95 protein-coding genes, 2 tRNA genes and 2 pseudogenes are annotated in these 102,668 nt (G+C 60.2%); 44 read left to right on the top strand and 55 right to left on the bottom strand.

The window, feature by feature from the left end; genetic code table 11:
• The first annotated feature begins 313 nt into the window (after positions 1 to 313).
• Both ccoN and LVD08_RS20570 read left to right on the top strand, forming a co-directional pair.
• Complete coding sequence (gene ccoN / locus LVD08_RS20575; RefSeq protein ID WP_247269092.1) at positions 314 to 1,741, top strand: cytochrome-c oxidase, cbb3-type subunit I; 1,428 nt, start codon at positions 314 to 316, stop codon at positions 1,739 to 1,741.
• Positions 1,742 to 1,759: 18 nt separating this feature from the next.
• Entirely contained in the window at positions 1,760 to 1,978 is a 219-nt protein-coding gene (locus LVD08_RS20570) for a hypothetical protein (protein WP_027613752.1), read from the top strand.
• Between the two features lie 130 nt (positions 1,979 to 2,108).
• On the opposite strand, the gene LVD08_RS20565 is transcribed toward LVD08_RS20570, so the two are convergent.
• On the bottom strand, positions 2,109 to 2,600 hold the full coding sequence (locus tag LVD08_RS20565; protein WP_247269091.1) for a hypothetical protein: 492 nt from the start codon (positions 2,598 to 2,600) through the stop codon (positions 2,109 to 2,111).
• A gap of 205 nt (positions 2,601 to 2,805) precedes the next feature.
• Between LVD08_RS20565 and LVD08_RS20560 the strand changes: the two genes are divergently transcribed.
• A complete protein-coding gene (locus LVD08_RS20560) occupies positions 2,806 to 3,498 on the top strand; it encodes an aspartate/glutamate racemase family protein (RefSeq protein ID WP_247269090.1) in 693 nt (230 codons plus the stop codon).
• A gap of 20 nt (positions 3,499 to 3,518) precedes the next feature.
• Here the strand turns inward: LVD08_RS20560 and LVD08_RS20555 are convergent, their stop codons facing one another.
• The 14 genes from LVD08_RS20555 to LVD08_RS20490 all read right to left on the bottom strand — a co-directional run bounded on the left by LVD08_RS20555 (position 3,519) and on the right by LVD08_RS20490 (position 17,716).
• Positions 3,519 to 4,028, bottom strand: a complete 510-nt coding sequence (locus LVD08_RS20555) for a GNAT family N-acetyltransferase (protein WP_223008525.1) — start codon at positions 4,026 to 4,028, stop codon at positions 3,519 to 3,521.
• Between the two features lie 191 nt (positions 4,029 to 4,219).
• A complete protein-coding gene (locus tag LVD08_RS20550) occupies positions 4,220 to 5,200 on the bottom strand; it encodes a LysR family transcriptional regulator (RefSeq protein ID WP_247269089.1) in 981 nt (326 codons plus the stop codon).
• A 158-nt stretch (positions 5,201 to 5,358) separates the two neighbouring features.
• Positions 5,359 to 6,306 carry a peptidylprolyl isomerase gene (locus LVD08_RS20545; RefSeq protein WP_247269088.1) on the bottom strand — a complete coding sequence of 316 codons (948 nt, stop codon included), beginning with the start codon at positions 6,304 to 6,306 and terminating at the stop codon, positions 5,359 to 5,361.
• Positions 6,303 to 6,773 (bottom strand): YbjN domain-containing protein, encoded by a 471-nt coding sequence (locus LVD08_RS20540; protein WP_115989909.1) that lies wholly within the window; start codon positions 6,771 to 6,773, stop codon positions 6,303 to 6,305. Before LVD08_RS20540 ends, LVD08_RS20545 begins: the two co-directional genes overlap by 4 nt.
• A gap of 17 nt (positions 6,774 to 6,790) precedes the next feature.
• Positions 6,791 to 7,420: a DNA repair protein gene (locus tag LVD08_RS20535; protein WP_247269087.1), complete on the bottom strand. Its 630-nt coding sequence runs from the start codon at positions 7,418 to 7,420 to the stop codon at positions 6,791 to 6,793.
• An 18-nt stretch (positions 7,421 to 7,438) separates the two neighbouring features.
• On the bottom strand, positions 7,439 to 9,136 hold the full coding sequence (locus tag LVD08_RS20530) for a putative porin (RefSeq protein ID WP_247269086.1): 1,698 nt from the start codon (positions 9,134 to 9,136) through the stop codon (positions 7,439 to 7,441).
• Between the two features lie 39 nt (positions 9,137 to 9,175).
• Positions 9,176 to 9,880, bottom strand: a complete 705-nt coding sequence (locus LVD08_RS20525) for an energy transducer TonB family protein (RefSeq protein ID WP_247269085.1) — start codon at positions 9,878 to 9,880, stop codon at positions 9,176 to 9,178.
• Between the two features lie 3 nt (positions 9,881 to 9,883).
• Positions 9,884 to 10,309, bottom strand: a complete 426-nt coding sequence (locus LVD08_RS20520) for an ExbD/TolR family protein (protein ID WP_127646955.1) — start codon at positions 10,307 to 10,309, stop codon at positions 9,884 to 9,886.
• Positions 10,310 to 10,320: 11 nt separating this feature from the next.
• On the bottom strand, positions 10,321 to 12,120 hold the full coding sequence (locus LVD08_RS20515; protein ID WP_247269084.1) for a DUF2341 domain-containing protein: 1,800 nt from the start codon (positions 12,118 to 12,120) through the stop codon (positions 10,321 to 10,323).
• Positions 12,121 to 12,132: 12 nt separating this feature from the next.
• A complete protein-coding gene (locus LVD08_RS20510; RefSeq protein ID WP_247269083.1) occupies positions 12,133 to 13,731 on the bottom strand; it encodes a ShlB/FhaC/HecB family hemolysin secretion/activation protein in 1,599 nt (532 codons plus the stop codon).
• A 57-nt stretch (positions 13,732 to 13,788) separates the two neighbouring features.
• Positions 13,789 to 14,400 carry a transposase gene (locus LVD08_RS20505; protein ID WP_247269082.1) on the bottom strand — a complete coding sequence of 204 codons (612 nt, stop codon included), beginning with the start codon at positions 14,398 to 14,400 and terminating at the stop codon, positions 13,789 to 13,791.
• Between the two features lie 274 nt (positions 14,401 to 14,674).
• Positions 14,675 to 15,883, bottom strand: a complete 1,209-nt coding sequence (locus LVD08_RS20500; RefSeq protein ID WP_247269120.1) for a DSD1 family PLP-dependent enzyme — start codon at positions 15,881 to 15,883, stop codon at positions 14,675 to 14,677.
• Positions 15,884 to 15,957: 74 nt separating this feature from the next.
• Entirely contained in the window at positions 15,958 to 17,286 is a 1,329-nt protein-coding gene (locus LVD08_RS20495) for a D-arabinono-1,4-lactone oxidase (RefSeq protein WP_247269119.1), read from the bottom strand.
• 76 nt (positions 17,287 to 17,362) lie between these two features.
• A complete protein-coding gene (locus LVD08_RS20490) occupies positions 17,363 to 17,716 on the bottom strand; it encodes a c-type cytochrome (RefSeq protein ID WP_247269081.1) in 354 nt (117 codons plus the stop codon).
• Positions 17,717 to 18,098: 382 nt separating this feature from the next.
• On the opposite strand from LVD08_RS20490, the gene LVD08_RS20485 reads away from it, so the two are divergent.
• The 3 genes from LVD08_RS20485 (at position 18,099) to LVD08_RS20475 (ending at position 22,780) form a co-directional block, all read left to right on the top strand.
• Positions 18,099 to 19,724 (top strand): NADP-dependent glyceraldehyde-3-phosphate dehydrogenase, encoded by a 1,626-nt coding sequence (locus tag LVD08_RS20485; protein ID WP_027613768.1) that lies wholly within the window; start codon positions 18,099 to 18,101, stop codon positions 19,722 to 19,724.
• A gap of 46 nt (positions 19,725 to 19,770) precedes the next feature.
• Entirely contained in the window at positions 19,771 to 20,811 is a 1,041-nt protein-coding gene (locus LVD08_RS20480; protein ID WP_027613769.1) for an FUSC family protein, read from the top strand.
• 79 nt (positions 20,812 to 20,890) lie between these two features.
• The gene (locus LVD08_RS20475; RefSeq protein ID WP_247269080.1) at positions 20,891 to 22,780 is read left to right on the top strand and encodes an acyltransferase family protein; all 1,890 of its coding nucleotides are present in this window, start codon (positions 20,891 to 20,893) and stop codon (positions 22,778 to 22,780) included.
• On the opposite strand, the gene LVD08_RS20470 is transcribed toward LVD08_RS20475, so the two are convergent.
• Positions 22,767 to 23,663: a DMT family transporter gene (locus tag LVD08_RS20470; RefSeq protein ID WP_247269079.1), complete on the bottom strand. Its 897-nt coding sequence runs from the start codon at positions 23,661 to 23,663 to the stop codon at positions 22,767 to 22,769. The genes LVD08_RS20475 and LVD08_RS20470 overlap by 14 nt on opposite strands.
• 150 nt (positions 23,664 to 23,813) lie before the next feature.
• Here LVD08_RS20470 and LVD08_RS20465 point away from each other — a divergent pair, with 150 nt between their 5' ends.
• Together LVD08_RS20465 and LVD08_RS20460 are read left to right on the top strand one after the other, a co-directional pair.
• On the top strand, positions 23,814 to 24,251 hold the full coding sequence (locus tag LVD08_RS20465) for an Lrp/AsnC family transcriptional regulator (protein WP_027613772.1): 438 nt from the start codon (positions 23,814 to 23,816) through the stop codon (positions 24,249 to 24,251).
• Positions 24,252 to 24,311: 60 nt separating this feature from the next.
• Positions 24,312 to 24,638, top strand: coding sequence for a YceK/YidQ family lipoprotein (locus LVD08_RS20460; protein ID WP_247269078.1), 327 nt, complete (start codon positions 24,312 to 24,314; stop codon positions 24,636 to 24,638).
• A 64-nt stretch (positions 24,639 to 24,702) separates the two neighbouring features.
• Here LVD08_RS20460 and LVD08_RS20455 read toward each other — a convergent pair whose 3' ends face one another.
• Positions 24,703 to 25,374, bottom strand: coding sequence for a Bax inhibitor-1/YccA family protein (locus tag LVD08_RS20455; RefSeq protein WP_027613775.1), 672 nt, complete (start codon positions 25,372 to 25,374; stop codon positions 24,703 to 24,705).
• A 123-nt stretch (positions 25,375 to 25,497) separates the two neighbouring features.
• Here LVD08_RS20455 and LVD08_RS20450 point away from each other — a divergent pair.
• Positions 25,498 to 25,585 (top strand) — tRNA-Ser (locus tag LVD08_RS20450).
• A gap of 124 nt (positions 25,586 to 25,709) precedes the next feature.
• A complete protein-coding gene (locus tag LVD08_RS20445) occupies positions 25,710 to 26,096 on the top strand; it encodes a hypothetical protein (protein ID WP_247269077.1) in 387 nt (128 codons plus the stop codon).
• Positions 26,097 to 26,290: 194 nt separating this feature from the next.
• On the opposite strand, the gene LVD08_RS20440 is transcribed toward LVD08_RS20445, so the two are convergent.
• A complete protein-coding gene (locus tag LVD08_RS20440; RefSeq protein WP_247269076.1) occupies positions 26,291 to 27,178 on the bottom strand; it encodes a LysR family transcriptional regulator in 888 nt (295 codons plus the stop codon).
• Between the two features lie 134 nt (positions 27,179 to 27,312).
• On the opposite strand from LVD08_RS20440, the gene LVD08_RS20435 reads away from it, so the two are divergent.
• Entirely contained in the window at positions 27,313 to 28,059 is a 747-nt protein-coding gene (locus tag LVD08_RS20435; RefSeq protein WP_247269075.1) for an SDR family oxidoreductase, read from the top strand.
• 202 nt (positions 28,060 to 28,261) lie between these two features.
• Here the strand turns inward: LVD08_RS20435 and LVD08_RS20430 are convergent.
• The 6 genes and pseudogenes from LVD08_RS20430 to LVD08_RS20405 form a co-directional block, all read right to left on the bottom strand.
• Positions 28,262 to 28,414 (bottom strand): annotated as a pseudogene (locus tag LVD08_RS20430) (DUF892 family protein); the annotation flags it as partial.
• Positions 28,415 to 28,426: 12 nt separating this feature from the next.
• Positions 28,427 to 29,257, bottom strand: a complete 831-nt coding sequence (locus LVD08_RS20425) for a ZIP family metal transporter (RefSeq protein ID WP_115987590.1) — start codon at positions 29,255 to 29,257, stop codon at positions 28,427 to 28,429.
• A 98-nt stretch (positions 29,258 to 29,355) separates the two neighbouring features.
• On the bottom strand, positions 29,356 to 29,508 hold the full coding sequence (locus LVD08_RS20420; RefSeq protein WP_178083349.1) for a hypothetical protein: 153 nt from the start codon (positions 29,506 to 29,508) through the stop codon (positions 29,356 to 29,358).
• A 56-nt stretch (positions 29,509 to 29,564) separates the two neighbouring features.
• Positions 29,565 to 30,791 carry a zinc-dependent alcohol dehydrogenase gene (locus LVD08_RS20415; protein WP_247269074.1) on the bottom strand — a complete coding sequence of 409 codons (1,227 nt, stop codon included), beginning with the start codon at positions 30,789 to 30,791 and terminating at the stop codon, positions 29,565 to 29,567.
• 135 nt (positions 30,792 to 30,926) lie between these two features.
• Entirely contained in the window at positions 30,927 to 31,166 is a 240-nt protein-coding gene (locus tag LVD08_RS20410; RefSeq protein WP_027613842.1) for a hypothetical protein, read from the bottom strand.
• Between the two features lie 83 nt (positions 31,167 to 31,249).
• Positions 31,250 to 31,480, bottom strand: a complete 231-nt coding sequence (locus LVD08_RS20405; RefSeq protein ID WP_027613841.1) for a hypothetical protein — start codon at positions 31,478 to 31,480, stop codon at positions 31,250 to 31,252.
• A gap of 217 nt (positions 31,481 to 31,697) precedes the next feature.
• Here LVD08_RS20405 and LVD08_RS20400 point away from each other — a divergent pair, with 217 nt between their 5' ends.
• Entirely contained in the window at positions 31,698 to 32,237 is a 540-nt protein-coding gene (locus LVD08_RS20400) for a GAF domain-containing protein (protein WP_247269073.1), read from the top strand.
• Between the two features lie 67 nt (positions 32,238 to 32,304).
• Here the strand turns inward: LVD08_RS20400 and LVD08_RS20395 are convergent, their stop codons facing one another.
• The 4 genes from LVD08_RS20395 to LVD08_RS20380 all read right to left on the bottom strand — a co-directional run bounded on the left by LVD08_RS20395 (position 32,305) and on the right by LVD08_RS20380 (position 36,856).
• Positions 32,305 to 34,431 carry a TonB-dependent siderophore receptor gene (locus tag LVD08_RS20395; RefSeq protein ID WP_247269072.1) on the bottom strand — a complete coding sequence of 709 codons (2,127 nt, stop codon included), beginning with the start codon at positions 34,429 to 34,431 and terminating at the stop codon, positions 32,305 to 32,307.
• Between the two features lie 163 nt (positions 34,432 to 34,594).
• Positions 34,595 to 34,816, bottom strand: a complete 222-nt coding sequence (locus tag LVD08_RS20390) for a hypothetical protein (protein ID WP_247269071.1) — start codon at positions 34,814 to 34,816, stop codon at positions 34,595 to 34,597.
• A 178-nt stretch (positions 34,817 to 34,994) separates the two neighbouring features.
• Complete coding sequence (locus tag LVD08_RS20385) at positions 34,995 to 35,729, bottom strand: SDR family oxidoreductase (RefSeq protein WP_247269070.1); 735 nt, start codon at positions 35,727 to 35,729, stop codon at positions 34,995 to 34,997.
• A gap of 182 nt (positions 35,730 to 35,911) precedes the next feature.
• Positions 35,912 to 36,856 (bottom strand): helix-turn-helix domain-containing protein, encoded by a 945-nt coding sequence (locus tag LVD08_RS20380; RefSeq protein ID WP_247269069.1) that lies wholly within the window; start codon positions 36,854 to 36,856, stop codon positions 35,912 to 35,914.
• Between the two features lie 165 nt (positions 36,857 to 37,021).
• Between LVD08_RS20380 and LVD08_RS20375 the strand changes: the two genes are divergently transcribed.
• The 3 genes from LVD08_RS20375 (at position 37,022) to LVD08_RS20365 (ending at position 39,210) form a co-directional block, all read left to right on the top strand.
• A complete protein-coding gene (locus tag LVD08_RS20375; RefSeq protein WP_096796852.1) occupies positions 37,022 to 37,786 on the top strand; it encodes an SDR family NAD(P)-dependent oxidoreductase in 765 nt (254 codons plus the stop codon).
• 168 nt (positions 37,787 to 37,954) lie between these two features.
• Positions 37,955 to 38,212, top strand: a complete 258-nt coding sequence (locus tag LVD08_RS20370) for an Atu4866 domain-containing protein (RefSeq protein WP_027613834.1) — start codon at positions 37,955 to 37,957, stop codon at positions 38,210 to 38,212.
• 80 nt (positions 38,213 to 38,292) lie between these two features.
• Positions 38,293 to 39,210 carry an AraC family transcriptional regulator gene (locus LVD08_RS20365; protein WP_247269068.1) on the top strand — a complete coding sequence of 306 codons (918 nt, stop codon included), beginning with the start codon at positions 38,293 to 38,295 and terminating at the stop codon, positions 39,208 to 39,210.
• A gap of 41 nt (positions 39,211 to 39,251) precedes the next feature.
• On the opposite strand, the gene LVD08_RS20360 is transcribed toward LVD08_RS20365, so the two are convergent.
• Positions 39,252 to 40,748, bottom strand: a complete 1,497-nt coding sequence (locus tag LVD08_RS20360) for a sensor domain-containing diguanylate cyclase (RefSeq protein ID WP_247269067.1) — start codon at positions 40,746 to 40,748, stop codon at positions 39,252 to 39,254.
• Between the two features lie 438 nt (positions 40,749 to 41,186).
• Between LVD08_RS20360 and LVD08_RS20355 the strand changes: the two genes are divergently transcribed.
• The gene (locus LVD08_RS20355; protein WP_027613831.1) at positions 41,187 to 41,882 is read left to right on the top strand and encodes an SDR family NAD(P)-dependent oxidoreductase; all 696 of its coding nucleotides are present in this window, start codon (positions 41,187 to 41,189) and stop codon (positions 41,880 to 41,882) included.
• A gap of 120 nt (positions 41,883 to 42,002) precedes the next feature.
• Complete coding sequence (locus LVD08_RS20350) at positions 42,003 to 42,992, top strand: AraC family transcriptional regulator (protein ID WP_247269066.1); 990 nt, start codon at positions 42,003 to 42,005, stop codon at positions 42,990 to 42,992.
• 6 nt (positions 42,993 to 42,998) lie between these two features.
• On the opposite strand, the gene LVD08_RS20345 is transcribed toward LVD08_RS20350, so the two are convergent.
• On the bottom strand, positions 42,999 to 43,412 hold the full coding sequence (locus LVD08_RS20345) for a cupin domain-containing protein (protein ID WP_150367870.1): 414 nt from the start codon (positions 43,410 to 43,412) through the stop codon (positions 42,999 to 43,001).
• A 301-nt stretch (positions 43,413 to 43,713) separates the two neighbouring features.
• On the opposite strand from LVD08_RS20345, the gene LVD08_RS20340 reads away from it, so the two are divergent.
• A complete protein-coding gene (locus LVD08_RS20340; protein WP_247269065.1) occupies positions 43,714 to 44,748 on the top strand; it encodes an alpha/beta fold hydrolase in 1,035 nt (344 codons plus the stop codon).
• Between the two features lie 25 nt (positions 44,749 to 44,773).
• Here the strand turns inward: LVD08_RS20340 and LVD08_RS20335 are convergent, their stop codons facing one another.
• Both LVD08_RS20335 and LVD08_RS20330 read right to left on the bottom strand, forming a co-directional pair.
• Positions 44,774 to 45,796: a GlxA family transcriptional regulator gene (locus LVD08_RS20335; protein ID WP_247269064.1), complete on the bottom strand. Its 1,023-nt coding sequence runs from the start codon at positions 45,794 to 45,796 to the stop codon at positions 44,774 to 44,776.
• A 66-nt stretch (positions 45,797 to 45,862) separates the two neighbouring features.
• Complete coding sequence (locus LVD08_RS20330; protein WP_247269063.1) at positions 45,863 to 46,789, bottom strand: LysR substrate-binding domain-containing protein; 927 nt, start codon at positions 46,787 to 46,789, stop codon at positions 45,863 to 45,865.
• 122 nt (positions 46,790 to 46,911) lie between these two features.
• Here LVD08_RS20330 and LVD08_RS20325 point away from each other — a divergent pair, with 122 nt between their 5' ends.
• From LVD08_RS20325 to phnE, 5 genes are all read left to right on the top strand, one after another.
• On the top strand, positions 46,912 to 47,310 hold the full coding sequence (locus LVD08_RS20325) for a RidA family protein (protein ID WP_247269062.1): 399 nt from the start codon (positions 46,912 to 46,914) through the stop codon (positions 47,308 to 47,310).
• A 157-nt stretch (positions 47,311 to 47,467) separates the two neighbouring features.
• Positions 47,468 to 48,331 (top strand): putative selenate ABC transporter substrate-binding protein, encoded by an 864-nt coding sequence (locus LVD08_RS20320; protein ID WP_003224397.1) that lies wholly within the window; start codon positions 47,468 to 47,470, stop codon positions 48,329 to 48,331.
• A complete protein-coding gene (locus LVD08_RS20315) occupies positions 48,328 to 49,125 on the top strand; it encodes a phosphonate ABC transporter ATP-binding protein (protein ID WP_247269061.1) in 798 nt (265 codons plus the stop codon). Before LVD08_RS20320 ends, LVD08_RS20315 begins: the two co-directional genes overlap by 4 nt.
• A complete protein-coding gene (locus LVD08_RS20310) occupies positions 49,119 to 49,946 on the top strand; it encodes a PhnE/PtxC family ABC transporter permease (protein WP_247269060.1) in 828 nt (275 codons plus the stop codon). Before LVD08_RS20315 ends, LVD08_RS20310 begins: the two co-directional genes overlap by 7 nt.
• Positions 49,943 to 50,710 carry a phosphonate ABC transporter, permease protein PhnE gene (phnE, locus tag LVD08_RS20305; RefSeq protein WP_247269059.1) on the top strand — a complete coding sequence of 256 codons (768 nt, stop codon included), beginning with the start codon at positions 49,943 to 49,945 and terminating at the stop codon, positions 50,708 to 50,710. The genes LVD08_RS20310 and phnE overlap by 4 nt, the downstream gene beginning before the upstream one ends.
• A 10-nt stretch (positions 50,711 to 50,720) precedes the next feature.
• On the opposite strand, the gene LVD08_RS20300 is transcribed toward phnE, so the two are convergent.
• Positions 50,721 to 51,494, bottom strand: coding sequence for an AraC family transcriptional regulator (locus LVD08_RS20300; RefSeq protein WP_247269058.1), 774 nt, complete (start codon positions 51,492 to 51,494; stop codon positions 50,721 to 50,723).
• Between the two features lie 200 nt (positions 51,495 to 51,694).
• Between LVD08_RS20300 and LVD08_RS20295 the strand changes: the two genes are divergently transcribed.
• The 6 genes from LVD08_RS20295 (at position 51,695) to LVD08_RS20270 (ending at position 59,204) form a co-directional block, all read left to right on the top strand.
• Positions 51,695 to 53,323 carry an APC family permease gene (locus tag LVD08_RS20295; protein ID WP_247269057.1) on the top strand — a complete coding sequence of 543 codons (1,629 nt, stop codon included), beginning with the start codon at positions 51,695 to 51,697 and terminating at the stop codon, positions 53,321 to 53,323.
• Positions 53,324 to 53,344: 21 nt separating this feature from the next.
• Positions 53,345 to 54,271, top strand: coding sequence for a 4-hydroxyproline epimerase (locus LVD08_RS20290; RefSeq protein WP_247269056.1), 927 nt, complete (start codon positions 53,345 to 53,347; stop codon positions 54,269 to 54,271).
• 50 nt (positions 54,272 to 54,321) lie between these two features.
• Positions 54,322 to 55,269 (top strand): dihydrodipicolinate synthase family protein, encoded by a 948-nt coding sequence (locus LVD08_RS20285; RefSeq protein WP_247269055.1) that lies wholly within the window; start codon positions 54,322 to 54,324, stop codon positions 55,267 to 55,269.
• A 58-nt stretch (positions 55,270 to 55,327) separates the two neighbouring features.
• Positions 55,328 to 56,905 carry an aldehyde dehydrogenase (NADP(+)) gene (locus LVD08_RS20280; RefSeq protein ID WP_247269054.1) on the top strand — a complete coding sequence of 526 codons (1,578 nt, stop codon included), beginning with the start codon at positions 55,328 to 55,330 and terminating at the stop codon, positions 56,903 to 56,905.
• A gap of 2 nt (positions 56,906 to 56,907) precedes the next feature.
• Positions 56,908 to 58,173: an NAD(P)/FAD-dependent oxidoreductase gene (locus LVD08_RS20275; protein WP_247269053.1), complete on the top strand. Its 1,266-nt coding sequence runs from the start codon at positions 56,908 to 56,910 to the stop codon at positions 58,171 to 58,173.
• A 68-nt stretch (positions 58,174 to 58,241) separates the two neighbouring features.
• Entirely contained in the window at positions 58,242 to 59,204 is a 963-nt protein-coding gene (locus tag LVD08_RS20270; protein ID WP_247269052.1) for a Dyp-type peroxidase, read from the top strand.
• A gap of 27 nt (positions 59,205 to 59,231) precedes the next feature.
• Here LVD08_RS20270 and LVD08_RS20265 read toward each other — a convergent pair whose 3' ends face one another.
• The 13 genes and pseudogenes from LVD08_RS20265 to LVD08_RS20205 all read right to left on the bottom strand — a co-directional run.
• Entirely contained in the window at positions 59,232 to 61,220 is a 1,989-nt protein-coding gene (locus tag LVD08_RS20265; protein WP_003224378.1) for a peptidase U32 family protein, read from the bottom strand.
• A gap of 217 nt (positions 61,221 to 61,437) precedes the next feature.
• Entirely contained in the window at positions 61,438 to 61,818 is a 381-nt protein-coding gene (locus LVD08_RS20260) for a RidA family protein (RefSeq protein WP_025113298.1), read from the bottom strand.
• 172 nt (positions 61,819 to 61,990) lie between these two features.
• Positions 61,991 to 62,065 (bottom strand) — tRNA-Gln (locus LVD08_RS20255).
• A 137-nt stretch (positions 62,066 to 62,202) separates the two neighbouring features.
• Positions 62,203 to 62,586, bottom strand: coding sequence for a DUF1801 domain-containing protein (locus LVD08_RS20250; RefSeq protein WP_247269051.1), 384 nt, complete (start codon positions 62,584 to 62,586; stop codon positions 62,203 to 62,205).
• Between the two features lie 24 nt (positions 62,587 to 62,610).
• Positions 62,611 to 63,006 carry a hypothetical protein gene (locus LVD08_RS20245; protein ID WP_027613812.1) on the bottom strand — a complete coding sequence of 132 codons (396 nt, stop codon included), beginning with the start codon at positions 63,004 to 63,006 and terminating at the stop codon, positions 62,611 to 62,613.
• 49 nt (positions 63,007 to 63,055) lie between these two features.
• Positions 63,056 to 63,298: a hypothetical protein gene (locus LVD08_RS20240; protein WP_007969247.1), complete on the bottom strand. Its 243-nt coding sequence runs from the start codon at positions 63,296 to 63,298 to the stop codon at positions 63,056 to 63,058.
• Positions 63,295 to 67,998: an RHS repeat-associated core domain-containing protein gene (locus LVD08_RS20235; protein ID WP_247269050.1), complete on the bottom strand. Its 4,704-nt coding sequence runs from the start codon at positions 67,996 to 67,998 to the stop codon at positions 63,295 to 63,297. The genes LVD08_RS20240 and LVD08_RS20235 overlap by 4 nt, the downstream gene beginning before the upstream one ends.
• A gap of 124 nt (positions 67,999 to 68,122) precedes the next feature.
• Positions 68,123 to 68,386, bottom strand: coding sequence for a PAAR domain-containing protein (locus LVD08_RS20230; protein ID WP_007969244.1), 264 nt, complete (start codon positions 68,384 to 68,386; stop codon positions 68,123 to 68,125).
• A gap of 59 nt (positions 68,387 to 68,445) precedes the next feature.
• Positions 68,446 to 68,928 carry a DUF4265 domain-containing protein gene (locus tag LVD08_RS20225; protein WP_247269049.1) on the bottom strand — a complete coding sequence of 161 codons (483 nt, stop codon included), beginning with the start codon at positions 68,926 to 68,928 and terminating at the stop codon, positions 68,446 to 68,448.
• Complete coding sequence (locus LVD08_RS20220; RefSeq protein ID WP_247269048.1) at positions 68,918 to 73,603, bottom strand: RHS repeat-associated core domain-containing protein; 4,686 nt, start codon at positions 73,601 to 73,603, stop codon at positions 68,918 to 68,920. Before LVD08_RS20220 ends, LVD08_RS20225 begins: the two co-directional genes overlap by 11 nt.
• On the bottom strand, positions 73,600 to 76,506 hold the full coding sequence (locus tag LVD08_RS20215; RefSeq protein ID WP_247269047.1) for a type VI secretion system Vgr family protein: 2,907 nt from the start codon (positions 76,504 to 76,506) through the stop codon (positions 73,600 to 73,602). Before LVD08_RS20215 ends, LVD08_RS20220 begins: the two co-directional genes overlap by 4 nt.
• A 127-nt stretch (positions 76,507 to 76,633) precedes the next feature.
• Positions 76,634 to 77,149, bottom strand: a complete 516-nt coding sequence (locus LVD08_RS20210) for an Hcp family type VI secretion system effector (RefSeq protein WP_027613808.1) — start codon at positions 77,147 to 77,149, stop codon at positions 76,634 to 76,636.
• A 355-nt stretch (positions 77,150 to 77,504) separates the two neighbouring features.
• A pseudogene (locus LVD08_RS20205) lies at positions 77,505 to 77,591 on the bottom strand (G/U mismatch-specific DNA glycosylase); the annotation flags it as partial.
• An 87-nt stretch (positions 77,592 to 77,678) separates the two neighbouring features.
• Here LVD08_RS20205 and LVD08_RS20200 point away from each other — a divergent pair.
• Entirely contained in the window at positions 77,679 to 78,623 is a 945-nt protein-coding gene (locus LVD08_RS20200) for a LysR family transcriptional regulator (protein WP_115990012.1), read from the top strand.
• Between the two features lie 45 nt (positions 78,624 to 78,668).
• Here the strand turns inward: LVD08_RS20200 and LVD08_RS20195 are convergent, their stop codons facing one another.
• From LVD08_RS20195 to LVD08_RS20185, 3 genes are all read right to left on the bottom strand, one after another.
• Positions 78,669 to 78,920, bottom strand: a complete 252-nt coding sequence (locus LVD08_RS20195) for a DUF2790 domain-containing protein (protein ID WP_247269046.1) — start codon at positions 78,918 to 78,920, stop codon at positions 78,669 to 78,671.
• A 647-nt stretch (positions 78,921 to 79,567) separates the two neighbouring features.
• Positions 79,568 to 80,836, bottom strand: a complete 1,269-nt coding sequence (locus LVD08_RS20190) for a DUF1479 domain-containing protein (protein ID WP_247269045.1) — start codon at positions 80,834 to 80,836, stop codon at positions 79,568 to 79,570.
• A 117-nt stretch (positions 80,837 to 80,953) separates the two neighbouring features.
• Complete coding sequence (locus LVD08_RS20185) at positions 80,954 to 81,826, bottom strand: helix-turn-helix domain-containing protein (RefSeq protein ID WP_247269044.1); 873 nt, start codon at positions 81,824 to 81,826, stop codon at positions 80,954 to 80,956.
• A gap of 460 nt (positions 81,827 to 82,286) precedes the next feature.
• Here LVD08_RS20185 and LVD08_RS20180 point away from each other — a divergent pair, with 460 nt between their 5' ends.
• The 6 genes from LVD08_RS20180 (at position 82,287) to LVD08_RS20155 (ending at position 86,338) form a co-directional block, all read left to right on the top strand.
• Positions 82,287 to 82,649: a DUF6124 family protein gene (locus LVD08_RS20180; RefSeq protein WP_247269043.1), complete on the top strand. Its 363-nt coding sequence runs from the start codon at positions 82,287 to 82,289 to the stop codon at positions 82,647 to 82,649.
• 120 nt (positions 82,650 to 82,769) lie between these two features.
• Positions 82,770 to 83,069 carry a hypothetical protein gene (locus LVD08_RS20175; RefSeq protein ID WP_247269042.1) on the top strand — a complete coding sequence of 100 codons (300 nt, stop codon included), beginning with the start codon at positions 82,770 to 82,772 and terminating at the stop codon, positions 83,067 to 83,069.
• A gap of 353 nt (positions 83,070 to 83,422) precedes the next feature.
• Positions 83,423 to 83,920 (top strand): PAAR domain-containing protein, encoded by a 498-nt coding sequence (locus LVD08_RS20170; protein ID WP_247269041.1) that lies wholly within the window; start codon positions 83,423 to 83,425, stop codon positions 83,918 to 83,920.
• Between the two features lie 3 nt (positions 83,921 to 83,923).
• The gene (locus LVD08_RS20165) at positions 83,924 to 84,655 is read left to right on the top strand and encodes an alpha/beta hydrolase (RefSeq protein ID WP_247269040.1); all 732 of its coding nucleotides are present in this window, start codon (positions 83,924 to 83,926) and stop codon (positions 84,653 to 84,655) included.
• Positions 84,655 to 85,176, top strand: coding sequence for a hypothetical protein (locus LVD08_RS20160; protein ID WP_247269039.1), 522 nt, complete (start codon positions 84,655 to 84,657; stop codon positions 85,174 to 85,176). Before LVD08_RS20165 ends, LVD08_RS20160 begins: the two co-directional genes overlap by 1 nt.
• A 187-nt stretch (positions 85,177 to 85,363) precedes the next feature.
• Positions 85,364 to 86,338 (top strand): AraC family transcriptional regulator, encoded by a 975-nt coding sequence (locus LVD08_RS20155; protein ID WP_247269038.1) that lies wholly within the window; start codon positions 85,364 to 85,366, stop codon positions 86,336 to 86,338.
• A gap of 716 nt (positions 86,339 to 87,054) precedes the next feature.
• On the opposite strand, the gene LVD08_RS20150 is transcribed toward LVD08_RS20155, so the two are convergent.
• Positions 87,055 to 88,974, bottom strand: a complete 1,920-nt coding sequence (locus LVD08_RS20150) for a tyrosine-protein phosphatase (protein ID WP_247269037.1) — start codon at positions 88,972 to 88,974, stop codon at positions 87,055 to 87,057.
• 320 nt (positions 88,975 to 89,294) lie between these two features.
• On the opposite strand from LVD08_RS20150, the gene LVD08_RS20145 reads away from it, so the two are divergent.
• Positions 89,295 to 89,771, top strand: a complete 477-nt coding sequence (locus LVD08_RS20145; protein WP_027613790.1) for a hypothetical protein — start codon at positions 89,295 to 89,297, stop codon at positions 89,769 to 89,771.
• A gap of 57 nt (positions 89,772 to 89,828) precedes the next feature.
• On the top strand, positions 89,829 to 90,350 hold the full coding sequence (locus LVD08_RS20140) for an AAA family ATPase (protein WP_247269036.1): 522 nt from the start codon (positions 89,829 to 89,831) through the stop codon (positions 90,348 to 90,350).
• Between the two features lie 121 nt (positions 90,351 to 90,471).
• Here the strand turns inward: LVD08_RS20140 and LVD08_RS20135 are convergent, their stop codons facing one another.
• Entirely contained in the window at positions 90,472 to 91,395 is a 924-nt protein-coding gene (locus LVD08_RS20135) for an NADP-dependent oxidoreductase (protein ID WP_247269035.1), read from the bottom strand.
• A 36-nt stretch (positions 91,396 to 91,431) separates the two neighbouring features.
• A complete protein-coding gene (locus LVD08_RS20130; RefSeq protein WP_247269034.1) occupies positions 91,432 to 91,869 on the bottom strand; it encodes a DoxX family protein in 438 nt (145 codons plus the stop codon).
• A gap of 178 nt (positions 91,870 to 92,047) precedes the next feature.
• On the opposite strand from LVD08_RS20130, the gene LVD08_RS20125 reads away from it, so the two are divergent.
• Positions 92,048 to 92,956, top strand: a complete 909-nt coding sequence (locus LVD08_RS20125) for a LysR family transcriptional regulator (RefSeq protein ID WP_103367604.1) — start codon at positions 92,048 to 92,050, stop codon at positions 92,954 to 92,956.
• A 74-nt stretch (positions 92,957 to 93,030) separates the two neighbouring features.
• Here the strand turns inward: LVD08_RS20125 and LVD08_RS20120 are convergent, their stop codons facing one another.
• Complete coding sequence (locus LVD08_RS20120) at positions 93,031 to 93,528, bottom strand: AAA family ATPase (RefSeq protein WP_247269033.1); 498 nt, start codon at positions 93,526 to 93,528, stop codon at positions 93,031 to 93,033.
• 88 nt (positions 93,529 to 93,616) lie between these two features.
• Here LVD08_RS20120 and LVD08_RS20115 point away from each other — a divergent pair, with 88 nt between their 5' ends.
• Positions 93,617 to 93,898, top strand: a complete 282-nt coding sequence (locus LVD08_RS20115; RefSeq protein WP_247269032.1) for a hypothetical protein — start codon at positions 93,617 to 93,619, stop codon at positions 93,896 to 93,898.
• 507 nt (positions 93,899 to 94,405) lie between these two features.
• Here LVD08_RS20115 and LVD08_RS20110 read toward each other — a convergent pair.
• Positions 94,406 to 96,610, bottom strand: a complete 2,205-nt coding sequence (locus LVD08_RS20110; RefSeq protein ID WP_247269031.1) for an OsmC domain/YcaO domain-containing protein — start codon at positions 96,608 to 96,610, stop codon at positions 94,406 to 94,408.
• Positions 96,611 to 96,840: 230 nt separating this feature from the next.
• Here LVD08_RS20110 and proP point away from each other — a divergent pair, with 230 nt between their 5' ends.
• Positions 96,841 to 98,343, top strand: a complete 1,503-nt coding sequence (gene proP, locus LVD08_RS20105; protein WP_027613786.1) for a glycine betaine/L-proline transporter ProP — start codon at positions 96,841 to 96,843, stop codon at positions 98,341 to 98,343.
• A gap of 49 nt (positions 98,344 to 98,392) precedes the next feature.
• On the opposite strand, the gene LVD08_RS20100 is transcribed toward proP, so the two are convergent.
• Positions 98,393 to 99,259 (bottom strand): LysR substrate-binding domain-containing protein, encoded by an 867-nt coding sequence (locus LVD08_RS20100; protein ID WP_115990024.1) that lies wholly within the window; start codon positions 99,257 to 99,259, stop codon positions 98,393 to 98,395.
• A gap of 99 nt (positions 99,260 to 99,358) precedes the next feature.
• Here LVD08_RS20100 and LVD08_RS20095 point away from each other — a divergent pair, with 99 nt between their 5' ends.
• The 3 genes from LVD08_RS20095 to LVD08_RS20085 are packed head-to-tail and all read left to right on the top strand — an operon-like array spanning position 99,359 to position 102,562.
• The gene (locus tag LVD08_RS20095; RefSeq protein ID WP_247269030.1) at positions 99,359 to 100,291 is read left to right on the top strand and encodes a DMT family transporter; all 933 of its coding nucleotides are present in this window, start codon (positions 99,359 to 99,361) and stop codon (positions 100,289 to 100,291) included.
• Between the two features lie 47 nt (positions 100,292 to 100,338).
• Positions 100,339 to 101,595 carry an MFS transporter gene (locus LVD08_RS20090; RefSeq protein ID WP_247269029.1) on the top strand — a complete coding sequence of 419 codons (1,257 nt, stop codon included), beginning with the start codon at positions 100,339 to 100,341 and terminating at the stop codon, positions 101,593 to 101,595.
• A gap of 37 nt (positions 101,596 to 101,632) precedes the next feature.
• Positions 101,633 to 102,562, top strand: coding sequence for an alpha/beta hydrolase fold domain-containing protein (locus tag LVD08_RS20085; protein WP_247269118.1), 930 nt, complete (start codon positions 101,633 to 101,635; stop codon positions 102,560 to 102,562).
• The last annotated feature ends 106 nt before the right edge of the window (positions 102,563 to 102,668 follow it).

Here is a 102,668-nt window from a genome sequence, read left to right as displayed (position 1 = left end):
TGGTGGGGGTGACCCCCCCCGCGCTGGGGGTGGCCCGGCCACCTCCTTTTTTGACGCCCACCCCCAAACCGGGACCAGTCTCACTCCTACAGATTTTCCCCGACTATGGACGAGCAGCGCAGCACGCAACAGATTCACCTGAAGTCATAAAAACCATATCAGGGCGCGGCAGAACGCCGCAGGCAGCACTTCAATCTGATCCGTACAAATGAAAGATTCCTGAGCCTGTTTTGTTTCCAGTGGTATTCCTACAGTGCAGCTCGTGCCAGACCGGGTGGCCTGGCAAGACTTTGCAACCGTGGATGAACTGACCATGAGCACAGCAACAATCGGACAGGCGTATAACTACAAGGTCGTCCGCCAATTCGTTATCGCGACGGTTTTCTGGGGTGTCGTCGGCATGGCGATGGGGGTATGGATCGCCTCGCAACTGGTATGGCCGGACATGAACCTCGACCTGCCCTGGACCACCTTCGGCCGCTTGCGGCCATTGCACACCAGTCTGGTGATTTTCGGTTTCGCCGGCAGCGCGCAATTCGCCGCCAGTTACTACGCGGTGCAGCGCACCTGCCAGGTGCGCCTGTATTCGGAGAAGCTCGCGGCCTTCACCTTCTGGGGCTGGCAATCGGTGATCGTGATCATGCTGATCACCCTCCCGATGGGCTACACCACCACCAAGGAATACGCCGAGATCGAATTCTCCGGCGCGGTGTGGATGGCGGTGGTCTGGGTCGCGTATGCCATCGTGTTTTTCACCACCGTGGTGCAGCGCAAGACCAAACACATCTACGTCGGCAACTGGTTCTTCGGCGCGTTCATTCTGGTGATCGCCATGCTGCACGTGGTCAATCACCTGTCGATCCCGGTGGACTGGTTCAAATCCTATCCGGTGTATTCCGGGGCCACCGATGCCATGGTGCAGTGGTGGTACGGCCATAACGCGGTGGGTTTCTTCCTGACCACGGGCTTTCTCGGAATGATGTATTACTTCGTGCCGAAACAGGTGAATCGCCCGGTCTATTCGTATCGGTTGTCGATCGTGCATTTCTGGGCGCTGATCACCCTGTACATCTGGGCCGGCCCGCACCACTTGCACTACACCGCGCTGCCGGACTGGGCGCAGTCGCTGGGCATGGCGATGTCGCTGATCCTGCTGGCGCCGAGCTGGGGCGGGATGATCAACGGCATGATGACCTTGTCGGGCGCCTGGCATAAGTTGCGCACCGACCCGATTTTGCGCTTCCTGGTGCTGTCGCTGGCGTTCTACGGCATGTCGACCTTCGAAGGCCCGATGATGGCGATCAAAACGGTCAACGCCCTCTCCCACTACACCGACTGGACCATCGGCCACGTTCACGCCGGGGCCTTGGGCTGGGTGGCGATGATCACCTTCGGCGCGACCTACCATATGGTGCCGAAAGTCTTCGGCCGCGAGCAGATGTACAGCACGCCGCTGATCAACCTGCACTTCTGGCTGGCGACCATCGGCACGGTGTTGTACATCGCTTCGATGTGGGTCAACGGCATCACTCAGGGCCTGATGTGGCGAGCGATCAACGAGGACGGCACGCTGACCTACTCCTTCGTCGAAGCGCTGCAGGCCAGTCATCCGGGGTTCATCGTGCGCTTTGCCGGCGGGGTGTTCTTCCTCAGCGGCATGCTGCTGATGGCCTACAACGTCTGGCGCACGGTGCGGGTCGCCGACGTGGCGCTGGCACGCAGCCAGGCGCAGATCGCCTGAGGCAGGGAGCCGCAGAGGATGGATATTTTCTTGAATGTGCTGGGGGTGGTGTTTCTGTGGCTGGCGGTGGAGTACTGCCTGCGCCATCAGACTTCAGAGAGCCTCGACGATGCGAGCATGGTGCCGTTTGCTGATGATCCGGAGGTGGCACGGCGGGTTGAGTTGGCCACCGGTAAAACCGTGAAAGCCGTGGCGCCGGAAGAGGCGAAACCGGGCTGGATCAACCTCGAGATGTAACCCCACCACCGCCCCTTTGTAGGAGTGAGCCTGCTCGCGATTGCGGTCATTCAGCCAACTGTATGGTGACTGATATACCGCTATCGCGAGCAGGCTCACTCCTACAGGGGACTTGTGCAAATCCGGAGATCTAGGCGCGATCGCGCGGGATCAGGCTCTGCAACTGCTGTGCGAGAAAATCCGCATCAAACACAAAGATGTCGGGATCCTTCAGGCCATTGGTCTTGCGCCATTGCCACTCGCCGTTCGGCAGCCCGACCAGCGAAATACTGCCGTAGCGCGCCGCCGTCAGCCCCATCACCGCCAGGGAAATCTGCCCGGCGCTGCCCATCACGTCCGGCACGAATTCCACCGGTTTGCCGGCAATCACGATGCTCAGTTTTTCAGTCTTGAAGGTCGAGGTTTCCACCGGCGTGCTCGGCCCGAATGCGACGTAAGCCTCGCGGCTCACCTCCAGCAGGTTCGGTGCCTGCACCGGTTCCAGCCATTGCTGGATATGGCCGAACAGCTCGGTGATGCGGCTGGCCCACGCCTGTGACTGGGTTTCGAACAATTGCTTCTTGTGCGCTTCACTCTCGGCATAGTGACGAAGCATTTCGCCCAGTTGTTGTACGTCGTTCATCGGTACGTTCCTCGGGGTGAGCCTGCGATAGTCGATAGTGACAGATCGAGGCGCCGGCGTACGTTAAACCTCGATCGCCGGCACCGGGACACTTGGCAACAGGATCAACGGTACAGTTGCTTTGTACTGGCATCCGTCATTGAACCGATGGACACTCGGCCGGAGCCCGACTTTTCCAATACGGGCCATTGTTCGAGGAATTTCAATGCGCACCATCGGCCTTATCGGCGGCATGAGCTGGGAATCCAGCGCTGAATACTATCGACTCATCAATCAGCAGGTCCGCGACCGCCTCGGCTCGCTGCGCTCGGCGCAAATCCTGATGTACAGCGTCGACTTCGGCCCGGTCGAACAGGCGCAGCACGCCGGGCGCTGGGACGATGCGGCGGCGATTCTGGTGGATGCCGCGCGCAGGCTCGAGGCCGGCGGCGCCGAATGCGTGGTGCTGTGTACCAACACCATGCACAAGGTCGCGCAGCAGATTCAGGCAGCGATCAGCATTCCGTTTCTGCACATCGCCGAACCGGCGGCGCAGGCGGCATTGGCCATCGATGCGCGCACGGTCGGTCTGCTCGGCACGGCGTTCACCATGGAGCAGGACTTTCTCAAGCAGCGCCTGATTGCGCAGGGTCTGACGGTACTGGTGCCGGACGACGCCGAGCGCAAGGACGTGCACCGGATCATCTACGACGAACTGTGCGTCGGAGTGATCAGTGACGAATCACGCAAAATCTATCAACGGGTGATCGAAGCGCTGACCGCGCGCGGCGCCCAGGCGATCATCCTCGGCTGCACGGAAATCGGTCTGCTGGTCAAACCCGAACACAGCGCCCTGCCGCTGCTCGACACCACCGAACTGCATGCGCAGGCGGCGGTGGCGTTCGCTCTGGGCAACTGACTCCCACAGGATTTTTTGGCTTATCGACGACGCAGACGGGCCATGCTCAGGGTGTCGACCCATTGCCCGTCGCGCACGGCGTAGTCACGAAACAGGCCTTCGTTCTCGAAGCCGAACTTGCGGTAGAGATTGATAGCCGCCTGGTTGTCGGCGTACACCGAGAGTTCGACCCGGTGCAGGTTCATCCAGTTGTCGGCGACGTCCAGCGCCGCCGCCAGCAGTTTCGACCCGACACCCTTGCCCTGCCACGCCACGGCGACCGCCATGCCGACACTGCCGGCGTGAGCGCGGCGAATCCGCGAATAGTTTTCCAGCCCGAGATGACCGACCACCGCGCCCTGGTGCAGCGCCACCAGTTTGACCATCCGCTCGTTCTCCGCCAGCAGCCGCTGACGCCAGATTTCAGTGGACTGAAATGGCATCTGCAGCACCTGCCGGGTCACGGCCGGATCGTTGTACAGCGCGGTAACGGCCTCGATATGCGATTCGTTGAAGCGTTCGAGGGTGATGGCGGGGTTGTGGTCGGGCATGGCAGATCCTTCCTGGATCGATGGGTGGCCGCTTACTCTAAACCGTTGAGCCTCTGGCTGGCGAATAGCAAAATGTGGGAGCGGGCTTGCTCGCGAAAGCGGTGTGTCAGGCAACACAGATGTTGAATTTCAGACCGCTTTCGCGAGCAAGCCCGCTCCCACAGGGGATTTGGGGTGCCGGGAAGATCGGGTCAGGTCTGAAACCATTCCTGGCGTTCGTTGAAGGTGTGCTGGATCAGTTCGACCAGGGTTTGCACTTCGGCAACGTCCCGGGATTCAGCGTTGACCGCCAGCCATGCCTGCAACTGCATCGGCTCGTCAAACAACCCCGGCAACGCCACCAGCCCCCGGTCGAAACGACTCATGTACGCCGGCAATAAACCAATGCAAGCGCTGCAACGGATCATTTCCAGCATCAGTTCATAAGACTGCATCTGCACCACGCCCGCCAGACGTTGTTCGACCAGTTCATTCCACGGCCGGAAGCTGTCGATCTGCCGGTCGTGCTGCCATTGCACCAGCATGAAATCGCTGAGGTCGTCGGCACTCGCCGGGCGCGCGGTGACCCGGGAATAGCGTTTGGCGATGTGCGGCAGGTAATCCAGACGCGCCAGGGCCTGCGGCTGACTGGTGGCGAAGGTCGGGCCGGGGCTGGGGGTTTCGCCGTGGGCCAGCCACAGCACCACGTCGGCGCTTACTGCGCGCAAGGATAACTCGCTGTCCAGCGCAATGATCTCCAGGCGCACGCTGGCATTGCGCCGCAGCAACGCGATCAGGTCGCGACCGAGGATGTCATGCAGGATCGATTCGGCAACCGCCAGGCGGATCAGCGGCTGCTCGACCATCGGCAGTTTGCGTTCGTGGGCCAGCGCCACCAGTTGCGCCTGCAGTTGCTGGCCCTCGCGGGTCAGGCTCAGGGCGCTGCCCTGAAAGCTGAACAGCGAGTGCTGCAGCTCCTGCTCAAGCTGCGCCAACTGCTTGCGCAGCAAAGTCGAACGCACGTTGAGGCTGCGCGCGGCCTGCATGAAGCAGCCGCAGCGGGCACTGACCAGAAAATATTGCGCGACCTCGGCATCAATGGTCGCGGCTTGCGCCAGCCATGGTTCGCGCTCGCCCTGTGCCCAGCGATAGTCGGGGCTACCCTGTCGTCCTGCGGGTTCGGTGAATGACATCGATGACTCCCTGTCGATCTTTGTATTTAGACATTGCGCAGACCCCCTGTAGGAGTGAGCCTGCCCGCGATAGCGCCGCCACAGCACACATCTCTTTGCCTGCCCCATCGCTATCGCGAGCAGGCTCACTCCTACAGGGTTTGTGGTGTGCCAGTGCTCTAATGGTTGGTTTCGAGGACTTTGTTCAGCTCGGCCCCATCGATACTCAGCGTTGCGGTATTGAGCATCCCGTCCAGATACGCCTGAGCAATCTGCTCCTGACGTTGCGCACGCAAGGCTTGGGTCAGTTGATCGCGCAATTCATCCAGTGTCGCAGTACGTGCCGGTTGCTGTTCGGTGAGTTTGATCACATGGAAGCCGGCCGCGCTCTGCACTGGATCGGACACCGCACCGACCTTCAATTTCGCCACCGCACCCCGCACCTCCGGCACCAGTTGCTGCAACGGTTGCAGCCCGGTGTCGCCGCCACGTTCGGCAGTCTGCCGGTCCTGCGAATACTGAGTCGCCAGCGCGGCAAAATCCGCCGGCGTGCCCTGGGCTTTCTTGCTTAGCTCGGTCGCCTGTTTGCGCACGCTTTCCAGGCTTTGTGCATCCGGCACCGCGAGGAAAATCTGACTTACCCGGTACAACGCCGGAGTCTGCCAGTTGCCCTTGCCAGCGTCATACGCCTGCTGCAACTCGGCCGCACTCGGGTAGTCCGCCGGCACCGTGCTGACCGAGCGCAAGTAATCGCGAAACACGATCTGCTCGGTGGCCGCGCGGGTTTGCCGCACCACGTCCGGACGCTGCGCCCAGCCCTGAGCATCGGCCTGTTCCAGCACGGCTTTCTCCGCCAACCGCGTACGAATCCAGCGCTCCAGCGCTTCACGGTTGCCGCGCAATTGCTCGCGAGTCGCCGGGGGGACGGTACCCAGCAGCGCCTGCAATTCCTGCGGCGTCACCTGCTGTTGGCCCAACCGCGCCACTGCCGGCCCGGCAGCAACCGCCGCCAACGGCGACGATTGCTGGGCGGCGACCGGGTCAGCACCCGGTCGCAGCACCAGCGCCACGGCTACCACCAACAGCGCCACTGCCCCGGCGCCGATCACCATGGCTGGCTTTTTCACAGCGCGACTTCCTCTTGCTCAGCGGTAGCGACTTTGGCCGTCGAGGCTTGCGCAGACTGACTGAAATCACGCAGGTAGACGATGAACTCCTGCAACAGGCGATCCCACAATTCCAGGTTGCCGCGCAGGTGATCGCTGCTCACACCGGCCGCCAGCACCACGTCCATTTCCATCACCAGAAACTCGCCCTGCAACGACAACCGCGCAAAACGCCGGGTGGCGTTCCACTGTTCGGCCACGCCCTGCGGCAACTCACCTTGCACCCGCAGCGCGCAGCTGAAAGTGAAATCGACGTAGCTGCCCTGCTCCACCGCCGGGTTGCCGAAACGCACGGCATAACCGATGCCCTGACTGGCGCTGAGCAATTGCACGATGCCGTTCTGTTCGGTCTGGTTGACGCGATAACCGGCCGCTTGCAGGACGTCGGTCAGGGATTGTGGGGACACATGGCTGATCAATTGAGTCATGACTTCTTCCTTGTTTATCAGTGCGAGAGCGCAGCTTGCGGCGCATCGAATTGAGTCTTGTACAGTTCATCGCCAAAGCCCTGAGCCAGCTCATCGAACTTGACCCGGGCGCTGCCCGCAAAGGGCTGGCGGATCTTCATCACCTCGGCCACATCAATGTTTTCGTAAGCGCTGAGGATCTGCTTGGCGACGCCATACATCTGCTGATTCTTGACTGAACATTGCTGCACTTGTGTGTCACGTTCAGCCAATTGCGTTTGAAGCTTAGACCGTTCTGCCTCTTTGGCACGGGCCATGACCAGCAACTCGTCGTAGGCCTTCTTGAACTTGCCGACCTGTTCGCTGCTGGCGGCGACTTGCGCTTGCGCCTGGCTGTGCAGGCTCTGCTGCTGGCCGGCCAACTGCTCGGCGACGCCTTTGGCCTTGGCCAGTTCGGCGGTCAATTGCTTGATCTGCGCCTGCGCGGCCTTGGCCTCGTTCTGCGCCGCCAGTTGCGCGGCGCTGGCCTGAGCCTGCTGGCTCTGCAGGGCCTGCAACTGCTGAGTGGTGCTGCGCAACTGGGTACGCAGACGCTCTTCCATGCCTTCGGCGTGCGCGCCATGTGCAATGAAAAAACTCAGCCCCAACAGTAAAACTCGTGCGTGCATGACCGTACTCCCGGCGCCTTAGAAGCGCGTGTTGATCTCAAGCTGCAAGACATCGATGTCGAACGGCGCGCCGTACACCGCCTCGGTGCTCAGCCAGCGGCCGGTGGCGTAGACGTTCTTCGCCAGACCGTAATTGCCGCCGAGGAAATAGCCCTTGGCGTTGGTGCCGCCGAGGTGGAACGAGGAATCGTTGAAGCCGTCGGGCAAGGCGTCCGGCTGGATGTACTTGTAGCCGGCGAACATATTCCAGTCGCCCTGCTTCTTCAGGTCCAGCGCATTGCCGAGGGTGAACTGCACCATCCACGCATTGGCGCCGCTTTCGATCTCGCCGTTGCTGTTGAGGTTGTTGACGATCTGCCCCTCGGAGCGCTTGCGCATGTCGCCTTCGTCGTAACCGAGGTTGTGGATGTAGTTGCCCTGGCTGCGCAGCTTGAAGTCTTGCGGCAGATCTGCATCCCACACCAGGTTCAGGTCGAGCAGGTTGAACTCCGACGCCAGGCCGACAAATTGCGGCTGCGGTGTGGTGGTCGGGTTGGCCGGGTTCGGCGTGATGTCGCGCAGCAGGAATACGCTGTTGCCCTTCTGCATGAACGCCGCACGGCTGCCATCGGTGTCGCAGCCCGGGGCGCCGGCCCAAGGTTCGCAAGGGCTGGAGCGTTGGCCTTGAATGTCGTCGAAGCGGTAGTAGGCCAGCGCACCTTTGAGGCGGTTGTTGCTGTTGATCGCCCACTTGGCGCCGAGCTGCGCGCCGTAGAGCCACTTGTTGTCGCTTTCTTCCTTGTCGAAACCGTTGCTGGTGGTGGTGTCGTTGGTGTAGTCCACCGGGAACGCGCCGACGGTGCCGAACACACCCCAGTCGCGGTTGAGCTTGTGGTCGAAAATCGCCGCCACGCCGTCGAAATTCAGGTCGTTGGAATAGAGCATGTCGGTGGACATGAACGGGTTGGCGAAACGCCCGCCGGTCAGGGTCAGCTCATCGGTCGGCTTCCAGTTCAGGTAGCCCTGATCGAGCCAGATATCTTTCTTGGCGAAGCCGCCGCCGAGGTTCTGCGTGGTCGACACCGGGTTATTGTCCGAGCCGGTGCCGATGCGGACGCCGGCGGTCCATTCCGGCGAGATCACCGCTTTCATGCCCAGCCGTGCGCGCAGGCGGAACTGGTTGGTGCGGTCTTCACGGGTGTTGAGCAACGGCGGCAGACTGGTGCTGCTGTTGGGGTTCACGTCGTACGGACCGTTGTTGTTGAGTTTGGCGAAGTCGACGATTTCGTTGCTGTTGCTGCCCGAGTAGTAGCGCGATTCATCGCGCAGGCGGATGTCGCCATCGAAGCTGATGCGCGAAGCCCAGTCCGGGAAAGTGTTGGGCGCCGCCCAGTTTTCCTGCTTGGCGGTGGCCATGACTTCGGCCTTGACCTGATCGCGGATCTGGTCGCGCACCGCGGCGGGCACGTACTGCACGCGCACATCGCCCGGTGCTGCGACCGGACCTGCCGCCACCGCAGTCGAAGCCGCTGCCTGCTTGGCCTGGGCCGCTTCGTTCTGGGCCTGGGCGATCAGCGCGTCAGCCTTGTCCTGTTTCAGAATGCCCTGCTCGACCAGCAAGCGGATCAGATTGATCGTGGCGTTCTCCGAGGGCGCAGGCGCTGCCGCGGCCTGACCGACCAGGGTCGCGATGACCATGCCGACCGCCAGGGACAATCGATTCACGTTGGAAATCATCTGCACACAACTCCTTTTCATACAGCTTTATGAATTCGGTTAACCCGGACGCCGCCCTTGCAGGGACAGGCGCACAGGCAAGGTGATGGAGGCCGGTGGCCGTTCGCTCAGGTGCGGTGCGTTACGCAGCGCCGCCAGCACCTGGGTATCGATCTCGGGATTGCCGCTGGACTTGACCAGCTCGACCCGGGTGATTTCGCCGACGCTGCTCAGCCACACATCGGCCTGCAGCGAAAATGCGAGGTTGCGCAGGTCGGGGTTCTCGCGCAGCAAACGCTGAAAAGTGAACGCGAGGAACTGGCTGTAGGTGCCGGTGCCCAGGCGTCCGCCACCCGCGCCGGCCATGCCGCCGCCCTTGCCGGCGCCGATGTTGAAAGCGTCGTTGCCACTCTGCGCATCGCCGTCCATTTGCATCGGGTTGGCCAGGTCGTCCGCCGGCGATGGCGGCGCCTCTTCCTCGGGCTTGACCTCCTGCGGCTCGGGCGTGGGTTCGGGCTCGACGACTTTTTCTTCCACCGGGGTTTCCGGCTCCGGTGGTTTTTCCGGAGGTGGCGGCGGCGGTGGCGGCAACGGAATGATCGTCGGCACCTTCGGAGCTTCACGGCGCACGCCGCTCATGTCATTGGCCCACTGCCACAGGAACCACGCGGCGAGCGCGCCGAGCAGCAGCCCGGCGCCCCACTTTACAAAGCGCATCGGCGACCTTTTCACCGGCAGCGGCTCGATCGGAAGTTGTGCGGTCATCACTCAGCCCTGCGTCGGTTTGCCGGTCACCAGACCGACCTGAGACAGTTCGAGCCGGCGCAACAGATCCAGCACTTCAATGACCTTCTGGTACTGCACCGTGGCGTCGCCGCGCACGATCACCGGGAAGTCCGGGTTCTGCGCTTTCTCGATACGCAGGCGCTCTTCCAGCTCGGCCAGGGTCACCGGGTAGGCGTCGAGGAACACCTGACCGCCGTCGTTGACCGAAATCGCCTTGGTCTTGGCTTCCGACAGCGACACCGAGGCGCTGGCCTTGGGCAGGTTGATCTGGATCCCGGAGACCTGCGCAGTGGCGGTGAGGATGAACATCACCAGCACCACCATCAGCACGTCGACCAGCGGGGTGATGTTGATGCTGTCCACCGCTGCATCTTCGTCATCGTCGTGGGAGGCATTTACGGACGCCATGGCAGTGTTCCTCAGGCCGGTACGGAGTGGTTGGCGTGATGGCCGCGCTGATGCGCCGCTTCGCTGGACTGGCCTTCGCCGTGCATCTCCGCCAGACGCGTGATGAACTCGTCGACGAACACGCGCATGTCGGCGCTGACTTCCTTGTTGCGGGTGATCAGGCGGTTGTAGCCAAACAGCGCCGGGATCGCGACGAACAGGCCCATCGCCGTGGCGAGCAATGCCGCAGCCATGCCGGGCGCGATGGCGTTGATGTTGACGTCGCCGGCCATGGCCGTGCCGAGGAACACCACCATGATCCCCAGCACGGTGCCGAGCAGGCCGATGTACGGGCCGCCGGCGATGGCGTTGGACAGGGTCGAAAGTTTCGAGCTGAGGGCCTGGTTCTCGCGGGTGCGCACGCCGTCCATCGAGCAGCGAATCGCTTCAATCGTCGCTGCCGACACCGAAGAGGTATCGGCGCCCTGCTCGCGGCGGGTACGGATTTCCTTGACCGCCACCGAGTACAGGCGCCACAGCGGCGAGTGCTGCAGACGCTGGGCCAGTTGCGCGTCGTCGGCGAACATTTCCAGACGGGTACCGACCTTGGCGAACTGCTCGCGGAAGTCCTCGTTGGCCTTGCTCACGCGGCTGAGGGTGCGGTTCTTGCGCAGCATGATGATCCACGACTGGAACATCATCAGCACCAGCACGGCGATGATCACCCAGGCATCCACCGGTACCGCGTTGAGCAGGAAACCGAGGCTGCCGAAGCCGAAACCGGACTGTTCCTCGTCGACGCCGTAGGCCACCAGTTTCGACTCGGCGCCTTGCGCGGTGGCATCAGCCAGCAGCAATGGTGCAGGGCGCGCGACTTTCGACAGGCGCAGTTCGTCGATGGCGCCCACGAATGGCTGGTACGGGCCTGCGGCCAGATCGCCGCCAATCGCCATCACTGAATTGAACGCCGGCATCGCCTGAGCCAGCGTCGCGCCCTCACGACCGTTGATGTACAGGCTGACTTTCGAACCTTCGGCGGTCAGCGCAACATGCTGCCATTGCCCCGGATTCAGCGGCTGAGAGGCCACGGCGCGCTGGCCGTCGATCTCCACAAACGGCACACCTTGATTGACCCCGATCAGCAGACTGCTGGCGCCTTCGCGGCGAGCGAGGATCAGTTGTTCGCCATTGGCCTGATCCAGACGCAGCCAGGCGCTGAAGGTGAACGGACTGCCGGCGCTGTGCTGCAACGACGGACTGGCCGGCAGTAGCAACGGCTGACCGCTGAACTGCAAGGCGCGCCCGACCACGCCGTCAATCGCCGCGCCAGTGGCGCTTTGTGCGGTGTTGCCGTAAGCGGTGGTGTCCTTGGCCGGCGTGCCGGTGGCGCCGTCGAAGTGGTACAGCGCGGTGTAATTCGGATCGAAGGTCAACTGGCCGTTGCCGGTGGCCGGGGCCTTCTGGTTGCCGTAGTACATCCAGATGTCCTGACGCTGGCCGCCCTCGACATTCGGCACATCGACCCAGATCAGCGCCATGCCCATCAACGCGTCGAAGCTTTCGATCTGGTGGTTGAGCACGGTCTTGTCATCGGCGGCGACGAAGCGCAAATCCGCGCCGTCTTCCTTGACGCCGTCGAAGGTGAAATTGCCGGTGTGCAGGCGCACCAGCAGCGCGGTGCGGCCCAGGGCCTGATTGATCCCGGCGCCCTGCGGCGTGGTGTCGACGGCGATCTGTTTGCGGTAATGCCAGTCGTCCTGCCACCAGGCCTGCGCCGTGGCCGGGAGCACGAAGCCCAGGCAGATCAACAACGAAAGAATGAGGCGCTGCATGAACGTGCTCCTTTAGAAAGTGGCTTGAAGGTTGAAGTGCAGGCGCGACTCCTGCTTCGAGGTGTTCGGCCCTTCGAGTAACGGGTAGCCCCAGTCGAGGCTGCCGGACAGCCATTTGCTGAGGCTGGCGCGGGTGCCGAGGCCGACGCTGGCCAGGGCGTAACTGGCGTCCTGGTCCGGCAGTTCGTCGCGCAGGTACAGTTGCGCGCCTTCGGCAAAGGCATAGAAGCGCCATTCCTGCATCCAGCTACCGGCGTATTTCGCCAGCGACGGGGTGCGCAGCTCCTGACTGAGCAGCACGCCGTCATCGCCGGTGCGCTCGGCCGCCAGATAGCCGCGCACCGAGGTCGCGCCGCCAGCGGAAAACTGTTCGTTGGACACCAGTGGCCCCGACGCCAATTGGAACGCGCCTTTGCTCGCGCTCTGCCAGTCGTTGTCGAAGGTCCAGGTGAAGTTGCTGTCGCCCTTGAGCACGGCGAAACTCGGGTTGGCCCGGTAGCGTTTGTAGTCGAAGTCTTCGTCGGAGCTGCCGTAACCGAAAATGCTGCGGGTGGCTGCGACCAGGCTCAGGCCGAGTCCAAGATGACTTTTTTCGGTGTAGCGGAAGCCGTTGTAGGCGAAGGTGAACGGCGCGTATTTCAGCGGCACCTTGTCGCTCTCGCCGGACAGGGTCAGGCGCTCGTCGAAGTCCTTGAAGTCGATACCGGCCGACAGCGAGTTCGACCAACTGCCGCTGGACGGCAGCGTGTAGATCGCCGACACCCCGTAGGAATGGCCCTTGCCCAGCACGTTGCTGCCGCCGATGGTTGCGACGTTGCTGTCGGATTGATAACCGGAGAACTGCACGCTCCAGCGCTCGCTCAGCGGCGCTGTGTAGGAAGCCGACCAGACCTTGGCGTTGTCGGTGTCTTGCGGTGCGGTGAAGTACGTCAGGTTGATGCTGTGGCCGAGTTGCCAGAGGTTGTTGTAGCCGAGGCTGGTCACGGCGCGCAGCTTCTCGGTGTCGGCGCTGTAGTCGTTGTTGAGGCCGACGCTGGCGCTCCACGGGTTCTGATCTTCGACCTGCAAATCGACGTCCATGGTGCCGGGGCGTTGACCTTCGCGCACCAGCGGCATGACCTGGCGGCCCGGGGTTTTATTGAGCTGCGCCAGTTCGCCCTGAACCTTGGCGAAGTCCGGCACCTCACCCTCTTTCAGCGCCGGGACGTTGTCGCGGATGTCCAGCGGCGAATAGTGTTTGGCGCCGACCACACGCACCCGGCCGACCTTGGTTTCGCTGACTTGCAGGTAGACGATGCCGTCCGCTACCGCTTGCTCCGGCAGTTCGACGAACACCGATTGGTAGCCGCGCTGCTGATAAGCCTTCTGCAAGGCATCGCGGGCGCCTTCGATGTCAGTCATGGCTTTTTGCGGGCCGAGAAACGGGTACACCGCCTCTTCAATTGCCCGGGCGTCGAGCACGGTGTTGCCGCGCACGAAGTATTCGTTGACGTCCACCAGACGTTGCGGCGCGGCGCCTTGGGCGGCCTCTTCGGCGAATGCCGGTTGCGCGCCGGCCGTCACCAGCAGCCAGCCCCACAGCGCCAGCCGTGACGTGAAAATCTGATCCACACTACCCCCTGAATTCGCGATGACCTGTTGGCGCTGTTGCGCGCCTTGTGTGTTGCGTCAGTTGCTGACCGTCGAGGCACCGCTGTGCTTGCCGAGCCAGGTGTGCAGCAGCGCGAAGTTCAACGAGAACTCGGGCATTTGCAGCAAGGCACCGCAGAACACTTCGCCGATGATTTTTTGAATGAGCTGCACCGCACGCGGGTTGTTGAGCAGCGTGGCGATGTCGCGACTGAGGACGTTGAAGCTCCAGACTTTCTGGTTCAGGCCAAGACCGACGAACCAGCGGAACAGCAGGTTGTAATTGAGTTGCTCATACAGTTGCTGCTCGCTGGGCACCGAATACAGCAGTTGCAGGAGCAGGATGTGCATGACGGTTTGCGCGGGGATGAGCATGCCGGGCTCGGCATTGAGCTCGTGCAGCAGGCCTTGGTGGGCGTTGAGCAAGTCATCGATCTGCGGGCGCAGCAACACCAGCGAATGGCCGGGCGGAATGTAGCTGGAGACCTCTTTCAAGGCGCCCTGCCAGTCATCCTGCGAGACGATCCAGACCCACGGCGCGCCGTAGCGATATACCGAAACCGGCTTCTTGCGCGCGGCCTCGACGATCTTCGACAGGCGCTGATCGAGTTCCTGCATGCCCACTTTCGAGTAGCGTTCCATAGTCCCCATTGCCTCACTCCCGGCGTCCCGCCTCGGCTTGTGAAAAGCGCCCCGTTGGGCCCCTCAAGCGCGTTACATAGGCATGACCGGACTGGCTATGTGCTACCGAACTTTTGTCATAAAAGCTTCATTACAGAAATTGATCGAGATTTGACAGACAACACAAAACCCTGTGGGAGCGAGCCTGCTCGCGAATGCGGTGTGCCAGTCAAATAGATGCTGACTGACAGGACGCCTTCGCGAGCAAGCCCGCTCCCACAGGGGGATCTGAGGTGTTTTTGGGTCAGGTGTAGACCGGCCAGGTATCGACGATCTTGCCGTCACGCACCGCCAGCAGATCACCGAATTGCAGGAGGACAGCTTCGGTCTGGGTCGGGCGCAGAAACACTTGATCCTCGATGGTCAGGCCGACGGCGTGGGAGCCGTTGACCATCTCTTGATTCGAACTGCGCCCATACACCCCATTGCTCTGCAACCCCGGCGGCGATTCGAACTCGGCCATCCAGTAACCGCCGTAGATGAAAAAGGTCTGGCGCTGATTGGTGTCCCACCACGAGAACAAAGTCGACTTGTCATCCAGCGCCGGAATATTCACCGCACCGGTACTCTTCAGCACCGGCGTGGCGATGTAGGTCGCCGGCACGTGGTCAACCAGCGACGGCAGGTCGTAATGCGTCGGTTTGAGCATCGCCGTGCCCACCGAAACCTCGGTGCTCAGCTTTTCGTTTTCGTGGATGCGGTAACTCGGGCTGCCGGCGGTGTTCAGGCACAGGTTCTCGTTCCACAACGCCGGAAACTGCTGGCGAGTGAAATCCACGCAACGCTGATAAATCACCATCACCTTGGCGAACAGTTCTTCCGGTGAGCCGAGTATCCCCGGCACGCCCATGCCCACAAACGGGTCGTAGCCCATGAACCCGGCGAACGCCAAGTGCTGCGGGTTGGCGCTGATCAGCGTGAGCATCTGCCCCAGCACATTTACATCCCTGACCCCGCCCCGATGCAAGCCGACATCCAGTTCGATGTTGATGCGCATCCGCGTGCCCAAACTCTTTGCCAGCGCGAGGTATTGCTGCAAGCGCTCAGGCCCGTCGAGCAGCCATTGCAACTGCCTGGAAGGGTCGAACGGGCCTTTGTGAGTTTGATAGAACAGCTCGGCTGAACGCACCGGCAACGGCTTGCCGAGCAGGATGTCGGACTGCGGAAACGTGAGCGCATCGTGATTGAGAAACGGCTGGTGAAACGACATGAGTTTTTGCGTCCCGGCCCGTTGTGCGATGTAGCTCAACAACCCCGGTGACGGCAGGGATTTTTCCACCAGACGCAATTGCTTGCCGCCGCGTTTGACCGACTGCATCACCACGTCGATGTTGTGATCGAGGCGATCCAGATCGATCAACAACACCGGGCGCATCGGGCCGTTGTCCTTCAGCTCTTTATTCAGCGCGCGGAAATACTCACTGTACGGGCCGCCACGATCACCCGGTCGCAGCCAGGCGCCCACGCCCACTAACAAAGCGCCGACACCCAACGTGCCGAGGAGAAAATTGCGTCGATTGACCGCCATCAGCTCACCCCCAGAATCGACGACAGATGCGCATTGAGAAAGCGTCCGCTCGGGTCCAGCGCCTGACGCACGTCGACAAACTCGCGCCAGCGCGGGTACAGCGGTTGCAGATTCTTCGCGTTGAGCGTGTGCAATTTGCCCCAGTGCGGGCGGCCGTTGTACTTCCAGAAGATCGGCTCGACCGCGGCGAAGAAGTTGTGATGATCCATCTGGTAATGCTGGTGCACCGAGATCGAACAGCTGTCGCGGCCCTCGAACATGCTCAGCGGAATGTCGTCGGCCTTGACGTAGCGGTACTCGATGGGAAACCAGGTGCGCAGGTCCTTGTCCTGAATCAGCTTGAGGATTTCACGCAGGCAGGCCGGGCCGTGTTCGGCGGGCACCGAGTATTCCATCTCGTTGAAGCGCACGGTGCGCACGTTGGCGTAGATGTCGAACGAGTCGCCGACCCGGTCATCGAAACTCGCCATATGCCGCAGGCTGTTGAGCAGCGTGCGGCGCAGCTCGGGGAAGTCGCTGCCGTATTTGTCGATCTTCTCGATCAGGGTCACGAACTCATTGCCGCCCTCCTCTTCGGGCGGGATCGGCGGTGTGGCCGGGTCGCTGGTTTCGTTGAGGGCGATGGACAGCGCGTAGTCGGAATGGGTGACCACGAGCATTTCCCAGTGCTGGTTTTCCCGGGTGTTTTTGTCGAGGTCTTCCAGCAGCTCTTCGGTCTTGGCGATCCACTGGCGTTCGCGCAGGCGGTAGGCCGGGCGATTTTGCAGACGGATTTTCGTCGCCACGCCCAGTGCCCCAAGGGATACCCGGGCGGCATTGAACACTTCCGGGTGGCGCTGACTGTCGCAGTCCAGCACCTCGCCGTTGGCCGTCACCAGTTGCAGGCCGCAGACATGCGCCGAGTACGACTGAAAGGTTTTGCCGGTGCCGTGGGTCGAGGTGGAAATTGCCCCGGCGAGAGTCTGGTAATCGATATCGGCCATGTTCTGCAGCGCTTGGCCGACGTCCTTCAGCGGCACGCCCATGCGCGACATTGGCGTACCGGCGGCGAATTCGGCCTGCAGGGTGTTCGGATCGTGGTCGAGCAGCCCGGTGAAGTAGCTCAGCGACAGCAAAGTGCCGTCGGTGGGCACCAGTGCGCTGAACGAATGCGCCGAACCGACCGGGCGGATCTTGCCCTGGGCCTGACGAATCGCGGCGGTCAATTCATCAAGATTCTTCGGCGCCAGCCGTGCCGCCGGCAGGCAACTCTGCCCGCCCGACCAGTTGCGCCAGGGAATCAGTCGCGGGGCGCGCAGCAACTGCCCCAGCGCGGGATTGGCCGCCAATGCACTGAACGCGCCGACGATGCTTGCCCGTTGCAACACCTGACGCCGTGTCAGATCCATGCTCATGCGCACGCCCTTATTGTGGGAGGGGCTGGTCGGCCATGAAGCCGATCAGTTGCAGGAATTGTTCTTCGGTGCACTCGACGCACTGGCCCATCGGCGGCATGCCGTTGTAGCCGTTGATGGCGTGGTCGAGCAGCGTGTCGGCGCCCTGGCGGATGCGTGGTTCCCAGGCTTGACGATCGCCAGTCAGCGGCGCATTGGCGGCCGGGTTGGCGTGGCACAGCTGGCAGCTGTTGGTGTAGATCTGCGCCAGGGCCGGGTCAGAGGGTGTGGCATTGTGAGTGGTCGCCGGCGGTGCGGATTTTTCGTCGCAGCCGCACAGCGTCATCATCAGCGCCAGCAGTAAAGTGAGTCGGATTGCCCGCATAACGATCCTCGAGGGTGGCAGCGCTTTTTGTTGTGATCACACCTTAAGGCAGGCACGGCAGCGGGTTGAGGGCATTGCCGGACAACGATGGGGGCAAACGGGGCCAGCCAGGATTGAGCTCGGGCTCGGACAGCACCACAAAACCTGTGGGAGCTGGCTTGCCAGCGATAGCGGAGTGTCAGCCGATGAAAGTCGCGGGAGTGCCGGCCTAATCGCTGGCAAGCCAGCTCCCACAGGGTAAACGGCGTTGCTGATCCCCCTCTGTTCCGCATCTCTGCGTGACATTCGCGTGACATTGGCGGGTTTAAATGTCGGCGCATTCAGGCGTATAACCTGTAAAGACTTTTTGATCTGTATACGGACATCAACACGGGGTAGCGACATGACCACAGCAAACATCCTTGGCAATCTGTTCCCTTCTGTCAGCGACATCCCGGAAAAATACCGCCTCGACGGTCAGGTCGAGCAACGCGAATACCTCGTCGATGGCCAACTGCGGCGCTGGGACGGCCCACTGGCCACGGTGCGCAGCCCGGTGTATCTGCACGGCGAAAACGGCGATGAACAAGTGATTCTCGGCAGCACCCCACTGCTCGACGCCGACACCGCGCTCACTGCCCTTGATGCCGCCGTGCGTGCCTACGATCGCGGTCAGGGCCTGTGGCCGACCATGCGCGTGGCCGAACGCATCCAGCACGTCGAAGCGTTCCTCGGCCGGATGCGCCAGCAGCGCGAAGCCGTGGTCAAGCTGCTGATGTGGGAGATCGGCAAGAACCTCAAGGACTCGGAAAAAGAGTTCGACCGCACCTGCGACTACATCGTCGACACCATCAATGCACTGAAAGAACTCGACCGCCGCTCCAGCCGTTTCGAACTGGAACAGGACACCCTCGGCCAGATCCGTCGCGTGCCGCTCGGCGTGGCATTGTGCATGGGGCCTTACAACTATCCGCTGAACGAAACCTTCACCACGCTGATTCCGGCGCTGATCATGGGCAACACCGTGGTGTTCAAACCGGCCAAGCTCGGCGTGTTGCTGATCCGCCCGTTGCTCGAAGCGTTCCGCGACAGCTTCCCGACCGGCGTGATCAACGTGATCTACGGCAGCGGCCGCGAAACCGTCAGCGCGCTGATGGCCAGCGGCAAGATCGACATCTTCGCCTTCATCGGCACCAACAAGGCCGCCAGCGACCTGAAAAAGCTGCACCCGAAACCACACCGCTTGCGCGCCGCGCTGGGCCTGGATGCGAAGAACCCCGGCATCGTCCTGCCGGAAGTCGATCTGGATAATGCGGTCAGCGAAGCGGTCACCGGTTCGCTGTCGTTCAACGGCCAGCGCTGCACCGCGCTGAAGATCCTCTTTGTGCACGAGGACGTGGTCGACGCCTTCATCGAAAAATTCAACGCCAAACTCGCCACCCTCAAGCCGGGCATGCCATGGGACAGCGGCGTGGCACTGACGCCGCTGCCGGAGTCGGGCAAGGTCGACTATCTGCACGGTCTGGTGGCCGACGCGCAGAGCAAGGGCGCACAAGTGGTCAACCCGAATGGCGGCGAGAGTCGCGAGTCGTTCTTCTACCCCGCCGTGCTGTACCCGGTGACGCCGCAGATGCGCGTGTACAACGAAGAACAGTTCGGCCCGGTGGTGCCGATCGTGCCGTACCGTCACCTCGATACCGTGATCGATTACGTGCTGGAATCGGACTTCGGCCAGCAACTGAGCCTGTTCGGCACCAACCCGGTGGCGATCGGCCGACTGGTCGACACTTTCGCCAACCAGGTCGGGCGGATCAACCTCAACGCCCAGTGCCAGCGCGGCCCGGACACCTACCCGTTCAACGGGCGCAAGAACTCCGCCGAAGGCACGCTGTCGGTACACGATGCCCTGCGGGTGTTTTCGATCCGCACACTGGTGGCAACCAAGTTCCAGGACAGCAACAAGGACCTGATCAGCGAAATCATTCGCGGCCGCGATTCGAGCTTCCTGACCACCGATTACATCTTCTGACGAGGACTTTGCACTGAGCACCTTCAGCACCCAACGACTGCCACCGCTGCTGCGGCGAATCCTGCGTCCGTTGCTGGACCCGTACCGCCGCTACCAGCACGCCCGATTGATTCACGCGGTGCGGGTAGCGCTGGGGCTGCTGGCGACCATCCTGCTGACCACCGGCATCAACCTGCCCCACGGCGAGTGGGCTTCGGTGACCATGCTGGTAGTGATCGGCGGCCTGCAACACCACGGCAACATCGGCAAGAAAGCCGCCGAACGCGCCACCGGCACCCTGATCGGTGCCGGCGTCGGTCTGCTGCTGGTGGCGCAACAGGCATGGCTGGGCCTGCCGTGGCTGACCTACTTTGCCATGGCGGTGGTCTGCGGGTTCTTCTCCTATCACGCGATCGGCAAGGGCGGGTACACCGCCCTGCTCTCGGCAATCACCGTATTCATTGTCGCCGGGCATGGCGACAACCCGATCACCGATGGCTTATGGCGCGGGGTCGACATCCTGATCGGCATCGCCCTGGCCCTGGCATTTTCCTTCGCCCTGCCGCTGTACGCCGTGTATTCGTGGCGCTACAACCTGGCCGATGCCTTGCGCGACTGCGCCACGTTGTACGGGCGGATCATCAGCGGCCAACCGGTCAGCGCCGATGAACATCTGAAGCTGATGGGCCGGGTGACCACAGTGATGGTGCAACTGCGCTCGCTGATGCCTTCGGTGTCCAAGGAAGTGAAAATCTCCATGACCGAGCTGGACGCGATTCAACGCAACCTGCGCATGTGCGTCAGCACTCTGGAGATCCTCGGCAACACCCGCCCGGATGCCAACGACCCCGACGCCATGGCACACCTGCAATCGGCACTGCGGGCCGAGCACCGGGTGATCCGCGTGCAACTGATCGGCATGGCCCGGGCCTTGAAATCCGGCGCCACGCAACGTCTGGAGCGCCCGCTGGAGTTGCCGGACGCCAGTCTCGACACGCCGGTCTACAACACGCTGGACGGTTACCGGTTACTGACCCGACAACTGGCCGCGAACATTGGCGAGCTGCGCCAACGCCTGGCGATGACGGCGCCGCGCTGGAACATCTGAATCAGCGGAAAAATCCATGTAACAAAGCCGACATCATCACTACAATGCGCCGCACAATGGATGTGACATGGACGCATAAATGCAATTCAGGAAGAGTATCAACGCCTTGCGGGCACTGGCCGTGCTCTCGGTCGTGCTGTTTCATTTCAAGGTGCCAGGGTTCGAGGGCGGGTTTGTCGGCGTAGACGTGTTCTTCGTCATCTCCGGCTTCCTGATGACCGGCATCATCGTCAATGGCGTGCAGCAGCAGAACTTTTCCCTCCTCGGTTTCTACGCCTCCCGCGCCCGCCGCATCATTCCCGCCCTGCTGGTCCTGTGCGTTGCGCTGCTGATCTTCGGCTACTTTTATCTGCCGCTGGATGACTTGCGCGAAACCATCCGTACGATCAAGAGCAGTCTGCTGTTCAGCTCGAACTTCAGCTTTGCCCAAAGCGGCAATTACTTCGCGGCGCCGCTGCATGAAAACTGGTTGCTGCATACCTGGTCGCTGTCGGTCGAATGGCAGTTCTACCTGCTTTACCCCGTGCTGATCATGGGGCTGCACCGGTTCTTCGGCACCGATAAAACTCGCTTTGCCTTGCTGGCCGTGGCGCTGATTTCGCTGCTGGCGTCCATCGTCGTGACCCGCGTCAACCCGACGTTCGCCTTCTACATGCTGCCCACCCGCGCCTGGGAAATGATCGCTGGCGGCCTGGTTTTTCTGTTTCCACTACGATTGAGCCAGCGCGGCGGCGCGATTTGCGAAGGGCTCGGTCTGCTGGCGATTGCCGTCAGCGTGCTGGTTTTTTCTGAGGCGGATCTGTGGCCGGGCTACCTGGCACTGGTGCCGGTGCTGGGGACGATGCTGGTGATTCACGCCAACACCCGGTCGATGTTCAGCGGCAATCCTGCGCTGCAATTTGTCGGCAGCATTTCCTACTCGGTGTACCTGTGGCATTGGCCGCTGGTGGTACTGCTTTACCTGTGCGGGCTGTTGAGCAGCTGGCCGCACGTGATCGGCGCAATCATCGCCTCGTTCGCCCTCGGCACCCTGTCGTTCTACCTGGTGGAATCGAAGGTGAAGAAAGGTACGAGCGCTACTCGAACAGTGATCAAGTTCGCGTCACTGACGGTAGCGGTGGTGGCCGTGTCGGCAACGACGTCGTCGCTGGTCAAGCAACACCCCGACTGGCGCCCGGCACTGGTCGAACTTGGTCAGCCGGAATACACCAGCAAGCTGTATCCGCAGGAGTGCTACCCGAATGCCTATGCAGCGGCGGATTGCAAACTGGGCACGGGTGATGTGTCGGTGATTCTGTACGGCGACAGCCATGCGCAATCCACCGCAGCGGCGGTGCAGATGGACAACCCGCAAGCGGCGCTGTCATGGTCACGGGGCGGTTGCCCGACCCTGGCGCACTTCGCCATGCACGACAAGACCGTCGAAAGCCAGTGCCGGGGCTTCAATCAGGAAAAGCTGCAACAACTGAAAACCGCGTACGCCGGGGTGCCGGTGGTGCTGTTCAGCCGTGCGGCGCTGTATGCGGATTCGGGCCGGGAAAACAGCTACCGGATTTCCTTTCCCGAGCGCCAGGCTACGTTTGCCGAAGCGTATACCGAAGAGTACGTCAGCACGGTCTGCTCGATCGCGGAAAACCATCCGGTGTACATCGTCAAACCGATCCCGGAGATGCCTTTCAGCGTCTACAAGGGCTTGAATCTGAATCAGCGCTTGTTCCGGCAAAACACAGACATTTCCTTGCCGTTGCAGGCCTATGAAAAGCGCAACCGCATCGCCATCGCAACCATCGAAGCCGCCGCCAGCCGCTGCAACGCGACGGTGATCGACCCGACGCCGTACCTGTGCCCCAACGGCAATTGCATGGGCTCCATGGACGGCGTGCCGCTGTACTTTGACGACAATCATCTGGTGGATGCCGGCAATCAACAGCTCAAAGGCCTGTTCAAGGATCTGATCAAACCGATTTGAGCTGGCGCCGGGCTTTCAGGCCCCAGCCCTGTTGCATCCCGGCGGCGGCCAGCAGAATTGCTGCCACCCCGATCCACTGCAGGATCTGCAGGCGATGGCCGAAGGCGAACCAGTCGACGAAAATCGCCGCAATCGGGTAGATGAAGGACAGCGCACCGGTCAGGGCAGTCGGCAGTTTCTGGATCGCGCCGTACAGCAGCACGTACATCAAGCCGGTGTGGACGATGCCCAGCGTCACCAGACTGGCCCAGGCTCCGTTGGTTTGCGGCAGGCCGTTGAAGTGCGCGAACGGCGCGAGCAACAGCACTCCGGTGCAGACCTGGATCAGCGCGATCAGATGCGGCGGCGTGCCGGTCAGGCGCTTGATGATCAGCGCCGCCATCGCGTAGAGCAGCGCCGCCCCCAACGCCAGCGCAATCCCCAGCAAATATTCGCTACCGCCCTCGCCCTGCCCGCCATGGGCACTGACGATCGCCAGCATGCCGAGAAAGGAAATCGCCAGCCAGAACAGCTTTTGCAAGGTGATTTTCTCGCCGAGAAACAGCGCCGCCAAACCGACCAGCATGAACGGCTGCACGTTGTAGACCGCCGTGCCGATGGCGATCGAGGCCCGGGAATAGGAGCCGAACAACAACACCCAGTTGCCGACAATCGCCACCCCACTGAGCACCGCGAGCAGGAACGTGGTGCGGGTCAGAATGCCCGGACGCAAGAAGCCGAACGCCGCGCATATCAGCAGCAAGGCGCCGGCGCCGAACACGCAACGCCAGAACACCACATCCAGCACCGGTTGCCCGGACACCAGCACGAACCAGCCGATGGTCCCGGAAATCAGCATGGCGGCGGTCATTTCCAATGAACCACGGCGGATTGTGTTGTCCATCATCGATCTCCCTAAGCGTTTGACGAAGGCGTGGCAAAAGTATGCCAAGCCGACCACGAGCGCCTCCAGCGCAAAAAGCAGGCTAAACTCGATTTCTGCCTTTTTTATCGTGGGTGGTTTCCCTTAAATGCCTAATACCGGAGTTGCCCCATGACCGACGATATCGACCAGATCCTCATCAGCGCCTTGATGGACGACTCGCGTCGCTCGCTCAAGGCATTGGCGCAAATCAGCGGCCTGTCCTCACCCAGCGTGGCCGAACGCCTGCGCCGCCTGGAGGAGCGCGGCGTGCTCAAGGGCTATACCGTCGAGATCGACCCCAAATGCTTCGGCTATCAGCTCCAGGCGATCGTCCGGGTGCGACCACTGCCGGGGCAATTGCAGGAGGTGGAGCGGCAAATCATGTCGATCCCGGAGTTCACCGAGTGCGACAAGGTCACCGGGGAAGATTGCTTCATCGCCCGATTGCATGTGCGTTCGATGGAACAGCTGGACACCCTGCTCGACCGCCTCAATACGCTGGCCGAAACCAACACCGCGATCGTCAAGAAAACCCCGGTCAAGCGCCGGTTACCGCCGATGGCGTGAGTGCTTTTTGCGCCTGCGCGGCGTAGATTGAGGTTTTCCCGGCGAAAGGATTGGGCGGTAATGAGAATTCAGGCAGTGATGCTGACAGTGTTGATGCTCAGCGGGTGCGGGACGGTGCAGACCGTCGTGCTCAGCGACAAGGCTTCTGTGGACCAGCTGAAGACCAAGAAGAGCTACTGCGGCGCTGTTCCGCGCATTTACAGCGGTGCAACCTACGACTTCTGCATGCTGCACGCCGAAAAGCCGGATGACGTCGACGCGTTCAATTACAACAACGCCTCCCTTGGCCTGGTGGTCGATGCAGCAGTTTCGGGTGTGCTGGATACGTTTCTGCTGCCCTACACGATTTACAAGCAACAGGCCGATGGCAGCATCGTGATCAACTGATCCGCTTTTCGCAGACAACAAAAAACCCGCCGAAGCGGGTTTTTTGTTGATTCACAAACAGCGATCAGTCGTCGCGGCTCATGATGCCGAAGATCTGCAACAAGCTGATGAACAGGTTGTAGATCGATACATACAGGCTGATGGTTGCCATGATGTAGTTGCGCTCGCCACCGTGGATGATCGCGCTGGTCTGGAACAGAATGCACACCGACGAGAACAGCACGAAACCGGCGCTGATCGCCAGTTGCAGGCCGCTGATCTGGAAGAACATGCTCGCCAGCGTTGCACCCAGCAACACGAAGAAACCGGCGGTGATGAAACCACCGAGGAAGCTCATGTCCTTGCGGGTGATCAGCACGTAGGCCGACAGACCACCGAACACCAGCGCGGTCATGGCGAATGCCGAACTGACCACTTCTGCGCCGCCCTGCATGCCCAGGTAACGGTTGAGGATCGGGCCGAGCAGGAAACCCATGAAACCGGTCAGCGCAAAGGCGGACACCAGGCCCCACGCGGAATCACGGAGTTTGTTGGTGAGGAAGAACAGCCCGTAGAAACCGATCAGCACCACGAAAATGTTCGGATAGCCGACGCGCATCTGCTGGGCCACGAAAGCCATCACACCGCTGAATGCGAGGGTGAGCGCCAGTAGACCGTAAGTGTTGCGCAGGACGCGGCTAACCTCTAGCTGCTCAGCCTGCACGCTGTTGTGAACTGCGTAATCCTGTTCGCGCATGGCGACACTCCTGTTGGTTTGAAACGTTCAGTGGCAAAGATCATAACAGACGCTCTGTAACAAGCCATGCACAGAGTTTGACAGTGTGTTTCATTCAGGTATTATGGCGCCCGCAACGCAAACGGAGGTGTGGCCGAGTGGTTTAAGGCAACGGTCTTGAAAACCGTCGACTGTAACAGGTCCATGAGTTCGAATCCCATCGCCTCCGCCATATTTGATACGACAAAGCCCTGATTATTCAGGGCTTTGTCGTTTCTGGCGTTTACGAAAATTTCTGCCTCTCGGTATGTGTTCCATCCTGATTCACTGTCTTTGCAACTGGTCGGAATAAACTCATGATCAAGGTTTTACCGCACAACGTACTCATGGAGCTTTCGGTGAAAGCCGATTCATACGGTTTAAAGCTGAGCGATCTTGCAGCCACTTGCGAAAAGTTCGATGTTGCACCGCAAGATGTGCTGAACGAATTGTCCATTGCCGTTGCGGAGGGCTATCTACAAGGATCCTTGATCTATTGTTTTTGCGACGGTGTTATGAATGGGATCATAAATGCCGTGGTTGAAGTGGGCATGACTGACGACATGCCTCAGCCCGCGTTCTCGCTTTACCAGGCGTTCGACCAAGGTGAATGGATCCGCAGTAACGATCCACCGGAGACTGACCCCAGTGAGAAGTACACGAAGCCGGTGGTCCAGGAAATAATGGCTGCCCTTGCAGGCTAGCTTTTACAGATTGAGCAATTTTCCGTTTTTACCTGGTAAAAAGCGTTGATCGAACGGCTGCTTCTAGCCGTTTGCAGCCCTTCGCGACAGGCAGCAATCGGCTCGGACGCACTCCATTCCCATTGCCAACGGAAACCGACACACGTGTGCCAGTGTCCTCTTCTCCGCTCGCACACTGACCGCGAGCTAAAAGGCTAGTCAGGGCGCTCATGGAATTGAGCAAAAATATCCGCGATAAAATCCATGAAAACGATGGCTCGCTGGGGGAGCAGCCGATTAGCCAGGTAGACAATCTGGATCGGTACCGGCGGCGCCACGTATTCGTTAAGCAGCAATTGAAGATTGCCACTCTTCAGCCCTTCCTCATAAAGCCATTGCGGCCCCTGCGCGATGCCCAACCCTGCATTGACGTACTCACGGATCGCCTCAGGCGAGTTGACACGCAGTCGTCCGGAGATCGGCACATCAGTGTCCTTGAACCGCCAGTTGGTTCCAGTGGACAGGAGGGTATAAATGAGGCAGTCGTGTTCCTTCAGGTCGTCTGGCGAAGAGGGAGTGCCTCGTTTCTCCAGGTACGCGCGGCTGGCAACGCACACTCGCTCGAACCATGCCAGTGGCCGGGCTCGCATTGCACTGTCTTCCAGGTGACCAATACGAATCGCGAGTTCTACCCCCTCGTCGACCAAATTGACGTAGCGATCATTGATTTGAAGATCGAGTGACAGTTCGGGGTAGCGCCCTAGAAAACTTGCGACGTGCGGTACGATGAAGGTGTGAGCCAATGCGGTCGGGCAAGCGACGCGCAGTAACCCGGATGGCGCTACGTTTCCTCTTAGCGAGGACTCTGATTGTTCGACTGAGTCCAGGATACGCCGCGCATCTGCGTAGTACCGTTCACCCTCGGGCGTGAGCATCAGCTTTCGTGTGGATCGGTGAAGCAGCCTGGTTTGCAAATGGTCTTCAAGCGCAGCGACGTAACGACTGACGCTCGGTTGCCCTAGTCCGAGATCACGTCCCGCAGCAGAAAAACTGCCTGTCTCGACAGCCCGTACAAAACAGCTCATCAGTAACAACCGGTCCATCACGCCCCTATTCATGCTGATTTCGCATGAGATCTATTCTATTTGCCCATCTTATCAGCGCGTCGGCATGAATACATAGTTGCTCTCAGAGGGCCAGTCGTCCGTTTGGCGGCCCAAAAAAAGAGGAAATTCAGATGTCCCGTTTACAAGGCAAGCGCACCCTCATCACTGGCGGTACAAGCGGTATCGGTCTGGAGACCGCCAAGCAGTTTCTCCCCGAAGGCGCACGTGTGATCGTCACCGGTGTCAACCCTGAGTCCATGGCAAATGCTCAAGCTATTTTAGGTAGCGAAGTCCTGGTGTTGCGCGCCGACTCAGCCAGCGTCGCAGCCCAGAAGGAGTTGGCGCAGGCCGTTCAGTCTCATTACGGGCAACTGGACGTTGCCTTCCTCAATGCTGGCGTATCCGTCTGGAGGCCAATCGAAGACTGGAACGAGGAGATGTTTGATCGCTCCTTCGACATCAATGTCAAAGGCCCTTACTTCCTTCTGCAAGCGCTGCTGCCGACCTTCTCCAATCCTGCATCGGTGGTTCTTAACACCTCGATAAGTGCGCACTTGGGCGCCGCGAATTCATCTGTTTATGCTGCAACCAAGGCTGCCTTCCTGAACATGTCGAAAACGCTCTCTGGTGAGCTTCTACCGCGTGGTATTCGAGTCAATGCGGTCAGCCCTGGTCCGATCGACACGCCACTGTATGACAAGGCGGGTATACCCGATGCCTACCGCGAGCAGGTCAATAAGGAGATTGTCGCGACTATCCCATTTGGCCGTTTTGGCACGCCTGGAGAAGTAGCCAAGGCGGTGCTGTATCTCGCGTCGGACGAATCTCGCTGGACGGTGGGAACGGAAATTATCGTTGATGGTGGTCGCGCGCTTTAACGAGACAAGTACGCTTTTGAGTCTGAGCATTCCGCCTCCTGCCCGGCAGCGTAACGCCCACGCAAGGGATGATATTTACCCTTGTTGTGCTCCGCAGAAGACGGTCAGGGGTGGGATTCATACACCACAGGCGAAGGCTTGTCCTGAATCGCCACGGCGTACTCGATCGCCGTGGCGCTTACAGGCACGCTGCAACGTCTGGTCACTTCTCAAGCGTCGCCGCCTGGTTATCGCCTTGCTCGGCGATTTTCGTCAGTTTTCCATCCGCGCCCTTTTCTTCTGCAAGCGGTGCCTGCAGCAACGTTGCGGCATCCTTGAGTTTCAGGTGCTTGGCCATCGCGATCAGCGTGCCATAGTGAGACTTCCATCAACCCAAAGCGGTATCCAGGAACATCATCACGCCAAAGCCGAGCATCAAGCCGAGGGTCGCCGGGGTCTCGTGACCATTACGATGGGTCTCGGGGATGACTTCGTGCGACACCACAAAGATCATGGCTCCCGCAGCCAGACCCAGCGCAATCGGATAGCCCAGGGCGAAGCCACTCGACACACCCAGTCCAACCACTGCACCCAGCGGTTCCATCAAACCGGAGCCAATGGCGAACAGTGCCGCCCGCCAGGCCGAGATCCCGGTGACGCGCAAAGCCAGAGCAACCGCGAGTCCTTCGGGGATGTCCTGTATCGCGATGGCGGTCGTTAACGGCAGGCCCACTTTCATGTCGCCGTCCGCAAAACTGACGCCGATGGCCATGCCTTCCGGCAAGTTGTGCAGAGTAATCGCCAGGACGAAGAGCCAGACGCGATTGATGCGTTGAGCGTCGGGCCCACGCCTGCCGATCTGCTGATGCTCATGGGGTACAAAGCGATCCAGTCCGACCATCAGGGCAACGCCCAGGGCCAATCCACACACGACCACAGCGGCGGCCAGCAGCGGGTTGCCACACAGCGTTTGGGCAGCCTCGATTCCGGGCATAATCAGCGAGAAAGAACTGGCGGCCAGCATCATGCCGGCCGCGAACCCCAGCATAATGTCCTGGGTGCGTGAAGCGATATCGCGCAGGATGATCGCCACCAAAGCACCTAATGCGGTCGCCCCGAAGCCTGACAGGCCACCCAATGCAGCCAGACGCAGATTTTCCTTGTCAGCGTCGACCAGTGCGCTGTACCCGCTGATCAGCAGCAGGCCGGTAACCAGCATCAGCGTTACCCAGAACAAGATGCCTGGCCAACCGCCACTGGACGCGATGCTCCACACGCGAATGCAGTTCAGTTTCGCGCGCACGTCCGCACCCTCAATCACTTATCTGAATCGGCCGCTTTGTCTTTCTGGATCTGCAGCGACGCCTTGCTTTTGTCGCCATCCTTGTTCGGCGCATCATTCGAACCTTCAAAACAGCCCTGCAACAGCAACATTGAGCAAAGCCCCAGGCAGGCACAGATTGTTTTCATGATCGTCTCCCGCTAAATGATTCTGTGGCGAGGGCTCTCGGCACAGGTCTGCTTGCTCAGACGGCCGGCACCAGCGGTGCTGTCCCGTCCACCTCGGCCAGCGGCACAGCACTGCCGCCCGGCGTCAGGATGACCTTGCGGCAGTCTTCCTGTTTTTTGTCGAAGATCTTGTAGCCCTCGGCCGCCTGCTCGAGCGAGAGTCGATGACTGATGATTGCGTCCGGTTGCAGGCGCCCGGTTTCGATATGCCCCAGCAGTTCCGGCAGATAACGCTGCACATGGGTCTGCCCCATCTTGAAAGTCAGGCCCTTGTCGAAAGCGTCACCGAACAGGAATCCATGGATAAACCCCGCGTACACCCCCGGCACACTGACCGAGCCGCCGCGGCGAACCGCCGCGATGCACTGACGCAGTGCCTTGCCGCTGCTGCCTTCGAGTTTGAGCGTGGCCAGCACCGTTTCGGTAGTGCTGCCTTTGGCCTCGAAGCCCACCGCATCAATCACGCCATCCACCCCACGGTTGCCGGGTGTCTGGCTGATGATAGTATCGGCCGGGTCGTCGTCCTCATCGAAATTGATCGGAATGACACCGTAGGTGCGTTGCGCATAGGCCAGTCGGTAAGCGTGGTGATCAACCATGAAGATGCGCTCGACGCCGAGCATGCGAGCGCACGCCGCACTGAGCAGTCCGACCGGCCCGGCGCCATAGATCGCCAGACTCGAACCCTGGCCAACGCCCGAATTGATCACCGCCTGCCATGCGGTCGGCAGAATGTCGGAAAGGAACAAGACCTTCTCGTCCGCCAGTGTTCCCGGCACCTTGAACGGCCCGGTATTGGCTTTCGGCACCCTCACCAATTCGGCCTGGCCGCCCGGAATTCCGCCGTACATGCGGCTGAAACCGAACAGCGCAGCCGGCGGCGGTATGCGCTTTTTATTCATCGCCGCGCCCGGTCCTGCATTGGTTGTCTCACAGGCCGCGTACAGGGCCTGCTGGCAGAAGAAACAGTCGCCGCAGGCAATCACGAACGGAATCACCACTCGATCGCCGCGCTGCACCGCGGTCACTGCCGAACCTGTTTCCTCGACAATGCCCATGAACTCATGACCAAAGATATCGCCGTGTTCGACCGTCGGTATCTTGCCCCGATACAGGTGCAGATCCGAGCCGCAGATGGCTGTGGCAGTCACTCGCAGAATGATGTCGTCCGGTGCTTCAAGGATCGGGTCCGGCACGGTTTCGACGCGTACATCGTGAGCGCCGTGGTAGGTCATTGCTCGCATGGTGCAATCCTCTGACGATGGAATTGAAGAACTGTCTCTTCAAATTCGGAAGGACTCCGCCACCGCGAGTTCACTCTGTTTTATGCATTCTGGATGAGCGGGATGGCGGCGCGGACTCAAGGCCGAATCCACAAATCAGTCAGCGCCTGCATCCTTCACGTCGATTTGCGTAATACCCACCAGACTGGCCTGCTCCAGTATCTCTTCAGCAGTCGAGTCAGCTGTTGGCATGATCAGACTGTTCTCAGCATCCCCAAAATGCAGTTCCAGCAGATGCATGGCAGCGTCGTGAATGGAGAGCTTCGACTGCTGCAACGCGAGTTGATGCGTACGGGACTCGCCGTTGAACAGGTACTCGATGGTGTAATTGCGCATTAATAACCTCAAAATCAGAGTGGCAGATAACTACCCTGACTTACCGGTCAATCGTTAGTTCAAGCGGATAAATGTTCTGCAGCTCAACTGCGAGAAAGCGTTTTCAGCCGCTCGACCAAAGCCGCTTCAAAAATGACGTACAGCTTTTCAGCATCGCCGGCACGCAGAACCTCGCTGGTTTCCAGCCCAAGCACGAAGCCATCCGCACGAGCCCCCGCCTTCACGGCGATGATCATCGAGTCTGCCCGGACAATCTGCGCCAGGAGCCGATCAGCTTCACGTTGCATCTTTTCGCTCAACACTACGCCTTCCACTTTCCTCACCTTTCATTCAATGCGACATCCAACATTTATGAGATCAAGGCTACGCCGCCGATAACGGCGCCTCAAGCCACACGCCAATGACGCTTCGCTATTGCAGCCATCAGGAACCTTTGATGTGAACGAATCCATTTTGTTTAGTATCAAAATGAGCAGTTTCAAAAGCGTTTAGCAGTCGCCAACTTAAAAAATCATGACCGGAGAACAATGCATGCCCCTCAGTGACACTATTGACAGAGCGTTGCTAAGCGCAGAGGAACGTTCCTCTATCGCTGAAATTGAAGCTACAACCAATATTCTGCAGCTTGTTACACGCATGACCGGGACGCGGTTCGCGGCGATCGCGAAATTCACCGAAACGGACTGGATCGTCTGTTCCGCCTACGATCCTATCGAGCTTGGGATCAACACCGGCGACACGCTGGAATTGGAAACCACGCTGTGCAGTGAGTTTCGCAGAGACCCTCAGGTGCTTTTCGTACCGCAGATAAGTCGCGACGGCAGATTTTCCACACGCCCCGTGGTGAAGCAATATTTGATTGAAAGCTACGCAGGCGCGCCCATTTTCCTTCCTGACGGACAACTTTGGGGCGCGCTGTGTGCGTTGGACTCCAGGGCGGTGATTTTCGACGACCCGGATCTGGCGGATACGTTAGGCCTGTTCGCGAGACTGATCGGCTGTATCTTTTACGCGAATCTGACGGAGGCCGGCAGCGGCTACAGCAAGAACGTTTCAAGCGTTATCGGATAATCAAGAAACAGCCCTGAATATTCAGGGCTGTTTCATTTGTGGCCTGTGAGAATTTTGCTCCACCCTGCTACAAGGTGTAGGAAACGCCGACCTGCACGGTTCGCGGCGCCCCCGGGTAGGCATAGACGTTGCCGAATGCGCCCTCTTCATAATCACGGTCAAAGAGGTTTTTCACGTCGAGATTGAGCCGCACCTTGTCATTGATCTTGTAGAAGCTGAGCAAGTCGACAACGGTATAGCTGCCCATCGAAAACGCGGTGTTGGCGGTTTGGCCGGCGCGCTCGTCGACGTACTTGAGGCCAGTGCCCAGGCCCAGTCCCTTGAAGGTGCCGTCCTGGAACTCATACATGTTCAGCAGGCTGAAGCTGTTCTTCGGGATGTTCATCAGCCGCGTGCCAGAGCGCAGCACGTTGTCCTTGGTTACCTCGGCATCGACATAGGCGTAACCGCCAATCACCCGCCATTCGGGCGTCAGGTTGCCGGCCACGTTGACGTCGAATCCACGGCTGCGCACCTCGCCGGCCGCAACGCTGAAGGTCGAGTCAACCGGGTCGGTGGTCAGCACGTTACGTTTTTCGATCTGATAGATCGCCGCGTCGACGCTCAACTGCTGATCCAGCGCTTCCCACTTGATCCCCATTTCATAGGACTTGCCCTTCTCCGGCTCGAACCCTCCGCCCTGGCGACTGGCGCCGGTGTTCGGCTTGAAAGAGCGCGCCGTATCGGCATAGATCGCCAATGTCTCGGTCAGGTCATAGGTCACGCCGATGCGCGGAGTCACCGCGTTGTCACTGGCCTGCCAGCTCTTGCCACCGGGCACGTAAGTTTCGTAGTCATGTTCGAAGCGCTCGAAACGCGCCCCGGCCAACACCTTGAGTTTATCGGTCAACGCCACCTGATCCTGCACGAACGCGGCATACGTCTTGAGGTTTTCCTTGTCGTGCGTCGGCGTGCGGGTGAGCGCCGGGCGCGGCTGGCCGTAGACCGGGTCGAAGATGTCGATCGGGTACGCACCGACAGCGCCGCTGGAGCGCTGGATGATCGACTTGTAGTCGTAATCCTCGTACTCGATGCCGGTGAGCAACGTGTGCTGCAAACCCGCGGTATCGAAATGCCCGGTCAGGTTGAGCTGGGTATCCTTGTCGGTCCACTCCAGCTTGCGATAGTTGAAATGGCGCCCCAAAGTGCGGCCGTCATCGGCAATGCCATTGGCCTCGATTGCGTTGCCCTTGAGCGAACCGTCGAGCCACTGGAACCCGCCGCCCAGCGTCCAGTCGTCATTGAGCATGTGCTCGAAACGCAGTTGCGCCATGTTGTTGTCGTTATGCAGTTTGCCAGCGTCTTTTTCGCCGAAAAAACTGTCGCGCGAGGCGGTTCCGGTCTGCTTCGCGTAACGGGTAAGGCCGCGATCCAGAGGCGCGCTGTTGCGCATGAAATCGCCTTCGAAAATCAGCTTGGTCGCGTCGCTTGCCTGCCAGGTGAGCACCGGTGCGATGCCGTAGCGCTCGGTTTCGACATGATCGCGGAAGGTGTCGCCGCCCTCGCCCACAACGTTCAAGCGATAGGCCAGACGCCCTTCTTCGTCGAGCGGGCCGGAAGCGTCCAGCGTGCCGCGTTTCATGCCCTGATCATTGAGTTGGCTGCCCAGGGTGACGCTGCTTTCAGGCAACGGCTGCTTGGACACCACGTTGAAGGTGCCGCCAGGATCACCTCGACCGTAGAGCATGGTGGCCGGGCCGCGCAGCACTTCGAGGCGTTCGATTGTGTTGGCATCCGGCATGTTCGGATAGCCGCGGTTGATCGGGAAACCGTTGCGATAGAACTCGCCGGTGGTGAAGCCACGCACGGTAAACGTGGTCAGGCCCTGACCACCAAAATTGTTCGCCCGCCCCACGCCGCCGGCGTAGTCCAGCGCGTCCTGCAATCGGGTGGCGCCCAGATCTTCGACCGCATCCTTCGAGACCACACTGATCGATTGCGCAGTTTCATGGATCGAGGTGTCGGTACGCGTGGCGCTGGCCGAGCGCGTCGCGCGATAACCCTGCACCGGGCCGTCCGCCCTTTCGTAATTCGCCGTACCGATGACATCGGTAGCGTCCAGCTCCAGCGTTGAGGGTGATGCCCCCGTTTGATCAGCCCATGAGGCAGGCGACAATGCTTGCAGCACACAAATGGAAAGCAGGGTTCGACGCATGGAGAGGGAAACCTTTACGAATAGGCCAATGCAGGGGGTGAATCCGCCAAAAAACTCCCGCGCATGCTATACAAAATTATTCGCAATTAATACAGATTCCCATTAACAACAGTTGCCGCTGTCAATGCGGCACCGTCGCTCTGCGCCCTGCCCCGCCAAATTCTCAGGTTCCGCCCGAAAGCCCCTCGGTGGCCTGGGCGAACCTCGCACCGGCCTTGCGCACCAACTGGCGCCATTCTGTTGCTGTAATCAGCCCTTCCTGCTCCATGGTGTCGGCCATTTTCAGCAACTCGTCGTATTGATCCTCGGCGTCCATACGGATCGCTGGCTCTTCCAGTAATTTTCGCCAGGCGGCCAACGCCTGCTCTTTGCGAATGTCGCTCATGGTCATTACCCCCGGGTGACTTGTAAGTCGGTAGAGGGCTGCGGTTCTGGAGTGTTCAGCGGCGGCGACTGACGGCGCGACAGATGGTTTTCGTTGCGGCCTCGAAAATGAAGCGGCCCAAAGCAGCCGTTGATGCACGACTGCTTTGGGCCTGAGAGCGATTGCCTTCCAGGATGGCTCAGTGCGGGCTGGCCGTCGGACGTACCACAATCTCACTTACATCAACATCGTCGGGCTGTTCGATGGCATAAGCGAGTGCTCGTGCAATGGCGTCGGCGTTGAGCGCCACACGCCGGAAGGCTTTCATTGCCTCGCGTGCCACCTCATCGGAAATCGTATCGGCCAGTTCCGACTCGACGACACCCGGGCACACCACCGTGACGCGGATCTTGTCCGTTTCCTGGCGCAAACCATCCGAGATGGCGCGGACGGCGAATTTGGTCGCGCAGTACACCGCGGCGGTTGGAGAGACCGCAAGACCGCCAATCGACGAGATATTGATAACCTGCCCGTACCCTTGCGCCCGCATGTCCGGCAAGACCGCAGCGATACCATGCAGCACCCCGCGCACGTTGACATCGAGCATCTGGTTCCACTCATTGACTTTCAGCGAGGCCAGGGGAGACAGCGGCATCACGCCCGCGTTATTGATGATCACGTCGACCTTGCCATGTTGCGCCTTGGCGAACGTCACGAACGCCTGCATGGATTGCAGATCGGTGACATCCAGTGCGCGGGCCCTGGCCGAGCCACCCTCGGCCCGGATCTCGCTGACCAGTTGGTCCAGACGCTCTGTACGGCGGGCACCGAGTACCACATGGGCACCTTTGCTGGCGATCAGCCTGGCCGCCGCTTCGCCAATACCACTGCTTGCACCGGTAATCAGCACGACTTTGTTGTGAATGTTCGACATATCCGTAGCTCCTGCTCTCAGCATTGAAGTTCAGCAGCGACCGCTGAAGTTGCGGGCGCTGCTGCGGGGTACGTCGAAAAGATTAAGGGCACATGCCTGCTCGGCGCGTGCCGAAACCTGCGCAACTTTTGCCTATTCGTGTCGGTGTGCATCAATCTGCAAAACAGATAAAGCAGCGATGCTCAAGCCCCACGGAACTCGCTGGGCGTTACGCCCACCTCGCGACGAAATACCTGAGAGAAGTGACTGGGGCTTGAATAGCCGACCTCCAGGCCGACGTCGATGACACTGCGCCCGGTCTCGAGCAACAGCTGCCGCGCGCGAATCATGCGCAAGCGGATGAAGTACTGCGAAGGCGAAAAACCCGTCGCACGCTTGAACAGACGGCTGAAGTGGTACTCGCTCAGCTCGGCCAGTCTGGCCAGCTTTGCCAGACTGAATTCAGCGCCCAGATCCGCACTCATGGCGTCAGTGACTTTGCGCAGCTTGTAGGCTTGCAAAGCGTTGCTCCGACGTCCGCCTCGGGCCTCGGCGCGATAGCTGCGCACCAGATGTACGGCCAGCGCCTGTGCCAGCGAGCGGGCAAACAGAGCGCTGGGCGAGCGCTCCAGAACCAGTTCGGTGCGCAACTGCTCCATGACAAACGCGACGCGCGCGTCGCGTGCCCCGGAAATATCACGCAAACGCACAGCTCCCCCGTAATCCCCCAACAACTCACGCGACGCGTGCTCGATCAGCGGCAGCCCCAGATAAAGGTGCATCACTTCAAAGGTGTCGGCCCCTTGAGTCTGCCAGCGCATCTCATAAGGCTCGTCGGAACTGGTGAGGAAAAAATCGCCAGCGCTGACCTCCGCCGCTTCCCACTCGCCGCCCGGCACGCGCTCCTCCACCCTCGCCGACCCCGCCAGAACCAGGACGAGCAGCGGTTCCACCACCGCAGGTACGAGAATGGGTTCAATCACGCTGCCATGGGTAAAAAACCGGATCACGATGTCCTTGATTTCCGGACACGCTGGCAACGCCTGCGGCTCGCCCGGCAGGTAGTCTCCCATCGACTGCCCTGTGATACGCAACTCCTTGGGGGAAGTAGACCGCTGTTGCAACGCCGTTCGCCCGGTATTGGTCATGAACATGTCCTTTTGCTGAGATTCAGCGCAAAACCCCGACAGCCGGGGCAATCTCCCGAAAGCCGACCTCGCCCCGCTGCGAGACAGTAGGCCCGTCGCCGATGACAGCGCCTTGCGGGCGCCGACCCGGCCAATCCCTACTCGATCAAAACGCTGGAGAACATCATGACCGATATCAAGCACAGCACACCAAACGAAGTGGCCGGTAAAGTGGCTCTGATCACTGGCGCGGCCAGTGGCATCGGCAAGGCCATCGCACTACTGCTGCATGCCCGCGGCGCCAAGGTCATCGCCGAAGATATCAGCCCTGAGGTAGAGGCGCTGGCTCGCCCCGGGCTGGTACCACTGGTAGCCGACATCACTCGGGACGGGGCCGCCGAACGCGCGGTCGCATTGGCCGTCGAGCAATTTGGTCGACTGGACATCCTGGTCAATAACGCCGGCATCATCATCAACAAACTGGTCATCGACATGACTCGCGAAGACTGGGAGCGCATTCAGGCGGTCAATGCCACGGCTGCATTTCTGCATAGCCGGGAAGCGGTCAAGGCGATGATGCCGAATAAATCCGGTTCGATCGTCAACATCGCGTCCTACGCCTCCTACTTCGCCTTCCCCACCATCGCCGCCTACACCGCTTCCAAAGGCGCGCTCGCGCAACTGACGCGCACCCTGGCGCTTGAAGTCATTGGCCACGGCATCCGCGTCAATGCCGTAGGCGTCGGAGATGTGGTGACCAACATCCTCAACAATGTAGTCGACGATGGCCCGGCATTTCTCGCCCAACACGGCGAGGCCGCGCCGATCGGCCGTGCGGCACAACCGGAAGAAATCGCCGAAGTGGTCGCGTTCATCGCCTCGGATCGTGCCAGCTTCATGGTCGGTTCGGTGGTTATGGCCGACGGCGGCATGACCGTCACGGCCGGTTGAGCCATTACAGGAAAGATCCGCCCGCAAGCCCGAGAGGATCAGGCAAATCTGCGGCAGTTTTGTTCTGACACCTCTGCGCTCGGCTACGTAATCTGAAAGCACGCAACGGATGCAGACACAGGCCACGGCAGGCCGCTCGGATTGAATGAGGACTGAGGAGAAAAGCTGATGAAAAATGCCAGACAAATCACGCCTGACCATCGTTACGCCGGGATGTGGGTCACCGCCGATGGATTCATCCGTCACGAGCTTCTGACCACTGGGCGTTATGACGAGGCGCGTGGTAAAAATAACAGTGCTTATGAAGGTCGCTACGAAATAACCGGTGACTATATCCAGTACTGGGACGACACCGGCTTCACCGCTGACGGGCATTTTCATGACGACGTGCTGTATCACGCCGGCATGATCCTCTATCGGCAATGAGCACTTTAATGATGTCGGGTGAATATCGTCTGCCTGGACAGTTCCGGGCAGACGCTCATGGACACTTGTGAGAGCCTGAAATGCAACAGTGCGATGCTTTCATCCTGCAAAACACGGCCATCTACCGTGACGAACTGGTTCGCTTGCTGACGCAACGGTTTAGCGCATCCGGGGTCTATGAGACAGCCATAGCGCCCTTGCATGTAATCCGTTTTGACGCGCCTTCGGAGCTGATCCACACCGTGCACAAGCCGGCACTTTGCTTGATCGTGCAAGGACAAAAAGAAGTCGGCCTGGGTGACGATCATTACCTGTACGACCCGCTCAGTTACCTGGTGGTCTCAGTGACACTTCCCGTGTCCGGGCGCGTGCTGATGGCCAGCCCGGAAGCGCCCTACCTGTGTATCCGCATTGATTTCGAAGCCACGGAAATCGCGCAGGTCATCGCCGATGCGCCCCCGACGGGCGTCCCGGACGAGCCGGAGCTTGGCCTGTTCATTGAAAAGGTCGATGTGCCTCTGCTGGAAACCATGCTTCGGCTGGTCCGGCTGCTGGAAACACCGAAAGACATCGGCATGCTCGCGCCCCTCGCCCTTCGCGAGCTGTATTACCGGCTCCTGCGAGGTGTGCACGGTCGTCGTCTGTATGAGCTTGCCCTCGGTGACTCGCAAACACGCCGGGTAACGCGGGCAATCGATTGGCTGAACAACCACTACACCCAACCCTTGCGCATCGAAGAACTCGCGCGGGTCGCCAGTCTCGGCAGCTCCACATTGCATCATCAATTCAAGGCCGTGACGGCCATGAGTCCACTGCAATACCAGAAACAGCTTCGCCTGCAGGAAGCCCGCCGCTTATTGCTCGGCGAAGGGCTGGATGTGGCGAGTGCCTGCTATCGAGTGGGCTACGAAAGCCCGTCGCAATTCAGCCGGGAATACAGTCGCCAGTTCGGGTGTGCGCCATCAAGAGACACCCAGCGGGTTCGCCGCCCGGCGTGAAAGTCAGCCCGACGGCGATCTATCGGATTAATGCCCACCAATCACTTCACAAACCGGTTACGCCCCAGCGTCTTGGCGTTATACAGCGCCTGATCGGCGACCTCGATCAACCCTTGCAAGGATTGCAGTTGCGCCCCCGAGGCCGTAGCGATGCCGATACTCACACTCAGCCGGCCGAATGGGCTGGACGGGTGTGCGATGTTCGCTTGCTCTAAGCGTTCGAGGATCAACTGCGCGACCACTGCAGCACCGTCGCTGTTGGTGGCCGGCATGATCACGCTCATTTCTTCGCCGCCGTAACGCGCCACCAGATCCGACGGGCGCCGTACACAACCTTCGAGGATTGTGCCGACCTTCTGCAGGCAGGCATCGCCGGCGACATGCCCAAATGAATCGTTGAACAGCTTGAAGTAATCGATATCGATCATCAGCAACGCCAAGGTCGTGCCGTCACGTTGCGCGCGCCGGGCTTCCATGGCGAGGCTCTCATCGAAGCAGCGCCGGTTGGCCAGACCGGTCAGGGCGTCCTTCATCGCCAGCAACTCCAACTGCCGATTGGAGGAAAGCAACTGCTGCTGCGTCCCGCGCAATTGGTCTTCGGCCCTGGTACGCCTGCGGATATCGAGAATCAGAAACCAGCCGATGAGCCCGGTAAGCCCCAGCAGCCCCGTGACCACCACTGCCGACAGCCAGGCTTCCATGCGCCACGCAGCAAGGGCTTCACGCTTGCCGAGGGCGACGGTGGTGATCAGCGGCAGCCGGTCACTCTTGCGGAAAGCGTAGAGCCGCTCGACGCCATCGAGGCTGGAGGTAAACGACGCGGTACCGACGGATCGATCGACCAGATACTTCGCATAGATGGGCGACTTGGAAAAATTGCGGCCCATGTCCTGCTCGCGGAAGGGATAGCGCACCAGCAACGTACCGTCGGTGTAGGACAAGCCGATGGCCCCGTCCTGCCCGACGTCGATCTTGCCGAACAGGCGCAGGAAGTTTTCGATACCCAGGGTCACCGCCACCACCCCGGCAAACTCGCCGTGCGCATCATTGAAACGGCGGCTGACGGTGATCACCCACTCCTGATTGGAGCGACTCTGGATCGGCGGACCGATAAAGGTCTCGCGGCTCGGGTCGTCACGATGATGGATGAAATAAACACGATCACTGCTGTTGGCCCCGGCCGGGATCGGTCGGTTGGAAGACATCAGCCAACGGCCCTGGTTGTCGTAGATGGTGATGCCGCTGAGCTGCGGCATCAGCGGTTCCTGACGATTGACTAGTGCGCTCAGACGCTGGATCTGCGCGGGGCCACTGCCTTCGGTTTCCAGACGTTCGACGATCCCGAGCAGCAGCAACGAACTCTGGCGAACGATCCCTTCGGAATAAGTCGCCAGCGCCTGGGTCAGGTTCAAGCCATGAATGTTGACTTCCTCCAGCGCGCGCTCTCGAGAGGCCAGTACTTTCCACACCGTCAGTGAGGCGAGGGAACAACCAATCACCAACAACAAAAGCACAACCAGGCGGGTATCACGCTTCACATTACTACCTTTGGGAAAGTCCGGTTTCCGTTCCTGCGGCGGGTCGACCGACTCGATGACTGCGGCCGCGTGTCCTTGTCGCGCGCAAGGATACAAGCAGCGCTGACTCGCTGCAGCAACAGATTATGTGACGCAAAAAACGTACTTCTGAATTGCACGGCGTCGTCCGGAAAAAAAGCGTGCTAAAGACTTCAGGAAGGACTTGCGCTTGGCGAAACAGCGACAAGAATGCCAGACCAAACCATCGCCAGGCTTTCAGAATCCGCTTGGCGCCCACCGTCAGAAGCCAACTTTCTGACGCCTGTTTCACGACCCTTTCGTGATGTGTAGCCAAGCATAAAATTTTGGCACTTTTGCACAACAAGTTGACATCCAAAAGCATGCCACGGGCCACCGATATCATTAGAGTATGCGCCCTTAAAAAGGAAAGGACTCTTGATGACTCAGTCACTCTCACGGCGCGTTGTGGCGATTACCGGCGCCCTGGGGAATCTCGGCGAGACCCTGGCGGACATGGCCGCAGCCCAGGGCGCGGATCTGGTGCTGATCGATCAGGCGACGATGGCGATGCCCAGTTCCCACAATCGACTGGTCCTGTCCGGCATCGATCTGACCTCCCTTGCCGATTGCCAGGCAGTCGCCCACCAGATTAACCGCTATTTCGGACGCCTCGACGCCCTGGTCAACGGCGCCGGCGGCTATGCGTGGGAGCCGTTGCTGGGCAGTGCGATAGAGGCCTGGGATCGGCTCTACTCGCTGAACCTTCGAACCGCATTGAACGCCAGCAAAGCCTTGCTGCCATTGCTGCTGCAATCCTCGGCGGGACGCATCGTCAATATCGGATCGAGCATGGCGGCGAAGGCCGGGCTGGGCATGGGCGCTTACGCCGCGTCGAAATCCAGCGTTTTGCGCCTGACCGAAAGCCTCGCCGAAGAACTCAAGGACATGAGCATCACGGTCAATGCCGTGCTACCGAGCGTGCTCGACACCCCGCAAAACCGTGAAGCCATGCCCGACGCCGAGCACCAGCGCTGGGTGACGCCCGCTCAACTGGCGGCGGTCATTCTGTTTCTGATCTCGGAACAAGCGTCGGCCGTCACTGGCACCGGTATTCCGGTGATCGGGCGCATGTAGGGTCTATTGACGCCGCGCGCCTTGGCGACGTCGCTTTCTTCACCTTTCGGAAAAGCAAGATCACCGGATTACCGGACTTCCCCTCCCCCCATGCGACCCGCCACTTCCAGCGCTGCCTTCGTGAACCACGTCCTTGATGTCGCCGAACAATACGGCTGCGATGGCGATTGGCTGTTGCAGCAGACCGGACTCTCACGCGAGCAGTTGTCCGACTCGATCGTGCGCATTCCCATGCGCCAACTGCGTGCCTTGCTGGAACTGGCGGCGCTCAGCAGCAACCTGCCGCATTTCGGCCTGTTGGTCGGCGCCGCCGTGCGCCCGGGCACCTATGGTGTGCTGGGTTATGTGCTGATGACCAGCGCGACACTCGGCGAGTCGCTGAACATGATTCTGCGATTCGGCAAGATCGTTTACGACAGTCCGTCCAGCCAGACCCGGATCGTCATCGGCGACGGCCGCGTGACGCTCGAAGATCAACGCATCAGTGAGCTGGAGCCTTACTGCGCCCTGCATCAGGAAGCGCTGATGGTTGGCTGGGCAGCCTTCGGCCGCTGGTTGATCGCGAGCAATCAGCCAATGCTGGAAGTGCGGATGATGCATCCGGCGCTGGGTGAGCCGGCGCTGTATGAACACTTCTTTGGCTGTCCGGTGCAGTTCGAGGCCGGTTGCAATGCGCTGGTGTTTGCCGAGTCGACACTCTCTACACGAATCCAGGGCGCCGACCCGCGCATGCATCGCAACATGCTGCTGGAAGCCGACTGGCAGCTGTGTCTGACGTACCCGGCATTTTCCGTGACTGACCGCTTGCGCGCACTGCTCACCGAACAGTTGCCGACCGGTGATTTCAGCCTGAAAAGTCTGGCCCGGCAGTTGGCGATTTCGCCGCGCACCTTACAGCGCAAATTGGCCGCCGAAGGGGAAAACTTCAATCAGGTGCTGGAAACCATGCGCATGGAACTGGCCGACCATTACCTGCGCCGCACCGAGACCAGCATCATGAACATCGCCCTGATGCTGGGTTACTCGCAGGCCAGTTCTTTCAGCCATTCCTTCCGTCAGGCCCGCGGGATTTCGCCGGTGGATTACCGCAAGTTGCTGCGCGCCAGATAAGCCCGATCACGGTTTCAGCTGCAGCAGCGGCTGGCCCTTTTTCACCACATAGGTCGCCAGTTCCACGCCTTGGTCCTGGCCGACGTTCTTCGCCACATGGGCCACGCCTGCCGGGATGAACAGCGAGTCCCCGGCCTTTAGCGTGACCGCCGGCCGCCCCTCCAGTTGATACTCCAGCGTGCCGCTGAGCACGTGCGCCACTTCGACACCCGGATGCGCATGCCGCGGCGCGGTGACACCCGGTTCGAAATCGATACGTGCCTGTATCACCTCGCGATCCGCATCGCCCAGGTCCTGACGAATCAGGTCGGTACGGCTCAAGCCCTGCTGCCAGCTCATGGCTTGAGCGTCTGCCGCCTGCGCCAGGCCGGTGAATGAAACCAGTGCGGCCACAGTGGCCAGAATCAGTGTGCGTTGCATGCAATTGCCCTCTCGACAGTCATGGTGTGAAGGCCTGCACTGTGACTGCCGGGTGTAGCGGCCATGTGTCGAAAAACCCGCGTTTGGTCTCGCCGTGTATCACGTGCAGAGCTGGATACACGGCCATACAAAGCACACCGGCTGTGTACCACAGTGTGTACAGACACCCCGGCGATACATGAACTTGAATCATCGCGCTTTTTCGACATGGACCAGATACGTCCCGGCGTTCAAATGCCTGCAAGGTTTGCCGGGCTCAGCCCGCACCTGCCCCCGACAGGATTGCCAAGGAGACTTCAGCATGAAAAACGCAGCATTCAACCGTATGAACATCCTCGCCGTGACGCTGTTCGGCGCGCTGGCGGCGACGCAAATGCCAACGGCCGCCGCCGCGCAGCCGGCAACCGGCGACCACAACGTCAGCTATTCCGCGCCCTCGCCGTTCGGCCCGCTCAAGCATGTGAAGGCCGGGCTGCTGGATGTGGCCTACGCCGAAACCGGCCCGGCGCAGGGGCCGGTGGTGATTCTGCTGCACGGCTGGCCGTACGACATTCATAGCTATGACGAGGTCGCGCCGGTGCTCGCCGCCAAGGGGTATCGGGTGCTGATGCCGTATGCGCGGGGTTATGGCGACACGCATTTCCTCTCCGATCAGACACTGCGCAACGGCCAGCCTGCGGCGCTGGCCAGCGACGTGATCGACTTCATGGATGCCCTGAACATCAAGCAAGCGGTGCTCGGTGGTTACGACTGGGGCGCGCGCTCGGCAGATATCGTCTCGGCGCTGTGGCCGGAGCGAGTCAAGGCATTGGTGTCAGTCAGCGGCTACCTGATCGGCAATCAGGCTGCCGGGCAAAATCCGTTGCCGCCCAAGGCCGAATTGCAGTGGTGGTATCAGTTCTACTTCGCCACCGACCGTGGCCGGGACGGTTACCGTAAAAACACCCACGACTTCGCCAAGCTGATCTGGCAGCTCGCCTCACCGAAATGGGCCTTCGATGACGCCACGTTCGACCGCAGCGCCAAAGCGCTGGAAAACCCCGATCACGTCGAGATCACCGTGTTCAACTACCGCTGGCGTCTGGGCCTGGTGCAGGGCGAACCGCAATACGCGGCGCTGGAGCAGAAACTCGCCAGCGCCCCGTCGATCAGCGTGCCGACCATCACCCTCGAAGGTGACGCCAACGGCGCGCCGCACCCGGCACCCGAGGATTACGCCAAGCGTTTCACCGGCAAGTACCAGTTCCGCCTGATCAACGGCGGCATCGGCCACAACCTGCCGCAGGAAGATCCACAGGCGTTTGCTCAGGCAGTGATCGACGCCGATCACCTCTGAGGTCGAAGGCAGAAAACGCCTCGGTCTATTTGACCAGGCGTTTTTCCCTGGACGGTCGATAACCGAAAAACGCGCTGTAGCACTTGCTGAAATGGCTCGGCGAAACGAAGCCGCAGGCCACCAGCACTTCCATCTGCGACAGCTCGGTGTGCTGCAACAGGCGCCGGGCTTCGGTGATGCGCAGTTCCAGGTAATAGCGCTGCGGCGTGGTGCCCAGTTGCTCCTTGAACAAACGCTCCAGCTGTCGCCGCGAGCGCCCGGCGTACACCGCCAGTTGCTCCAGCTCCAGCGGCTCTTCGAGGTTGGCATCCATCAGTTTGACCACCTCGCGCAACGGTGCACTGACGCAGAGGTTTTCATCCGGTTTGATCCGCCGATACCGCGACTCCTCGAACGCCAGAATGTCCTCGATGCCTTCGACCAGCGCCTTGCCGTGCAGGCTCTTGATCCAGTCCAGCGCCATATGGAAAGCCCCGGACGGGCTCGACGCGGTGAGCCGGTCGCGATCGATCACATAAGGTTCGCTGCTGACCTGGGTGGCTTTGGCAATTTCGGTCAGCGCGGGGCGATGCTCCGGGTGGATCGCGCAACGATAGCCATCGAGCAGTCCGGCGCGGCCGAGAAACCACGCACCGTTCCACAAACCGGCCAGACTGACCCCGCGCTCCGCCGCCGAGCGCAGCAGGCTGTTCAACTCCTCGCTGGCCTTCAGCTCAGTGCGGTAGCCGCCGCACACCACCAGCAAGTCCAGATCCGCAAGGCTGGCGGCGTCAATCCGCGCATCCGGGCGAATCACCAGCCCCAGATCGCTGATCACCTCACCCTCGCCCAGTCCGAACGTGCGCGAGCTGAACAGTCCGGCGCGCAACAGGTTGGCGGTGATGATCGTGTCCAGCGCCTGAGTGAAGGCCGGCAGTGAAAAGTGCTCCAGCAACAGGAAACCGGTGCGGGTGATGCGGGTCTCGGTGGATTGCTCATTCAGATAGCGGAGGTTTTTACCCTTCATGCCTCCGCTGAATTGACGTCGTTCGATCAAGGTCTGGCCCATCGGTCATGTTGTTATGCGCCGATAGTTGGCTCGATGGGCCAAAGAGTCAATCATGCTTGCGATCGATCACTCAACCCGGCGAGCAACGAGCGGCGCATGTTGCGCCATCAGCTCCACGATCCAGTCAATGAACACCCGCAGTTTCAGGCTCACATGCCGGTTCGGCGGGTACGCCACGTAGAGCGGCATCGGCTCAAGTTGCCAGTCCTCGAACAGCGGCACCAACTCGCCCCGGGCCTGATGCGCGTGCGACATGTACCTGGGTAACCACAGCACGCCCATGCCGGCCAGACCTGCCGCAAGGTAGGCGTTGCCGTCATCGACGGCGAGCACGTGGCGGCCCTTGATCTGCAGGTGCTCGCTGCCATTGTGCAAGGCGTAAGGCACCGGTTTGCCGGTGCGCGCCCAGAGAAAACCGACCACCCGATGATGCGAGTCTTCCAGCTCGCGTGGATGCTGCGGCGTGCCGGCGCGGGCCAGGTAACTCGGCGCGGCGAAGACCCCGAGTTGAAGATCGGCCACCCGCCGCGCCATCAGTGACTGATCAAGCAATTCGCCGCCGCGCACCACGCAATCGACGTTCTCATCGATGATGTCGACGATGCGGTCGCTGACACCCATGTCGATCTGAATGTCCGGATAACGCGCATGAAACTCAGGCAATGCCGGCATCAGAATCAGCCTCGCCAGCGGGCTCGGCACATCTACGCGCAAGCGTCCTCTGGGCAATGCCGACGCGCCGGACAGACTGGTTTCGGCGTCGTCCATATCGGCCAACAGCTTGATCACTCGCTCGTAATAGATTGCGCCATCGGCAGTGACGTTGACCTTGCGCGTGGTGCGGTTGAGCAACCTGACCCGCAGCCGGGCTTCCAGTTGCTGGACGAGCTGAGTGACAGTGGTCTTGCTCATGTGCAAGGTCTCGGCAGCCTTGGTGAAACTGCCCGCCTCAACCACCCGGGCGAACGCCTGCATTGCATCGAAACGGTCCACTTTGCGCCCTCGGATTGTTTGGAATCTGCAAACAGTGAACGCCAAGCTTGCGCGTTTATCGCCACTGCGCAAGCCCCTACAGTCACTCCATCAGCAACCACCCAACAATGATGGAGACACCCATGACCCAGCGCGACGTCGTTTTCCCGCCAGCCCGCCATGCGCTTTACGAGCGCCATCGTTATTCGCCAGCGATTCGTTCCAACGGCTTTCTGTTCGTCTCGGGGCAAGTCGGCAGCCGTGAAGATGGTTCGCCCGAACCGGATCTGCAGGACCAGGTGCGCCTGGCCTTCAACAACCTCAATGCGATCCTCGATGCCGCCGGTTGCAGCTTCTCCGATGCGGTGGACGTCACGGTGTTCATGATTGATCCGCAATCGACCTTCGAAACCATCTGGGAAGTGGTGCCGGAGTTCTGGGGCAGCGCACCGTATCCGACGATCACTGCGGTGGGCGTGACCTGGCTGGCCGGGTTTCAGTTCGAGATCAAGGTGATTGCCAAACTCCCGGAAACCCCATGATCGTAATCCGGGGTAAAACATCGTCGGACACCACTGCTGGCCTTTGACAGCGCGCCTGCGTATAACCTCGCCGTTTCGTCTAACCTGATTGAGCGCCCGCGCGCGACACCGCGCCCGGTGGCGCTTAGAATGCGACGCTCATGAAACGGAGATTTCCATGCTCAAACGAACCCTGGCACTGACTGCTGGTCTGGCCCTGTCTTTTTCTGCTCTGGTGGCGCATGCCGCCGATGTGTTGCGGGTCAGCGCGATTCCCGATGAAGCCCCGACCGAATTGCTGCGCAAGTTCGAGCCGCTCGGTGCGTACCTGGAGCAGCAGTTGGGCATGAAGGTGCAGTTCGTTCCCGTGGCCGACTATCCGGCGGTGGTTGAAGCGCTGGCGACCGACCGCCTCGACATGGCCTGGCTGGGTGGTTTCACCTTTGTTCAGGCACGCCTGAAGACCGACGCCACCACCCCGGTGATCCCGCTGGTGCAGCGCGAGCAGGATGCGCAGTTCACCAGCAAGTTCATCACCGCCGACCCGAACGTGAAGAGTCTGGCCGACCTCAAAGGCAAGACCTTTGCCTTCGGCTCGGTATCGTCGACGTCCGGCAGCCTGATGCCGCGTTACTTCATGCTGAAGAACGACAACATCAAGCCTGAAGCCTATTTCAGCCGCGTTGCCTACTCCGGCGCCCACGACGCCACCGTCGCCTGGGTCCAGGCCGGCAAGGTCGATGCCGGAGTGCTGAACGCCAGCGTCTGGCAGAAACTGGTGGACGCCGGCAAGGTCGATACCAACAAAGTCCACGTGTTCGCCACCACTCCGGCCTACTTCGATTACAACTGGACCGTGCGTGGCACCCTCGACCCGGCGCTGGCGGCGAAGATCAAGAAAGCTTTCCTTGACCTCGACCCGGCCAACCCCGAGCAAAAGAAGATTCTTGATCTGCAGGCTGCCAGCCGCTTCATCGACACCAAGCCCGAAAACTACAAGGGTATCGAGGAAGCTGCTCGCGCTGCCGATCTGTTGAAATGACCCTGAGCCTCAAACAAGCCAAACTGCACCACGTCAACGGGGTCGATGCGCTACGCGGCGTCGACCTGCAGATTGGCGCGGGCGAACAGGTGGCGATCATCGGTCCTTCCGGGGCCGGCAAGTCGAGTCTGTTGAATCTGCTGGCCACCGCGTTGCGCCCCAGCAGCGGCGAAATCGAGGTGCTGGGCGAACGTCCCTGGCACCTCTCCACTCGTCAACGGCAACGCCTGCGTGCGCGCATCGGCCTGGTGCATCAAGCCCCACCGCTGCCGCCGCGCCAGCGCGTGGTAACGGCGGTGCTGGCCGGTAAACTCGGCCAATGGAGTTTGGGCAAGAGCCTGCTGAATCTGCTGCATCCCACGGATATTCCCGGCGCCCGTGCGGCCCTCGCCCGCCTGGATCTGGGCGACAAACTCTTCGCTTACTGCCAGCAATTGTCCGGCGGCCAATTGCAGCGCGTGGGCATTGCCCGGGTGCTGTATCAGGCGCCGGAGGTTCTGCTGGCGGACGAACCGGTGTCGGCGATGGACCCGGTACTCGCCGGGCACACCCTGTCGATCCTCTCGCAGCATGCCCGGGCACATAACGTCACGCTGGTAGCGAGCCTGCACGCGGTGGAACTGGCGCTGGCGCACTTTCCGCGCATCATCGGTTTGCGCGACGGCCAGATCCTGTTTGACAGCCCGGCCGAACAGGTCAGCCGCGAGATGCTCGACACGCTGTACGCCAACGAGCAATTGCAAAGCCCGACGACGCCCAGTGCGCCGCTGATTGTGCAGATCCCGCGATGCTGAGGGCCGATTCACGCGACCCTGCTGCCGCGCCGCGATTACTGCTGACCCTGCTGGCGATTGCCCTGCTGTGGCCGGGCATCCAGCTCAGCGAACTGGACCTTGGCGTGCTGCTGCACAGCGACAGCCAGACCGAAATGGGCCGTTTCATCTCCGGGTTCTGGCCACCGGCGCATGACCACGACTTTCTCCAGTTGCTGCTCAAGGCGACCCTGCAAACCCTGGCCATCGCCACCGCCGGTATGGCTCTGGCGCTGCTGCTGGCGGTACCGGCGAGCCTGATTGCCAGCCGCGCGCTGTCGTTGTCGGCGGCGTCCCGCGGCGGCATTCCCAGTAGGCTCGGACGCTTGCTGCGCTGGCCGGTGCGCGGGCTGCTGATCTTCTTGCGCAGCGTGCCGGAAATCGTCTGGGCGCTGCTGTTCGTGCGTGCCGTGGGCCTCGGCCCGGCGGCCGGTGTGCTGGCGATCGCCATCACCTACAGCGGCATGCTCGGCAAGGTCTACGCGGAGATTTTCGAGTCCACCGACCAGCGTCCGGCGCATGCCCTGATGCAGGCCGGCAGCGGACGGCTCGCGGCGTTCGCCTACGGGATTCTGCCGAATGTCGCGGCGGAGCTGCTGTCGTACACGGTGTATCGCTGGGAGTGCGCGATTCGGGCGTCGGTGGTGATGGGGTTTGTCGGCGCCGGTGGCCTCGGCCAACAGATCGACCTGTCGCTGCGCATGTTTGCGAGCGGTGAAGTGGCGAGCATGTTGCTGACCTTCCTGATTCTGGTGCTCGGCGCCGACCAACTCAGCCGCCTGCTGCGCTGGAGGCTGACATGAATCGCCTGATCAATCTGTTGCTGATCGTCGGCATTGGCGTCGCGGTTATCGCCTCGTTCGGTTACCTCGAACTCGATCTCGGTGAACTCGGCAGCGCCACCAGCCTCAAGCAGATGGGTGCCTACGCGCAGCGCTTTCTCAGCCCGGACCTGAGCGCCACGCATTTGCAGGCGATCCTCAAGGGCGCGCTGGAAACCCTGGCCATGTCGGCCCTCGGCACCCTGCTCGCCGCGGTGTTCGGCATCCTCCTCGCGCTGCCTGCCGCCGGACGTTTTGGCTGGCCGCTGCAAAGCACTTCGCGGCTGGTGCTCAACGGCCTGCGAGCGATTCCGGAATTGGTGTGGGCGGCGTTGATGGTGCTCGCCGCCGGCCTCGGCCCGAATGCCGGCACCCTGGCGCTGGCCCTGCACACCACCGGGGTGCTTGGCCGGTTGTTCGCCGAAGCGCTGGAAAATACCCCGCCAGAACCTGCCGAAGCGATCCGCTTGCAGGGCGGCAACCCGGTGCTCGCGTTCTGCTACGGCACCCTGCCCAACCTCGCCCCGCAGTTGCTCGCGTATTGCCTGTATCGCTGGGAAAACAACATTCGCATGGCCAGCGTGTTGGGCTTCGTCGGTGCCGGTGGTTTGGGGCAGATGCTGTATGTCAGCCTCAGCCTGTTTCAGGAAGCGCAGGCGAGTACGGTGATTCTGGCGATGCTGATTCTGGTGCTGGGCGTGGATTCGCTGAGTGCGTGGAGCCGGCAGCGCTGGGTCAAGGCCTGACGGGCAAGCCTCACTGCGCCGTCGCCAACCGGTACTGGCGCGGGGTGAATCCGGTGGAAGCCTTGAACTGCCGGGTGAACGCGCTGTGGTCGGTATAACCGCACTGCAGCGCCACTTCGGTGATCGGCAAGTCGCCGTGCAACAGCCGATGCGCGTGCTCAAGACGCACTTTCTGGATCATCTGCCGCGGCGTCAGGTGGAACACGCGCTTGCAGTAACGCTCCAGTTGCGCCACGGAAATCCCGGCGATGCGCGTCAGTTCGCTCAGGCTGACGCGCTGATTGAAGTTCGCCCGAATGTACTCGTCCACTGCCGCCAGACGCTGATACGCCGGATGGGTTTCGCTGGCGGTCTGCAAGTCGACGGAAATTCCCGCCAGGCCGATGATCCGGTTATCGCGGTCGTACAGCGGACGCTTGTGGGTCAGGCACCAGCCCGGTTCGCGGCTGCCGTACAGATGCAGTTCCAGCTGATCCTCCAGCACAAACCCCTCTTCCAGCACGCGCCGATCCTGCTCGGTGTAGCCCGGGCCCAATTGCGCGGGAAACACCTCGGCGCTGGTCTTGCCCAGTAACGGTCGCAGGTCTTTCAAACCGCAGCGCTGCACCAGCGTCTGGTTGGCCATGACGTAGCGCGCCTGCAGATCCTTGATGAAGATCGCCGCGTTGGGAATCACGTCGAGCATCGGCAACAGCAGCGCCATACCGGCGAGCAGATCGTCGAGGCATTGCGGTCGGCTCGCTTCGTTGTGCTGGCTCAGGATCGCAAACGCGTTCTGCGGCATACCTCTCACTCCCCACTCGGTTTTATCACTTGCACGCAGATTGCCCCATGGCTGACAGCCTGTCGAGCCGGGCCTTTGCCGTTGGCCACTGTGCTGATTTCGTCATCGTCACCGGCAAAAAACATCAATCGCCCATCGCCTGATCAGTTCACTGTAGCGCCACTGCACGCCCCTCCAACAACCAACAAGAAGGCGACGCTATGACAGGCCAAGGCAAGTTCAAGAAACAACTTTCACTGATAGACCTTACGTTCATCGGACTGGGGGCGATCTTCGGTTCGGGCTGGTTGTTCGCCGCCAGTCACGTGTCGGCCATCGCCGGCCCGGCGGGGATCTTTTCCTGGCTGCTCGGTGGTTTCGCCGTGTTGCTGCTGGGCATCGTCTACTGCGAATTGGGCGCTGCGTTGCCCCGTGCCGGCGGTGTGGTGCGTTACCCGGTTTACTCCCACGGCCCGCTGCTTGGCTACCTGATGGGCTTCATCACGCTGATCGCGTTTTCCAGCCTGGTGGCGATCGAAGTAGTCGCCTCGCGGCAATATGCGGCGGCGTGGTTTCCCGAATTGACCAAGGCCGGTTCCAGCGACCCGACCGTGCTCGGGTGGTTCGTGCAGTTCGGGTTGTTGTGCCTGTTTTTCCTGCTCAATTACCGCAGCGTGAAGACCTTCGCCATGGCCAACAATCTGGTCAGCGTGTTCAAGTTCATCGTGCCGCTGCTGGTGATTGGCGTGCTGTTCACCTTCTTCAAACCGGCCAATTTCGAAGTGCACGGCTTTGCGCCGTTCGGTCTGTCCGGCATTGAAATGGCGGTCTCGGCGGGTGGGGTGATCTTTGCTTATCTGGGCCTGACGCCGATCATTTCCGTGGCCAGTGAAGTGAAGAACCCGCAACGCACGATCCCGATCGCGCTGATACTGTCGGTGCTGCTGTCCACCGCTATCTACGTGCTGCTGCAAACCGCGTTCCTCGGCGGCATCCCGACCGAAATGCTCGCCAATGGCTGGGCCGGCGTCGCCAAGGAACTGGCCCTGCCGTACCGCGACATCGCTCTGGCACTGGGTGTCGGCTGGCTGGCGTATCTGGTGGTGGCCGATGCGGTGATCTCGCCCAGCGGCTGCGGCAATATCTACATGAACGCCACGCCACGGGTGATCTACGGCTGGGCGCAGACCGGGACGTTCTTCAAGATTTTCACCCGCATCGACGAAAAATCCGGCATCCCGCGCCCGGCGCTGTGGCTGACCTTTGGCCTGTCGGTGTTCTGGACCCTGCCATTCCCGTCGTGGGAAGCGCTGATCAACGTTGTCTCTGCCGCGCTGGTATTGAGCTATGCGGTGGCGCCGGTGACGGTGGCCGCACTGCGCCGTAACGCGCCGGACATGCCGCGTCCGTTCCGGGTCAAGGGCATGAGCGTGCTTGGGCCGCTGTCGTTCATCATCGCCGCGCTGATTGTCTACTGGTCGGGCTGGGGCACCGTGTCGTGGTTGCTCGGCCTGCAAGTCCTGATGTTTGTCATCTACCTGCTGTGCGGGCGCATGGTGCCGACCGCGCACCTGAATCTCGGCCAGCAAGTGCGCTCGTCGGCGTGGCTGATCGGCTTCTACGCCGTGACCATCGTCCTCTCCAAGCTCGGCAGTTTCGGCGGCATCGGCGTGCTCAGTCATCCGTTCGACACGGTGATCGTCGCGGTCTGCGCGCTGGGCATCTACTACTGGGGCGCCGCCACCGGCGTACCGGCACGCCTGATTCGTCTGGAAACCGAGGACGACGAAAGCGAAGCCGCTGAATCCTCCACCCATTCGGCAACGGGCCAGCGCCCTGCTCACGCCTGACCTTCACTCAAGGGACGAACCATGAAACGACTGCACATCATCGATTCCCATACCGGCGGCGAACCCACGCGCCTGGTGATGAAGGGCTTCCCCGAGCTGCCCGGCAACAGCATGGCCGAGAAGCGCGATGCCTTGCGCGAAGGCCACGATCAATGGCGCCGCGCCTGCCTGCTCGAACCACGTGGCAACGACGTGCTGGTCGGTGCGCTGTACTGCGCGCCGGTGTCGCCGGATGCCACCTGCGGGGTGATTTTCTTCAACAACGCCGGCTACCTCGGCATGTGCGGCCACGGCACCATCGGCCTGGTCAACTCGCTGCATTACCTGGGACAGATCGAACCGGGCGTGCACCAGATCGACACCCCGGTCGGCCCGGTCAGCGCCACCCTTCACGAGGACGGCGCCGTGACCCTGGGCAACGTCCCGGCCTGGCGCTACCGCAAACAGGTGCCCGTGGACGTGCCCGGCTACGGTCGCGTGTTCGGCGACGTCGCCTGGGGCGGCAACTGGTTTTTCCTGGTCTCCGAACACGGCCAGGACCTGCAGATGAGCAACGTCGAAGCCCTCACCGAGTATACCTGGGCGATGCTCAAGGCCCTGGAGGCCCAAGGCATCCACGGTGAGGACGGCGCGTTGATCGACCACGTCGAACTGTTTGCCGACGACGCCCACGCCGACAGCCGCAACTTCGTCATGTGCCCCGGAAAAGCCTACGACCGCTCGCCCTGCGGCACCGGCACCAGCGCCAAACTGGCCTGCCTGGCCGCCGACGGCAAACTCGCCGAAGGCCAGGTCTGGACGCAAGCGAGCATCACCGGCAGCCAGTTCGAAGGGCGCTTCGAATGGCATGGCGAACGCGTGCGCCCGTTCATTACCGGCCGCGCCTACATGACCGCCGACGCCACCCTGCTGATCGACGAGCAGGACCCTTTCGCGTGGGGCATCTGAGTGCCCCGCTTTTCTACCGATCCGAATGAATGTCCCGAGGAGCTACAACAATGAGCGATAACATCTTCACTGGCTGCATTCCCGCGCTGATGACCCCGTGCACCGCCGCGCGCAAACCCGACTTCGACGCCCTGGTGGCCAAGGGTCGCGAGCTGATCGATATCGGCATGAGCGCGGTGGTTTACTGCGGTTCGATGGGCGACTGGCCGCTGCTGACCGAGGCCGAGCGTCAGGAAGGCGTGGTGCGTCTGGTAGCCGCCGGGGTACCGACCATCGTCGGCACTGGCGCGGTCAACAGCCGTGAAGCGGTGTCCCATGCCGCGCATGCGGCGAAAGTCGGCGCCCATGGCCTGATGGTGATTCCGCGCGTCTTGTCCCGTGGTGCTTCGGCCACCGCGCAAAAAGCCCACTTCGCCGCGATCCTCAACGCCGCGCCGAACCTGCCGGCGGTGATCTACAACAGTCCCTACTACGGCTTCGCCACCCGCGCCGAGCTGTTCTTCGAACTGCGCCGTGAACACCCGAACCTGATCGGCTTCAAGGAATTCGGTGGTGGCGCCGACTTGCGCTACGCCGCCGAAAACATCACCTCGCAGGACGATGCCGTGACCCTGATGGTCGGTGTCGATACCCAAGTGGTGCACGGTTTCGTCAACTGCAACGCCACTGGCGCGATCACCGGCATCGGCAATGCCCTGCCGCGCGAAGTGCTGCAATTGGTGGCACTGAGCAAGCAAGCAGCCAAGGGCGATGCCAAGGCCCGACGTCTGGCGCGCGAACTGGAAGCGGCGCTGGCGGTGCTGTCGTCGTTCGACGAAGGCTGCGACCTGGTGCTGTATTACAAGCATCTGATGGTGCTCAACGGCGACCGCGAATACGCACTGCACTTCAACGAAACCGACGCCTTGAGCGATGCCCAGCGTCGTTACGCCGAGACCCAGTACGCGCTGTTCCGCCAGTGGTACAAAAACTGGTCCGCCGAACAGAACCTCGCCTGACCGCAACCCCTGCCCCGGTGTGATGCCGGGGCTTCACCTCTTTTATCAAGGAAGCGTCATGACTCTGACAGGCCACATGTTGATTAGCGGCCAAGCCATCGCCGGCAGCCGTGAAGCGATCCGCGCGATCAATCCCGCCACTGACACCGTGCTGGAACCCGCTTACGCCGGCGGCAGCGCTGAGCATGTCGAACAGGCCTGCGCACTGGCGTGGCAAGCGTTTGATCGTTATCGCGAGACCTCCCTGGAGGCGCGCGCTGAATTTCTCGAAAGCATCGCCAATGAGATCGAAGCCCTTGGCGATGCGCTGATCGACCGTGCCGTGGCCGAAACCGGCCTGCCACGCGCCCGTATCCAGGGCGAACGCGGACGCACTTGCGGGCAACTGCGCACCTTTGCCCGCACCGTGCGTGCTGGCGAGTGGCTGGACGTTCGCGTCGATCAATCACAACCACAGCGCCAGCCGCTGCCACGTTCTGATTTGCGCCAGCGGCAGATTGCGCTGGGGCCAGTGGCGGTGTTCGGCGCCAGCAACTTTCCGCTGGCGTTCTCGGTGGCGGGCGGCGACACCGCGTCTGCACTGGCCGCCGGTTGCCCGGTGATCGTCAAGGCGCACAGCGCGCATCCCGGCACCAGTGAACTGGTCGGCCAGGCGCTGGCTCGCGCGGTGAAAAAATCCGCTTTGCCCGAGGGCGTGTTCTCTCTGCTGTTCGGTTCGGGCAATGAAGTGGGCATTGCGTTGGTCAGCGATTGGCGCATCAAGGCTGTGGGCTTCACCGGCTCGCGCAGTGGCGGCCTCGCCCTGAACCGAGCGGCGCAAGCGCGGCCGGAACCGATTCCGGTGTATGCGGAAATGAGTTCGATCAATCCGGTGTTGCTGTTTCCCGCAGCGCTTGCCGCACGCGGTGAGGCGTTGGCGCAGGGTTTTGTCGCCTCGCTGACTCAGGGCGCCGGGCAGTTCTGCACCAATCCCGGGCTGGTCATCGCTCGCCAAGGGCCGACGCTGGACGGTTTCATTGCCGCTGCCGCCGAAGGGGTTCAGCGCAGCCCGGCGCAGACCATGCTTACGCCGGGGATCTTCCGCACCTATTCAAGCGCAGTCGCCGCGTTGGCCGAACATCCGCAGGCGCAACACGTGGCCATCGGTCTGGCGGCTGAAGGTCCAAACCAGTGTCAGGCGCAGTTGTTCGTCACTCAGGCGCAGGACTTCCTCGCTGATGTGCGTCTGCAAGGTGAAATATTCGGCTCGGCGTCGCTGATCGTGCGATGCACCAACGACGATGAAATCCGTCAGATCTGCGAACACCTCGAAGGCCAGTTGACCGCCACCCTGCACCTGGATGACGCCGATCTGGATCACGCCCGGGCCTTGTTGCCGACACTGGAACGCAAGGCCGGACGCCTGCTGGTCAACGGCTGGCCGACCGGGGTCGAAGTGTGCGATGCGATGGTGCATGGCGGGCCGTTCCCGGCCACCTCGGATTCGCGCAGCACCTCGGTCGGCACGGCGGCGATCCTGCGTTTCCTGCGGCCGGTGTGTTATCAGGATTTCCCCGACAGCCTGCTGCCGCCGCCGCTGAAACAGGCAAATCCGCTGCAGCTACGACGCTTGCTCGACGGCCAGAGGGAAGCCTGAACATGCCCGACAACCTCACAACGGACAACGCCGACATCGCGGTGATCGGCGCCGGCATCATCGGCGTCGCCTGCGCTCTGCAACTCGCGCGTCAGGGTAAACGGGTGGTGGTCATCGACAAGCAGCCGCCCGGTCATGGCGCCTCGTTCGGCAACGCCGGGCATCTGGCCACCGAGCAGGTGTTTCCGATTGCCGATGCGTCGATCCTCAAGCGTCTGCCAGCGATGCTGATGGACCCGATGGGGCCGCTGCGCCTGGACTGGAAGTACCTGCCGTGCGCCGTGCCGTGGTTCAGCCGCCTGCTGCTGAACCTGCGCCCAGCTCCGTTTCAGCGCACCGTGGCCGGTTTGCGCGCGCTCAACGAAAGCAGCCTCGACGCCTGGAAGCGCCTGCTGCACAGCATCGCCCGCCCCGACCTGCTCAAGGAGGACGGCTCGCTGCTGGTGTTCGAGCGCGCCGAGTCGCGGCAAGCGATCGACGCCTTGCAGACTCGCATGCGTCAGCAACAGGTGCCCGTGGACTTCTGGTCGGCCAGCGCCGTGCGGGACACCGCGCCGCAGCTCAGCGAACAGATTCAGGGCGGGTTGTTCTACCCGCGCACCGGGCATTTTCTCGACCCGTATCAGGTGGTGTGCGAACTGGTGAGTGCGGCCAAAATGGCCGGCGTGCAGTTCATTCAGCAGGAGGTTCAGGGCGGCCAGTTGCAGGCGCATGGCGTGTCACTGATCACCGATCAGGGGCGTTTCACCGCGCGGCAGGTGCTGATCGCCTGTGGCGCGCATTCGGCGAAGCTCACCACTGCGCTGACCGGTAAACGCGTGCCGCTGGACACCGAGCGCGGCTATCACCTGATGTTGCCCCACGAGCACGAGCGACTGCCGTTCGCCGTCACGTCGCTGGAGCGCAAGTTCATCATGACGCCGATGGCCGGCGGCTTGCGCCTGGCCGGCACCGTTGAGTTCGCCGGTCTGGAGCGCCCGCCGTTTATGGAACGCGCCTGGCAGTTACACCGTTTGAGCAAGGGCTTATTCCGCCGTGATTTGAACGCTGAAGACGCGACGCCGTGGATGGGCTTTCGTCCGTCGCTGCCGGACTCGCTGCCGGTCATCGACAAGGTCTGCGACGGCAAGGTGCTGCTCGCGTTCGGGCATCAGCATTTGGGGCTGACGCAGGCGGCGGTGACTGCCGAGATGATTGCTCAGTTGGCGTCTCCCTCGACCCATTCCGGCGTGCCGACGATGGATGCCTATCGACTGGGTCGCTTCTGAGATACCGATGAAACGTTTTTGGTTTCATACTGAGCGCCGAACTTGGCCCCGCGCATATGGAACCGACTATGACCTCATCAATGGATACCCCCGAGCCGCAAGCGATCTGCAACCCGATCACCAGCAGCGCGATCTTCATCGTCGCCACGCTGCTGCCCGGCAGCGACGCCGCCAGTCAGGTGCGCGGCTGGTGCGGCGACATCGCCGCCCTCACCCGTTCGGTCGGCAAACGTGTGCCCAACGGCAACTTGTCATGTGTCTGCGGTTTCAGCGCCAGCGCCTGGGACGCCCTGTTCGGCAGTCCACGCCCGGCCTCGCTGCATCCGTTCCGCGAGTTCGGCGTCGAGGGCCGTCGCGCCGTTGCGACGCCGGGCGACATCCTGCTGCACATCCGTGCCGACCAGATGGATCTGTGTTTCGAACTGGCAACCCAGTTGTGCAGCGCGCTCAATGGCGCGATCACCGTGGTGGATGAGGTGCAGGGGTTCCGCTACTTCGACATGCGCAGCATCATCGGTTTCGTCGATGGCACCGAGAACCCGGTGGGCCGCAAGGCAGACCACTTCACCCTGATCGGCAACGAAGACCCCGCGTTCGGATCCGGCAGTTATGTGCTGGTGCAGAAGTACCTGCACAAGATGGAGGCGTGGAATGCGTTGAGCGTCGAGGCTCAGGAGAAGGTGATCGGCCGCACCAAGCTGGCCGACATCGAACTCGGTGAAGAGGTCAAGCCGAGCAATTCCCACAGCGCCCTGACCACCATCACCAAGGACGGTCAGGAGCAGAAGATCCTGCGCGACAACATGCCGTTCGGCCGCCCGGGGGCTGGCGAGTTCGGCACCTATTTCATCGGTTACGCGCGCTCGCCGGAACCGATCGAGCAGATGCTGGAGAACATGTTTGTCGGCAAACCCGTCGGCAACTACGACCGTTTGCTGGACTTCAGCACGGCAGTCACCGGGGGGCTGTTCTTTGTGCCGTCAGCCGACCTGCTCGAAGAGCTGGCGGAGCGAGAGCCCGCGCAGGCGTGACACCGTAGCGCCACGCCCGCCCGTCACTCAGTGTGGCGCGCGCGGGATGGTTTTCAGCAGGTCTTCCGGGCTGATGTGGCCGACCACGCTGCCCGGTTGCGGCATGTTGAGGATGTGGCCTTTCATCTTGCCGATGATGTGCATCTCGCACGGCTTGCAGTCGAACTTCAGGGTCAGCACTTCGTCGCCGTGAATCAGCTGCATCGGCGCGACCTTGGTGCGCACACCGGTCACGCCCTTGGCCTGTTTCGGGCACAGGTTGAACGAGAAACGCAGGCAGTGCTTGGTGATCATCACCGGCACTTCACCGGCCTCTTCGTGCGCCTCGTAGGCCGCATCAATCAGCTTCACGCCATGACGGTGGTAGAAGTCGCGTGCCTTCTGGTTATAGACGTTGGCCAGGAACGAGAGGTGCGACTCCGGGTACACCGGCGGCGGCGTGGTTTCGGCCTTGCGGCTGCCACGCGGGTGTGCGGCGACGCGAGCAGCGGTCAGCGCTTCGATCACTTCACGGCGCAAGGCCTTGAGCTGCGAGTTCGGGATGAAGAACGCCTGCGGCGCGTCGAGCTTGATGTCGGTGGCGTGGTACTGCGTGGTACCGAGCTGACCGAGCAGATCCTGCAATTGCTCCAGCGCCTGCTCCGGCTTGTTGGCCACACCGAACGGGCCGTTGAGGGTCACACTGGCGCTGATCCCCTCTTCACTGGTCGCGGTCACTTCCAGCTGTTCTTCACGCAGGCGTGCAACCCAGCTCAATGCGACACGACGCTCGGCAGAGGTCTTCTGCAGCGCCTGTTGCCAGTTGTGGTCGAGGTTGCGGTTCAGCGGATGGTTCGGCCGCAGTTTGTACAGGCCTTCGGGCATTTCGTTCGGCTCGACGCGGTAGCGATAGCGCTTCTCGCCGTCTTCTTCGAACTCGCCCTTTGGCTCGGCGATGTTGGCGCGGAAACCCACGACTTCACGCTTGACCAGCACGTTTAGGCCATCGCCGTTGGACAGCGGTTCCTGCGTCACCACCTGCATGTCACGCTTGCCGACTTTCTCGACGGTGCCCACTGGCAGGCCGGTGAAGGTCGGCGAGTCGAACGCGCCGATGTCGATCTTGCGATCGGTGACAAAGTAGTCGGTGCTGCCACGGTGGAAAGTCTTTTCCGGGTCCGGCAGGAAGAAGTGCGCAGTGCGGCCGCTGGAAGCGCGGGCCAGGTCCGGGCGGTCTTCGAGCACGTCGTCAAGGCGCTGGCGGTAATAGGCGGTGATGTTCTTCACATAGCCCATGTCCTTGTAGCGACCTTCGATCTTGAACGAACGCACACCGGCTTCGACCAGCGCGCGAATGTTGGCGCTCTGGTTGTTGTCCTTCATCGACAGCAGGTGTTTTTCGTAGGCGATCACCCCACCCTTTTCGTCTTTGAGGGTGTACGGCAAACGGCAGGCCTGCGAGCAGTCGCCACGGTTGGCGCTGCGCCCGGTCTGCGCGTGGGAGATGTTGCACTGCCCGGAGAACGCCACGCACAGTGCGCCGTGAATGAAGAATTCAATGGCCGCATCGGTTTCGTCGGCGATGGCGCGGATTTCTTTCAGGTTCAGCTCGCGGGCGAGTACCAGTTGCGAGAAACCGGCCTGATCAAGGAACTTCGCCCGCTCAAGGGTGCGGATGTCGGTCTGGGTACTGGCATGCAGCTCGATCGGCGGAATGTCCAGCTCCATCACGCCCAGGTCCTGGACGATCAGCGCGTCGACACCGGCGTCGTACAACTGGTGGATCAGCTTACGCGCCGGCTCCAGTTCGTTGTCGTGCAGGATGGTGTTGATGGTGGTGAAAATGCGCGCGTGATAACGGCGGGCAAATTCCACCAGCTCGGCGATTTCGCTCACCTCGTTGCAGGCGTTGTGGCGCGCGCCGAAGCTCGGGCCACCGATGTACACGGCATCGGCGCCGTGCAGGATCGCCTCGCGGGCAATCGCCACGTCACGGGCGGGGCTGAGCAATTCCAGATGATGCTTGGGCAAGGACATAGTTTTTTTAGTCAGGCTGTCACGGTTAAGGCGCGCATTGTAGCCGCGAAACGCCCGAGCGGCACGCCTGTGCTGCCAAGTGGCAGATGACCTCGCTCCAATCCGACACGAGAGTCTCCTGTAGGAGTGAGCCTGCTCGCGATGATGGTGGCACAGTCAACGTTGATGATGGCTGATTTACCGCTATCGCGAGCAGGCTCACTCCTACAGGGGGCGGTCAGGCCTTGGCGGCCATCGCGGTGACTTCCACGCGCATGCCTTCCACCGCCAGCGACGCCACGCCCACCGCGGCCCGCACCGGCCATGGCTTGGCGAAGAAGCGCTTGTAGACTTCGTTGAATGCCGCACGGTCAGCCATGTCGGTGAGGTAGATGGTCAGGTGCATGACCCGATCCATCGAACTGCCGGCCCGCTCCAGCGCTACTTTCAGCGCCTGCAGGGTGCATTCACTTTGCAGGGTGATATCGCCCAGCTCCAGACTGCCGTCGGCGCGGGTCGGGATCTGGGTCGAGACCAGAATGCCGTTGAAACCGACAACATCGGAGGAAATCGAATCCGCATCCGGATCAGGGGTGAAGCTGAGGTCGTGATTAGCCATGTAAGTCTCTGGTCTGGAGAGAATGAGGGTCGCCGGCCAACAACCCGCCGGGACTTTTCGCGGGGCAGTTTACAACAGTCTTCCGGTACGGCTCAGGCAACTGTCAGCCCCAGCCACAAATCGCGCGCATAAAAAAACGCCAGCCCTTTCGGACTGGCGTTTTTTCTGAATATGGCAGGGGCGGCTGGATTCGAACCAACGCATGGCAGGATCAAAACCTGCTGCCTTACCGCTTGGCGACGCCCCTGTATCTCAAGCTCTGTAACAAGCTCTGCGAGAATGGGCCGCAATTTACCAACCTTTTTTTGATCTGGGAAGCCCTGAGTGCAAAAAAATTTGTTTTAAAACAGCCAGTTATTTCTGAGCCAAAGCAAGCGCCACGATTCACTTCGACAAATTCAGCGCAATCGCCTCGCGAATCAGCGCTTGCAAGGCCTGTTCATCGACCTTGTCACCCTCATGAAAATCAATCGCCCGGCGGGTGTTGCCATCAAGGCTGGCGTTGAACAACCGCGCCGGATCAGCCAGCGCCGCGCCCTTGGCGAAGGTCATCTTCACCGCCGCCTTGTAAGTCTCCCCGGTGCAAATGATCCCGCTCCGCGACCACACCGGAACGCCGCGCCACTTCCACTCCTCCACCACCTTGGGATCAGCCTGGTGCATGACTTTGCGAATCTCGCCGAGGATGGCACCACGCCAATCGGCCAGTTCAGCGATTCGAGCGTCGATGAGTGCCGAAGCGTCGGTGGGTGGTATTTCGGATTTCATGGCAAGTGTTCTCTTCGATGTGGTTTACAAGCCGATTTGCTTGAGCCCCTCACGCATCCCTTGATCCGCTTGCTCGCACCATTGCTTGAGGCTCAGATCCGGCGGCAGGTTGCCTTGCAGGCTCTTGTATTGACCGTCGGCCAACACTTCGCCTTTGCGACCGAGACTTTCGTTCTTGTCGCCATCAGCCTTGTCGAACGCGCCCGGCATATTCGCAACGAACGCCACCATCTTGTTGGCGTTTTCCGTGCTGTCCGCTTTCAGGTAGCCCTTGTCGACGCAATGCTTGATCAGGCCCGACATGTTGCGACCGCTGTCATACATGCTTTTCAGGGTAGCGGGATCTGGCGCTTCTGCGCGGGCCAGGGCGCAGAGGCCGAAAGTGGCGGTCAGTGCAAGGATCACAGCAGTGTTTTTCATGCTCATTTCCCAGATTTCCAGTGAAACTTCTCAATTCCAAACCCGCCGCTTACCAGACTTCCAGAGCTGGCGCACAAAACCCGGTAACGATATCCATCACCTCCAGAATCCGATCCTCCAACTCTTCATCGGCATCACCGCGCATTGACCCCAACAGTTCATTAACCGATATAGCCGAAAAACCCTTATCTCGATACTTCAGCAGGATTTCCCGTATCGAAAGAAGATCATCCCCCCTCCTCAATGCGCCGGACAGTTCATCGTCCAACGGTTTATCAAGCGTTTTCATCATTGTTTCTCCCAATGCTCAGCCGTCGACCCTAGTGCCTTCTGGTAATCAGAAAGTGGCATGGCCTTACTAGGCTGAATGGTTCCGTGAGTTTTTTTGTCTTGCACGTAACGAAGACTTTCCGGAAGTGAAGCGGTATTCAATTTGCAGGCGCTGTCTTTGCCGGTTCCGCCGGGTAACGTGGAGGGGCGCCGATGATCCGGCAGGTTTTGCGGAGTATCCGGCGCTACGGACATCCCACCGGTATTGGGATGAACGTTCCCATCTTTATCAACTGGAATATCGACAGGACGTACCCCTAGGCCACGCGCGGTCGAGTCAGCAATGGGCTTTCCTTTTTCGTCGGTTTTCATGGCCCGATAGACATCGACCCCCGTCAGGCCCATCGGATCCACCCAACCTGTAGGGTTCGGACCATAGGTGTAGAGATTCAGACCGCCCGCATAACCGATCGGATCCTGGCTGACGAATCGCCCCACCGCCGGGTCATAGTAACGATGCCGGTTGTAATGCAGCCCGGTCTCATGATCATGGTACTGCCCCGGAAATCTTATAGGATTTCTCACATCACTTTGTCGGGCCGATTGCGATTGCTGCTCCGATATCGCCCCCCATGCCTTGTACTGAGCCGTCCAGACCAACTGCCCCTCAGAGTCGGTCAGTTCCTGAGGCGTACCCAGGTGATCGCACTGATACCAGAGCAAAACGTCAATTGGCTGAACCGTGACCTTGCGATTCCACAACGGATCGTCATCCAGGCTGTACTCTCCCTGATACTCAGGCTGATTCGTCAGTGTAATCGGGGCATGTCGTATGGCCTGTGCTACAGGAATGAAACTACCGGGCTCGAAAATGTAGTGCACCGTGCGTCCGGCACCGCCATCCAGTTGCGCGGCACTGCTTTCCCAGGCAAGTCGGTTACCGTCCCAGCCGTAGAGCGTGAAGCCACAGCCGTACTCTCGCTGTATGCGTGCATGCTCGTTCCGGTTCCAGTGCGACCCCGCCTCGGGACGCCCCTTGGAATGGGCGACAGAGTTTTTGTGAAGACGACGTCCAAGAGCGTCATAGACGAATTCAACCGACAAGCGTTGATCTTCAAATCGCACCAAACGGTCAAACAGATCCCATTGCAGGAAGCTCCGCTGATTGTTTTGCAGACGCTCGACCAGGTTGCCGCGCTCATCGTATGTGAACTGATTACCTTCGTACTCGTGTAGCAGGTTGTCTACCTGCCTCTCCTGGCGCGGAGACCGGTCCAGTGGTCGTCGAATTTCACTCGCCTTTTCATCAAGCAGATTACTGGCCGGGTCAAAGGTGAATGTTTCAACCACCTGTCGTGTCGCTGCTTCCAACAGTCGACCGAGAGGATCATAACGGTATGAAATCGCGCCTCTTCGGGTATCGTTGATCGCAGTCAGTTGACCAGCGGCATCGTATTGATATGTCCGTTTGACAAGCGTCGCACCGTCCTCACTGCGCCCCAGCACCTGCTCCTGCAAACGCCCGGCAGAATCCCACTTTTGCGTCTGCTGCAGGTGGTTGCCCTGATGCCGGACAATCTCACGATGAAGGTCGTCGCGCTCCAGGCCAATCAGCTCGTGCTCGTCCAGGCGCAGCCCCAACAAATGACCGCTGCCATAGGTGAGCCAGCTGACACGGTGCCCGTCCGGACGAACTGTCGCGACCCGATTGTTGAGCACATCGTACTTGTGCTGCCACACGCCAACTACCGGGGGCTGGTCCAGCCCAAGGTAATGCTGATGCTCGCGCAGCACATTGCCGGCCAGGTCGTGAAACCACTGTAAACGACTGTCTGCGTTGGCGGCTTCAATCAGGTTACCGTTGCCGTCATAAATGAAGCGCTCGCTTTGCGATTTCTCACCTTGACTGGCGCGCCGCTCAATCAGGCGTCCCATGGCATCAAAGCTCACGCAAATCACACGCTCGCCGTTGACGATATGACTCAAATGGCCCGTATCAGAATCATACCGATAGCGGGTGATACGACCATCAAAGCTCTTTTCTTCCAGCAGGCGACCTATCGGGTCGTAGAGGAAATGCGCCCGGCTCTCGTTTTCGTTGTCCAGCGCCTGCAAGCGCCCGAGACGATCCCAGCGGTAGACCAATGTATGCTCATCAGCATCGATGCGCTCGGCTACAAGACCGGCAGCTGTATATTTCCAGGTAGTGCAGCGGCCAAGACGATCCGTGTGCGCGAGCAACCGGGCTTCAGCGTCTCGTTCAAAATACTCCTCGGTCTTGTCCGGGTGCCTGATCCAGGCCAGCTGGCCCAGTCGATACCCGTACTCGGTACTCTGGCCGGCCGCGTCGGTAGAACAGATCATCTGTCCGAGTTCGTTGTACTCCCAGGCCCTGGTCTTTCCTGAGCAGTCGACATACTCGATCAGTTGACCGGCATCGTTGTAGTCGAGCTTCTTCTCATTGCCGGCGGCGTCTTTGATCGCTGTCGGCAACCCTGCCACGCTGTAGGCAAACTCCGTTACGTTACCAAGGGGATCGACTGCTTCCACAAGGTTGCCATGATCGTCATAAGCACGCTGCCACTGCCCCCCTTCTGCATCGCTGGTCTTGATCAGTTGATCCAGATCGTCGTAGGCAAAATGCAGCACGCTGTCGTCGGCACGCAAATGTTCGACGACGTTGCCACGCGCGTCGTAGATGAAGCGATCAGTTGTGCCGTCAGCATGTACGTGGCGAATCAGGTTTTTCGCTTCGTCACGGAACAACCATTCGGAACGTTCATCCGGATGGCGAATGCGGTACGTATAACCAAGAATGTCGTAGTAGTGCCAGGTTTCGTTACCGTACGCATCGGTGACATAGGTCAGGCGAATATTCTCGTCCCACTCAAGGCGCGTGTCGAAACTGCCGTCGTCCGCCCACTCGCGAACGGCCCGCGCATCAGCGCCTGTGCCCTGCCATTCCAGATTCATGCCCCGTCCGGTCCGATCGGTGTAACGACGGATCAGATGATGCTGGTACTCATAGCTCCACGCCGCCCCGTTCTCGTCCTGAGCCTGAATCAAATCACCGGCACTGTCGTAGTGATAGGCACACAGTTGACGCTGAGGAACACCGTCGCTGATCAGCCAAAGCCCCTTTACGCGACCGTGCTCATCAAGCAGGGTGCCGAGGTGATATCTGACGTCGGCCATATCACCCTGATAGGTAATCAGGTCGGACAGCACCGGCATTCCATCGTGGCGATGCTCGTAGTGCAGCATGATTCCCGCACCGTTGCGCAAAACCACGCCGACCAGCACGAAACGTTGTCCACGACGCAGATAGGTTTCCTTGCGTTCAAACCCTCTGCACAACAGAAGTTGGTCATCGGTCACCCGTACCAGCGTCATGTTTTCAATGGCATCGTAGTGAGTCTGCCCTGTCTCGGGCAGCACATAGTCGTGGCTGCGACCATCAGCGTCATGGAACACCAGACTCCCGCCAACACAGTCAAAACGGGTAGTCAACGACGTAATCCAGCGGGCGCCCATCTCGCTGGCGTCATACGCATCCAGACGCGAACAGTAGGTGCGTGTCCACTCGAGAGGGAATGCACCAGGCAGGTTGAAATCCGTATGGCTCAGCGATTCAGAGCCCAGGGCAAAACTGATGCTATGCGCCGTGCCCGGCATGACGCCGTTTTTACATGTTTTGCAGTTATGCGTCGCTGGCGCTTGTTGGCTGCTGGCTTCAAGCCGCCCCTCTCCAGCCCTGTGCTGAGTCTTTGAAGTAGTATCCGGCTTGACGCTGGCCCCTTGACCATGTGCTCGACGCTTGCGCCAGGTCATGACAGAACCTGCCAGCATCTGCAGCAGCCAACCGATTGAATGCTGAACAGCGGGATCACCCAGCTTGTTCATTTGAGTGCGCAACTCCACACCCATAGTACGAAGCATGCCGGTATTGCTCAGCACCAAAGCCTTGGCACTGTCCGGCAACAGGTTCTTTGCCGCACTGTTGGCAACACCTTTACCGGCAGCCTTGTAGGCGCTGAACGCTGCGCCGAAAATATTACTGATGGCTGCCTTGGGGTCATGCAACAACTGACCTCCGGCCGCACTCATCTTGGCACTCGCCGACTTCATGTCGCCTTTTGCATCGAGCTTGCCGTTGACGACCGTTTCCAGTCCCTTGGCGATTTCGTTGACCGCGTTCTGGCCAAGCTTGCCGCCGTTGTCGAGTATTTCAGCCAGCTTCGGCTTGGCCTGCTCTACAAAGTCATCGATCGTACCGACAATGGTGGCATTCAAATGTCCGATCAGGACTTCGATCAGCGAATCGCCCAGCAGCATCTTGGCGCTGTTACGAAGTTCTTGACGCACCAGTGACAAGGTCGGACGCAAGGTCATACGCGCCGAGGCCATTGTGGGTGGCGCCGGTAAAACACCGATCAGATTGATACCCAGGCTGACCCAGTCCAGAATCTGGCGTTGCTTGCTTTTGGCAAGGACAACAATGTCTCCGAGCGCATCCACCAAGGCCATGATGTTGCCCACCACCGGCAACGCTCCGGCAACGTTCTTGACGCGCTCAAGCGTGACTACTCCACCACTGATCGATTGCAGCCAGGCATCGAATCTGGCTGCACCGCGTCCGACATCCTTAATGTCAATGGTGTTGAGCGGAACGATCGCCACTTGAGGTTCACGTACTTTCGCGACAGGCGTTTCAGTCGTCATGACTGCATCTCATCCGTAAGATAGTTCAAGACTTTAAAGAAATGATTGATGGCCTGGGCCTGCCAACACTCATGCAACAAACATCAGGTGATGCCCGGCATATGCCGATGCGGTACATGTTGATTCAACTGATCACAGCCCCTTTCGGGCCGCTTGCAATCAGCGCAGCACCGCAAGCGGTTTTCATACCGTCCAGAGCGATGGGCGTGCCATCAACGGTGTAGGTGCTGCTGCCCTCTGCAATCGGGAAAACCCCTTTGCACAGTGGACAGCTGACCTTGTGACCGACCCCGGCAACAGGCTTGCCATTGAGATCAGTCTGGGAGAAGGCTTCGAGCACCTTGCCACCGTGGGTGGTGGAGTCGCCCAAGCGAATGGCGTCTTTCATGTTGTCACTCCTTTGACTTGATCCTGGTCTCGTGACCTTGCCGTCCGCTGGCCTGTCAGTCAGCTCTGCAGCCACCAATTGAGCAGCGTTTCATCATCTTCATCATCAATGTTTTTATAGATGTTGGCGTAATACCATTCGAGTCCGGATTTCTCGCGGAACCGATCAAAAAACGCATTGATGCTGTCCATGCCATTGCTTGAGGGCACAGCCAGTGACAGGTTGCCTTCGAAAACGCCATCCAGCGTTCCACCCAGTTCATTGCCAACATCAGTTTCCAGTTGTGCAATGACGTCCTCGGGGATGTAGTCGGCGTAAATATGAATACAAAAATTTCCTCCGCGCTTCAGGACTTCAGCGTGAGTGTTTTTGTTTTTTATCGAGATGATGTCACCTCGAGCCAAATTCAACGCAAGACCAGGTGAGGACAGCAGCTGATAAGTATCCTGCCCCATCGCGATTGCAGGAAGCTCCTCGAATACAGGGCCATCGTCATCTGATACAAACACCTCAATCAGAACAGGCAATTCTTTATCGTCCATATGGCGCTCCACAACTTCCACGTTCGACACACGACATCCCTTCTTTCACGTAACCGCTGTTTCCAGCACTCAGGTTACACGATGCGCCCTCAAGATCTACGTTGACATCGGCCAGGTTGCCGCCATTCGAGGTCGCCACATTTTTATGCCCCAAGTGCATGTCATCAGGATTGCTAGAGGTATGCCCGCACCGCCAGCACTTGTACACACCCACCGGTTTGCTTTTGGCAATAAGTTTTTTGCGACATGCCGCTTGTCCTTTCCGACTACCGCCGCCGACCTTGCTCGCAGCGATGTCTTTGGCGGAGGCTCCAGCACCGTCCTTCAGCGCGCGCTTGGATGGCGGTTTTCTGACCAGACCTAAAGGGTCCACCCACTGCGTCGGGTTAGGCGCGTATTGATGAAGGTTGATACCGCCCATCAGACCTATCGGGTCTTTCGAGATGAAGCGACCTACATGGGGGTCGTAGTACCTGTAGCGGTTGTAGTGCAAGCCTGTTTCGTGATCGTGGTACTGACCCTGGAAACGAATGGGATTAGTCAGCCCGCGCCGCACTGCCGAGGCTGATGTCTGTTCTTTCACCTGCCCCCACGCTTTGTATTGAGCGCTCCAGGCTATCTCACCGTCTTGATCGGTAAGTTCCAATGGTGTGCCTAAATGGTCACACTGATACCAGGCCAGGGCATCGAACGGTTGTGCTTCAGGAGCGTGAGTCCACAGCGGATCATCTTCAAGATTGTCGCCGCCGATATATTCAGGCTGACTCAACAGATCAATCGAGGCGTGTGTGAGGGCTTGAGCCACCGGTACGAATGTGCCGGGTTCATAAACGTAATGGACGGTGCGACCTGTCCCCCCATCAATAGGGGCTGGACTGCTTTCCCAGGAAAGGTTGTCCCCGTCCCACCCGTACAAGGTCAAGCCACAGCCAAGCAAGCGCTGAATGCGCCCCTGCTCATTTTTATTCCAGTGCGAACCCGCTTCAGGACGGTTCACATAATGGGCTGTCGAGTGCTTATACAACCGGCGACCCAAGGCATCGTAGGCGTATCTGACCGAAAGACGATCATCCTCAAAATGCACCAACCTATCGAACAGGTCCCATTGCAATCGACTGCGTTGACCATTGTGCCAACGCAATGTCTGGTTGCCACGATCGTCGTACTCGTAATGAGTACCGACGTATTCACGTAAAAGATTGTCTACCAACCGACTACGTGCCGGGGCCTGATCAAGAGGCCGGCGCACTTCTGTCACCTTCTCGTCGAGCAGGTTGCTGGCAGGATCGAACGCGAAGTTTTCAACGCCGAGGCGACTTGCTGCGCTGATCAGTCGCCCGACCGGATCATAACGGTAGGTAAGCGGTCCGCGACGAGTATCGTTCAGCTCGGTCAACTGGCCGACCGCATCATATTGGTACTGGCGTTTGAGCAACGTCGAATTGTCGTCGCTTCGACCGAGCAGTTGCTCCTGTAGCCGCCCTGCCGGATCCCACTTTTGCGTCTGGCGCAGGCGATTCCCTTGATAACGAGCGACTTCGCGATGTAAATCATCTCGCTCATAGCCGACCAGTTCGTGATCATCCAGTTTTAACGCGAGCAAATGCCCACTGCCGTACGTCAACCAACTCACCCGATGGCCATCCGGACGAGTCGTGGCGACACACTGATTGAGGGCATCGTACTCATGCCTCCAGATGGCAACGAGCGGTGCATCCAGATCCTGATAATGCTGGTGCTCTCTGATCAGATTACCGGCCGAATCATAGAACCACAGCAACCGGCTCTGGTCGTTCGTGGCCAAAACCATGTTGCCATTACCGTCATACGCAAAGGATTCGCTTTGAGTCGCATTGCCCAGGCTCGCATGGCGTTCAACAAGCCGCCCCATTGGGTCAAACGTCATCGAAATGATGCGTTCACCGCTGATGGCGCTCGCCAACCGCCCGCTCTCAGCGTCGTATTGATAGCGTGTGGCAAGGCCGTCGAAGCCTTTTTCCTCAAGCAATCTTCCGACAGGATCATAGTGAAACTGGGTGCGCTGCTCGTTTTCGTTTTCGAGTGCTATCAAACGGCCTAGCAGGTCCCAACGGTAACGAAGCGTTTGCTCGCAGGCGTCTACTCGCTCGGCAACCAGACCGGCCGCGTTATAGCTCCACGTCGTACAGCGATCCAGACCGTCAACATGAGCGAGCAGACGCCCTTCGGCATCACGCTCGAATCGCTCCTCGGTTTTATCCGGATGCGTTATCAAGGCGACATGCCCGGCCTTGTACTGATATTCGGTGCTTTGCCCCGCTGCATCGGTAAAGCAGATCATCTGACCGCGATCGTTGTATTCCCACTCGCTGGTCTTGCCAGAGCAATCGGTATATTTGAGAAGCTGACCGGCAACGTTGTACTCAAGCGTTTTCTCGTTGCCAATTGCATCCTTGATAGCGATCAACTGACCTGCTTTGTCATAGGCGTACTCCGTCTTGTTGCCAAGCGGATCGACCGACTCCACCAGATTGCCGGCGTCATCGTAAGCTCGTTGCCACTGACCGCCTTCTGCATCACTGACCTTGATCAGTTGGTTGAGATCATCGTAGGCGTAGTGAGCGACACTGCCGTCGGGACTGATGTGCTCGAGCAAATTACCGCGCTCGTCATAGCTGTAGCGATCGGTGGTGCCATCTGTATGAACGTGACGAATCACGTTCTTCGCATCATCGCGAAAGAACCACTCTGAACGTTCATCGGCATAGCGAATCCGGTAGGTATAGCCCTTGATGTCGTAGTAATGCCAAGTCTCGTTGCCATGGGCATCAGTCACGTAAGTCAGGCGGATATTTTCGTCCCATTCAAGGCGAGTATCGAAACTGCCGTCATCCGCCCACTCGCGCACAGCCCTGGCGTGCGATGTGTGACCATCCCACTGCAGATTCAACCCGCGGCCGGTGCGATCGGTATACCGAGTCAGGAGGTGATGCTGATACTGATAACTCCAGGCCGCACCGTTTTCATCCTGCGCCTGGATCAAGTTGCCATGGATGTCGTATTGGTAATGGCACAATTGCCGTACAGGCGCGCCGTCACGAATCTCCCAGAGACCGGTCAAGCGTCCTTGATCATCAAGCAGCGTTCCGACGTGCAAGTGGACTTGCGTGACGTCACCTTGATAGGTGATCAGGTCGGATAATACGAGGGAGTCCCCATGACGATGCTCGTAATGCAGCATCAGCCCGGCACCACTGCGCATTTTGACATCCGTCAGCCAAAAGGAACGACCACGACGGACATAGGTTTCCTTGCGCTCGAAACCGAAGCAAACGAGCAGTTGATCCTCAGCGGAACGAACCAGCGTGAGATTTTCAACGGGGTCATAGTGAAAGAGGCCTGGCTTGGGCAGGGGGAAATCGATGCTACGACCATCGGCTCCAAAAAAAACCAGTCCATCGTCCTTGCAGTCGAATCGGGTCGTAAACTCTGTTACCCACCGTGCCCCTGATTCGCCATTGTCAAAAGCATCGAACCGGGAGCTGTAGGTGCGCACCCACTCGACAGGAAATGGACCCGGCAGGCTGAAATCGGTATGGCTCAGTGACTCGGATCCCAACGCAAAACTGATGCTGTTGCAAGTACCCGCACAAGCACCATTTTTTTTGCCATTGGCGTTGGCGTTCGCAGGAGCCTGATGGCTGCTGGCCTCGAGTCGTCCTTCACCTGCCTTGTTCTGAGCCTTACTGGTGGCGTTGGGTTTAACGCTGGCACTCTGTCCATGCCCACGACGCTTGCGCCACGTCAACACAGCACCGGCGAGCATTTGCAACAACCAACCAATCGTGTGACGCGTTCCCGGGTCACCCAACTTGCTCAATTGGGTTTTGATCTCAGGCCCCATCGCTCTCAATGAGCCGGTGTGCGTCATCACCAGTTTTTTGGCCTGATCCGGCAGAAGATTCTTCGCCGCGCTGTTGGCAACCCCTTTACCCACGGCTTTGTAGGCACTGAATGCCGCCCCGAAGATATTACTGATTGCCGCTTTGGGATCGCTGAGCAGTTGATTGCCCGCCGCCGTGATCTTTTGTCCAGCCGCGCGCGCATCGCCTTTTGAATCAAGCTTGCCATTTACAACGGCCTCAAGACCCTTGGCAATTTCGGTGACTGCGCTTTCGCCGAGTTTTCCTGCATCGGCGAGAATGCCCGAGAGTTTGCCTTGAGCCTGTTTCACGAAGTCATCGATCGTGCCGACGATTGTCGCGTTCAAATGCCCGACCAGCACTTCGATCATTGAATCGCCCAACAGCATCTTGACGCTGTTACGCAATTCCTGACGTACCAGAAACAAGGTCGGACGCAAACTCATACGAGCAGCCGCCATGGTCGGAGGCGCAGGTAAAACACCGATCAGGTTGATTCCCAGGCTGACCCAATCAAGCAACTCCCGCTGCTTGCTTCTGGTAAGCGTGACGATATCGCCCAGCGCATCGACCAGCGCCATGATGTTGCCGACAACCGGCAGCGACCCGGCAACTCCTTTGATTCGATCGAGCGTGACGACACCACCGCTGATGGATCGCAGCCAGGCATCAAACCGGGCGGCACCACGACCTACGTCCTGCACGTCCAGCGTGTTGAGCGGAACGATAGCGACCTGCGGCTCGCGCTTCTTGGCAACGGCTGCCTCAGTCATGAGAGCACCTCCCCATTCAGCAGGCCAGGCGTCTTAAGCGATGGTTTGGGCAAGGACGGGGCCGGGAGGCTTGGCAGTTTCCCTGCCTTGCTCGCTGCGCCGAGGATGCTCGATGCATTCGGCAGCGCCGCACTGGCAAGTTTCGGCAACCCGGCCACCCCGCCCTGCACCGCCCCTTTCACCTGCTGCGCCGTCTGCATTGCGCCCTGTGCGGTCTGCATGGCGCCCATGCCGCTCTGCGCCAGTTCCTTGCCCTTCTCCAGCATGTCCCAGTTCTTGTTCGGCAGAACCTGCGCAACCATCGCCTGCACCTGGCTCGGCACGTCTTCTGCGGCTGGCGGTTTCAGCGGCCACTCCGCTTTGCCGATGTAGCTGCCCTCACTCCAGGTGTCCGCCGGATCCTTGCCGAACAACACACGCGCGGGGCCTGGGGCGGCGCCGGCGACGCTGGCGAAACCCTTGGCGTCGAGCTTGCCCTTGATGCTTTTGCCGAGGGCGTCGATGACTTCGTAATCGCCTTCCTTGATGCCCTGACGCCCGGCGTACTGGTTGAACAATTCCAGATTGCCCTTGCCCGGTTTCGGCGGTTCCGGGAATACGCCGGCCAGACTTTTCGCCCCGGTGTAGGCGAAGTTCGCCGCGTGCGCGGTGTACGGGCCGGTGGTGGCGTGGGTGATGCCGCCGGCGTTGTAGGTGGTCGCGCTGCCGCCGCCCTGGATCACCAGTTCGGTCTTGGCGGTGATGGTGATGCGGTCGGCGTTGGCAGTGATGTTGAGTTTGGCCAGCAGGTTGATGCTGTCCTTCAAGGCCTTGACGTCGATGTCGCCGGAGGCCGCGACCAGGCGCCAGCCCATGCTCTGCACGAACAGACGCATGCCGCGACTGGCACTGGCCAGCAGGCGTTTGCCAATGGAAAAACTGGTGTGCCCGGTGCTGCTCAGCGCCAGGTGTTCGCCGGTGGCGATGTGGCTGGAGCGCGGCGTGGTCAGGGCGATACCGGCGGGGCTGGCGAGCACCAGATGCGGCTCGGTGAATTCAGGGAATTCATTGGCAGTCATGTTCGCCGGGCCACTGCCCAGCACACCTTGATGCTGCGCGTGCAACGCCTTGGCCACATCGTCCTGATCGCCGGCCTCTTGCGCTTGAAGCTCTTTGGCCTGAGTGGCGAAACCGTCATGCTGATCGCTGGCGGTGGCGAGGCGCTCGGCGGTTTCCGGCAGGTCCTTGTGGTGCTTCGATTCGTTCGGGCGCGGCTCGGTGGTGATCAGCAGGCCGGCACCGGCACGCACCGCGCCATGGCGGTCGGTGCGCAGCTCGAAACCTTCGCCACGCGGCTGCCCGCCGCTCGGGCGTGGGTGGGTCAGGTAACCGAGGTTGATCGCACTCGCGCCGTGATCACTGCGTAGCGCGATGCTGATCTCGCTGGTGGTGTCGTCGATGCGCAGTTCGTTGGCGCGGCTGCCCTTGTATTCCTTGCTCTTGACCGTGGCCAGGGTCTTGAAGTCCGGCAGTTTGTACGGCGGCAGGTTCGCGCCGTGGTACAGGCAACCGGTGATCAGCGGCTGGTCGGGATCGCCTTCCAGGAAGGTGATCAACACCTCCATGCCGACCCGCGGAATGTTGATCGCGCCAAAGGTTTCCGCGGCCCAGTTTGAGGCCACGCGCATCCAGCAACTGGTCTTGTCGTCGTGCTCGCCTTCGCGGTCCCAGAAGAACTGCACCTTCACCCGACCGTACTGGTCGCAGTAGATCTCTTCGCCCTCGGGGCCGCAGACCACGGCGCTCTGGGTGCCGAGGACTTTCGGTTTCGGGTGATCGAGCGGCGGCCGGTACGGCACGTCCCACGGGATCGCGTTGAAGCGGTTGCGGTAGCCCTGGTGGAAATCGTCCTTGTTGTCAGTGGTGTCGCTGGTCACCGACTCTTCGAGCACTTGCGGCTGCTTGCCTTCGTGGAAGATCTCGGTGAGCAGCCACAGATCGTTCCAGGTCGGGTTGGCGTGTTCGGTAAGGGCGAGGAAATGCCCGCTGACCAGAATCGGCTGATCGCTGTTGCCCTCGGCCAGACGATAGTCCGTGCGATGACGTTCCAGTGCGCGATTGGCCAGGTGTTTGCCGCGCTCGCGATCGACGAAACGCCCCGGGTAATCGTAATCCTCCAGATCCGGCTGAGCGCTGCTCTTGGCATCGCTTTCGAGCTCGATCTTCGGTTTGACGAAGTCGTAATCACGTCGTGTGGTGCGGCTGGTGCGGGTCGCCAGACGCAGGCCGAAACGCTTGACCACTGGTTGATCGGCGACCAGTCCGGAGTCCTGCTGATAAGCCACTGGCGCCAGTTTCGGGAACACCGTCTGGTCATCGCCGAACATCAGTTTGTGGCCGCTGGAGGTGTGCTGGAAGTGGTAGTGAATCCCCTCCTCCTCGCACAGGCGCTGGACGAAATGCAGATCGCTTTCGTCGTACTGCACGCAGTAGATGCGCTCCGGATAAATCGCGCTCAGTTGGAAGTGATAGTCACTGGCGAGAATGCCGTGTTCTTCCAGCACCTTGCTGATGATCTGTTGCACGGTCATCTGCTGGAAGATGCGCTGGTTGACCCGATGCGCGAGGTACGACAGCTGCGGGCGCAGGGAGATTTTATAGCGGGTCAGGCGCTTGCCGGCCTCGCCCTGGGCGATGCTGTAGATCAGCCCGTGAATCCCCGTGCCGCTGGGCGACAGCTGCAGGAACGCGAGTTTGTGCAGCAGGCTTTCGAGGTTGATCGAGGCTTTCTCACTGACCAGTTCCAGCTCGAACTCGAAGGGGGTGTTGAGCGCCTCTTTCCCGGTGAACGACAGCACCTGGAAATCGCTGTCCGCGCCATCGATGGTCAGATTGAAATGAGGCTGATTGGCCGGTGAGAACATCCCTTGTTCCTCGCGCAATGCTGCGACGGGCGCCATTCCATGAAGCGTGGCGCACGCAAAAAATTCTGTCGGTCAAAGCCGCCCCGGCCAGCCGCACTGGCCAGGGCAGTACAACCATCAGTCGCGATTAAACGACTGGAGCACGCCAGTCATCGGAGCCCGAAGTACCGGAGACTTCGTGGGTCCAGGTGATTTTGCGGTAGGTGAACTGCACTTCTTCCAGGTGGGTGAAGTGGGCGTTCGACGGGTCCTGGCAGTTGTGCATCTTGTTGTTGATGGCGACGATGATCGCGTCTTCCAGTTTGGTGGTGTAGTAGTGCTCCTGGGTACCTTGAGCCGAAGTGCGGTACCACTGGATAACGATTTCGCTCATGCGCTCGCCGGAGGTCAGAGCCGCTTGCAGCAGAGGCGAAGCCTTGTCGTAGACCTTGGTGATCACCACTGGCTTGTGCACGCGCTGACCGGTTGGCTGACCGGATTGCGGATCACGCGGGATGATCACGTCGTGGGTGAAGGCCTGAACCATGACTTGGTCTTCGTGACCTTCCTGGAAGGTGTTGCCCACGGAGTCGGCGGTGAACGCGCCGGCAGTGATCAGACCTTGTTTTTCGCCAGTGACGGACATGTACGCTGGTGTTGCCATGGGGATGCTCTCCTTGCTCGAAAATACACAACCGACAGGCACCATTGCCTGCCCGGGTGCCTGCTCAGAGATCAAATTCCGTGCCAGCCATCAGCTAGCTATTACGGATCAACGGGTTGCCGGCAATGCCTTCGCGTTTAGGCGTTTAAATTTCGATAAACAGAAAAAAAGTGCGCAAGAAGTTGCGCAGTACTGTGCAACTTCTTGCGCACTTGGCTGGAGGGCTTGATTTAGAGAGGCTTGAAGGGAATTCTCGGGTGAAATTGGCGAAGCAACTGCGCAACTTTTTGCGCAGTGGTGGTGTTTAGATTTTCGACGCTGGCGCCACCACCTCCTGCCCCGTCAACGCCGCATACGCCGCCGCGAGCAACCCCGGATTGATCCCGCAAAACACCACCGAAAGCCCCGGCGCCAGAATGTCTTCAAGCCCTTCACCCGCCATGCGCGCGCCCCTCGTTCGCAAACATTTGCAACACCACCCGCGGCAAACCCTAGAATGGCCATCCCAGCCACAGAGCCAACCACAACGATGGACGTTATTCAGACCCTGCGCTGCTTCGTCGCCGTCGCCCAGAGCGGCAGCTTCACCGCTGCGGCCGATGTGCTCGACACCACCACGACCAACGTCTCCAAAGCCGTCTCCAGCCTCGAAGCCCGGTTGCACACGCGCCTGATCAACCGCACCACTCGCCGCCTCGCCCTGACCGAAGCCGGCGTGCGTTATTTGCAGCGCGCCGAGAAAATTCTCGATGACCTGCGCGAGGCCGATGACGAAGCCGGCACCGCGCAGACCTTGCCGGTCGGGCGTCTGAAGATCCACGCCATGGCCGCCATCGGCAACCACTATGTGATCAATGCGATCGCCCGCTACCGCGAAATTCACCCCACGGTGATGTTCGACCTGACCCTGAGCAATCGCCTGCCCGACCTGCTCGAAGAAAGCTACGACATGTCGATCGTCCTCGCCCGCGACCTGCCGGATTCCGGCTTCGTCGCGCAACGCCTGGGCACTACTTACAGCATCCTCTGCGCCTCACCGGCGTACCTGGCCAAACGCGGCCACCCCGCCACACCCGCCGACCTCGCCGCGCACGACTGCCTGCGCATCGTCAACACGGTGATGCCCGCAGACAACTGGGTGTTCGAAGGCCCGCAAGGCATGGAAACGCAGAATATCCCCGACTCACCCTTCCACATCAACACCGCCGACGGCATGGCCACGGCGATCAGAAATGGCATGGGCATCGGCATTCAGCCGCTGGCATCAGCCGTCGAAGGATTAGTGGGAGGAACGCTGGTGCGGGTACTGCCGCAGTACCGCCTGGAGGAATACAACCTGTTCGCGATCTACCCGTCGCGCAAATTCGTCGACGCCAAAATCAAGACCTGGGTGGAGTTCTTGAAAACCGCCATCCCGCAACTGCTGGCATCCGATGAAGACATGGCCGGCGCCAAGGAACTTGCCAACGCTTAGTGTCGCAGACCCGGAGTGTCGACCCTCCAGCGCCGGCATCGACCATCAACCGTTGGAACAACCGCTACCCATCACCTGGTATTGCACGACATGCCGTGCACCGGTCGAGTCGTCATAAGTCATCTGCACCGGCACCGCGCCGCACTGATTGGCCGCTTCGGAGATCGACACTACGTGGGCGATGTCTGCTTGAGCGGCGGCGTTGTAGGCCTCGACTTGCGCGGTCTCGTCAGCTGCAAACGCCTGCGCGCCGATACCGCCAAGGGCCAGAAGTACAGCGATTTTTACAAATTTCATGATGTTCACCGTCTCGTGGGGAACCGTGTTTGTTCACGGAGTGGAGACGATGTTAGGGGTTCAAGCGCACGGCAAAAATCGGTCGGTTGGACAAACACTGTGTCCAGAATGGTGATGAATAAATCCACACACCGTGGATGCCCCTTCGCGAGCAGGCTCACTCCTACAGGTTTTGCGCCGACCACACCATTCCAGAACACCGCAAAACCATTGTGGGAGCGGGCTTGCTCGCGAAAACGCCAGCCCAGTCAGCGAAAAACCCAAGTCTGCCGCCAGTTCAAAAACCGCCTAGCCATGGCCGTTTTCAACCACCAACAGGCAAACCACTCATATCAGGCCGTTATCACCCCCACATTGGGGCTACAAGCGCCCGCGCATTTGCCTACAAATCTTGCGGAAGTGGCTGGCTTGTAGGCTTTCCGAAGCAGTTCTATCTTTCTCCTCGCATTGCCGTCGACCAATCTGCGCCCATCCCGCCCAAGGCAGTAAGCCGTCCTAAACATTCAGGATGTGCCAAACCCTTGGGCGTTTCGCTGTCCGAAAGGCACCCCGCTCAATCAGACAAAACAAAAAACGGTGGTGAGAGGATTTAGCGAAACATCGCAGCGTCCCGATGGGCCGCGACCGGCCCCAAACCCCAAACTCACCTACTCCAGCCCAAGCCCCGCACGCCCCAGCGAGTTCAGACGCTCCACAGCAAAACGCTCCTCCCACGACCGCTCATAATCCTCACGCGGAAAATCATCCGGCGAAGCCCCCTGCTCGAACGCCTTGAACACATCCCGCGCATAATGCAGATTCTTCGCACACATCGGCGCCGCCGGCACGTACATCACGTTGCCCCAGCCCTGCTGGTTCTGCACCGGCGCGACGCTATGGATTACATCGCAATGCCACCACACCGAATCACCGGCCTGCACGTCCGGAATCGGACTCAGCCCCTCCACCAGCAACGGATGCCATTGCCGCGACACCGGCAGCACCTTGCCCGGCGCCACCCCACACAACTCGTCTTCGGGCACGTCATCAAGTAGCGGCCGCAGCAGCAGGTAGGCCATCGCCTTGGGGATCGGCACGGTGTGCAGCACGCCTTGATCGGCCTGCATGTCCGACAGCGCAGTCCAGCCCTGAAACGTGCGAAACGCCGAGCACTTGACCGTGTCCTTGTAGGCGTATTCATCCACCTCGGTGCGAAACGCCGCATCCCACGGGTCGTAGGCCGCGAAGTCGTTGCAGTAGATTTTGTCGAAAACTTTCAGATACGCCGGATGCAACCAGCGCTCCAGCGCCCCGGAATCGGTGTGCGGGCCAAGGCCTTTCGAGTGTGTGCCCGGCGGACGTCGGCGCACCCGATCCGGATACAGCGCATTAATATCCGGGTTGAACCAGTCCTGGCCGTGCGAATGAGTCTTCCACAATCGATTGAGAAACGCCTGCGCCGTGCCCATCCGCTCATGCTGGCGCAGCTGCATTTGCGCCGCCGACCAGTAGATCGGAAAAATTTCCGGCCGCGACGCCTCAAGATTGCCGAAAAACTGGTCAATCGGCCCGCGATACAGCGCATCGAATCGATTCTTGTCGAGGTAATCCAGCAAGCCCTGGTCCCACTGCAGCACCTGCTCGCGGGGGAAATGATTGCGGAGCACCACACAACCGCGACGTTTGATCAAGGCCAGTTGCTCGGCAGTCACTGTGCCAGCGGCGATCTCAGCGAACTCCAGCACCGGCCAGGCCGACCCGGTCTGCGCCTCCTGCGCTTTGATCGACGCAATTTCGCCGGCAATAAACTCACTGACCTCGGCGAACAGCCCCTGTACATCGCCGATCTGCGCGCGCAAGGTGCGTTTCATTTTGACGATGCTGTCGCGGTAGTTCTCCGGAAGCGTTGCGCTCTCGAATGCCTGGTATTTGCTCATCGGGGGACCTGCAGACCTTATTGTTGGTGCAGGTATGGGACCACTTCCGAGGGTGGTGGCGGCAGCCTGATTTGCCGCGTCGACTAATACGATTGTGGCGTTTAAGCAGCGCGCCGCTTACAGAAAATGATGACCGTGCTGACGACGAAACTCTGAAGGTGTCAGCCCCTTCAACGCCTTGAACTGCCGATTGAACAGCGCCAGCGACGAATACCCCACTGCCTCGGCAATCAACGAAACCGTCGAGTGCCCCTGCATCAACAGCGCGCAGGCGTGTCCGACTCTTAGCCGCACGATGTAGTCCAACGCCGTGCTGCGCGTATGACGACGGAACATCCGATGGAACGCCGACACACTGACGCACGCCATCTCGGCCAATGCGGGAATGCTGATCGCCTCGGTGTAGTGACCATGCACGTAATCCAGAACCCGATGGATGCGCGGGTCTTCAACAATCTGGCTGCCAACCTGCGAGTCCGACGCAGAGAGGACTTGCCTGGCATCGACGTCCCGCGTCAGTTTGCTCAACACGGTCAACAGCGCGATCAAACGCTCGGCCGGCTCCTGCTCGACCATCGCCTCAATCAGCGGCCGAATCTCCCGCGACGCCACCGCACTGAAACTCAACGCCTGCCGCGCTGCCGCGAGCAATTGCCGCAACGAACCCAACTCCGGAAACAACGCCACCAGCGACTCCGCCCACGCCACCGAAAACCAGATCACCAGCGCTACATGCGGTTGCCCGGCATCGACCCGCTCCGCCGACGACCAGCTGTGCGGCACGTTTGGCCCGACCAGAATCAGATCGCCGTCATCGTAAGGCGCGACGTCATTGCCGATATAGCGATGTCCACGGCTGTTCAACGTCAGCGTCAGCTCGTACTCGGGATGGTGATGCCATTCGAACGGAATCGCCTCCGGCAAACGCCGGTTCAGCAGTGTCCACGAGGCAGTGGCTTCGGTGGGGATTTTTTCGAAACTGGGTTTCATGGTGATCGATTCTGCTCTTTGGCGTGGGTGGCGCGCCACGATCGTATCACCGCGATCGAAATGCTCAAGCCGCGCATCGGTCAGTTTCTCGCTCGTGTTTAAGGTTTTGCCAGAGCCGTTTAAAGACACCCAGTGTTACGTCATCCCAGGCTACAACGCCTTGCGCCATTGCCTACGACTACGCCAGAATCCGCCGGCTTGTGCGCCCAGGGTGCGGGTTCTATCGTGGGTCGGTCGCTGAAAAGCAGCGATCGGGTTTGGTAGCCCGGTTTCACACATGGCGCAAAACGTCACCTTACGCAGATGCCTTCTGGCGGCTGTCTTAATGGTGGCCATGCGCAGGGCGCTTTCGAGCGCGCCGGTTTTTCCATGTGTGCCGGTCTACCAACCTTCGTAATGGCCACCACCCTCGTTTGGTAGCGAATGTGATGGTTCCCTTAGCCACATATGGAGCGTCATCATGTTCAAAGTCACACCGAACCCGCCCGAGACCGAAACAGTCTCCCCCTACGAATCCCCCGATTCCCGAAAACTCAGCGAAGCCGCCGAACGCGCCCTCGACCACTACCTCAACCCCGCCAGCCAAATCATGGCCACGCCCTACACACCCAACGCCATGTTTCTAGCCAACCCAAAAATCGCCACCGAGGAATTGCTGGCGAACGCCAGTGAATCACTGGGTTCGGCGACGGTGATGTTGGGGGATGTCGCGGCGCTGGTTGAGGGGCCGATTCGCAAGACGCTGCTGGGCATTGCGCAGGTGGTGATGCTGGGGGAACTGGCGGTGAATCAGGCGTTGGATAATGTTGTGCCGACGCAATAACTCGTAAGACCTCTGTGGCCGCTAGCTAGCTTGGTGCCACGGAGGGTATTGCCTAGTGGACATCAACACGAACGGTTCGAAAAGCTACCTGCCACGAGCCAAATTCAACGGAAATCTACATTGAAAATAACAACCGCTACTCGTTTCGATGATGTCGACCATGACGCTGGCTATGAATACCGTGGGGTTAACTACGTCATCCAGAACGGCGAAGACACTTTTATGATCCGAACCTACGACGATGAGCCCGGCAAGGCTACCGTGGTGCATCCAACAAGCATGTCCAAACACTCAAGTCTCAGGGTACTCGTTGGTTTTCTACAATCTGAGCTAAGAGTATCCAGAGTATCCCTCTACAAGGGCGAACTCGGGACCTATGCCAAAATCGATCTCGACAGCCTGGAGTTTCCCTCAGCCTGAATTTAGTAATGACGGCAGCGGCCTATTACGCTCTGCAAAAAAGTTCGGGAACGAGATCAAAAAGTACGAGTACGCGCGAAAATCTCGTTGAACGAGACCTTCACCTCGGGCATCCTTCACGGCGATTTTTCAAGGACGATTTATTTTTATGAATGCCCCGCGTACGGAAGCGCCACCGCGCCACAACTCCTCAGATACGCCCCCGCATTTCAGAACTGAAAGCCATCCCTTCTTGGGCGACGGCTACGTAGAGCTGCTGCTCGTAAAAACAGCAATCGCCTAATCAAACTGCCGCCCAACGCTCGCTCGAGAATCTCGAGCTCGCCTACTCACATTTCGAAACGGAACCTCCCATGAGTGGAAAACCAGCTGCTCGCGTCTCAGACCCCACCAGTTGCCCACTTCCAGGACACGGTACCAATCCTATTGCCAGCGGCTCGCCGAACGTATTCTTCGACGGCCTCGCAGCTGCTCGCATGACCGACAAATCCGCCTGCGGTAGCCCAATTACCGGGGGCATCAGTTCGACTGTATTCATCAACGGCCTGAACGCCGCGACAGTAGACAGCACCGGAGGCCACGGCAACATTGTCATTGGCGGCTCCGGCACCGTCATCATCGGCGACACCGTTGTATCAGCGCCCTTCAGCGGTTTACTGCCGATGCCGGTGCACTTCAGCGACAAGATCAAACTGGTCGACGGCACGACCGGCGAGCCAATGCCTAATCACGGTTACGCCATCCAACGTGAGGATGGAAGCCTGGAACATGGCGTTAGCGATTCAATGGGCTTCACCCATATGGTGAGTTCGCACTTGGCAGAAACCATCAAAATCTTTCTGGAAGACTAAGTAATGGCCGCAGAGCAAATTGTTCTTCCAAACGGCAACACCGCAAGCCTTGCGGCAACGAAAACATTGACCGCTGCAAATGACTCAACCGTCAAAGCAGTACCAGTTCCGGAAAAGAAAGCCATCGTCTTCTTTATCGGTGGCGCCGCAGACCAGGAAAAGTATTATTTCCAAGGTGCCTATCACAACATCGATGCCGCAAAAAATCTGCTTGATAACAGAATAAGCCCAAACGCAAAACTGAAAACCAAATACACCAGCTGGGCCAGAGGCTACAACGACGCCAAAGGTTCCGGAGACATCAAAACCAACTTCATCGACAAAATACCCAGCAAATCAAGCCCCGTATATATCGTGGGTCACAGCTTGGGTGGATGGAACGGAGCACATCTTTCTAAAATTTTATCTGAAGCGGGTTACAGCATTAAATTCCTGGTGACACTTGACCCTGTCGGCGAAGGTTTTTGGGTATGGCTGGGCTCGGATATCTACATGTCAGAACCGCAACCTGTCGCAGAGACCTGGATTAACATTCGAGCCAACTCAAGCAAACCCGACTCTTCTGACAGCGTCGCTGATTTCGGCGAGCGCTGGAATATAAAATCCGGTCCGACTATGAACAAAACCATCGATATCCACCACGCCTCTGCAGATTGGATGTTCATTCAGCCGGTTCAGGAAACAAAATCAGCGCTCGATCTGATTTTTGACTCCATCAATGGTATTTTCGGTTAATGAATCTATATCGCTGCTTCGTCTACCTGACATTACTTCTCTGCGCTGGCTGTGTAAAAACAGCCAACATCCCGCCCGCCGATCTTACTTTGTCGTCTTTCGAATTAGGGCCGAATAATCTTTTTACTGTGAAATTTACTTCAACAGTAGATTTGGCTAGCGCATTCAATGATTTCGAAAACTCTAATCAGCTCACGCCAACGCTGACCTGCTCGTTAGACGGCGACATGAATTTTTCGTCCGAGCATTCAATCAATATAAAGGCTGAAGGCCTGGTGAATGCGAGCAGCCAAGCCAGACCAAATCACACCTTCACTTCAGAACTTGTTTTTTACAATACAAGACCCGATGGGACGCAACTCGACCTGAATGATTACGAAGCCGTCCGACCGCTACTAGCCAATAAAGCTTTCATACCCTGCAAGGTACGCATTACCGCGTATGGATATAAAACCTATTACACAAAGTCATTGATCATTCCAACCATGAAAATGACAGAGCAGATATTTAAAAACCCTTAGTTTTTTTAGATGCAACCTAAGCAAGCACTTACCTGAAGTATCTGCCCGCTGCTGCTGGATATACCTGGGGGTTATTGGCCGTCTCCAGTGACTCAATCTCCCGTCACAAACCTGTCACCCCCAACCTGCTAACCTCCCCTGCGCCTCTCCCCACTTACCCAAGAGCCCCAAAAAAAGGTGCCCCAAGGTGTACTCCGTCGCCCCACCTCGCCAAAAAATCATCCTCCGCTCCGAAAACCTCCACTCCGAAGACTTCGGCGCCCTCTTCTCCCGGCTCTTCGGCAATCGCTACGCCGACACCCCGCCGATCCCCTCCAACATCATCATCGGCGGCGTCTACGGGCGGCACGACGGGGTCAGTTTCCGGCGTATGCATTACCACGGTGATTTCACCGTCACCTTCCCCGACCCGCAGGACGAGATCACTTTTGTGATTCCCACGGCGGGCAAGATTGTGTTCAACCACCGCACCGAGTCCGTCGGTGTGGCGCAGGTGGGGTTGGCGATTGATAAGGCGGATATCCGTTCGATGCGTTTTCTCGACAATCACGCGCAGCACGGGATTTCGGTGAATCGGGGGCAACTGACTGAGCGTTTGGCGGCGTTGTTGGGGCGGCCGATTGTGCAGAAGATTGTGTTTGAGCCGGTGGTGGATCTGCACTCGGCGGCGTTTGGCGGGATCAAGGCGTTGATTGATCTGGCGACGGGGACGGAGTTTGATCTGTTGCTCAATAGCGGCACGCTGATGCCGTCGCGGTTGCGTGAGATGTTGATTGATGCGGTGCTGGAGGCGTGGCCGCACAATTTTACCGAGGCGTTGCGCCAGCCGGCGCCGAGGGTGACGCCGCGGCATGTGAAGTTGGCGGTGGAGTTTATTCAGGCGCATCCCGAACAGTTGGTGAGTGGGGTTGAGTTGGCGCGGTTGAGCAATGTCAGTCAGCGCGCATTGCAGGAGGGCTTTCGGCGGTTTGTCGGGATGTCGATTGTGGCGTATCAGCGTCAGGTGCGATTGGAGCGCGCTTTCGAGGCGCTGGGGCAGCGGCATTCGGCGTCGGTGACGGAGGTGGCGTTGCGCTTTGGCTTCAGTAATGTCGGGCGGTTTTGTCAGTATTTTCAGCAGGCGTATGGGGTGAGTCCGGCGCAGATGAGGGGGCGGGGTTGATTGGTTTATCGACGGGAATGCTGATGGGTCAGTTGATGGTGATGTTGGCTGACATGACGCCTTCGCGAGCAGGCTCGCTTCCACAGGGTTAGTTGGTGGACTCAAGATTGCGGCTGGTCGGTGCCGTGGGGTTATGTGCTGGGCTCAGGGTTGGCGGCTGGCCGGGATCTGAATGTGGGAGCGGGCTTGCTCGCGAATGCGGTGGGTCAGCCAAGGTGATGGTGACTGACATGGCCTCTTCGCGAGCAAGCCCGCTCCCACAGGGTTAGTTGGTGGACTCAGGATTGGCGCTGGTCGGTGACACTGCTGATGTGCTGGACTCAGAGTTGGCGGCTGGCCGGAATCTGAATGTGGGAGCGGGCTTGCTCGCGAATGCGGTGGGTCAGCCAAGGTGATGGTGACTGACATGGCCTCTTCGCGAGCAAGCCCGCTCCCACAGGGTTAGTTGGTGGACTCAGGATTGGCGCTGGTCGGTGACACTGCTGATGTGCTGGACTCAGAGTTGGCGGCTGGCCGGAATCTGAATGTGGGAGCGGGCTTGCTCGCGAATGCGGTGGGTCAGCCAAGGTGATGGTGACTGACATGGCCTCTTCGCGAGCAAGCTCGCTCCCACAGGAATATGCAGTGGACTCAGGATTGGCATCTGGCCGTTCCAACGGGTTTGCTGGTGCTTTGTCAATGGTGGTCATCCTTGACCTTGCGTTGTTATCCCTGCTTTAGAACGCGTAACTGGCCTTGAGGCTGCCGCTGAATCCATGGCTGTCACCGCCGCCGCTGGCACCGACTTCTGCGCCGACGCTGACCGCGCCGAGGCTGGCCATCAGGTTGACGCCGCCGCTGAACTGGTCGCGGTTGTCGAAGGCGGCGCGTTGTTCGATGTCGAGGCCCAGAAGGTGGCCCTGGCTGTTGACGTCGTTGCTGCCCAGCGTGCGTTCGTAGCCGACTTGTACGCCCGGCACCAGTTGCCAGGCGCCCATCGCCACCGGGGCAAACGCCACGTTGAGGTTGGCGACGGCACTGCGGCGGGTGGCGGTGTTGTCGTCGATGTCGAGTGCCAGTTCGCTGCCCTTCTCTTGGAAGCCTTTGAGGTCGAGGTGGCTGACGCGCAAGCCGAGGCTGGGTTCGAGGATCATGCCGTTGACCGGCGCGCGGTAACCCAGCGCCAGCGTCGCGCCGGTGAGGTTACCGTGGGTGTCGCCCTTGGCCGTGCCGAGGCCGCCGCCCAGTTCGCGTTTGCTGTCGTAATCGACGTAGCCGGCGCTGGCGTTGGCGTCGACGAACAGGCCACGTTCCAGGCTAGTGAAGCCGTAGCGCGCGCCGAGGTTGAAGAAGGTGAAATCGGTATCGGCCTCGCCGCCCGCGCCGCCAACAGTGCCTTTGCTGTAGCCGAAGCCGCCATGTGCGCTGAGTTGTTCGGAGAAGCGCTGGGTGAAGCCGACCATCAGGCCTTGGCTGTGTTCGTTGCTGCTTTCGGCGTGGGACGAGCCGTCGGTGCCGAGGTAACCGGCCAGCGCGGTGGTCCACAAACGGTATTGGCCGACTTTCAGGTCAGTGCCGCTGGCATAGGGCGCGGCGGCTTGCTCGATCATTGCATTCTGGCGCAGCAGGTAGCTGGCGGCGTCGGCGTGAACCTGGCCGCCGACCTGGGACTCGACACCGCCGAGGGTGCCGGCGTCGATCGCCGATTGCAGGTAGTAGTTGTAGGCGCTGTAGGTGCCGGACAGGTTGCTGTTCTGCAACTCGCGCAACCATTCGGCACCGGCAGCGGCGTTGCCGATCAGCCCGGCCTGACCCGGCAGGCTGTTGTACTCGACCAGTTTGCCGCGCAGGACGTAAATGGTTTCCTGGGACAGGCCGAGGCCTTGCTTGAGGTAGTTGTCCATGCTGCCGTATTCGGCGGTGACCTCGTCGAGACCGGCCTGCAAGTAGCTGGCCTGCACACCGAGCAGCGGCGCGTAGACCGAGGCCATGCTTGGCGGCATCGCTTTAAGAGTCGCGGCGACGCGGGCGGCGGTGTAGTCATTGGTCGCCAGATAGTTGGCCATGATGGTCGCGTTATCGACCCCGGCGATGCTCTGCAGCACGGCGGCGGTCCAGCCGGTGCGGTCCTTGCCGGCGGTGCAATGGAACAATTGTGCGCCGTCGGTGGTAGCCAGTTCGTTGAACAGCTTGCCGAATTGACCGCGCATCCCGGCGTCGCTGACGAAGGCGCGGTTGGTCTGTTCCATCATGGCAATGGCGTCGGCCGCGCTTTTGAACGACACGGTGGTGATGTTCGCGCCGGAGGTGGTGCTGCCGATGATGTCGATGTTCTGGTAGGTCGCACCGGTCAGCATCGTATCCGGCGTGCCGGCGATTTCGCTCGGCGTGCGCAGGTCGTAGACGGCTTTGATGCCGAGGCTGTTGAGGGTCGCCAGATCCGCTGCCGACGGCGTGATCGCGTTGGAGCGGTAAAACACGCCGCTACGCATGGTGCCGTCGTGGGCGGTGGAATACGCAGTAGTCAGGCCGGCGACATCACGGAAGTTGTCGATGCTTTGCAGACGCGGCGTGTCGAGCACCAAAGGCTCGGCGGCGTGGGCAGCGGCGATGGACAGGCTCAGAACGGACAGCGAACACACAAGACGTTGAAACACAGTGCAGCCTCATTGGAATTAGTGTTGGGCTGGCTACTATCTGCAATCAACTGATACCAAATATGACAGAACGACTGCGCACGCAAATGCCTGCGCGATTGGGCCGTGGGCTGCGTTTTTTGTCCGTATCTGCCAGAGAGCCACTGTAGGAGTGAGCCTGCTCGCGATAGCGGTGTGTCAGACAACGCAAATGTCAGCGATATACCGCTATCGCGAGCAGGCTCACTCCTACAGGGTTCGGTGATGAATGTGGAGTTTTCGGTTGAAGGCGATTCCGTCCATAATCCCTCCCCCAAATGGACTGACACAGGAAATGTGAAATGGACACCACTCAATGGCTCGGTTTGTTCGAGCGCGCCTTTCAAGGCATGGAGAAGAATCTTGAGCAAGTGCTGCAACTCAACAGTTGCCGCGAGCATTGGATTCAAGCCCAGATCAGTCTGCAAGCCTGGTTCGAAGATGAGATCGAGATCTGGACGGATCTGCCGATAGGCGACCGACGCAAAGCGGACCTGTACTCATTGGACGACAACGGCGCGCCGAGGATGGTCGCCGAAATCAAATGCCTGGGCGATGTCTCGCAGGCCAAGTGCCTGGAAGGCGATTGGTCAGTGCGGGCCGATGTTGATCGGTTGCGCTCTTTCGAGTGCCCCACCCGCCTGTTCGTCCTGGTCATCGCCAAAGGCGAGCGCGAAACCAATACCGGACGTCGCCTTCGCGAAGATGAATGGGTGGATGGCCGGACATGCGTCACTGTGGATCTGCAATTTGCCCTGGTTCGGATGTGGGCGTTGTAAGTCAGGTCTTCATCCACTTCTGCGCACGACCTGGGCCACTGCGAACAAGGACTGCCAATGCTAATTGTCTTCAGCGGGCTGCCAGGAACCGGAAAGACCACCATCGCCAGATCACTCGCGACCCGGCTGGATGCAACCTGCCTGCGTATCGACACGATCGAACAAGCCATCCGCAACGCCGGGGTTCTGGCGGATGATGTGGGTACCAGTGGTTACCGGGTAGCCAACGAGTTGGCCGCGAACAACCTGCGTCCTGGCCACAGCGTCGTGGTTGATTGTGTGAATCCGGTCGCTGAAAGCCGGCAAGCGTGGGCCGACATCGCGGCTCGCTCGGGAGCGCCGTTGCTCAACATCGAAGTGATTTGCTCGGATCGACGTGAGCATCGTCGTCGGGTTGAGCAGCGGCAATCAGATATCATGGGGCTGACGCCACCGACATGGTCCTCCGTGGCGAATCATGAATATGAAGCCTGGGCGCAGCCGATTCTTTGCCTCGACACTGCGAATGTCAGCGTGGATCAGGCGGTGGAGATCGTCGTGCGCCAACTGACTGATCACCACCCGACCGTTTTGCCCTGATGCGGGCAAAGTGCTGATTTTGCTGATGGCGTGCTGAGGCCGGGTCGACCATTTGACCCGACTTCAGTATTTGCCCGATGAAGAGCAGGAAGGTCTCCGCAGTGCAATTGTGAGCGGCGAACTACTTCGTGGGATCGAGGACCAGCCGGCCGTGACCACGGCGGCTCAGGCTTTTCTCGAGCGCACGTTGCGCCTCGCTCAGCGGGAACACTTCGACGTCGACCGTGAGGTGGCCGCGATCGAACAGTTCGGCGATCAACGACAACTGCGCACCGTCGGAGCGGGTGGCGAAGTTGATCGGGGTTACGCCGTAGTCATTGGCCAGCGTGATGCTCGGCGCGCTGACCGGCGAGATCAGTAAGCCTCCGCGTTTCAACACGCGGAACGAACGGTTCTGGGTGTCACCGCCCACCAGATCGAGCACCACGTCGACTTCAGATACCAGCTCATCGAACGCCCGCGTGGTGTAGTCGATAACGTAGTCTGCACCGAATTGCTTGAGGTACGCATGATTGCTGGCCGAGGCGGTGGCGATGACCTCGGCGCCCAGATACTTGGCAATCTGCACCGCCATGCTGCCCACGCCACCAGCTGCGGCGTGGATCAGCACTTTCTGCCGCCGCTGCACGCCAGCGTGCTCGGTCAACGCTTGCCACGCGGTGAGCGCGGTGGCCGGAACGGCACCAGCCTGCAAGGCGCTGAGGGATTGCGGTTTCAGCGCCAGTTTGCTCACCGGGGCCACGGCTTTGCTCGCATAGCCACCGACGATGTTGATGAAGCCGAACACTTCATCACCGAGCTTGAATTGGGTCAAACCGGGGCCAGTGGCGATTACTTTGCCGGACACTTCAACGCCCGGGGTGAACGGCAGTGGCAGCGGAATGAACGCTTTCATCGCGCCGGACAGCACCTTCCAGTCGATCGGGTTGACCCCTGCCCCGGCGACCTCGATCAACACTTCACCTTCGCCGGCCACAGGGTCGGCGATGTCTTCCAGTTGCAACACTTCGGGGTTGCCGTATTCGTACACACGGATGGCTTTCATGAGAGACCTCGATCGATTGGAGTGGGTAGCGCGTGATCAGTGACGACGGGCGTCAAGGCTGAAACGACCGGCGCCGAACGCGACCACTTGCAGAAGGCCACCGGCCATGGCGATGTTCTTGAAGAAGTGGATGAACTGATTCTGATCGCCCAAGGCGTTGTGGAACGCCAGCGCAGTGACCACGCTGAACACGGCCAGCACAGCGGCGACGGTTCGGGTGCGGTAGCCGGCGATCAGTGCCAGGCCGCCACCGACCTCAACGATGATTGCCAGCGCCAGCGCCACTTGCGGCAGCGGCAGACCGACCGAGCCGATGTAGCCGATCATCATCGCCGGCGCCGCCAGTTTGGAAAAACCGGAGAGGATGAAGATCGCGCTGAGCAGAATGCGGCCGATCAACGAGGCCGAGGACTGGGTGACGTCATTGCGGGTTTGTTCAGTAGCGGTTGGAGCAATGTTTGCGGCAGTGGTCATGACGGTATTTCCTTCAAAGGTGCGGCGATCCGAGATGAATCGTCCAAGTGAGGAAATGGTGCGCCTGGCCCGCTAATCTGAATAGCCGACTAATTTCGATCATTACGTTCTAGAAAATAGACAAGCTGACGCAGCTCAGCGACGATGCCAGTTCGCTGATGATGACGAGGTAACAGCCATGATTTCTGACCCGGGCACGCCGACGCTGGATCAACTGAGGGTGTTTTTGACGGTGGTGGAACTGGGCAGTTTCGCTGCCGCCGCGAGGAAGCTGCACCGCGCAACATCGGTGATCAGCTATTCGATGGCCAACCTGGAATTGCAGCTGGGGGTAACGCTGTTCGATCGCCAGACCACGCGCAAACCGCAACTTACCGAGGCTGGCCGGACCGTACTGGCCGAGGCACGCACCATCGCCAACGGGGTGCATGGCTTGCGCGCCAAGGTCAAAGGCCTGTTGCAGGGGCTGGAAGCTGAGGTGCATGTGGTGCTGGACGTGATGCTGCCGCCGCAGCGGGTGGTGGATGCGTTGAAGTCGTTTCGCGAGGCGTTTCCCACCGTCGCCCTGCATTTGCACATGGAGGCGCTGGGGGCAGTGACTGAGCGGGTGATCAATCGCGGGGCGATCATTGGCGTCAGTGGGCCAATGAACGAAGGCATCGATGCGATCGAGCGTATCGGTGCCGGCAATGTCGAGTTGATTCCGGTGGCGGCACCGAATCATCCGTTGGCTTCGGGTGAAGCGAACACACCGGGGGCCGGGCGTGAACTGACGCAACTGGTGTTGTCCGATCGCTCGCAACTGACCAAGGATCGCGACTTCGCCGTTCTCAGCAACCGCACCTGGCGCCTGGCGGATCTGGGTGCCAAGCACATGCTGCTGCGCGAAGGGATTGGCTGGGGGAACATGCCGTTGCCGATGGTCGAGGAAGATTTGCAGTCCGGCCGACTGGTGCGGCTGAACCTGCCGGAGTACCAGAGCGGCATCTACCCGTTCGACGTCATCTACCGCACCGACCTGCCACCGGGACCGGCGGCGCGGTGGTTGATCGAGCGGTTTGTGCAGCAGAGCGTGCGGGATGCCTGACATGGCCCTATCGCGAGCAGGCTCACTCCTACAGGGTCATGCAGCAGGTTGGCAGACTGAGATCATTGTGGGAACTAGCCCTGTTGCCGATTGCGGTGCATGACAATCTCCAGCCCCTCGCCCACGTCCGGCTCCTGAAAGTAACGCGTGATCAAATCAAACTCCGCATCCGACGCCGCGAACTCATGCTCCGCCAGCGCGTTGCGTGCATGCAGCCGGACGCGGCAGGTGTCATCATCCACTTCGAGATAATGCAGGCAATGCGGCACTTTTGCAGTATCCGCCAGCCCTCGCAGCCACTGCCGATCCGCCACGGTATTGGCTGGAAAATCCAGCACCACACTCACACCCGCGCTAAGCACATCGATCACCAACGGCCCCAGCACGCCGCGAATCTGCCGCGCACATCGAAGGTAATCCGCCACGGATTTGATCTGCTCCGGATACAGCCGCGACAGCCACTGATCCTCACTGAGCACCAGCGCGCGGTGCTCCTCAGTCAGTGATTTGGCCAGTGTCGATTTGCCCGAGGCGATCTTGCCGCACATCAGGTGTAGTGTGGGTGCACGCATTGGGGACGCTTCCTTATGTCGATTGCTGGATAATGCCCAACGCCTGTCGGCGAGGCAATTGAGGCGCATGACCCAACGAGGAACCCAGATGACCACAATCACCGCACGCCACTGCTCGTCCTGGGTGCTACTTACCCTGCTCGCCACCACCCTGGCGCTGACAGCCGGCTGTTCGAGCAAGCGCTACGCCACCAACGGCTCGAACTGCTACGCAAAAGCCGTGCCCACTTCCGGCGAAGGCGGTTTGGCCTGGGGCGACACCTTGAGCATGGCGCGCAAGAAGTCGATGAATAACTGCATGCGTTATGCGAGCCGCTCCGGAGGGACGCCGAACACTTGCCAGGTGGTGCAGGCGCAGTGCAAGCGCTGACGGCACTGATAATGATGTTGGCTGAAACGGCCCTATCGCTGGCAAGCCAGCTCCCACAGGGTTATTGGGTGGACTCAGGTTTGGCGGCTGCCAGAAATCCAATGTGGGAGCGAGCCTGCTCGCGAATGCGATCTGTCAGCCAAAGCGATGGCGACTGACACGCCCTCTTCGCGAGCAGGCTCGCTCCCACATGGGGTTGTGCAGTGGACTCAGAATTAGCGGCGGGTTCCCGCAGGTTTTGCGGCGCAGACGGGATTGGCGTCCAGTGTGCCGTCCTGATCCATGCGGTTCATGGCGTTGGCGCTCAAGTACACAGCAGTATTCGTGAGAGTCATTTTGCCGACTCCATGTCCCCACAATACTCACTTGTGGTGAGGGGATTTATCCCCGATGGACTGCGTAGCAGGCCCGCTTCTTTATTGGTTGAAGAAGCCCGGCCCACTTTGCGCGCCATCGGGGATAAATCCCCTCACGACAGGTTTACTCAGCAGAAGTGACCGTCTGCTATCAGCGATTCAAACCCGCCGCATTAGCCCGCGCCGCGTGCAGCTTCTTGTAGCTGTCGATCAGCCGCAGGTGACGATCCAGCCCTTCGAGCTTCATGCTGGTCGGTGTCAGACCGTAGAAACGCACACTGCCGTTGACCGAACCGATCGCCGCGTCCATGCGCTCGTCGCCGAACATGCGGCGGAAGTTGGCCTCGTAGTCGGCGAGTTCCAGGTCTTCGTCCAGCTCCATTTCCAGACACACGTTCACCGCCTGATAGAACAAACCACGCTCGACGGTGTTGTCGTTGTATTGCAGGAAGGCTTCGACCAGATCCTTGGCCTGCTCGAATTTCTGCAGGGCGAGGTAGATCAGCAGGCGCAGTTCCAGAATGGTCAGTTTGCCCCACGGCGTGTTGTCGTCGAACTCGATGCCGATCAGCGTAGTGATGTCGGTGTAATCATCCAGCTCGCTGTTTTCCAGGCCTTGAGCAAGGTTGCGCAGACCGACCTTGCTCAGGCTGTGCAGGTTGAGGATGTCGCCGCGGAATTGCAGGGCCTTGTTGGTGTTGTCCCAGATCAGGTCGTCCACCGGATAGATTTCCGAGTAGTCCGGCACCAGGATCCGGCAGGCATTGGCGCCGAGGTCGTCGTAGACCGCCATGTAGGTTTCTTTGCCCATGTCTTCAAGGATGCCGAACAGGGTTGCGGCTTCTTCGGCGTTGGAGTTTTCGCCTTGACCTGAGAAGTCCCATTCGACGAATTCGAAGTCAGACTTGGCACTGAAGAAGCGCCACGACACCACCCCGCTGGAGTCGATAAAGTGCTCGACGAAGTTGTTCGGCTCGGTCACGGCCTGGCCGGAGAATGTCGGCTGCGGCAGATCGTTCAAGCCTTCGAAACTGCGGCCTTGCAGCAGCTCGGTCAGGCTGCGTTCCAGCGCCACTTCCAAGCTTGGGTGCGCGCCGAACGAGGCGAACACGCCGCCGGTGCGCGGGTTCATCAGGGTCACGCACATCACCGGGAATTCACCGCCCAGCGACGCGTCCTTGACCAGCACCGGGAAGCCCTGCTCTTCCAGCCCTTTGATCCCGGCGAGAATGCTCGGGTACTTCTCCAGCACTGCCTGCGGCACGTCGGGCAAGGCCATTTCACCTTCGAGGATTTCGCGTTTGACCGCGCGCTCGAAGATCTCCGACAGACATTGCACCTGGGCTTCAGCCAGGGTGTTGCCGGCGCTCATGCCGTTGCTCAGGAACAGGTTTTCGATCAGGTTCGACGGGAAGTACACCACCTCGCCGTCCGACTGGCGCACGAACGGCAGCGAGCAGATGCCGCGCTGGGTGTTGCCGGAGTTGGTGTCGTACAGGTGCGAGCCTTTGAGCTCGCCGTCGCGGTTGTAAATGTCGAGGCAGTATGGGTCGAGAATCTCTGCCGGCAGCTCGTCTTTCGGGCCCGGTTTGAACCAGCGCTCGTTCGGGTAATGCACGAACTCGGCGGTGGCGATGTCCTCGCCCCAGAATTGGTCGTTGTAGAAGAAGTTGCAGTTCAGGCGCTCGATGAACTCGCCCAGTGCCGAGGCCAGTGCGCCCTCTTTGGTCGCGCCCTTGCCGTTGGTGAAACACATCGGCGAATGCGCATCGCGGATGTGCAACGACCAGACGTTAGGCACAATGTTGCGCCACGAGGCGATTTCGATCTTCATCCCCAGATCGGCGAGAATCCCCGACATGTTGGCGATGGTCTGCTCCAGCGGCAGATCTTTGCCGGCGATGTAGGTGCCCGCTTCAGAGGTCGAATGCGGCATCAGCAAGGCCTGCGCATCGGCGTCGAGGTTCTCGACTTCCTCGATCACAAACTCGGGACCGGTCTGCACGACCTTCTTCACCGTGCAGCGATCGATCGAGCGCAGGATGCCAAGACGGTCCTTCTCGGAAATGTCCGCCGGCAATTCGACCTGGATCTTGAAGATCTGGTTGTAGCGGTTTTCCGGGTCGACGATGTTGTTCTGCGATAGGCGAATATTCTCGGTCGGGATATTGCGCGTTTCGCAGTACAGCTTCACGAAGTAAGCCGCGCACAAGGCCGACGACGCCAGGAAGTAGTCGAACGGCCCCGGTGCCGAGCCATCGCCCTTGTAGCGAATGGGCTGATCGGCGATCACCGTGAAGTCGTCGAACTTGGCTTCAAGTCGAAGGTTGTCGAGAAAGTTGACCTTGATTTCCATGCGGGTTTACCAGAGAGCAAAAACGAATTGGCGGCCATTATCCGGGTTTTCAGCCTGACGTCTTGTGCTTTTGCGTAATCGCCGCCGGGTGGGCTCTGCTGCGTCTTGGCGGGTGCGAACGACAAAAATGCCCTGAGCAGTGAATTTTTTCGTGTCTTCTTGTATCTGACGGAAAGAACCCATGCCAGCAAAACAGTGGCATCGAATCCGTTCAGCTATGAGTGACCCGCATGAAATCAAGGAAAAACAAGGTCAATCCCATCGGATTGAAAGACATCACGATTGTCGACGACGCCAAGATGCGCAAGGCGATCACCGCCGCCGCACTGGGCAACGCCATGGAATGGTTCGACTTCGGGGTGTACGGCTTCGTCGCCTATGCACTGGGCAAGATCTTCTTCCCCGGCGCCGATCCTGGCGTGCAGATGATTGCAGCGCTGGCGACCTTCTCGGTGCCGTTCCTGATCCGTCCGTTGGGCGGCCTGTTCTTCGGTGCGCTGGGCGACAAATACGGGCGGCAGAAAGTGCTGGCCGCGACCATCGTGATCATGTCGCTGAGTACCTTCGCCATCGGCCTGATACCGTCGTATGAGTCGATCGGCATCTGGGCGCCGATCCTGCTGTTGCTGGCGAAAATGGCTCAGGGCTTCTCGGTCGGCGGTGAGTACACCGGCGCCTCGATCTTCGTCGCCGAATATGCGCCCGACCGCAAGCGCGGTTTCCTTGGCAGTTGGCTGGACTTCGGCTCGATTGCCGGTTTCGTCCTCGGCGCCGGTGTGGTGGTGCTGATTTCGACGATCATCGGCGAAGAGAAATTCCTTGAATGGGGCTGGCGTCTGCCGTTCTTCCTCGCCCTGCCGCTGGGGATGATCGGCCTCTATCTGCGGCATGCGCTGGAAGAGACGCCGGCGTTTCAACAGCACGTCGAGAAACTCGAAGAAGGCGACCGTGAAGGTCTGGCGGGCGGGCCGAAAGTCTCGTTCAAGGAAGTCGCGACCAAGCACTGGCGCAGTCTGATGACCTGCATTGGCGTGGTAGCGGTGACTAACGTCACCTATTACATGCTGCTGACCTACATGCCGAGCTACCTGTCGCACAACCTGCACTACAGCGAAAACCGTGGCGTGTTGATCATCATCGCGATCATGGTCGGCATGCTGTTCGTGCAACCGGCGATCGGTTTTATCAGCGATAAGATCGGCCGCAAGCCCTTCATTGTGGTCGGCAGCATCGGCCTGTTCCTGCTGGCGATTCCGGCGTTCATGCTGATCAACAGCGGCAAGATCGGCCTGATCTTCTCCGGCTTGCTGATCCTCGCGGTGTTGCTGAACTTCTTCATCGGCGTCATGGCTTCGACCCTGCCGGCGATGTTCCCCACACACATCCGCTACAGCGCACTGGCCGCCGCGTTCAACGTCTCGGTGCTGATTGCCGGCCTGACCCCGACTGCCGTGGCCTGGCTGGTGGAAAGCACCAACAACCTGTACATGCCGGCCTACTACTTGATGGTGATTGCCGTGGTCGGCCTGATCACCGGCGTGACCATGAAAGAGACCGCCAACAAACCGCTGCGCGGTGCCGCGCCGGCGGCGTCGGATCTTGAGGAAGCCAAGGAACTGCTCAAGGAACACCACGACAACATCGAGCAGAAAATCGAAGACATCGACGCCGAAATCGCCGAGCTGGAAGCCAAGCGCAAGGAGTTGGTGCAGCAGCATCCGCGCATCAACTGATGTAATGACTGACGGCGGCCCTGCCCTGAGGCCGCCGTCGCTCAACGCGTCACAACACGAAGCCGTCACCGATCAAGCGCACCAGAACCTCCCCCGCCTCACTCAATTCACCCGGTGCCTGCATCAGGCGCAACTCGTGCAGCGGCAACTCGGGTAATCCCTCCTCACCGCTCAACACGCGCATGCCGGGGCGCACTTGCGCACGATCAACAATGCCCACCGCCAGTCCGGCCTCGATGGCTGTTTCCAGCGCGCTGGCACCGGCGCTGACAATCACTGCGCGCCACCGGCGTCCCTGCTCGCTCAATGCATCCACGGCAACGCTGCGATAGGGACAACCCTTGCCGTGCAAGGCCAGCGGTACCGGCCGGGTGAGATCCTGCGTGTAATTGTGCGCGGCGACCCACACGGGCTGGGTCAGGCCCAGCATCCTTACGCAACGCGTCGATGGCGGCGCGTCTGCGACGACCACCAGCAACGCCAGATCCAGTTGCCCGCGTTCCAGACGCGCACTCAACCGACCGCTGGCACCTGTTTCGACTTCCAACTCGATGTGCGGAAAATCTGCCGACAGGTGCGGCAACGTACAGCCCAGGACCGCGCCGGCGTATTCCTCGGAAATCCCCAGGCGAACTCGCCCGCTGGCCAGCGGCGTGCTGAAGCTCGCCAGCAATTGATCGTGGTGGCGTAGCAAATCGGCGCTCTGCAGGGCGAAGCGTCGACCCAGTGGCGTGAGGTTGACCGTCTGGTTATCGCGCTCCAGCAAGCGCCCGCCCGCCAGCGCTTCCAGACGCCGCACATGCAGGCTGACCGCTGACGGGCTCTTGTTGAGGAAACTCGCGGCGGCGAGAAATTGCCCGAAGCGCACGATTGCCTGAAAGGTGCGCAACAGTTCGATATCAAGGGCTTCGGCCATGCTTGAGAATTCCTGCATCAGTGGTGCGGATCGTATCGTTTGAATGCATCAGTGCTTGATTCATATCATCGAACTCATTCCTCTGTCAGGTGCCATGCGATGAACGTCATGCCTGTTCGTTTTTTACTGCTGATGGCAATGGTGGTCAGCTGGAGTTCGGGGTTCATTGGCTATCGCTACGTCGCCGATCAGGGCAGCGTATACCTGGCCTCGTTGTGGCGTTTTGTATTGGCGGCATTGCTGTTGCTGCCGTTCGCCTGGCCCGGCTTGCGTGGTTTACGCGGCAAGGACATGTGGCATCAGGCACTGCTTGGGCTATTCGCGATGGGTGGCTACATCGGACCGATTGCCGCCTCGATTCAACTTGGCGTCACGCCGGGCACTGCGTCGCTGTTTGCCAATCTGTTGCCACTGACAATTGTGCTGCTGGCCGGCAGCGTTCCGGGGCAGCGCACACGTGGCTGGCAATGGTTGGGTTTGGCGCTGTGCGTGATCGGTATGCTGCTGGCCAGCGCTGCGAGTGTCGAGTGGGCCAGTGCGGGGTTGTGGGCCTACTGCTTGCCGTTACTGGCGGTATTGTCGCTGGCGGCGGCGACCTTGTTTGAGAAAGCCCGGCCGGGCGTCGCGATGCCGGCCACCACGGCGCTGTTTATTCAGGTGTGTGCGGTGATTCCTGTGTTCGCGCTGCTGGCAGGTCTTGAGGGTGAATTGCGCCCGCCGATCAGTGCAGACTTCGTCAGTGGCGTGCTGTGGCTGGTGATCTTCTCGACGTTTGGTGGCTACGGATTTTATTGGCTGTGCTTGCAGCAATTCAGCATACAGCGCATCAGTGGCGCGCTGTTTCTGACGCCACCGGTGACACTGTTGTGGGCGTGGATGCAGTTCGACGATCCGCTGAGTGCCAGCACGCTACTCGGTATCGGTCTGACCTTGATCGGTTTGCCATTGCTGGGGCGAGCGCCGAGCGAAAAAGTGTGTGCCGTCGGCATCCGCCAGGAAACTAAATCCGCAGGCGACAAGTCACTGACTTAGCGGAGGTTGAGGCATTTCGCCGAACCTCGTTTATTGAAGATGCCAGCGTGGTCACTCATACCAATCGTCGCAACAACCTCTCGCTGGACAGCCTGAATTTCTTCCTCGCCGATGTGCGCGATGGTCTCGGGCCGTATCTGGCCATTTACCTGCTGGCCGTTCATCACTGGGAGCCGGCCAGCATCGGGCTGGTGATGACCCTCGCTGGCATTGCCGCCCTTGTCACCCAGACGCCCGCCGGTGCCCTGGTCGACAACACACGCAGTAAACGAGCAGTGATCGCGATTGCCGCGTTACTGGTGACCGGCAGTTGCGTGGTATTGCCCTTCGTGACGTCCTTCAGTCTGGTAGCGATCACCCAAGCGCTGAGCGCCGCCGCGGCATCGGTGTTCGCTCCAGCCATTTCGGCGATCACCCTGGGCATCACCGGGCCGCGCGCGTTCACCCGACGCACCGGACGCAACGAGACCTTCAACCATGCCGGCAACGCCTGCGCGGCGCTGCTGGCCGGTGGATTCGCATACCTGTTCGGGCCGGTGGCGGTGTTTTATCTGATGGCGGTCATGGCGCTGTGCAGTGTTATCGCCGTGAGCTTCGTCGATGCCAACGCGATCAACCATGATCTGGCCCGGGGCCTTGACCCCAGCGACGCTACACACAATAAAGCGCCCTCGGGATTGGCGGTGTTGCTGACCAACAGGGCGCTGCTGATGTTCGCCATCTGCTGCGCCCTCTTTCACCTGGCCAACGCAGCGATGCTGCCACTGGTGAGCCAGAAACTGGCGCAGGTCAACTTGCAGATGGCGACGCCACTGACCTCGGCCTGTATCGTTGCCGCACAACTGGTCATGGTGCCGGTCGCCTTGCTGGTCGGGGCCAAAGCCGATGTGTGGGGACGCAAGCCGCTGCTACTCGCAGGCTTCCTGATTCTGCCGCTGCGTGGCGTGCTTTATACGTTATCCGCCGACCCTTACTGGTTGGTAGCGGTGCAGATGCTCGACGGCGTCGGCGCGGGGATCTTCGGTGCGCTGTTCCCGGTGGTAGTGAAAGACCTGACGCTGGGCACAGGACACTTCAACATCAGCCTCGGCGCTCTCTCGACGGTGTTTGGTCTGGGCGCAGCATTGAGTGCCAGCGTGGCGGGCATTGTGCTGCAGGAGGCCGGTTACAACGCGGCATTTCTGACCCTGGCGGTGATTGCCGGAGTGGCGTTTGTGCTGTTGTGGCTGGCGGTGCCTGAGACATTGCCGCAGGTGGGGAATATTGAGCCGGCGCTGCAACCTGAGGAGGAAGGATTTGGCTAAGAATGTGCTTGAGTTCAGCGATAGTGATCTGGCGCAGATGCAACGCTTCAATCGCAAGCTCGCCTGGCTGCCGCGTTTTCGCATCCGCAATCGGCTGACGCCGCGTTTGATCCAGGCATTGCTGCGTGCCAGTCAGATTGTCAGCGCGGATAAAACGCTCAAGCATGATCTTCATGCGCAGAACATTGTGGTCCACTCACAAGGCACTTCAGTACCCGTCCGAATCATCCGCCCGCAAGGAAAGGCTCAAGGTGTGGTACTGGATTACCACGGTGGCGGCTGGGTGATCGGCAATGCACGGATGAACGACGACCTTAATATCGGCATGGTCAAGGCATGCAACGTGGCGGTGGTATCGGTCGACTATCGGTTGGCAGTCAATACGCCCGTTGAGGATCTCATGCAGGATTGTCTGTGCGCTGCACGCTGGCTGTTGAGCGATGATTGCACGGAGTTCGTCGGCCTGCCGGTAATCGTTGTCGGCGAATCGGCAGGCGCGCATCTGGCAGCTGCCACCCTGTTAGCGCTCAAAGCATCATCCGATCTGCTGCAGCGGGTCAGCGGCGCCCTGCTCTATTACGGCGTTTACGATCTCGCCGGCACCCCAAGCGTGCACGCAGCACCTGCTGAAACGCTGGTACTCGACGGCCCAGGAATGGTCGAGGCGCTACGCTTGTTGACTCCAGGATTGAGCGATGATGAACGCCGGCAGGCGCCACTGTCTCCGCTGTACGGCGACTTGAGCGGATTGCCACCGGCGTTGATGTTCACCGGTGAACTGGATCCACTGCGCGATGACACGCTGGAACTGGCTGAGCGCTGGCAACGATCAGCACCGGTTGAAATCCATCTGCTGCCCTCGTCCGCCCATGGCTTTATCCATTTTCCGACCACCATGGCTAGTCGTGTTTTGTCCTACAGTCGGGCTTGGATTTCGCGTCAGATCAGGGCAAAGACAAGCAGTTAGGGCCTGTATTGGCAGGAAAATACTTTCCTGCGGGCAAAACAAAACCCCAACTGCTTTCGCAATTGGGGTTTCGGAATTTAATCTTGACGATGACCTACTCTCACAT

The sequence above is a fragment of the Pseudomonas sp. YL2 genome, from assembly GCF_023063025.1.
Classification (GTDB): Bacteria; Pseudomonadota; Gammaproteobacteria; order Pseudomonadales; family Pseudomonadaceae; genus Aquipseudomonas; species Aquipseudomonas putida_A.
This window is presented reverse-complemented; position numbering and strand designations above follow the sequence as displayed.

What these genes read in the sequence shown, in the direction of transcription:
- LVD08_RS20275 (WP_247269053.1), top strand. Translation starts at nt 56,908, where the DNA reads ATGCCCGACAACCTCACAACGGACAACGCCGACATCGCGGTGATCGGC.
- LVD08_RS20285 (WP_247269055.1), top strand. Translation starts at nt 54,322, where the DNA reads ATGAGCGATAACATCTTCACTGGCTGCATTCCCGCGCTGATGACCCCG.
- LVD08_RS20410 (WP_027613842.1), bottom strand. Translation starts at nt 31,166, where the DNA reads ATGCGCAATTACACCATCGAGTACCTGTTCAACGGCGAGTCCCGTACG.
- LVD08_RS20140 (WP_247269036.1), top strand. Translation starts at nt 89,829, where the DNA reads ATGCTAATTGTCTTCAGCGGGCTGCCAGGAACCGGAAAGACCACCATC.
- LVD08_RS20185 (WP_247269044.1), bottom strand. Translation starts at nt 81,826, where the DNA reads ATGAAACCCAGTTTCGAAAAAATCCCCACCGAAGCCACTGCCTCGTGG.
- LVD08_RS20240 (WP_007969247.1), bottom strand. Translation starts at nt 63,298, where the DNA reads ATGATGAAAACGCTTGATAAACCGTTGGACGATGAACTGTCCGGCGCA.
- LVD08_RS20115 (WP_247269032.1), top strand. Translation starts at nt 93,617, where the DNA reads ATGACCACAATCACCGCACGCCACTGCTCGTCCTGGGTGCTACTTACC.
- LVD08_RS20195 (WP_247269046.1), bottom strand. Translation starts at nt 78,920, where the DNA reads ATGAAATTTGTAAAAATCGCTGTACTTCTGGCCCTTGGCGGTATCGGC.
- LVD08_RS20535 (WP_247269087.1), bottom strand. Translation starts at nt 7,420, where the DNA reads ATGCACGCACGAGTTTTACTGTTGGGGCTGAGTTTTTTCATTGCACAT.
- LVD08_RS20315 (WP_247269061.1), top strand. Translation starts at nt 48,328, where the DNA reads ATGACCCTGAGCCTCAAACAAGCCAAACTGCACCACGTCAACGGGGTC.
- LVD08_RS20325 (WP_247269062.1), top strand. Translation starts at nt 46,912, where the DNA reads ATGACCCAGCGCGACGTCGTTTTCCCGCCAGCCCGCCATGCGCTTTAC.
- LVD08_RS20165 (WP_247269040.1), top strand. Translation starts at nt 83,924, where the DNA reads ATGGCCGCAGAGCAAATTGTTCTTCCAAACGGCAACACCGCAAGCCTT.
- LVD08_RS20235 (WP_247269050.1), bottom strand. Translation starts at nt 67,998, where the DNA reads ATGACGACTGAAACGCCTGTCGCGAAAGTACGTGAACCTCAAGTGGCG.
- LVD08_RS20395 (WP_247269072.1), bottom strand. Translation starts at nt 34,431, where the DNA reads ATGCGTCGAACCCTGCTTTCCATTTGTGTGCTGCAAGCATTGTCGCCT.
- LVD08_RS20190 (WP_247269045.1), bottom strand. Translation starts at nt 80,836, where the DNA reads ATGAGCAAATACCAGGCATTCGAGAGCGCAACGCTTCCGGAGAACTAC.
- ccoN (WP_247269092.1), top strand. Translation starts at nt 314, where the DNA reads ATGAGCACAGCAACAATCGGACAGGCGTATAACTACAAGGTCGTCCGC.
- LVD08_RS20455 (WP_027613775.1), bottom strand. Translation starts at nt 25,374, where the DNA reads ATGCGCGAACAGGATTACGCAGTTCACAACAGCGTGCAGGCTGAGCAG.
- LVD08_RS20160 (WP_247269039.1), top strand. Translation starts at nt 84,655, where the DNA reads ATGAATCTATATCGCTGCTTCGTCTACCTGACATTACTTCTCTGCGCT.
- LVD08_RS20310 (WP_247269060.1), top strand. Translation starts at nt 49,119, where the DNA reads ATGCTGAGGGCCGATTCACGCGACCCTGCTGCCGCGCCGCGATTACTG.
- LVD08_RS20475 (WP_247269080.1), top strand. Translation starts at nt 20,891, where the DNA reads ATGCAATTCAGGAAGAGTATCAACGCCTTGCGGGCACTGGCCGTGCTC.
- LVD08_RS20230 (WP_007969244.1), bottom strand. Translation starts at nt 68,386, where the DNA reads ATGAAAGACGCCATTCGCTTGGGCGACTCCACCACCCACGGTGGCAAG.
- LVD08_RS20270 (WP_247269052.1), top strand. Translation starts at nt 58,242, where the DNA reads ATGACCTCATCAATGGATACCCCCGAGCCGCAAGCGATCTGCAACCCG.
- LVD08_RS20550 (WP_247269089.1), bottom strand. Translation starts at nt 5,200, where the DNA reads ATGTCATTCACCGAACCCGCAGGACGACAGGGTAGCCCCGACTATCGC.
- LVD08_RS20435 (WP_247269075.1), top strand. Translation starts at nt 27,313, where the DNA reads ATGTCCCGTTTACAAGGCAAGCGCACCCTCATCACTGGCGGTACAAGC.
- LVD08_RS20200 (WP_115990012.1), top strand. Translation starts at nt 77,679, where the DNA reads ATGGACGTTATTCAGACCCTGCGCTGCTTCGTCGCCGTCGCCCAGAGC.
- LVD08_RS20540 (WP_115989909.1), bottom strand. Translation starts at nt 6,773, where the DNA reads ATGACTCAATTGATCAGCCATGTGTCCCCACAATCCCTGACCGACGTC.
- LVD08_RS20415 (WP_247269074.1), bottom strand. Translation starts at nt 30,791, where the DNA reads ATGCGAGCAATGACCTACCACGGCGCTCACGATGTACGCGTCGAAACC.
- LVD08_RS20265 (WP_003224378.1), bottom strand. Translation starts at nt 61,220, where the DNA reads ATGTCCTTGCCCAAGCATCATCTGGAATTGCTCAGCCCCGCCCGTGAC.
- LVD08_RS20465 (WP_027613772.1), top strand. Translation starts at nt 23,814, where the DNA reads ATGACCGACGATATCGACCAGATCCTCATCAGCGCCTTGATGGACGAC.
- LVD08_RS20520 (WP_127646955.1), bottom strand. Translation starts at nt 10,309, where the DNA reads ATGGCGTCCGTAAATGCCTCCCACGACGATGACGAAGATGCAGCGGTG.
- LVD08_RS20380 (WP_247269069.1), bottom strand. Translation starts at nt 36,856, where the DNA reads ATGACCAATACCGGGCGAACGGCGTTGCAACAGCGGTCTACTTCCCCC.
- LVD08_RS20525 (WP_247269085.1), bottom strand. Translation starts at nt 9,880, where the DNA reads ATGACCGCACAACTTCCGATCGAGCCGCTGCCGGTGAAAAGGTCGCCG.
- LVD08_RS20555 (WP_223008525.1), bottom strand. Translation starts at nt 4,028, where the DNA reads ATGCCCGACCACAACCCCGCCATCACCCTCGAACGCTTCAACGAATCG.
- LVD08_RS20295 (WP_247269057.1), top strand. Translation starts at nt 51,695, where the DNA reads ATGACAGGCCAAGGCAAGTTCAAGAAACAACTTTCACTGATAGACCTT.
- LVD08_RS20125 (WP_103367604.1), top strand. Translation starts at nt 92,048, where the DNA reads ATGATTTCTGACCCGGGCACGCCGACGCTGGATCAACTGAGGGTGTTT.
- LVD08_RS20440 (WP_247269076.1), bottom strand. Translation starts at nt 27,178, where the DNA reads ATGGACCGGTTGTTACTGATGAGCTGTTTTGTACGGGCTGTCGAGACA.
- LVD08_RS20355 (WP_027613831.1), top strand. Translation starts at nt 41,187, where the DNA reads ATGACTCAGTCACTCTCACGGCGCGTTGTGGCGATTACCGGCGCCCTG.
- LVD08_RS20530 (WP_247269086.1), bottom strand. Translation starts at nt 9,136, where the DNA reads ATGATTTCCAACGTGAATCGATTGTCCCTGGCGGTCGGCATGGTCATC.
- LVD08_RS20400 (WP_247269073.1), top strand. Translation starts at nt 31,698, where the DNA reads ATGCCCCTCAGTGACACTATTGACAGAGCGTTGCTAAGCGCAGAGGAA.
- LVD08_RS20260 (WP_025113298.1), bottom strand. Translation starts at nt 61,818, where the DNA reads ATGGCTAATCACGACCTCAGCTTCACCCCTGATCCGGATGCGGATTCG.
- LVD08_RS20245 (WP_027613812.1), bottom strand. Translation starts at nt 63,006, where the DNA reads ATGAAAAACACTGCTGTGATCCTTGCACTGACCGCCACTTTCGGCCTC.
- LVD08_RS20385 (WP_247269070.1), bottom strand. Translation starts at nt 35,729, where the DNA reads ATGTCGAACATTCACAACAAAGTCGTGCTGATTACCGGTGCAAGCAGT.
- LVD08_RS20560 (WP_247269090.1), top strand. Translation starts at nt 2,806, where the DNA reads ATGCGCACCATCGGCCTTATCGGCGGCATGAGCTGGGAATCCAGCGCT.
- LVD08_RS20460 (WP_247269078.1), top strand. Translation starts at nt 24,312, where the DNA reads ATGAGAATTCAGGCAGTGATGCTGACAGTGTTGATGCTCAGCGGGTGC.
- LVD08_RS20095 (WP_247269030.1), top strand. Translation starts at nt 99,359, where the DNA reads ATGAACGTCATGCCTGTTCGTTTTTTACTGCTGATGGCAATGGTGGTC.
- LVD08_RS20135 (WP_247269035.1), bottom strand. Translation starts at nt 91,395, where the DNA reads ATGAAAGCCATCCGTGTGTACGAATACGGCAACCCCGAAGTGTTGCAA.
- LVD08_RS20300 (WP_247269058.1), bottom strand. Translation starts at nt 51,494, where the DNA reads ATGCCGCAGAACGCGTTTGCGATCCTGAGCCAGCACAACGAAGCGAGC.
- proP (WP_027613786.1), top strand. Translation starts at nt 96,841, where the DNA reads ATGAAATCAAGGAAAAACAAGGTCAATCCCATCGGATTGAAAGACATC.
- LVD08_RS20565 (WP_247269091.1), bottom strand. Translation starts at nt 2,600, where the DNA reads ATGAACGACGTACAACAACTGGGCGAAATGCTTCGTCACTATGCCGAG.
- LVD08_RS20250 (WP_247269051.1), bottom strand. Translation starts at nt 62,586, where the DNA reads ATGAAATCCGAAATACCACCCACCGACGCTTCGGCACTCATCGACGCT.
- LVD08_RS20290 (WP_247269056.1), top strand. Translation starts at nt 53,345, where the DNA reads ATGAAACGACTGCACATCATCGATTCCCATACCGGCGGCGAACCCACG.
- LVD08_RS20390 (WP_247269071.1), bottom strand. Translation starts at nt 34,816, where the DNA reads ATGAGCGACATTCGCAAAGAGCAGGCGTTGGCCGCCTGGCGAAAATTA.
- LVD08_RS20370 (WP_027613834.1), top strand. Translation starts at nt 37,955, where the DNA reads ATGAAAAATGCCAGACAAATCACGCCTGACCATCGTTACGCCGGGATG.
- LVD08_RS20085 (WP_247269118.1), top strand. Translation starts at nt 101,633, where the DNA reads ATGCAACGCTTCAATCGCAAGCTCGCCTGGCTGCCGCGTTTTCGCATC.
- LVD08_RS20470 (WP_247269079.1), bottom strand. Translation starts at nt 23,663, where the DNA reads ATGGACAACACAATCCGCCGTGGTTCATTGGAAATGACCGCCGCCATG.
- LVD08_RS20485 (WP_027613768.1), top strand. Translation starts at nt 18,099, where the DNA reads ATGACCACAGCAAACATCCTTGGCAATCTGTTCCCTTCTGTCAGCGAC.
- LVD08_RS20280 (WP_247269054.1), top strand. Translation starts at nt 55,328, where the DNA reads ATGACTCTGACAGGCCACATGTTGATTAGCGGCCAAGCCATCGCCGGC.
- LVD08_RS20110 (WP_247269031.1), bottom strand. Translation starts at nt 96,610, where the DNA reads ATGGAAATCAAGGTCAACTTTCTCGACAACCTTCGACTTGAAGCCAAG.
- LVD08_RS20375 (WP_096796852.1), top strand. Translation starts at nt 37,022, where the DNA reads ATGACCGATATCAAGCACAGCACACCAAACGAAGTGGCCGGTAAAGTG.
- LVD08_RS20505 (WP_247269082.1), bottom strand. Translation starts at nt 14,400, where the DNA reads ATGGGGACTATGGAACGCTACTCGAAAGTGGGCATGCAGGAACTCGAT.
- LVD08_RS20425 (WP_115987590.1), bottom strand. Translation starts at nt 29,257, where the DNA reads ATGCTGGTTACCGGCCTGCTGCTGATCAGCGGGTACAGCGCACTGGTC.
- LVD08_RS20180 (WP_247269043.1), top strand. Translation starts at nt 82,287, where the DNA reads ATGTTCAAAGTCACACCGAACCCGCCCGAGACCGAAACAGTCTCCCCC.
- LVD08_RS20365 (WP_247269068.1), top strand. Translation starts at nt 38,293, where the DNA reads ATGCAACAGTGCGATGCTTTCATCCTGCAAAACACGGCCATCTACCGT.
- LVD08_RS20215 (WP_247269047.1), bottom strand. Translation starts at nt 76,506, where the DNA reads ATGTTCTCACCGGCCAATCAGCCTCATTTCAATCTGACCATCGATGGC.
- LVD08_RS20340 (WP_247269065.1), top strand. Translation starts at nt 43,714, where the DNA reads ATGAAAAACGCAGCATTCAACCGTATGAACATCCTCGCCGTGACGCTG.
- LVD08_RS20335 (WP_247269064.1), bottom strand. Translation starts at nt 45,796, where the DNA reads ATGGGCCAGACCTTGATCGAACGACGTCAATTCAGCGGAGGCATGAAG.
- LVD08_RS20120 (WP_247269033.1), bottom strand. Translation starts at nt 93,528, where the DNA reads ATGCGTGCACCCACACTACACCTGATGTGCGGCAAGATCGCCTCGGGC.
- LVD08_RS20130 (WP_247269034.1), bottom strand. Translation starts at nt 91,869, where the DNA reads ATGACCACTGCCGCAAACATTGCTCCAACCGCTACTGAACAAACCCGC.
- LVD08_RS20320 (WP_003224397.1), top strand. Translation starts at nt 47,468, where the DNA reads ATGCTCAAACGAACCCTGGCACTGACTGCTGGTCTGGCCCTGTCTTTT.
- LVD08_RS20490 (WP_247269081.1), bottom strand. Translation starts at nt 17,716, where the DNA reads ATGCGGGCAATCCGACTCACTTTACTGCTGGCGCTGATGATGACGCTG.
- phnE (WP_247269059.1), top strand. Translation starts at nt 49,943, where the DNA reads ATGAATCGCCTGATCAATCTGTTGCTGATCGTCGGCATTGGCGTCGCG.
- LVD08_RS20445 (WP_247269077.1), top strand. Translation starts at nt 25,710, where the DNA reads ATGATCAAGGTTTTACCGCACAACGTACTCATGGAGCTTTCGGTGAAA.
- LVD08_RS20225 (WP_247269049.1), bottom strand. Translation starts at nt 68,928, where the DNA reads ATGGACGATAAAGAATTGCCTGTTCTGATTGAGGTGTTTGTATCAGAT.
- LVD08_RS20145 (WP_027613790.1), top strand. Translation starts at nt 89,295, where the DNA reads ATGGACACCACTCAATGGCTCGGTTTGTTCGAGCGCGCCTTTCAAGGC.
- LVD08_RS20570 (WP_027613752.1), top strand. Translation starts at nt 1,760, where the DNA reads ATGGATATTTTCTTGAATGTGCTGGGGGTGGTGTTTCTGTGGCTGGCG.
- LVD08_RS20515 (WP_247269084.1), bottom strand. Translation starts at nt 12,120, where the DNA reads ATGCAGCGCCTCATTCTTTCGTTGTTGATCTGCCTGGGCTTCGTGCTC.
- LVD08_RS20210 (WP_027613808.1), bottom strand. Translation starts at nt 77,149, where the DNA reads ATGGCAACACCAGCGTACATGTCCGTCACTGGCGAAAAACAAGGTCTG.
- LVD08_RS20220 (WP_247269048.1), bottom strand. Translation starts at nt 73,603, where the DNA reads ATGACTGAGGCAGCCGTTGCCAAGAAGCGCGAGCCGCAGGTCGCTATC.
- LVD08_RS20100 (WP_115990024.1), bottom strand. Translation starts at nt 99,259, where the DNA reads ATGGCCGAAGCCCTTGATATCGAACTGTTGCGCACCTTTCAGGCAATC.
- LVD08_RS20345 (WP_150367870.1), bottom strand. Translation starts at nt 43,412, where the DNA reads ATGCAACGCACACTGATTCTGGCCACTGTGGCCGCACTGGTTTCATTC.
- LVD08_RS20170 (WP_247269041.1), top strand. Translation starts at nt 83,423, where the DNA reads ATGAGTGGAAAACCAGCTGCTCGCGTCTCAGACCCCACCAGTTGCCCA.
- LVD08_RS20420 (WP_178083349.1), bottom strand. Translation starts at nt 29,508, where the DNA reads ATGAAAACAATCTGTGCCTGCCTGGGGCTTTGCTCAATGTTGCTGTTG.